Source organism: Arthrobacter sp. ISL-95 (assembly GCF_018613695.1).
Taxonomy (GTDB): Bacteria; Actinomycetota; Actinomycetes; order Actinomycetales; family Micrococcaceae; genus Arthrobacter.
The window spans coordinates 171,567-272,300 of the sequence record NZ_JAGGPR010000003.1; the positions used below are offsets into that span (position 1 = coordinate 171,567).

Annotated in this window: 95 protein-coding genes, 1 tRNA gene, 1 other RNA gene and 2 pseudogenes (1 of these 99 cut by a window edge); 44 read left to right on the forward strand and 55 right to left on the reverse strand. The window is 62.5% G+C overall.

Annotated elements, in window-relative coordinates; all coding sequences use genetic code 11:
- Position 1: a 1-nt sliver of a pyruvate, water dikinase regulatory protein gene (locus J7I86_RS03065; protein WP_214815390.1), read on the reverse strand. Its footprint begins 842 nt before the window's first position; only 1 of the gene's 843 nt is visible here; only part of the start codon is in view: it crosses the left edge, with 1 base visible at position 1; its stop codon lies off the left edge, out of view.
- On the reverse strand, positions 2-2,401 hold the full coding sequence (gene ppsA / locus J7I86_RS03070) for a phosphoenolpyruvate synthase (protein ID WP_214815392.1): 2,400 nt from the start codon (positions 2,399-2,401) through the stop codon (positions 2-4). It abuts the gene before it with no gap.
- A 602-nt stretch (positions 2,402-3,003) separates the two neighbouring features.
- Between ppsA and J7I86_RS03075 the strand changes: the two genes are divergently transcribed.
- Positions 3,004-4,035, forward strand: coding sequence for an LLM class flavin-dependent oxidoreductase (locus J7I86_RS03075; RefSeq protein ID WP_214815394.1), 1,032 nt, complete (start codon positions 3,004-3,006; stop codon positions 4,033-4,035).
- 14 nt (positions 4,036-4,049) lie between these two features.
- Here J7I86_RS03075 and J7I86_RS03080 read toward each other — a convergent pair whose 3' ends face one another.
- Together J7I86_RS03080 and J7I86_RS03085 are read right to left on the reverse strand one after the other, a co-directional pair.
- Positions 4,050-4,718, reverse strand: a complete 669-nt coding sequence (locus tag J7I86_RS03080; RefSeq protein WP_214815396.1) for a response regulator — start codon at positions 4,716-4,718, stop codon at positions 4,050-4,052.
- Positions 4,715-6,313 carry a sensor histidine kinase gene (locus J7I86_RS03085; protein ID WP_214815398.1) on the reverse strand — a complete coding sequence of 533 codons (1,599 nt, stop codon included), beginning with the start codon at positions 6,311-6,313 and terminating at the stop codon, positions 4,715-4,717. Before J7I86_RS03085 ends, J7I86_RS03080 begins: the two co-directional genes overlap by 4 nt.
- Positions 6,314-6,615: 302 nt before the next feature.
- On the opposite strand from J7I86_RS03085, the gene J7I86_RS03090 reads away from it, so the two are divergent.
- From J7I86_RS03090 to J7I86_RS03110, 5 genes are all read left to right on the forward strand, one after another.
- Positions 6,616-7,620 carry a tripartite tricarboxylate transporter substrate binding protein gene (locus tag J7I86_RS03090; protein WP_214815400.1) on the forward strand — a complete coding sequence of 335 codons (1,005 nt, stop codon included), beginning with the start codon at positions 6,616-6,618 and terminating at the stop codon, positions 7,618-7,620.
- A complete protein-coding gene (locus J7I86_RS03095; protein ID WP_214815402.1) occupies positions 7,617-8,120 on the forward strand; it encodes a tripartite tricarboxylate transporter TctB family protein in 504 nt (167 codons plus the stop codon). Before J7I86_RS03090 ends, J7I86_RS03095 begins: the two co-directional genes overlap by 4 nt.
- Complete coding sequence (locus tag J7I86_RS03100; RefSeq protein WP_214815404.1) at positions 8,120-9,658, forward strand: tripartite tricarboxylate transporter permease; 1,539 nt, start codon at positions 8,120-8,122, stop codon at positions 9,656-9,658. The genes J7I86_RS03095 and J7I86_RS03100 overlap by 1 nt, the downstream gene beginning before the upstream one ends.
- Before the next feature lie 41 nt (positions 9,659-9,699).
- The gene (locus tag J7I86_RS03105) at positions 9,700-10,092 is read left to right on the forward strand and encodes a universal stress protein (RefSeq protein ID WP_214815406.1); all 393 of its coding nucleotides are present in this window, start codon (positions 9,700-9,702) and stop codon (positions 10,090-10,092) included.
- Positions 10,093-10,171: 79 nt separating this feature from the next.
- Positions 10,172-10,702, forward strand: a complete 531-nt coding sequence (locus J7I86_RS03110) for a GNAT family N-acetyltransferase (RefSeq protein WP_214815408.1) — start codon at positions 10,172-10,174, stop codon at positions 10,700-10,702.
- Between the two features lie 5 nt (positions 10,703-10,707).
- Here the strand turns inward: J7I86_RS03110 and J7I86_RS03115 are convergent, their stop codons facing one another.
- Positions 10,708-12,840: a glycogen debranching N-terminal domain-containing protein gene (locus J7I86_RS03115; protein WP_214815410.1), complete on the reverse strand. Its 2,133-nt coding sequence runs from the start codon at positions 12,838-12,840 to the stop codon at positions 10,708-10,710.
- Between the two features lie 41 nt (positions 12,841-12,881).
- A complete protein-coding gene (locus tag J7I86_RS03120; protein WP_214815412.1) occupies positions 12,882-13,955 on the reverse strand; it encodes a glycosyltransferase family 4 protein in 1,074 nt (357 codons plus the stop codon).
- A gap of 158 nt (positions 13,956-14,113) precedes the next feature.
- On the opposite strand from J7I86_RS03120, the gene J7I86_RS03125 reads away from it, so the two are divergent.
- Positions 14,114-14,812, forward strand: a complete 699-nt coding sequence (locus J7I86_RS03125) for a DsbA family protein (RefSeq protein WP_214816829.1) — start codon at positions 14,114-14,116, stop codon at positions 14,810-14,812.
- A gap of 97 nt (positions 14,813-14,909) precedes the next feature.
- On the opposite strand, the gene J7I86_RS03130 is transcribed toward J7I86_RS03125, so the two are convergent.
- The 5 genes from J7I86_RS03130 to J7I86_RS03150 all read right to left on the reverse strand — a co-directional run bounded on the left by J7I86_RS03130 (position 14,910) and on the right by J7I86_RS03150 (position 20,918).
- Positions 14,910-16,448 (reverse strand): alpha-N-arabinofuranosidase, encoded by a 1,539-nt coding sequence (locus J7I86_RS03130; RefSeq protein WP_214815414.1) that lies wholly within the window; start codon positions 16,446-16,448, stop codon positions 14,910-14,912.
- A 52-nt stretch (positions 16,449-16,500) separates the two neighbouring features.
- Positions 16,501-17,403 carry a carbohydrate ABC transporter permease gene (locus tag J7I86_RS03135; protein ID WP_214815417.1) on the reverse strand — a complete coding sequence of 301 codons (903 nt, stop codon included), beginning with the start codon at positions 17,401-17,403 and terminating at the stop codon, positions 16,501-16,503.
- Positions 17,404-17,405: 2 nt separating this feature from the next.
- The gene (locus J7I86_RS03140; protein ID WP_214815419.1) at positions 17,406-18,326 is read right to left on the reverse strand and encodes a carbohydrate ABC transporter permease; all 921 of its coding nucleotides are present in this window, start codon (positions 18,324-18,326) and stop codon (positions 17,406-17,408) included.
- 36 nt (positions 18,327-18,362) lie between these two features.
- A complete protein-coding gene (locus J7I86_RS03145) occupies positions 18,363-19,697 on the reverse strand; it encodes an extracellular solute-binding protein (protein ID WP_214815421.1) in 1,335 nt (444 codons plus the stop codon).
- 219 nt (positions 19,698-19,916) lie between these two features.
- On the reverse strand, positions 19,917-20,918 hold the full coding sequence (locus J7I86_RS03150; protein WP_214815423.1) for a LacI family DNA-binding transcriptional regulator: 1,002 nt from the start codon (positions 20,916-20,918) through the stop codon (positions 19,917-19,919).
- Positions 20,919-21,025: 107 nt separating this feature from the next.
- Between J7I86_RS03150 and J7I86_RS03155 the strand changes: the two genes are divergently transcribed.
- On the forward strand, positions 21,026-21,748 hold the full coding sequence (locus J7I86_RS03155) for a TetR/AcrR family transcriptional regulator (RefSeq protein WP_214815425.1): 723 nt from the start codon (positions 21,026-21,028) through the stop codon (positions 21,746-21,748).
- A 106-nt stretch (positions 21,749-21,854) separates the two neighbouring features.
- Here J7I86_RS03155 and J7I86_RS03160 read toward each other — a convergent pair whose 3' ends face one another.
- A complete protein-coding gene (locus tag J7I86_RS03160) occupies positions 21,855-22,502 on the reverse strand; it encodes a LytR C-terminal domain-containing protein (RefSeq protein WP_309476651.1) in 648 nt (215 codons plus the stop codon).
- Positions 22,503-22,524: 22 nt separating this feature from the next.
- Positions 22,525-22,824 (reverse strand): type II toxin-antitoxin system VapB family antitoxin, encoded by a 300-nt coding sequence (locus J7I86_RS03165; RefSeq protein WP_062069994.1) that lies wholly within the window; start codon positions 22,822-22,824, stop codon positions 22,525-22,527.
- Between the two features lie 145 nt (positions 22,825-22,969).
- Between J7I86_RS03165 and J7I86_RS03170 the strand changes: the two genes are divergently transcribed.
- Together J7I86_RS03170 and J7I86_RS03175 are read left to right on the forward strand one after the other, a co-directional pair.
- Positions 22,970-23,890, forward strand: a complete 921-nt coding sequence (locus tag J7I86_RS03170) for a hypothetical protein (protein ID WP_214815429.1) — start codon at positions 22,970-22,972, stop codon at positions 23,888-23,890.
- A gap of 241 nt (positions 23,891-24,131) precedes the next feature.
- Entirely contained in the window at positions 24,132-25,547 is a 1,416-nt protein-coding gene (locus tag J7I86_RS03175; RefSeq protein WP_286179246.1) for a stealth family protein, read from the forward strand.
- Here the strand turns inward: J7I86_RS03175 and J7I86_RS03180 are convergent.
- From J7I86_RS03180 to J7I86_RS03195, 4 genes are all read right to left on the reverse strand, one after another.
- Positions 25,525-26,508 carry a phosphodiesterase gene (locus tag J7I86_RS03180; protein ID WP_214815431.1) on the reverse strand — a complete coding sequence of 328 codons (984 nt, stop codon included), beginning with the start codon at positions 26,506-26,508 and terminating at the stop codon, positions 25,525-25,527. The two genes, J7I86_RS03175 and J7I86_RS03180, sit on opposite strands and share 23 nt — an antisense overlap.
- Positions 26,509-26,651: 143 nt before the next feature.
- The gene (locus J7I86_RS03185; RefSeq protein WP_286179247.1) at positions 26,652-27,134 is read right to left on the reverse strand and encodes a glutathione peroxidase; all 483 of its coding nucleotides are present in this window, start codon (positions 27,132-27,134) and stop codon (positions 26,652-26,654) included.
- Between the two features lie 77 nt (positions 27,135-27,211).
- Complete coding sequence (locus J7I86_RS03190) at positions 27,212-28,828, reverse strand: M23 family metallopeptidase (protein WP_214815433.1); 1,617 nt, start codon at positions 28,826-28,828, stop codon at positions 27,212-27,214.
- A gap of 155 nt (positions 28,829-28,983) precedes the next feature.
- A complete protein-coding gene (locus tag J7I86_RS03195; RefSeq protein ID WP_214815435.1) occupies positions 28,984-29,379 on the reverse strand; it encodes a MarR family winged helix-turn-helix transcriptional regulator in 396 nt (131 codons plus the stop codon).
- 97 nt (positions 29,380-29,476) lie between these two features.
- Here J7I86_RS03195 and J7I86_RS03200 point away from each other — a divergent pair, with 97 nt between their 5' ends.
- Both J7I86_RS03200 and J7I86_RS03205 read left to right on the forward strand, forming a co-directional pair.
- Positions 29,477-30,919: an MFS transporter gene (locus J7I86_RS03200; protein WP_214815437.1), complete on the forward strand. Its 1,443-nt coding sequence runs from the start codon at positions 29,477-29,479 to the stop codon at positions 30,917-30,919.
- A 45-nt stretch (positions 30,920-30,964) separates the two neighbouring features.
- On the forward strand, positions 30,965-31,888 hold the full coding sequence (locus J7I86_RS03205) for an oxygenase MpaB family protein (protein ID WP_214815439.1): 924 nt from the start codon (positions 30,965-30,967) through the stop codon (positions 31,886-31,888).
- Between the two features lie 171 nt (positions 31,889-32,059).
- Here the strand turns inward: J7I86_RS03205 and J7I86_RS03210 are convergent, their stop codons facing one another.
- On the reverse strand, positions 32,060-35,521 hold the full coding sequence (locus J7I86_RS03210) for a bifunctional proline dehydrogenase/L-glutamate gamma-semialdehyde dehydrogenase (RefSeq protein ID WP_214815441.1): 3,462 nt from the start codon (positions 35,519-35,521) through the stop codon (positions 32,060-32,062).
- A 123-nt stretch (positions 35,522-35,644) separates the two neighbouring features.
- On the opposite strand from J7I86_RS03210, the gene J7I86_RS03215 reads away from it, so the two are divergent.
- Entirely contained in the window at positions 35,645-36,574 is a 930-nt protein-coding gene (locus J7I86_RS03215; RefSeq protein ID WP_214815443.1) for a LysR family transcriptional regulator, read from the forward strand.
- Between the two features lie 45 nt (positions 36,575-36,619).
- Here the strand turns inward: J7I86_RS03215 and J7I86_RS03220 are convergent.
- Positions 36,620-36,704 (reverse strand) — tRNA-Ser (locus J7I86_RS03220).
- Positions 36,705-37,009: 305 nt separating this feature from the next.
- Between J7I86_RS03220 and J7I86_RS03225 the strand changes: the two genes are divergently transcribed.
- The 4 genes from J7I86_RS03225 (at position 37,010) to recR (ending at position 41,430) form a co-directional block, all read left to right on the forward strand.
- Positions 37,010-37,333, forward strand: coding sequence for a hypothetical protein (locus J7I86_RS03225; RefSeq protein WP_214815445.1), 324 nt, complete (start codon positions 37,010-37,012; stop codon positions 37,331-37,333).
- A gap of 87 nt (positions 37,334-37,420) precedes the next feature.
- Positions 37,421-37,517: signal recognition particle sRNA small type (ffs, locus tag J7I86_RS03230), an RNA gene on the forward strand.
- A 34-nt stretch (positions 37,518-37,551) separates the two neighbouring features.
- Positions 37,552-40,797, forward strand: coding sequence for a DNA polymerase III subunit gamma and tau (locus tag J7I86_RS03235; RefSeq protein ID WP_214815447.1), 3,246 nt, complete (start codon positions 37,552-37,554; stop codon positions 40,795-40,797).
- A 33-nt stretch (positions 40,798-40,830) separates the two neighbouring features.
- Positions 40,831-41,430: a recombination mediator RecR gene (gene recR / locus J7I86_RS03240; RefSeq protein WP_011773417.1), complete on the forward strand. Its 600-nt coding sequence runs from the start codon at positions 40,831-40,833 to the stop codon at positions 41,428-41,430.
- Between the two features lie 11 nt (positions 41,431-41,441).
- Here the strand turns inward: recR and J7I86_RS03245 are convergent, their stop codons facing one another.
- The gene (locus J7I86_RS03245) at positions 41,442-42,512 is read right to left on the reverse strand and encodes a hypothetical protein (RefSeq protein ID WP_214815449.1); all 1,071 of its coding nucleotides are present in this window, start codon (positions 42,510-42,512) and stop codon (positions 41,442-41,444) included.
- A 169-nt stretch (positions 42,513-42,681) separates the two neighbouring features.
- On the opposite strand from J7I86_RS03245, the gene J7I86_RS03250 reads away from it, so the two are divergent.
- Both J7I86_RS03250 and J7I86_RS03255 read left to right on the forward strand, forming a co-directional pair.
- Entirely contained in the window at positions 42,682-43,134 is a 453-nt protein-coding gene (locus J7I86_RS03250) for a DUF427 domain-containing protein (protein WP_309476652.1), read from the forward strand.
- Between the two features lie 143 nt (positions 43,135-43,277).
- Complete coding sequence (locus J7I86_RS03255; protein WP_214815451.1) at positions 43,278-44,624, forward strand: aspartate kinase; 1,347 nt, start codon at positions 43,278-43,280, stop codon at positions 44,622-44,624.
- Positions 44,625-44,691: 67 nt separating this feature from the next.
- On the opposite strand, the gene J7I86_RS03260 is transcribed toward J7I86_RS03255, so the two are convergent.
- Complete coding sequence (locus J7I86_RS03260; RefSeq protein WP_214815453.1) at positions 44,692-45,291, reverse strand: TetR/AcrR family transcriptional regulator; 600 nt, start codon at positions 45,289-45,291, stop codon at positions 44,692-44,694.
- A 135-nt stretch (positions 45,292-45,426) separates the two neighbouring features.
- On the opposite strand from J7I86_RS03260, the gene J7I86_RS03265 reads away from it, so the two are divergent.
- The 3 genes from J7I86_RS03265 to J7I86_RS03275 all read left to right on the forward strand — a co-directional run bounded on the left by J7I86_RS03265 (position 45,427) and on the right by J7I86_RS03275 (position 49,658).
- Positions 45,427-46,707, forward strand: coding sequence for an MFS transporter (locus J7I86_RS03265; protein ID WP_214815455.1), 1,281 nt, complete (start codon positions 45,427-45,429; stop codon positions 46,705-46,707).
- Positions 46,708-49,203 carry a beta-glucosidase gene (locus tag J7I86_RS03270; protein ID WP_214815457.1) on the forward strand — a complete coding sequence of 832 codons (2,496 nt, stop codon included), beginning with the start codon at positions 46,708-46,710 and terminating at the stop codon, positions 49,201-49,203.
- A gap of 155 nt (positions 49,204-49,358) precedes the next feature.
- Positions 49,359-49,658 (forward strand): DUF4193 domain-containing protein, encoded by a 300-nt coding sequence (locus tag J7I86_RS03275; RefSeq protein WP_011773410.1) that lies wholly within the window; start codon positions 49,359-49,361, stop codon positions 49,656-49,658.
- A gap of 105 nt (positions 49,659-49,763) precedes the next feature.
- Here J7I86_RS03275 and J7I86_RS03280 read toward each other — a convergent pair whose 3' ends face one another.
- The 3 genes from J7I86_RS03280 to J7I86_RS03290 form a co-directional block, all read right to left on the reverse strand.
- Entirely contained in the window at positions 49,764-50,144 is a 381-nt protein-coding gene (locus J7I86_RS03280) for a lipopolysaccharide assembly LapA domain-containing protein (protein ID WP_214815459.1), read from the reverse strand.
- Between the two features lie 168 nt (positions 50,145-50,312).
- The gene (locus J7I86_RS03285) at positions 50,313-50,543 is read right to left on the reverse strand and encodes a hypothetical protein (protein ID WP_214815461.1); all 231 of its coding nucleotides are present in this window, start codon (positions 50,541-50,543) and stop codon (positions 50,313-50,315) included.
- A gap of 142 nt (positions 50,544-50,685) precedes the next feature.
- Positions 50,686-50,910: a hypothetical protein gene (locus J7I86_RS03290; RefSeq protein WP_024819442.1), complete on the reverse strand. Its 225-nt coding sequence runs from the start codon at positions 50,908-50,910 to the stop codon at positions 50,686-50,688.
- 116 nt (positions 50,911-51,026) lie between these two features.
- On the opposite strand from J7I86_RS03290, the gene J7I86_RS03295 reads away from it, so the two are divergent.
- The 4 genes from J7I86_RS03295 (at position 51,027) to J7I86_RS03310 (ending at position 53,461) form a co-directional block, all read left to right on the forward strand.
- Positions 51,027-51,491, forward strand: a complete 465-nt coding sequence (locus J7I86_RS03295) for a MarR family winged helix-turn-helix transcriptional regulator (RefSeq protein ID WP_214815463.1) — start codon at positions 51,027-51,029, stop codon at positions 51,489-51,491.
- 91 nt (positions 51,492-51,582) lie between these two features.
- Positions 51,583-52,101 carry an SSI family serine proteinase inhibitor gene (locus J7I86_RS03300; RefSeq protein ID WP_214815465.1) on the forward strand — a complete coding sequence of 173 codons (519 nt, stop codon included), beginning with the start codon at positions 51,583-51,585 and terminating at the stop codon, positions 52,099-52,101.
- Positions 52,088-53,026, forward strand: coding sequence for a 3-methyladenine DNA glycosylase (locus J7I86_RS03305; RefSeq protein ID WP_214815466.1), 939 nt, complete (start codon positions 52,088-52,090; stop codon positions 53,024-53,026). The genes J7I86_RS03300 and J7I86_RS03305 overlap by 14 nt, the downstream gene beginning before the upstream one ends.
- A gap of 30 nt (positions 53,027-53,056) precedes the next feature.
- Positions 53,057-53,461 (forward strand): serine protease inhibitor, encoded by a 405-nt coding sequence (locus J7I86_RS03310; RefSeq protein WP_214815468.1) that lies wholly within the window; start codon positions 53,057-53,059, stop codon positions 53,459-53,461.
- A gap of 12 nt (positions 53,462-53,473) precedes the next feature.
- Here J7I86_RS03310 and J7I86_RS03315 read toward each other — a convergent pair whose 3' ends face one another.
- Both J7I86_RS03315 and J7I86_RS03320 read right to left on the reverse strand, forming a co-directional pair.
- Entirely contained in the window at positions 53,474-53,884 is a 411-nt protein-coding gene (locus J7I86_RS03315) for a hypothetical protein (protein ID WP_214815470.1), read from the reverse strand.
- A gap of 123 nt (positions 53,885-54,007) precedes the next feature.
- A complete protein-coding gene (locus tag J7I86_RS03320) occupies positions 54,008-57,094 on the reverse strand; it encodes a S8 family serine peptidase (RefSeq protein ID WP_214816842.1) in 3,087 nt (1,028 codons plus the stop codon).
- A gap of 352 nt (positions 57,095-57,446) precedes the next feature.
- Here J7I86_RS03320 and J7I86_RS03325 point away from each other — a divergent pair, with 352 nt between their 5' ends.
- Positions 57,447-58,394 carry a phosphoglycerate dehydrogenase gene (locus J7I86_RS03325; RefSeq protein WP_214815472.1) on the forward strand — a complete coding sequence of 316 codons (948 nt, stop codon included), beginning with the start codon at positions 57,447-57,449 and terminating at the stop codon, positions 58,392-58,394.
- A gap of 150 nt (positions 58,395-58,544) precedes the next feature.
- Complete coding sequence (locus tag J7I86_RS03330) at positions 58,545-59,489, forward strand: manganese catalase family protein (protein ID WP_214815474.1); 945 nt, start codon at positions 58,545-58,547, stop codon at positions 59,487-59,489.
- 95 nt (positions 59,490-59,584) lie between these two features.
- On the opposite strand, the gene J7I86_RS03335 is transcribed toward J7I86_RS03330, so the two are convergent.
- Together J7I86_RS03335 and J7I86_RS03340 are read right to left on the reverse strand one after the other, a co-directional pair.
- Positions 59,585-59,875 (reverse strand): DUF1540 domain-containing protein, encoded by a 291-nt coding sequence (locus tag J7I86_RS03335; RefSeq protein ID WP_214815476.1) that lies wholly within the window; start codon positions 59,873-59,875, stop codon positions 59,585-59,587.
- Between the two features lie 147 nt (positions 59,876-60,022).
- Complete coding sequence (locus J7I86_RS03340; protein WP_214815478.1) at positions 60,023-60,220, reverse strand: hypothetical protein; 198 nt, start codon at positions 60,218-60,220, stop codon at positions 60,023-60,025.
- Positions 60,221-60,526: 306 nt separating this feature from the next.
- On the opposite strand from J7I86_RS03340, the gene purS reads away from it, so the two are divergent.
- The 3 genes from purS to purL are packed head-to-tail and all read left to right on the forward strand — an operon-like array spanning position 60,527 to position 63,856.
- A complete protein-coding gene (purS, locus tag J7I86_RS03345) occupies positions 60,527-60,778 on the forward strand; it encodes a phosphoribosylformylglycinamidine synthase subunit PurS (protein WP_011773385.1) in 252 nt (83 codons plus the stop codon).
- A 1-nt stretch (position 60,779) separates the two neighbouring features.
- Entirely contained in the window at positions 60,780-61,550 is a 771-nt protein-coding gene (gene purQ, locus J7I86_RS03350) for a phosphoribosylformylglycinamidine synthase subunit PurQ (RefSeq protein ID WP_214815480.1), read from the forward strand.
- The gene (purL, locus tag J7I86_RS03355) at positions 61,547-63,856 is read left to right on the forward strand and encodes a phosphoribosylformylglycinamidine synthase subunit PurL (RefSeq protein WP_024819426.1); all 2,310 of its coding nucleotides are present in this window, start codon (positions 61,547-61,549) and stop codon (positions 63,854-63,856) included. The genes purQ and purL overlap by 4 nt, the downstream gene beginning before the upstream one ends.
- Before the next feature lie 83 nt (positions 63,857-63,939).
- Here purL and J7I86_RS03360 read toward each other — a convergent pair whose 3' ends face one another.
- From J7I86_RS03360 to J7I86_RS03370, 3 genes are read right to left on the reverse strand one after another with little or no spacing between them, the layout of a single operon-like run.
- Positions 63,940-65,358 (reverse strand): bifunctional diguanylate cyclase/phosphodiesterase, encoded by a 1,419-nt coding sequence (locus J7I86_RS03360; protein WP_214815482.1) that lies wholly within the window; start codon positions 65,356-65,358, stop codon positions 63,940-63,942.
- Positions 65,355-65,858, reverse strand: coding sequence for a hypothetical protein (locus tag J7I86_RS03365; protein ID WP_214815484.1), 504 nt, complete (start codon positions 65,856-65,858; stop codon positions 65,355-65,357). The genes J7I86_RS03360 and J7I86_RS03365 overlap by 4 nt, the downstream gene beginning before the upstream one ends.
- The gene (locus J7I86_RS03370) at positions 65,855-67,033 is read right to left on the reverse strand and encodes a GGDEF domain-containing protein (protein ID WP_214815486.1); all 1,179 of its coding nucleotides are present in this window, start codon (positions 67,031-67,033) and stop codon (positions 65,855-65,857) included. The genes J7I86_RS03365 and J7I86_RS03370 overlap by 4 nt, the downstream gene beginning before the upstream one ends.
- A 150-nt stretch (positions 67,034-67,183) precedes the next feature.
- Between J7I86_RS03370 and J7I86_RS03375 the strand changes: the two genes are divergently transcribed.
- Positions 67,184-67,477, forward strand: coding sequence for a DUF503 domain-containing protein (locus tag J7I86_RS03375; RefSeq protein ID WP_214815488.1), 294 nt, complete (start codon positions 67,184-67,186; stop codon positions 67,475-67,477).
- 6 nt (positions 67,478-67,483) lie between these two features.
- Here the strand turns inward: J7I86_RS03375 and J7I86_RS03380 are convergent, their stop codons facing one another.
- A complete protein-coding gene (locus J7I86_RS03380; RefSeq protein ID WP_214815490.1) occupies positions 67,484-68,125 on the reverse strand; it encodes a GntR family transcriptional regulator in 642 nt (213 codons plus the stop codon).
- Positions 68,126-68,286: 161 nt separating this feature from the next.
- Between J7I86_RS03380 and J7I86_RS03385 the strand changes: the two genes are divergently transcribed.
- From J7I86_RS03385 to J7I86_RS03410, 6 genes are read left to right on the forward strand one after another with little or no spacing between them, the layout of a single operon-like run.
- Entirely contained in the window at positions 68,287-69,648 is a 1,362-nt protein-coding gene (locus J7I86_RS03385; RefSeq protein ID WP_214815493.1) for an MFS transporter, read from the forward strand.
- On the forward strand, positions 69,645-70,439 hold the full coding sequence (locus tag J7I86_RS03390; RefSeq protein WP_214815496.1) for a carbon-nitrogen family hydrolase: 795 nt from the start codon (positions 69,645-69,647) through the stop codon (positions 70,437-70,439). Before J7I86_RS03385 ends, J7I86_RS03390 begins: the two co-directional genes overlap by 4 nt.
- Positions 70,440-70,448: 9 nt before the next feature.
- Positions 70,449-71,135 carry a DUF2848 family protein gene (locus J7I86_RS03395; protein WP_214815498.1) on the forward strand — a complete coding sequence of 229 codons (687 nt, stop codon included), beginning with the start codon at positions 70,449-70,451 and terminating at the stop codon, positions 71,133-71,135.
- Positions 71,132-72,619, forward strand: a complete 1,488-nt coding sequence (locus tag J7I86_RS03400) for a 4-hydroxyphenylacetate 3-hydroxylase family protein (RefSeq protein WP_214815502.1) — start codon at positions 71,132-71,134, stop codon at positions 72,617-72,619. Before J7I86_RS03395 ends, J7I86_RS03400 begins: the two co-directional genes overlap by 4 nt.
- Before the next feature lie 2 nt (positions 72,620-72,621).
- Positions 72,622-72,993, forward strand: coding sequence for a cupin domain-containing protein (locus tag J7I86_RS03405; protein WP_214815505.1), 372 nt, complete (start codon positions 72,622-72,624; stop codon positions 72,991-72,993).
- A gap of 1 nt (position 72,994) precedes the next feature.
- On the forward strand, positions 72,995-73,519 hold the full coding sequence (locus J7I86_RS03410) for a flavin reductase family protein (RefSeq protein ID WP_214815508.1): 525 nt from the start codon (positions 72,995-72,997) through the stop codon (positions 73,517-73,519).
- Between the two features lie 58 nt (positions 73,520-73,577).
- Here J7I86_RS03410 and J7I86_RS03415 read toward each other — a convergent pair whose 3' ends face one another.
- From J7I86_RS03415 to J7I86_RS03485, 15 genes and pseudogenes are all read right to left on the reverse strand, one after another.
- Positions 73,578-73,898, reverse strand: a complete 321-nt coding sequence (locus tag J7I86_RS03415; protein WP_214815511.1) for a putative quinol monooxygenase — start codon at positions 73,896-73,898, stop codon at positions 73,578-73,580.
- Between the two features lie 132 nt (positions 73,899-74,030).
- Positions 74,031-74,924, reverse strand: a complete 894-nt coding sequence (locus tag J7I86_RS03420; RefSeq protein WP_214815513.1) for a carbohydrate ABC transporter permease — start codon at positions 74,922-74,924, stop codon at positions 74,031-74,033.
- Complete coding sequence (locus tag J7I86_RS03425) at positions 74,924-75,940, reverse strand: sugar ABC transporter permease (RefSeq protein ID WP_309476653.1); 1,017 nt, start codon at positions 75,938-75,940, stop codon at positions 74,924-74,926. The genes J7I86_RS03420 and J7I86_RS03425 overlap by 1 nt, the downstream gene beginning before the upstream one ends.
- A 5-nt stretch (positions 75,941-75,945) precedes the next feature.
- Entirely contained in the window at positions 75,946-77,355 is a 1,410-nt protein-coding gene (gene ngcE, locus J7I86_RS03430) for an N-acetylglucosamine/diacetylchitobiose ABC transporter substrate-binding protein (RefSeq protein ID WP_214815518.1), read from the reverse strand.
- A 177-nt stretch (positions 77,356-77,532) separates the two neighbouring features.
- The gene (locus J7I86_RS03435) at positions 77,533-77,790 is read right to left on the reverse strand and encodes a hypothetical protein (RefSeq protein ID WP_214815521.1); all 258 of its coding nucleotides are present in this window, start codon (positions 77,788-77,790) and stop codon (positions 77,533-77,535) included.
- Positions 77,791-77,885: 95 nt separating this feature from the next.
- Positions 77,886-78,296, reverse strand: a complete 411-nt coding sequence (locus tag J7I86_RS03440; RefSeq protein WP_214815524.1) for an MmcQ/YjbR family DNA-binding protein — start codon at positions 78,294-78,296, stop codon at positions 77,886-77,888.
- Positions 78,297-78,355: 59 nt separating this feature from the next.
- On the reverse strand, positions 78,356-79,114 hold the full coding sequence (locus tag J7I86_RS03445; RefSeq protein WP_309476654.1) for a polysaccharide deacetylase family protein: 759 nt from the start codon (positions 79,112-79,114) through the stop codon (positions 78,356-78,358).
- 187 nt (positions 79,115-79,301) lie between these two features.
- On the reverse strand, positions 79,302-79,727 hold the full coding sequence (locus J7I86_RS03450; RefSeq protein ID WP_214815529.1) for a CoA-binding protein: 426 nt from the start codon (positions 79,725-79,727) through the stop codon (positions 79,302-79,304).
- Positions 79,728-79,883: 156 nt separating this feature from the next.
- A complete protein-coding gene (locus J7I86_RS03455; RefSeq protein WP_214815532.1) occupies positions 79,884-80,828 on the reverse strand; it encodes a hypothetical protein in 945 nt (314 codons plus the stop codon).
- Positions 80,825-81,379: an RNA polymerase sigma factor gene (locus tag J7I86_RS03460; RefSeq protein ID WP_214816845.1), complete on the reverse strand. Its 555-nt coding sequence runs from the start codon at positions 81,377-81,379 to the stop codon at positions 80,825-80,827. The genes J7I86_RS03455 and J7I86_RS03460 overlap by 4 nt, the downstream gene beginning before the upstream one ends.
- A 401-nt stretch (positions 81,380-81,780) precedes the next feature.
- Positions 81,781-83,096 (reverse strand): annotated as a pseudogene (locus J7I86_RS03465) (HNH endonuclease).
- A gap of 428 nt (positions 83,097-83,524) precedes the next feature.
- Positions 83,525-84,781 (reverse strand): annotated as a pseudogene (locus J7I86_RS03470) (alpha-L-fucosidase).
- Positions 84,778-85,392, reverse strand: a complete 615-nt coding sequence (locus J7I86_RS03475; RefSeq protein ID WP_214815535.1) for a TetR/AcrR family transcriptional regulator — start codon at positions 85,390-85,392, stop codon at positions 84,778-84,780. Before J7I86_RS03475 ends, J7I86_RS03470 begins: the two are co-directional and overlap by 4 nt.
- Positions 85,389-86,450 (reverse strand): saccharopine dehydrogenase, encoded by a 1,062-nt coding sequence (locus tag J7I86_RS03480; protein WP_214815538.1) that lies wholly within the window; start codon positions 86,448-86,450, stop codon positions 85,389-85,391. The genes J7I86_RS03475 and J7I86_RS03480 overlap by 4 nt, the downstream gene beginning before the upstream one ends.
- Before the next feature lie 46 nt (positions 86,451-86,496).
- Positions 86,497-87,369 (reverse strand): NAD(P)H-binding protein, encoded by an 873-nt coding sequence (locus J7I86_RS03485; protein WP_214815542.1) that lies wholly within the window; start codon positions 87,367-87,369, stop codon positions 86,497-86,499.
- 445 nt (positions 87,370-87,814) lie between these two features.
- On the opposite strand from J7I86_RS03485, the gene J7I86_RS03490 reads away from it, so the two are divergent.
- Positions 87,815-88,972: an AI-2E family transporter gene (locus tag J7I86_RS03490; protein WP_214815545.1), complete on the forward strand. Its 1,158-nt coding sequence runs from the start codon at positions 87,815-87,817 to the stop codon at positions 88,970-88,972.
- Positions 88,973-88,999: 27 nt separating this feature from the next.
- Here J7I86_RS03490 and J7I86_RS03495 read toward each other — a convergent pair whose 3' ends face one another.
- The gene (locus J7I86_RS03495) at positions 89,000-89,458 is read right to left on the reverse strand and encodes an iron chaperone (RefSeq protein WP_214815548.1); all 459 of its coding nucleotides are present in this window, start codon (positions 89,456-89,458) and stop codon (positions 89,000-89,002) included.
- A 260-nt stretch (positions 89,459-89,718) separates the two neighbouring features.
- Between J7I86_RS03495 and J7I86_RS03500 the strand changes: the two genes are divergently transcribed.
- Both J7I86_RS03500 and J7I86_RS03505 read left to right on the forward strand, forming a co-directional pair.
- Positions 89,719-90,327, forward strand: coding sequence for a TasA family protein (locus J7I86_RS03500; protein WP_286179258.1), 609 nt, complete (start codon positions 89,719-89,721; stop codon positions 90,325-90,327).
- Between the two features lie 111 nt (positions 90,328-90,438).
- Entirely contained in the window at positions 90,439-90,873 is a 435-nt protein-coding gene (locus J7I86_RS03505) for a SipW-dependent-type signal peptide-containing protein (protein ID WP_214815554.1), read from the forward strand.
- A 98-nt stretch (positions 90,874-90,971) separates the two neighbouring features.
- Here the strand turns inward: J7I86_RS03505 and J7I86_RS03510 are convergent, their stop codons facing one another.
- From J7I86_RS03510 to J7I86_RS03530, 5 genes are all read right to left on the reverse strand, one after another.
- Positions 90,972-92,084 carry an FAD-binding oxidoreductase gene (locus J7I86_RS03510; RefSeq protein ID WP_214815557.1) on the reverse strand — a complete coding sequence of 371 codons (1,113 nt, stop codon included), beginning with the start codon at positions 92,082-92,084 and terminating at the stop codon, positions 90,972-90,974.
- 65 nt (positions 92,085-92,149) lie between these two features.
- Positions 92,150-93,211, reverse strand: coding sequence for a Gfo/Idh/MocA family oxidoreductase (locus J7I86_RS03515; protein WP_214815560.1), 1,062 nt, complete (start codon positions 93,209-93,211; stop codon positions 92,150-92,152).
- Positions 93,211-94,005 carry an amino acid ABC transporter ATP-binding protein gene (locus J7I86_RS03520; RefSeq protein WP_309476655.1) on the reverse strand — a complete coding sequence of 265 codons (795 nt, stop codon included), beginning with the start codon at positions 94,003-94,005 and terminating at the stop codon, positions 93,211-93,213. Before J7I86_RS03520 ends, J7I86_RS03515 begins: the two co-directional genes overlap by 1 nt.
- Positions 94,002-94,790 carry an amino acid ABC transporter permease gene (locus tag J7I86_RS03525; RefSeq protein WP_214815563.1) on the reverse strand — a complete coding sequence of 263 codons (789 nt, stop codon included), beginning with the start codon at positions 94,788-94,790 and terminating at the stop codon, positions 94,002-94,004. Before J7I86_RS03525 ends, J7I86_RS03520 begins: the two co-directional genes overlap by 4 nt.
- A gap of 33 nt (positions 94,791-94,823) precedes the next feature.
- A complete protein-coding gene (locus J7I86_RS03530; protein ID WP_214815565.1) occupies positions 94,824-95,690 on the reverse strand; it encodes an ABC transporter substrate-binding protein in 867 nt (288 codons plus the stop codon).
- 181 nt (positions 95,691-95,871) lie between these two features.
- On the opposite strand from J7I86_RS03530, the gene J7I86_RS03535 reads away from it, so the two are divergent.
- Positions 95,872-96,966, forward strand: a complete 1,095-nt coding sequence (locus J7I86_RS03535) for a LacI family DNA-binding transcriptional regulator (protein ID WP_214815568.1) — start codon at positions 95,872-95,874, stop codon at positions 96,964-96,966.
- A gap of 209 nt (positions 96,967-97,175) precedes the next feature.
- Positions 97,176-98,216, forward strand: coding sequence for a metallophosphoesterase (locus J7I86_RS03540; RefSeq protein WP_214815571.1), 1,041 nt, complete (start codon positions 97,176-97,178; stop codon positions 98,214-98,216).
- Positions 98,217-98,365: 149 nt separating this feature from the next.
- Here the strand turns inward: J7I86_RS03540 and J7I86_RS03545 are convergent, their stop codons facing one another.
- Together J7I86_RS03545 and J7I86_RS23065 are read right to left on the reverse strand one after the other, a co-directional pair.
- Complete coding sequence (locus J7I86_RS03545; protein WP_214815574.1) at positions 98,366-99,505, reverse strand: App1 family protein; 1,140 nt, start codon at positions 99,503-99,505, stop codon at positions 98,366-98,368.
- Between the two features lie 85 nt (positions 99,506-99,590).
- The gene (locus J7I86_RS23065; RefSeq protein WP_309476656.1) at positions 99,591-100,343 is read right to left on the reverse strand and encodes a class F sortase; all 753 of its coding nucleotides are present in this window, start codon (positions 100,341-100,343) and stop codon (positions 99,591-99,593) included.
- Between the two features lie 203 nt (positions 100,344-100,546).
- Here J7I86_RS23065 and J7I86_RS22600 point away from each other — a divergent pair.
- Positions 100,547-100,734 (forward strand): hypothetical protein (locus J7I86_RS22600; RefSeq protein ID WP_286179260.1); only part of this gene is annotated, 188 nt, incomplete at its 3' end.

Genomic DNA, 100,734 nt, shown 5'->3' on the forward strand with positions numbered 1-100,734 from the left:
TTTAGACCGTAGTGCTGGTGGTGCGGGACAGGCGCAGCCAAGTCTCGGTCACCGCGTCAGGGTTCAACGAAATCGAACTAATGCCCTGTCCGAGCAGCCACTCGGCAAAGTCCGGATGGTCGCTGGGGCCTTGGCCGCAGATCCCCACGTACCGGCCCTTGGCACGGCACGCCGTGATCGCCATCTCCAGCAGTTTGGTCACGGCCGGATTCCGTTCATCAAAGCCTTCGGCTACCAGGGCGGAGTCGCGGTCCAGGCCTAGGGTGAGCTGGGTCAGATCGTTGGAGCCGATGGAGAAGCCGTCGAAGTACTCCAGGAACTCATCTGCGAGGAGCGCGTTGGCTGGCAGTTCGCACATCATCACGATCTCCAGCCCATCCTCGCCCCGGCGCAGACCGTTGGCAGCAAGGAGGTCGATCACACCGCTGGCCTCGTCCAAGGTCCGCACGAACGGAACCATGAGCTTGATGTTGGTCAGGCCCATGTCGTTGCGCACATACTTCAGTGCTTCGCATTCGAGTTCGAAGGCCTGCCGGAAGGACGCAGACAGGTACCGGGACGCTCCCCGGTACCCAATCATCGGGTTCTCCTCTTCCGGTTCGAATGCCGGACCACCGATCAGGTTGGCGTACTCGTTGGACTTGAAGTCCGAAAGCCGGATGATCACCGGTTCGGGGGCGAAAGCCGCGGCGATGGTCGAGATTCCCTCGGCCAAGCGCCTGACGTAGTAATCGCGGGGGCCGTCGTAGGCGGAGGTCTTTTCCTGGATTTGCCGGACGGTGTAGTCATCCAACGCGGCCGGACGCTCGATTTCACCTGCCACGGCCAGCAGGGCGTTGGGGTGGACGCCGATCTGCCGGTTGATGATGAACTCCAGTCGAGCCAAACCCACGCCGTGGTTGGGGAGCTTGGAGAAACTGAACGCCTGTTCCGGAGTTCCCACGTTCATCATGATCTTCACCGGGGCCTCCGGCATGGTCTCCACGCTGGTCTCGTGCAGCGAGTACTCCAGCAACCCTTCATAAACGAGCCCGGCTTCGCCCTCGGCGCAGGACACTGTTACCGGAGCGCCGTCCTTGAGGATCTGGGACGCATACCCGGTACCGACGACGGCGGGAATGCCCAGTTCCCGGGCAATGATCGCGGCATGGCAGGTCCGCCCGCCCCGGTCAGTGACAATCGCGGCGGCCTTCTTCATGATCGGTTCCCAGTCAGGGTCTGTCATGTTCGCCACCAGGACATCGCCCTCCTGGAACGAGGCCATTTGGTCAATCGAGGACAGCACCCGAACCTGCCCTGCGCCGATTCGCTGACCTATCGCCCGGCCTTCCACCAACACCGTGGAACGCTCCGTCAGGGTGTACCGGGACGTGGTACCAGCGGCCTTACGGGACTCGACGGTTTCAGGACGGGCTTGAAGAATGTACAGCTCGCCATCCACACCGTCCTTACCCCACTCAATATCCATCGGGCGGCCGTAGTGCGCCTCAATTGCTACCGCGTGCCGGGCGAGTTCTTCAACTTCGGCATCGGTGAGGCTGAAACGGCTCCGTGCATCCTGCGTCACCGGGATGAAGTCAACGGTCCGGCCAACTTCTTCGGACTCGGTGTACACCATCTGCACGGCCTTCTCCCCCAAACCGCGTTTAAGCACGGCCGGCCGCCCAGCTGCCAAAGCGGGTTTGTAGACATAGAACTCATCAGGGTTCACAGCACCCTGGACCACGGCCTCCCCCAGCCCATACGAGGACGTGATGAAGACAGCGTCCGTGAAGCCGGTTTCGGTGTCCATGGTGAACATCACGCCGGAAGCGCCGACGTCGGAACGCACCATCCGCTGAATGCCAGCCGAAAGCGCCACTTCAGAATGCGTGAAGCCGTGATGCACACGATAGGCAATGGCGCGGTCGTTATACAGGGAAGCGAACACATCCTTGATGGCGAGGAGGATGTTCCCGATGCCGCTGATGTTCAGGAACGTCTCCTGCTGCCCGGCAAACGAAGCATCCGGGAGGTCTTCAGCCGTGGCACTGGAACGCACCGCCCACGACACATCCCCGCCATGCTCCTGGGTGAGTTGCTCATAAGCGGTCCGGATGTCTTCTTCGAATCCGGCCGGGAACGGTGTTTCACGGATCAGGTGACGGATTTCCTGGCCGACCTTGGCCAAAGCAGTGACGTCGCCGCTGTCCAGGCCCTCAAGAATGCTCTCAATCCGCGCATCAAGGCCCGACTCCGCCAGGAAACGCCGGTACGCTTCCGCCGTCGTCGCGAAACCACCCGGAACCTTCACCCCGGCAGAGGCGAGATTCCGGACCATTTCCCCAAGCGATGCATTTTTGCCGCCAACCTGGTCAAGGTCGGACAAGCCAAGTTCAGAAAACCAAAGAACGTTAGTCATAAATTGTGTCCTCCATTGGGCACGCTCTGACAAGCGCTAAAAAAACTAGGTCATGCAAGGATCAGGGCTTCAGCTTTTGGAAGCAAACAGATGTGACAGGCGCAACATATGTGTGAAGTAACGAAAGGTCACCAAGCACTCGGATTGAGGAACGAAGTTGACGCTCGCGCTCTCATGCTTGGAGGCGGGAGAACCAAACGCAGATCTCAGAAGACCAACGTGTACGCGTCGTCCAATCAAACAGAAGCCTGACACTTCCGCCGTCACCACGACATATGGGCCCTTATCGGCGTTTCGCGCCTGTAGGGCCGGGTCAGTCCTCCCTTCCGTGCCGAGCTCCCATTCCAATGAGACAACAACGAGTCGGCGCTCGGTTTCATGGCAGTTCCCGATCGCCGGACGATTGTTGTATTTCTCCGGCTCGGACCATTGCGCAGCAAGCTGCTGCGCAATGTCGCATGGCACTCCGCTTGCCTGATGCAGAATCACTTTCAGACCCACCCGGACCCGCGCCACATCACAAAAGGTAACCTCCCGCCGTCGTCGTCGGTGCCGGCACCTATTCTGGGCAGTAGCCGCCCCGCCGAACGCGAAGGAACCCCATGCCCACTCCTGAACATCCCCTCCGCAAGCTCGGTTTCCTCACCATCGGCCTGTTCGATGCCGCTGATCCTGCTGCCGGCCACCGGTCCACGTTGGAGATCATCGAGCTCGGTGAGCAGTTGGGGTTCGACAGCGCCTGGTTGCGGCACCGTCATTTGCAGTTCGGGATCTCCTCCCCCGTGGCGGTGATGGCGGCCGCCAGCCAGCGCACTTCCAGGATTGAGCTCGGCACCGCGGTCACTCCGCTGGGTTGGGAAAACCCGTTACGGCTGGCCGAGGACCTGGCCACCGTGGATCTGCTCGCAGACGGACGGATCAACCCGGGGCTGAGCGTGGGCGAACCCATGCACTACGACACCGTGAAGCATGAGCTGTACCCGGAATCTTCAGAAACAGAGGATTTCTCCTATGCCCGTGTGGACCGGTTCGCCCGCTTGGTCGCGGGCGAGAAAGTGCGGGACTTTTCCGGCAAGCAAGGCGTTGTGGAGGAATTCTCCAATCGGGTGGAGCCGCACTCTCCCGGGCTGCGCAGCCGCCTCTGGTATGGGGCGGGCAGCATGAAGTCGGCCGTCTGGGCGGGGGCAAACGGCTTCAATCTGCTGTCAAGCAGTGTGATTTTCCCGGACAAGAACCAGGAACCGGACTTCGCCAAGGTCCAGCAATCGCAGATCCGGGCGTATCGAGAAGCCGCAGCAGCGTCCGGAAACACCGCCAGGGCGTCGCAGGGCCTGGTGGTGATCCCCACTGATTCCGCTTCGACTGCGCAGCGGGAGAAATACCAGCGATACGTCGATGAACGCACTCCCCGTACGCAGACGCCACAGGGACCGAAGGGCATGATGTTTGCCCGGGATCTCATCGGCACCAGCGATGAAATCGCCGCGCAACTGTACGCCCACGAAGGCTTCCAGGAAGTGGAGGAGGTGGCGTTCGCGCTGCCCTTCAGCTTCGACCACGAGGACTACGTGCAGATCCTCACCGACATCGCGCAGAAACTGGGCCCGGCGTTGGGGTGGAAGCCGGCCGGCTAGGGCACGCGGCTGGTTTACCGCCCCTTCAGCACATACCGCCTTTCAGGACGTCCGACGCCGTACTTGAGTCTGACTTCCAGCGCACCCTCATCGTGGAGGTACTCAAGATAACGGCGTGCGCTGACACGGGACGTGCCGAGTTGCTCTGCCAGCTCAGCGGCGGACAGGTCGCCCGGCGCTGTTTTGAGCGCCGATTCAACCAGTTCGAGCGTCTCCACGCTGCAGCCTTTGGGAAGGGTCCGCTCGGACACGCTTAAGCCGAAGACACGGTTCACGTCCGATTGCTCGGCCTCTGTCTTGGAATCGTCCAAGCCCTGGTAGGCGCTGAGATAGTGCTCCAACCGTTCCTGCAGGTCGGCTTGGGAGAACGGCTTGATCAGGTAGTGGACTATGCCACCACGCAAGGCCTTCCGAACAGTTTCCACTTCACGGGCAGCGCTGATCACCAATACATCCAGGTCCGGGGCAACGTCCCTGAGTTGGTGCATGAGTTCCAACCCGTTGATGTCCGGGAGATGGATATCCAACAGCACCAAATCCGGCTGCAGCCGCTCGGTTTCCACCAAGGCCTGGGCACCCGTATGCGCCACGCCCACCACCCCGAAGCCGGGCGTCCGCTGGATGAATCCGGCGTGGACCTTGGCCACCATGAAGTCGTCGTCGACGATCAGTACTTTGATCACGGCTGCGTTGCCCCCTTTGTGGAATCAGAGTCATTCTTGGTGAAGCGTGCAGTGAACACCGCCCCATGATCGTTGGAGAAGCTCAGATCACCTCCGGATCGCCGGCAGATCACCCGTGACAACGCCAAGCCAAAACCGCGTGCATCTCCAGGTCCTGGCTCTTTTGTGGAGAAGCCTTGCCGGAAGATGTCCTCCGCGGAGCCGCTGGCCACCCCGGGGCCGTTGTCCCGGACAGTGACCGTGACTTCGTCACCCGAGTCGGCAACCAGCACGCGGACAGACGCCCCGGGAAGTCCAGTAACGGCGTCGAACGCGTTGTCTACCAGGTTGCCCACCACAGTGGTGAGATCGCGGGACAGCTCTTCGTTGACCCTCGGCAATGAGGATTGAGGATCCAGGTGCAATTCCACCCCTCGCTCGGTGGCGAGGCTGGCTTTGGCGATAAGAAGGGCGGCGAGCGCGGGGTCCTCTATGCGGCTGGTGACGTCGTCGTTGAGCCGGGTGCGGTCGACGGTGACCCCGTTGACGAACTGGACCACGGAATCGTATTCACCGATTTGGATGAGGCCGGAGATGACGTGGAGTTGGTTGGCGAACTCGTGTGCTTGGGCCCTCAGGGTGTCGGTGACGGTGCGCGTGGCGCCGAGTTCACTTTCCAGGGAGGACAGCTCGGTCCTGTCCCTGAGTGTGGTCACCGAGCCAATATCGCGGCCGTGCGAGCGGAGTGCTACACGGTTCATGACCACCAGCCGCTCCCCCACGAGCACCAATTGGTCGGGGTCGGACTGCTCACGGGTGAGGACGATCTTCAGCGCAGGATCCACGTGGAGGGATCGCAGTTTCTTGCCCACGCAGTCCGGCGGCAGGCCGAGGAGTTGCCGGGCGCTTTGGTTGGCCACCGTGATGCGTTCGTGGGGATCCAAAGCTACTACGCCTTCTTTCAGGCCTTGCAGCATCGCTTCGCGGTTCTCCACGAGTCCGGTGATTTCCTTGGGTTCCATGCCGAGCGTTTGCCGTTTAACGCGACGGGACAACAAGAGGGATCCGGCCACTCCGAGCACGCTGGCTACGCCCAGATAGGTGAGGAGGTTGGGGACGGCGTCGCCCAGTCTTTCCAGGGTGGAGGGGTAATTGCGGCTGATGGAGGCTATGCCGATCATTCTCCCGGAGTCGTCAAGCACAGGGACGTGGGCGGAGAGGACCGCACCATTGCTGCCTGACAGAACCCCTGTCCATGCCCGCCCTTCCATGACCTTACTCTCGCCCAACGGCAGGGGCTTCCCCAGGAGGCTGGGGTCGGATGAAGCCACCACGGTGCGATCCAGTTTGGCAAGGGCCACGTGGGCGGACCCTGAGACTGTCCTGACGGATTCGGCGACCGCAGGAAGTGCCGATCCGCCGCGTGGTTCGGCGGTGGGCAGCAGTACACGCACGGTGGGATTGTTCCCCAAGGCTTCGGCAGCGGACAGCGCCCGGCGCCCTTCGGTTCGTTCGAAGGAGGCGGCGGATTGTGCCAGCGAAATGGCAACGACGGCAACAAGAACGGCCAGGACGATCAGCAGCTGCAGCACAAGGTACTGCCCTGCCAAGGACATGCCTCTTCTTCGAGACAGTCGAGTGAGTCGGGTCACTGCCGGGTTCCTTTGGTGGTGCCAGTGAGACGGGGGCGGATAACAGCTCCCCCGTGGCGTATCGGAACTATACCTCAGAGGCGCAGAAGACCAGCTCAGACCGCTGCAACGGGCCAAAACCGCGTCAAAACCCGTGAACGCAATGAACTTAAAGATCACTGCGAACACAAGAGTGATCCCTGTCACGCACACGCCTAGCATCAAATCAACGGGGCACAACGCTGACCGCCCTGCACCGAATTTTCGATGATGAGAAGAGGAACACCATGCGCCAGATCCGCGCATTGCGAGTCGCCGCCGTCGCCGCCGGCATCGCCCTGATGGCCACCGGTTGCGGTGCTACAGGTAAGTCCACCGGTTCTGATAGCACCGGCGCAGCAGGACCCATCACCGGACTCCAGATCATGGTTCCGAACACTCCCGGCGGTGGCTACGACACCACCGCCCGGGCAGCCGCGAAGGTACTGGACGACGAGAAAATTTCCACCAACACCGAGGTATTCAACCTTGCCGGCGCCGGCGGCACGGTTGGCCTCGCCCGCATCGTCAATGAAAAGGGCAACGGTGACCTCACCATGCTCATGGGCCTGGGTGTTGTTGGGGCGAGCTACACCAACAAGTCCGAGTCGAAGCTTACGGAGACCACGCCTCTGGCGAAGCTGATCGAGGAACCCGGCGCCATCATGGTCAGCAAGGACTCCCCGTACAAGACCATCGATGATCTGGTGAAGGCGTGGAAGGCCAACCCGGGCTCCATCGCAGTAGGCGGCGGTTCTTCGCCCGGCGGACCGGACCACCTCCTGCCCATGCAGTTGGCCGGCGCTGTTGGCATCGACGCCACCAAGGTCAACTTTGTCTCTTACGACGGCGGTGGCGACCTTTTGCCCGCCATCCTCGGTAACAAGCTGGGATTCGCCGCTTCCGGCGCCGGCGAGTACTTGCAGCAGATCAAGTCCGGTGAGATCCGGGTCCTGGCCACCAGTGGCGAGAACCGCTTGGAAGGCGTGGACGCACCAACGCTGAAGGAATCCAACATTGACCTCATCTTCACCAACTGGCGCGGCATCGTGGCACCTCCGGGCATCAGCGAGGACGACAAGAAGTCCCTTATCGCCGCTCTCGAGAAGATGCATGCATCTGCCGGTTGGAAGGAAGCACTCAAGACCCACAGCTGGTCCGATGCTTTTGTTACCGGTGACGAGTTCCAGACCTTCCTGACAGACCAGGACAAGCGCGTGGCGGATGTCCTCACCAAGCTCGGGTTGGCGTGAGCTCCATAGCCACAGGCCTTAAAGGCCGCGCCGAGCTGGGGGTAGCCCTCCTGCTCGGCGCGGTGGGCGTCCTGGTCTTCCTGGACGCGAACGGCCTGGTGACCCCATACTCCCAGTCGGACCCGGTGGGCCCGAAGACTGTTCCGTTCATTGTTTCCGGGTTGCTGATCATCTGCGCCATCCTCCTTGCCATCAACGTTCTCCGCGGCGGCAAAGGTGAAGTTGAAGGCGGCGAGGACGTCGACCTGGCCCACCCTGCTGACTGGAAGACCGTGCTCCCCCTGGCCGGAGCTTTCATTCTGAACATCCTGCTCATCGACTGGGCCGGATGGGTCATCTCCGGAACGGTCCTCTTCTGGGGCAGCGTGCTGGCACTTGGCAGCCGCCACTACATCCGTGACGGCCTCATTTCCGTCGCCCTGGCCCTGCTGACCTTCTACGGCTTCTACCTCGGCCTGGGCATCGCACTGCCGGCCGGGCTCCTGGAAGGAATCCTCTAATGGACGTCTGGTCCTCCTTGATGGACGGTTTCGCCACCGCCCTGACCCCCATGAACCTCTTGTTCGCCGTGATCGGCGTCCTCCTGGGCACCGCCGTCGGCGTCCTTCCCGGACTTGGCCCGGCCATGACTGTTGCTTTGCTGCTTCCGGTGACCGCTGCGTTGGAGCCCACCAGCGCCTTCATCATGTTCGCCGGCATCTACTACGGCGGCATGTTCGGCGGTTCCACCACCTCTATCCTCCTCAACACACCGGGTGAATCGTCGTCGGTGGTGACGGCTATCGAAGGCAACAAGATGGCCAAAGCGGGCAGGGCCGCTCAAGCCCTTGCCACCGCGGCCATTGGTTCCTTCATTGCCGGGACCATCGGTACAGCACTACTAGCCGTTTTCGCACCCCTTGTGGTGCAATTCGCCGTCAGCCTGGGTGCTCCCAGCTACTTCGCCATCATGATCCTGGCCCTTCTCGCGGTGACCGCCGTCCTTGGCTCGTCCAGGCTCCGCGGCTTCGCTTCACTAGCTTTGGGCTTGGCAATCGGACTGGTTGGCATCGACTCGGTGACCGGCCAACGACGCCTGACCTTCGGTCAGCCCTTGCTGGTGGACGGCTTGGACATTGTGGTGGTGGCCGTCGCGATCTTCGCCGTGGGTGAAGCGCTATGGGTTGCAGCCCACCTGCGCCGGACTCCGTTGCACGTCATTCCTGTAGGCCGTCCCTGGATGGGAAAGAAGGACTGGGCCCGCTCCTGGAAGCCTTGGCTTCGTGGCACGGCCTTCGGATTCCCCTTTGGCGCACTCCCGGCCGGTGGTGCGGAAATCCCCACGTTCCTCTCCTACGTCACGGAGAAACGTCTCACCAAGCACCCGGAGGAATTCGGCAAGGGTGCCATTGAAGGCGTCGCCGGACCTGAAGCCGCCAACAATGCGGCCGCTGCCGGAACGCTGACGCCCATGCTTGCCCTTGGCCTGCCCACCAACGCAACGGCCGCTGTCATGCTCGCAGCCTTCACGTCCTACGGCATCCAGCCCGGCCCACAGCTGTTCTCCAGCCAGGGTCCCCTGGTGTGGGCACTGATCGCCAGCCTCTTCATTGGCAACTTCCTGCTCTTGCTCATCAACCTGCCCCTGGCACCGGTGTGGGCAAAACTGCTGCAGCTCCCCCGCCCGTACCTCTACGCAGGCATCCTGTTCTTCGCCACCCTGGGCGCCTACTCGGTGAACCTGCAGGCATTCGACCTGGTGATCCTGCTGGTTCTCGGTGCCCTGGGCTTCATGATGCGGCGGTTTGGACTTCCGGTCCTGCCGCTGATCCTCGGCGTCATCCTGGGTCCGCGCATCGAAGGCCAGCTTCGCAAGACACTGCAACTAAGCGCTGGCGACCCCGCAGGCCTCTTCAGCGAACCCGTCGCGATCGTGGTCTACATCATCGTGGCGATCATTCTGGTGTGGCCGCTGATCTTCAAGCTCATCCGACCCAACCGTCCTGCCAAGACCCCACTGCTTCCCGCCAATTCGGGCGCAGCCGACTACAGCGACTGACCACCCCATCCAGGCATTTTCAGCAGATACAAGGAGAAACCATGACCATCGTGGTGGGATACGTCCCCACACCGGAAGGCGAAGCGGCGTTGACGCAAGCCATCGCCGAGGCCAAGAAAAGCAACGACACCCTGCTGGTCATCAACTCCTCCAAGGGCGACGCCCTGGTGGATAACCGGTACGCCCAGGAGCCGGACATCCAGAGCATCGAGGAGCGGCTGGCTGACCAGGGCATCCAGCACATCATCAAGCAACCGGTCCGGGGCCACGACGCAGCAGCCGAGGTCCTGGACGCCGCCGATGACAATGACGCCGCACTGATTGTCATTGGCCTTCGCCGCCGCAGCCCGGTGGGCAAGCTCATCATGGGCAGCGTCTCCCAACGGATCCTGCTGGAGGCAGACTGCCCGGTACTGGCGGTCAAAGCGGAGTAGCAGGAGTTTTTGTACAGCTAATGCCCCTAAGATTCGTTCTTGGGGGCATTAGCGTCCAAAAAACTCGCAAAGGGGCCACGTGACTGAAACAATCCGCACTGCAACAACGCACGACGCCGGGAAGCTGGCCGAGCTTGCCGCCATCACCTTTCCGCTGGCCTGCCCGCCCGGCTCCTCACCGGCGGATATCCAGGCGCACTTGGACAAGACGCTGAGCGAAGTCAACTTTAAGGGTTACCTCGCCGACGCCAACATCACCGTTCTGGTGCTCGACGACGACGGGCAGCTGAATGGGTACACCCTGCTGATTGCCAAGCCGGCCAGTGACCCGGACGTCGCCTCCGTGCTGTCCGCTCTCCCCTCCACCGAGCTGAGCAAGTGCTACGTCCACCCGGAGCACCACGGCAAGGGCGCCGCATCGCGGCTCATCCAGGCGTCGTTGTCCAATGCTGCAGACAAGGGCGCCTCCGGGGTGTGGCTCGGCGTCAACAGCGAGAACGCCAAAGCCATCCGCTTCTACGAGAAGAACGGTTTCCAACGGGTAGGCACAAAGTCCTTCAAGCTCGGCAACACCGTGGAACACGACTACGTGATGGAACACCGCCTCTAAAAACGCTAGCCGAACAAATCCCCCGTCAATGGCGGCCGCGGATCGGACCTCAACTCCAGCCCGGCGGGTAGTCCTGTCACATTCCCTGAAGAACCGGACGCCTGAATGGTGATCCTTGAGCGCCCCAGCAGCACGTTGTCCGCCCGAAACTCTCCGAAGGAGTCCGGCAGGATCGGCGCCAGGTGCAGCACGTTCCGGGTGAAGTCCGGATCGAACCGCAACAGGATCCTGGCGAGTTGGATGGGCGCCGCAGCGGCCCACGCTTGAGGGGAACACGCCGTCGGATACGGGACCGGCTCCGCGAAGTCGCTGCGGTCAAAGCCGCAGAACAACTCCGGAAGCTGACCGCCGAAGTACTCGGCGGCGTCGAACAGTCCGCTCGCTACCCGGCTGGCTTCCTTCACGAAGCCGTACCGCATGAGTCCCGTGGCGGCGAGCGCGGTGTCGTGGGGCCAGACGGAGCCGTTGTGGTAGCTGACGGGGTTGTACGCGCCCATGTCCGAGCCCAGGGTGCGGATGCCCCAGCCGGTGAACATTTCGGGTGACATCAGTCGTTCGGCCACCAGTGGCGCCTTGTCCTCGTCCACGATTCCCACCCACAGGCAGTGCCCCATGTTGGACGTGCAGGAGTCCACGGGCTTCTTGTCCTTGTCCAGCGCCAGAGCAAAATAGCCCCGGTCCGGGAGCCAGAAGGCCTCGTTGAAGGCGGTTTTGAGCTTTTCGGCGCGGTCCGCGCAGCGGCGTTCGACTGCGGTGTCCCCCGCCGCCCGCGCCAACAGCGAACGTGCCACGTAAGCCGCGTAGGCGTAGGCCTGCACTTCGCACAGCGCGATGGGGGTTTCCGCCATCCGGCCATCGGCGAAGTTGATGCCATCCCAGGAGTCCTTCCAGCCCTGGTTCACCAGTCCGTGCGCGTTAGGCCGCTGGTACTCGATGAAGCCGTCGCCGTCGCGGTCCCCGTACTGTTCCATCCATTCGATGGCGCGGTCTGCATGTGGCAGGAGGGAGTCGATGATGTCCGCTCCGAGGCCCCAGCGGCTGAGTTCGCCAAGGGTGGAGACGAACAGGGGTGTGGCGTCGGCTGTTCCGTAGTAGGCCGTCCCGCCCAAGGCGAGTCCTGCCGTAACCCCGAGCCGCACCTCGTGGGGCATGCGCCCAGGCTCTTCCTCGGAGTCCGCGTCCACTTTGCTGCCTTGCAGTGTTGCCAAAGTCTGCAAGGTTCCGGCTGCCAGGTTGGGATCCACCATGAGCGACATGTAGGAGGCCAGCAGCGAGTCGCGGCCGAACAAGGCCATAAACCACGGCGCGCCTGCGGCCACCGCGGCGCGTCCTGGATGCGCGGGGTCGAAGATCCGCAGCGAACCAAGATCACGTTGGCTCTTTTCCAAGACTTCTTCCACATTGCTGTCGGTCACGGAGATCCGGGGAACATGTTCTTCCCAGGCAGCGTGGCGGCGAACGCCCGGAGTGTGGTGCAGCGGTGTGGTTTCGGTGAAGGGTTCCTGCGGTCCTTCGCCATTGGTCAACGGGATGGCGATGACGCTGGTGGTCCATTGGCTCCGGGCGGGGATGGTCACCTGGAATCTCAGTCCTTCATCGGAGACCTTTGCTCCGGAGGCCCTGAAAGCCACTCCCCTGCGCTGGCTGGAGTGCAGGGACTCGATGTGCAGCTCTTTCTTATGCGCTTTCTTGGAAGGTGGGCCGGCTTTGTTGGTACGGCCGCCTTTGACGTCGAAGAGGTCCGCGAGGTCGGCGTCGAGAAGCAGTTCAATCTCGCAGGGGGCGTCCTGTCCTGAATAGTTCCTGATGGTGATGTCGTCCCGCAGGCCGGCACCCACGTGCCGTTGGTGCTGGACCACCAGCGGGCTGTCGAACCTGCCATCTGATGAGCAGGCCCTGCCGACGTACTCAGCCTGGAAGGCAGTAGGATTGCGGGCAACCAGCGGCTCCCTCAATGCACCGTTGACCCGCAGGATCCAACGCGAAACAATCCGCGTGTCCTGGTAGTAGGCACCTTGGGAACCACCTCCGTGGATGTCACCGGAGTGGGAGGAAATACAGAAGGACGAACCTTCCACCACGGTCACTGCACCAAGCTCCGACGCTCCGGCCTCAGTGTCTTCGTTCCATGCAGTCATGGCCGACAGGCCTCCTCCGGGGTGCTCCTTGAGGTTAGCCCTTACAGGGCTTGCCTCTGATTCTCTTGCAACAGGTCCCCGCCGGGAAGAGGCCGACCCCGGAATTGTTCGATGACCCTGGCGTAGAAATCCAGGTGATCCGCTGCCATGCGTTGCGAGCTGAAGGATTTTTCCACGGATCGCCTGCAAGCATCACGGCTCAGGTCCGGGATGCGGCCCACGCACTCCACCAGTTCGCCGGTGGACGCCACAAAACCGGTGACACCGTGCCTGACGATTTCCGGCGCGGCCCCTATGGGCGTGGCCAGAACGGGGGTTCCAGTGGCAAGTGCTTCGATCATCACCAGCCCGAAGGGTTCGTGCCACTGAATGGGGTTGAGCAGGGCCATCGCATCGCCCATCAACTCGTATTTCTCGGGATCAGAGAGTTCGCCCAGGAACTCTTCGTTGATTCCCATAGCGGGCTGCACCACATCATGGAAGTAGGCCAGTTCGTCCGGTGCGTGCATCTTTGCCGCGATCCGCAGGGGGACGTCCGCTGCCCGCGCTATTTCCACTGCTTCCATGAGTCCCTTGTCCGGGCACATCCTCCCCACGAAGCAGACGTATCCCCCGGCGCCCCGGCCGAGGCTCACAGCGGAGAGGTCGATCCCGTGATGGATGACGGCGGAAATCTCCAGATCTTGAATCCTGCTGCACTGATCGTGGGAAATGGCGATGATGCCGGTGTCCTGCGCCATGTCCCGGTACAGCGGCGCATAGATGGGCGACAAAGTTCCGTGAATAGTAGTGACTACGGGAATTCCGGGTGGCCTGTGGGCATAGAGCGGGCCGGCCAAGGTGTGGTCGTGGATGATGTCCACATCCCGCAGTTCCGAGTAGGCCTTGATGATGTGGCCCAGCTCGCTGAAAGCCTGTCCCAGGTCCTCCGGCGCAGCCGGACCAAAACCGGGGACTTGAGGCACCGGGCACGTGCTGTCCGCTGCCGTCGCCAGCAGGACGTCGTGGCCGGCGTCGGACAAGGCCCGTGCCAACGCATCCACCACACGCTCTGTTCCGCCGTATTTTTCGGGCGGTACGGTAAACCAAGGTCCAACAATGAGTCCGATTCGCACAAGGTCTTCTCTGTATAAACCCCCAACCCAAAGGCTGTCTGCATAACCTGCTTCCAACATATTCTTGGCCGCAACCCACGGCAACACCTTTTAGCTGAGTGAGCAAAGTAACAGCGCGCTCCCGGAATGTGGTGCCACGTCAGGGCGTTGACGCCAGCATGAAGATTGAGATCTGGTCAGACGTCGCCTGTCCGTGGTGCTACATCGGCAAGCGCCGTTTCGAGACCGCCCTGGCACAGTTCCCGCACCGCGATTCGGTAGACATCGAGTGGAAGAGCTACCAGCTGGACCCCTCCCTCCCGGAGCACTACGACGGCACGGAGCTGGACTACCTGAGCAAGCGCAAGGGCATGGCTCCTGAGCAAGTCAAGCAAATGTTCGCCCATGTCACTGAGACCGGCAAGGGTGAAGGCCTGGACTACCACTTTGACAAGGTGGTGGTGGCCAACAGTTTCACAGCCCACCGCCTCATTCACCTTGCCGCCGCCCACGGACGCCAGGATGCCGCCAAGGAACGGCTGCTGAGCGACCACTTTGAGCACGGCAAGGACATCGGCAACCAGGAGTACCTCGCAGAACTTGGCGCCGCCCTTGAGTTGCCTGCCGATGAGGTGGCCGAACTCTTCACTTCCGACAAATACGCGGAAGAGGTCACCGCGGACATCAACGAGGCCCGCGCCATCGGCGTCACCGGGGTCCCGTTCTTCGTGATCGATCGCAAGTACGGCATCTCCGGCGCCCAGCCCGCCGATCTTTTCAGCGAAGCACTGAACCAGGCATGGCAGGAAGCCAACCCGCTCATCCCGGTAGGTGCTTCCGACGCCGAGGCCTGCGGCCCGGACGGCTGCGCCGTCTAAGTAGCCCCCGCCGTCGTACCTTCACCCAAGTAAGTCGCAGCAGAGCGCGTTTTGAACCCTCAAAACGCGCTCTGCTGCGACTCAGTTGGGTACGAGGCTAGGCCTTCACCACGTCAAGCTCGACGACGGCCCAAGACAGGGCGGGCAGCGTCAGGCGGAGTTCCGACCCAGTCGCCTTCACACCTTCCAGAGCCGTCAAGCCAACGCGGCCCGGCTGATCCTGGCTGTTGATGGTCAAACGGTCGCCGCCTTCGGGGATCTCCAGAACTTCAGCGCGGAGCACCTGGCGGGCGTCGAAACCGCGCAAGGAAACCTCGACGTCGGCGGCTTCTTCCAAGCCGCGGTTCGCGAAGAACAGTGCCACGCGGCCCGTTTCCTCGTTCCAGGTGGCGCTGACATCCACCAGGTCGGTGTCGCCGAACCGTGCATTCGAGTACTTGTCCGAATCCACTGAGAGCCTCAGGATCTGGCCCTTGGCGAGCTCGGCCATCCGTGCGAACGGGTGGAAGATGGTCTGCTTCCAGGCTGGTCCGTTTTCTTCCGAGAGGATCGGCGCGATCACGTTGACCAGTTGCGCCTGGTTGGCAATTTTCACGCGATCGCCGTGGCGGAGCAGCGAGTTGAGCAGCGTTCCCACCACCACGGCGTCCGTCACGTTGTACTTGTCCTCGATCACGCGGGGGTGCTCGCGCCATCCGGCCTTGGCCACGTTGTGCGGCTGATCCTCGGTGTCCAGGCCGCGCTGGTACCAGACGTTCCACTCATCGAAGGACAGGTTGATGTGCTTCTTGTGCTTGCCCTTGGCGCGAACGGCGTCCGCAGTGGCGATCACTGATTCGATGAAGTAGTCGGTGTCGACGGCGGAAGCCAGGAAGCTACCGACGTCGCCTTCGTGTTCCTGGTAGTAGGCGTGGAGGGAAACGTAGTCCACCTCATCGTAGGTGTGGGTGAGGACGGTCTGCTCCCACGCCCCGAAGGTGGGCATGCTGGAACTGGAACTGCCACAGGCCACCAGCTCAAGCGAGGGGTCCACGAATCGCATGGCTTTGGCGGCTTCCTGCGCCAGCCGGCCGTACTCGTCGGCGGTTTTGTGGCCGATCTGCCACGGCCCGTCCAGCTCGTTGCCCAGGCACCAGAGCTTGATGTTGAACGGGTCCTTGTGGCCGTTCTTGGCGCGTAGATCGGACAGGTAGGTTCCGCCGGGATGGTTGGCGTACTCCACAATCTCGCGGGCTGCATCCACTCCCCTGGTGCCCAGGTTGATGGCTTCCATGATTTCCGTGCCGGCCTGCTTGGACCAGTCCACAAACTCGTGCAGGCCAAAGGCGTTGGTCTCCACGGTGTGCCAGGCTCCGTCCAGCCTGCGGGGCCGTTCGCTGACGGGTCCGATCCCGTCTTCCCAGTTGTAGCCCGAGACGAAGTTGCCGCCCGGGTAGCGGATGACCGTGGCGCCGAGTTCCTTGACGAGCTTCATGACGTCTTGGCGGAAGCCGTTCTCGTCAGCCTCAGGGTGCCCGGGCTCGTAGATGCCGGTGTATACACAGCGGCCCATGTGCTCCACGAAGGAGCCGAAGAGTCGTCGGGGTACCTCGCCAATGGTGAAGTCGCGGTCGAGGGTGATGCGTGCGCGGGACATGTATCTCCTTGGTAGTGTGTGTCGAAACTTTTGGTAGCCGATGGTGCCGGGGTCAGGTTCCGGCGAGTCCCGTCGTCGCAACGCCTTTGATGATTTGGCGCTGGAAGAACAGGAAGACGACAATCAGCGGCAGCGCGGCAAGCAATGCGGACGCCATGTTCTGCGCGTACTGGATGCCGTAGGCGCTCTTGATGGTCTGCAATCCGACCGGGAGTGTCAGCAGGTTGCCGTCGTTGGTGGCGATGAACGGCCAGAGGAAGTTGTTCCACGCGCCGATGAACACGAAGATCGCGACGGCGGCAAGGATGGGCCGGGACAACGGCAGGATGATTTGGGTGAAGATCCGCAAACGGCTGGCGCCGTCCATGACGGCCGCTTCCTCAAGTTCACGCGGAATCTGGTCGAAGAACTTCTTCAGCACGAACACCATGGCCGGGTGGATGACCTGCGGCAGGATGATGGCCCATGAGGTATCGATCAGGTTCAACGCCAGCATTTGGTAGAACAAGGGGATGATCAGCACGGGCGGCGGAATGATGATGGACGCGATGATCACGGTCATCAGTACCTTCTTGCCCTTGAAGTCGATCCTCGAGAGCGCGTAGGCAACCAGCGCCGAAATCACCAGGGTGATAGCCGTGATCGCCGCGGAAGTGTAGAGGGAGTTCCACGTCCACAGCGGGATGTTGCCGTCTTGGAACACCTTGACGAATGCGTCAGTGGTGAAGCCCGACGGCGGCAGCCACGTTACGTCCGGAGCTGCAGCATCCGTTTCGGTCTTGAAAGCGGTGGCCGTGGCCCAGGCAAACGGGATCAGCCACAGCACGGCAATTAAAGCCGCGACGGTGATGGCGGCGATCCTGCCGACTGTCAGCTTCTTGCGCGGCTGGCGGATCTTGAGGCTGTCGCCGGTGGTGGTACTGGCTGCGGGACGGGTCAGGGTAGGGATTGCCATGGTTATGCACTCCTGCGGCGTGTGATGACGAACTGCATGACCGAGATGACCACGATCAGTCCGAAGAAGATGTAGGAGATGGCTGCCGAGTAACCCAGCCGGTAACCGGTGAACCCGGTTTCGAAGATGTACTGGACCACGGGCCGGGTGGATCCACCGGGGCCACCCGCGGTCATCTGATACACCTGATCGAAGATCTTCAATGACGCCAGGATCTGGAGCAGCACGATCATCACCGTGGTTGGGGTGAGCTGCGGCAGGGTGATGGAGAAGAACTGACGCCACGCGCCTGCACCGTCCAGGGATGCTGCCTCATAGTGCTGGGCCGGGATGTTCTGCATGGCGGCCAGGTAGAGCAGGAAGTTGAAACCCACGGTCCACCAGAGAGTGGCGATGACGATCGCCCACATGGCTACGTTGGGGTCATTGAGCCAGGCAACCCTAGGGAGGCCGAGGCCTGTCAGGAACTCGTTGATCAGGCCGAGCTGAGGGTTGTACATCCAGGTGAAGAACAGTGAAACCACTGTGGAGGCCAGGAGGTACGGTGCGAAGTAGGAGAGCCGCCACAGCCACTGGGCCGGCAGTCCGATGTTGAGCAGCGCGGCCATGACCAAAGCGACCAGGACCAGCGGGACGGTGCTGATCACCGTGAAGTAGAGGGTGTTGCCCAAGGAACGCCACATATCGGCGTCGGCCAGGGCTTCGGCATAGTTCGCGAAGCCAATCAGGTTGTCATTCGCGCCGGTGAGGGACTTGCCCGTGAGGCTCATGTAAAAGCCGTAGAGAATGGGCCAGACCAGGAAAACAAGGAAGAAAACAAGGAACGGGGTGGCGAATCCCCAGCCGCTCAAGTTGCTTCGGGTCCGGCTGGTGGGTTTGCGTAGATTCTCCGGCCTCGGCCGGGACAGCGTAGAGGTACTCATTCAAGAACTCCTTGGGTCGCTCGGTACCAGGGCCGGTTAGACCGGGTTGGGACGGGAAAGGATGGTGTTGGTGCGTTGTTCGAAGGCATCCCATCCTGCAGCTGCCTTGTCCCTTCCCAGAAGGACGTTCTGGACGTTCTCCGCGAAGTAGGTTTGCCAGTCCGAGCCCGAACCGCTGAACCAGGATTCGGGATCGTAGGCGATGATGTCCGCCGCGTTGGCGTAATGGATCTGGGGCGTGAGCTCGCGGTAAGCCTGTGACTGGACCACCGGCTGGTAGCCCGGGATGTGCCCGGCTTCCGCCCAGGACAGCGATCCCTTGAGGACATCGGTGACGAACTTGTAGACGTCCCTGCGCTTGTCCTCGTTCAGCTTCAATTGGCGTGGGAGCACAAAGGAGTGTGAATCCGCATAGGAGGCGGGTGTCCCGTACAGCGTGGGAATGGTGGCCGCATCAACGGGTATTCCAGCGTTCTTCATGGTGGGCAGCTCCCATACGCCGCTGAACAGCATGCCGGATCCGCCGCGGGCAAACTCCGCGATGCCTGTGCTGATATCCCCGGCCTGGGCTGCGATGGTGTCATCAAAGAGTGAGGCCATGAATTCCAGCGATTCAATGGCCGCTTCCCTTTCCACCTTCATGGGCTGGCCCGGCGTCAATTCCATGTCAACGCCGTGCTGCTTGTAAAGGGTGTAGAACAGGCGCCACATCTGCGAACCGCTGCCGAGGTACCCGAAGGAGAGTCCGTGGGCCTTGGTGACCTTCTGCATTTCCAAGGCCATGGCTTTGAACTCGTCCGGCGAGCTGACTTCCTGAAGCTGACCATTGGCGGCCAGAACGCCGGCTTTCCCTGCGATGTCCGTGTTGTAGAACATCACGAACGGGTGCGAGTCCAGTGCGATGGAGAAGACCTTGCCGTTGTACTGGCTCTTCTCCCAGATCCTGGGGGCGAAATCGGAGGCCGTTACGCCATTCTCGGCAAGCAAGTCCAAATCCCATGGCTCAATGAGTCCGCCCGGCGCGTACCCGGGGACCCTGCTGGCGTGCATAATGGCCACCTCGGGTGGGCGCCCTCCCGCCGATGCCATGGCCAGTTTGGTGTAATACGGCGGACCCCAGGCAAGCACTGTGGGGTGCACCTTGAATCCGGGGTTGGCCTGGTTGGCTGCGTTGATCATGGCCTGCATCTTGATGCCGTCACCACCGGAGAGGAGGTGCCAGAACCCGATGTCCTGGACCGCCGCGGCCTGCGCTGCGCCTCCGCAGCCTGTGAGGCCTGCGGCCAGGAGTCCTCCGCCAAGGAGGGCTGATCCTGTCATTAACTGTCTCCGGGACAACTGTTTCCCGGTCAAAGATTCAAACTGCTTCACCCGTCACTCCTTTGGATGGGTCCGCTGAAAGGTCACTGCTGCACTGCGTTTGCTCCAGCGCGATATTGCACTGCTACTGCATAAATTTCCGGCTCCGGTGCGCCCCCGCTCTCGGGTGAAGGTTGGCCCGGGGGTGACGCAGGTCTCACATTACATCGATGTAATAGCGAGGGCAAGAGAAAATTGTTAGCGCGCACAATTTAGTCGCTTGCTCTCGTTTCAGGCCCCGCTGCTGTCCCGCTCCACAATGCTGTACTCCACGCTGACAACTCGCTGGCCATGAGCCCTGTCCCCCATGCGCTCCGTAAGAAGTCGCAGGGCCTCGCTGGCCATGGTTCGCTTGTCAAAGGAAACCGTGGTCAGCGAAGGAACGGCATAGCGACCATCGGCAATGTCATCGAACCCCGCCACGGCGATGTCCTCCGGAACCCTCAAACCCCTCTTCCAGAGCACGCTCAAAGCACCTATTGCCATGGAGTCGGTGAAGCAGAACAAGGCATCAGGAACCGGATTCGTATCCAAGAAGGCACCAAGAGCCTTCGCCGCCGTTTCCGGGGTCCACTTTTCGCAAGGAATCAGCAGCGACTCATCCCGCGGAATACCCAGTGAGTCCATGGCGGCTTCATAGCCTTGCGTGCGCAGGATGGCCGCCGCGGATCCCCGCCCTTGTGTGGTGCCCAGGACGGCGATGCGCTTGCGTCCTGTTTTGGCGAGCGCAAGCGTCATGTCCCGGGCCGCCCCAAGGCTGTCGACAAACACGCGGTCAGCCAATTGCTGCGTTACTTCCCCCAGGAGAACCACCGGAGGCAGGGCTACGCCAACCTTGACTGCGCTCTCGTCCAGCACCACGGGGTTGAGGATCAGTCCGTCGATCAGGTTGGAGCGCGCCCGGGTCATGAGCTCCTGCTCGCGCTGCGGATCCGAGCCCGTTTCCTCGATCTGGACAATCCAGCCCTGCTCGTGGGCTACTTCCACAATATGGTGGGCCACCTCCGCCGAGTACGGAGTGGCCAAATCGGGCAACGCCAGCGCAATAACTCCTGATCGCCCGTTCCGCAGCCCGCGCGCCGAAAGGTTGGGGACGTAATCCAGCTCCGCCATGGCCTGCTCAACCCTGAGCCGCGTGGGGGCACTAACCTGCACGATCCCATTCATCACGTTCGAAACCGTTTTGGGCGAGACCCCGGCACGGCGCGCTACGTCTTTGACCGTTGCGCGCAAGTCGCCCCCTAGATGCTTGTTATGTGGTTGTTGACGATGTTACCGCCCGCCTCGCCCACGCTTGTGCCGCGCACTCGTTTGCTGACAGATCACGGTAAAGTGTCTGTATGCCAAGGATCACGGCCGCCACGAATGCTGCCCAACGCGCCGAGACCCAACGTCGGATTCTGACCGCGTTCGGAGAGCTCCTCTTCACCCATGGCCTCCCCGGACTCACCATGACGGACGTGGCCCGCCACGCCGGCGTGGGACGCACCGCGGTGTACAACTATTACGCGGACATGGAGCAACTGCTCATCGCGTACGCCTTGGACGAGACTGAGCGCTTCATTGTGGACCTGCGTGATTCTCTGGCCGCGCTGGAAAACCCGGTTGACCGCCTTGCCCTCTATGTCCGCGCCCAGGTGGAGGATCTCAGCCGGCGCCACCTGCCCCCGGGCCCGGCCATGGCTGCTGTCCTCTCCCCCGGGTCTTTCGCCAAGCTCGCCGACCATGTGGGTGACCTCAACGTCCTGTTGCAGAACATCCTCCACGACGGCGTCCGGCAGGGTTACCTGCCGGATGTCGACGTCGCGCAGTTGGCGCGGCTCATTCTCGGAACGCTCTCAGCGAGCGCCGCACGCCGCAACCGAACGCCCGACGGCGAGACTCCCCCACCGTCGCCACCCTCCGACGTCGAGCTTCACACAGCTGTTGAACTTCACACGGCCGACGAGCGTCACACAGCGCAAACGGTCCGCTTTATTCAGTTGGGCGCGGGAGCCCGGTTCGACGAAGCCGGCAGGCCCATCCGACTGGAAGCGGCGGCCCACGACGCCTTGGCTGGTTGAGCAAGCCGAGGCAACGGACACCTTCCGATTCGTGGGCCGGCTGCATACTATGCCGTGCGCACGGCACGTGGCGCAGCTACCCATCGAAACGGGCAAGCGCATCCAGTCACTGCCCCGCGGGAAGGGTGGGAATGATGGGCCATTTGGAGTTGTCCGCGACCCGCAGATTCTCCCGCGGACATTGCAGCATGCCAGGTGTCTGATCCACTAATTGTGGCTCCACCAAGCCTTCGAAACCTGGCGTCAGGACGACGTCCACTGATTCGTCCTCGCGGTTGTCCTCGAAGTAGTCAGTTCCGGCAACGTTCCGCTGGATGTTGAACGCCGCCGCCTGGCCTTTGACGCCTGAGACCACAACGCCAACGCCCGAATAGGCGGTATTGCTGTTGTCCACTGAAGCCACCTTGTAGCCACGGGCCGTGAACTGGTCTGCGACGGTTCCTGCCAGCCCTCCACTGGAGGTGGCGTTGAAGACGTTGAGGGTCACGGTCTCGTTCGGCACGTAGTCGAACGTGGTGGCCGGGCACAGGCTGGTTGGAGCTTTGCTGGCAATTGCGCTGGGAACCTTGACCACGCCGTTCATGATGGCCCACGCGCCCACGGCTCCGGCAGCTATGAGGCCCACCAGCAGGACAAGGACGATTCCATGGAACAGCCTCCGGCGAAAGCGGCTTTTGTGCGCTTGCTGGTCCTCGGCGAAGGTTGCCCGGAGCTCGGGACCTGTGACCACCCGGTGCCCGTGAAGTTGCGTCACATCTTTGGGACGCCTGCGCTTGTTAGCCATCGATCACCAATACCCGTGCGTGAATGGCTGTCCTTTGGTGGAGCGCCGTGCGGACAGCCCTGTGAAGCCCGTCCTCGAGGTACAGGACCCCTTGATACTGGACCACGTGCGGGAACAGATCACCGAAGAAGGTTGAATCCTCAGCCAACAGCGCCTCCAAGTCCAGGGTCCGTTTGGTGGTAACGAGTTCGTCGAGGCGGACAGGGCGCGGGGGCAGGGCAGCCCAGTCCCGCGGCGCAGAGTATCCATGGTCAGGGTACGGGCGTCCCTCGCCCACAGCTTTGAAGATCACCCTGCAAGCCTATGGAAGATGCCGCTCTAACGGAACTTGTGACCCGCAGCACAGGGAGGTTGTGGCCAAAAGGTGACTAACCTTCGTATGGCGTCACAGACGTCACAGCTGTGAAGGGAACCTTCGGGACTGACAGAATGGGGACATGACTCAACCGTTCCAAGGTACTCACCGGACCGCTGCCCGGACGACGCCCGCGCTGGCGCTGTTGCTGGACGTCGATGGTCCCATCGCCAGCCCTGTAACGCGCGACGTCAAGCCGGACATCATTGCGGACATGGTTGCCTTGGCTTCTGCAGGCATCCCGGTCATCTTCAACACGGGCCGCTCGGATGCGTTTATCAGCGAACAGGTCATGGAACCCATGATTGCGGCGGGAATGCCCGCAGACACCGTCATTCACGCTATTTGCGAAAAGGGCGCCGTCTGGTTCAGCTACACAGCCGAAGGCCCTGGTCCCATCCATGTGGACCACGGGCTCGCCGTGCCCAAAGCCTACGGGGACGATATCCGCAGGCTCGTTGCCGAAGACTACTCGGCGCACATGTTTTTCGATGAGACCAAGCGCGCCATGGTTTCGGTGGAGCAGCACGTGGATGTTCCAAGCGCGGATTACTTGGGCGAGCAGAAACTTTTCGACGCCGATGCCCTGGAAATCATGGGACGCCACGGCCTCAACGCCGCCATCCTGGACCACCATGCGCCGGAGTCCGATGACACCGCGGACTACCGCCTGGACCCCACCATCATCTCCACGGACATCGAATCCGTCCGCCTGGGCAAGGACCTCGGAGCCAGCCGCGCGGTTGAACTCCTGGCAGCGCAAGGCATCACCCCGCTCTCCTGGCGAACCGTGGGTGATTCCCGTACGGACTACGCCATGGCAGACTGGCTTCACCACAACGATCATGATGTGAAGCACGTGGATGTTCGGCCGGCAGATGGGGTACCGGTGAAGCCCTACACCATCTTGACGGCAGCCGACCTTGAACTGGCTGATGACGTGATCCACGACGACGCCGGCGGCGCATTCCTCCGCAGCTGGCGGGAAGCCCTTTCGATCTAGGTTCCAGCGCATCATAGTTTTAGAGTCTTAGAGCAACCCGCACCGCAAAGATCCCGGAGATACAGCCATCACACAAGCACAGGTCGATCCGATTTACCACGGCAGCCCGTCCATCGAAGAGGACACGATTGCTGAGGCGATCTCGCCTGCCGTCGTCGCGCATCTTAGGCACAGGTCCGACGTCGTCCGTCACCGTGGGCGGTACGCCCTGGTCAACGACGACCTGACCCCGCAACAGGCCATGGTGTCCGATCTTCTGGCCGTCAGGGCCGCTTTGGACGCTGCAGGGATCGATTTCATCCTGGTGCGCGGAAATGATGAGCGGCCCGTTATCGCCGTTGACTGGGAGTCACGAAAAGACGTCCGCGAGGCCTTGGTTTCGGCGTTCCGGAACGAGCCTTTCTATTCCATGACCGTGGACGCCAAGAAGAAGACCTCGGTGCTGGTGGCCGACGGCGAGCTGTCCGCAAACCGGAAATCCCGGATCTTCCGCGTGTACCGGCCGCGCGTCGAGATCGGCGGCGGTCTCTGGTACGGCCCGGCTTTGGGCGTGCAACTTGAGCTGTGGAGGTTCGAGGGCGACCACTTGGAACTCCCTGTGGAGAATTCCCTGACCCGCCGCACCATGCTGCGTCAGGACGCAGTGCGCGGCACGGTCCAGCGGCATGGCCTGTCCTGGCCCACCATTGAGAACATGTTCGCTGACCATGCCAGCGACATCGACTTTGACATCGACATCGTTTTCTCGTGGGTGGACGGCAGCGACCCCGAGTACATCGCCCGGAGGCGTGCACAGCAGGCAGAGGCTGTCCTCGGCGAGGGCGATGACCATGAGGCACGATTCCGGCAGATCAATGAGCTGAAGTACGCGCTGCGGTCAGTGCACATGTTCGCCCCGTGGATCCGGCGGATCTTCATCGCCACCGACTCCCCCGCACCGGAATGGCTGGCCGACCACCCGTCAGTGACCATCGTCCGGAGCGAGGAGTTCTTTGCCGACCCCTCCGTACTGCCCACCCACAATTCACAGGCAGTGGAATGCCAGCTGCACCACATCAAGGACCTCTCGGAACACTTCCTGTACTCCAATGACGACATGTTCTTTGGCCGTCCCGTGGGTCCTGACATGTTCTTCACGCCGGGCGGCATTACCAAGTTCATTGAAGCGGACACCCGGATCGGCCTGGGCGAGAACGACGCCGACCGCAGCGGTTTTGAGAACGCAGCCCGTGTGAACCGCAAGCTGTTGTGGGAGCGCTTCGGCCGGATCACCACCCGGCACCTTGAGCACACCGCGGCGCCACTGCGCAGGAGTGTTGTGGCGCGGATGGAGAAGGAATTCCCGGCCGAGTTCGCCAAGACTGCCGGGAGCCGGTTCCGGGCCGCGGACAACATCTCCGTGACCAACTCGTTCTACCACTATTACGCCCTGCTCACCGGCCGTGCCGTCACGCAGACCAGCGCCAAGGTCAGGTATGTGGACTCAACCATGTGGGCCGGGTTGCACTATCTGCCCAAGCTCCTGGCAAAGCGCCACATGGATTTCTTCTGCCTCAATGACGGCAGCTTCCCCGAGGTTGAGGCAAACGAACGCGCCGACCTGGTGACCGACTTCCTTGAAAAGTACTTCCCCGTCAAGGCGCCTTGGGAGAAGTAAAACCGCCAGGAGAAACCAGCGGAAGCGACGAGGTGTGGGTGCCCGGCGACGTATGGGCCCCTACCCGGGACTCGTGCGGAATACGGATCCCGGCCGCCGCCAGCCGCCGCTGAACCTCGGCTGCATCCAGGGTCTCGCCAACGGTGACGCCACCGGACATCGGCACCACCGAGTGCACAATCGTGTGCTCGTAAACATGGATCATGTTGTACGACTGCGCTCCGTCACGCCCGCGCTGTCCGCCGGCGCGTACTGCCAGGTCCTGGGTGTAACACGTAGCTGAGGCGACCGACACAGGGATTCCGGCGAAGCTCGCCGTCGTCGAGTAGTGCAGATGGCCACCCAGGATGGTGCGGACATCCGTATTACGCACGACGGCGGCCAGTGCGGCTTGGCCCCGCAACTCCACCAGGACGGCGAGGTCCTGCACGCACGGGACGGGCGGGTGGTGGAGAGCCAGGATGGTGCCGTCCGGGGCCGGCGTTGCCAACTCGGCCTCCAACCACTCCAGCTGCGATTCTGAAAGTTCACCGTAGTGATGGCCGGGGACCGTAGTGTCCAGCGTGATGATGCGAAGTCCGTTGACGAAGTAGCTGCGGTCCACGGGATCCTGTGGCTTGCTGGCCGCAGAGGCGTCGGCGAACGCTGAACGGAAGTTTGCCCGGTTGTCATGGTTACCCATGGCCCAAATGGCTTTGGCTCCCAGCGACGCGCAGAGGGGTTCAATCATCTCGCGGAGATGCTCGTAGGCTTCCAGCTCGCCCTTGTCGGCGAGGTCTCCGGTGAAAATGATGGCCTCGGGCCGGATCTTCGAGGCGATGATTTGCTCGCAGATCTCCCTGAGCCTGGCTGCACTGTCTACCGAGCCGTGAAGTGTGCCGGGACCACCCACCAGGTGAAGATCGCTCAGGTGCAAAAGCACATGACCTGGTTTGGGGTATTCGGCCTCGATGAGCTCCATAGCTTCGCCTTAGCGTTGGGTGGGAGACGGCTTCTCCCGTGTCATTCCAGTAGTTCCAATCCAACCAGACAACAAGCCAACAACTGGCTAACTTCCGGCGGAATGTTGGAAAATTACTTTTCTCCCTTCAGGATCAGCGGCCTTTACACCAGTGCTTCTTCCACTGCTTTCATCAGGTCTTCGGAGTCAGGCTCCACTGCGGATGGGAACCTCGCCACAAGTTCACCCTCACGGTTTATGACGAACTTTTCGAAGTTCCACTTCACCTTGGCCGGTTGCCCCTCTTCGTCCCGGGCCAGCTCCGCGAACAAGGGATGTTGCTGCTTGCCCAGGACGTTGGCCTTGCTGGTCAGCGGGAAGGACACACCGAAGTTCCGCTCGCAGAATTCTGCGATCTCGTGGTCCGCACCCGGCTCCTGCCCGCCAAACTGGTTGCACGGCACCCCGAGGATCTCCAGACCCTGGCCGCGGTACTTGCCGTACAGTTCCTCGAGACCTGCGTACTGGCGCGTGAAGCCGCACTCGGAAGCGACATTTACCACCAAGACCGCCTTGCCCTCGAAGCGGCCGAAGTCACCTTCGGTGCCATCGTTGAACGTGAGGGGAATGCTGTACAGGCTGGTCATGGGATTCGCTTCCTGACGACGTCGTCTGGCGGGATTGCCGCAGTCGAGTTTACGGGAGCTGGCGTGGGCCGCGAAACCTAGGGCGTCGGAAGGATGAGCGAGGACAACGGCACAATAACACCGTCCGGCCGCTGGACCAGGTCCGGGGCGATCAGGATGTATCCGGGCGGAAGGATCACTGCCGGCAGCGACGTCGGAAGTACCGCGGCGGGCGAGGTTGTCGGTGCCACCGGAGGGGCCGGAGGGGCCGGAGGGGCCGGAGCTACCGGGACGACGGCCTGGCTAACCACTGGTGCCGGCGCAACAGGTGCTGGTGCAACAACCGCGGGCGCAACAGGTGCTGGTGCAACAACCGCGGGCGCCACGGGTGCGGGTGCAACAACAGCCGGCACCACAGGCGATTGCAGGGACGGCACCAGCGGGGTCGTAGTCAACGCCGGCGGTACGGTGCTGGTACCCGGAGCGCTGGTCGACGGCGGTGGCGTGCTGGTTCCAGTCGGTGTCGGCGTCGCTGTGGTGGTCGGAGTCGGCGTTGGTGTTGGTGTTGCAGTAGTTGTCGGGGTTGGCGTGGCAGTAGTTGTCGGCGTCGGCGTTGCCGTCACAGAAGGTGTGGGCGTCGACGTCGTGGTTTGAACCGGCGGCGTGGTGGCAGGCGGGTTGGTGGCAGGCGTCGTGGTGACCGGTGGAGTGGTGCCACCAGAGCTGCCCGGCGGGGTGGTGCCGGACGGGGTGGTGCCGGACGGAGTGGTGCCGGACGGAGCGGCGGGTGGAACCGGAAGCGGTTCGTCGTTTTCGTGCTCTCCACCAATGACAGCCCGGGTGGTGCCGTCGGCTACCGGTACAGCCCACTGCGGAGTGGCCGAAGCGCCTGTACCCACGCCGGGCTGGTAGTTCACCATGGTGATGGTCTGCAGCGGATCAATCTGCCGCATAGCTAGGTAGGTCCAGCCGTTGGGGTTGGTGTGTAGCCCGTTAACGATCGTCTCGAAGTGGAGGTGGCAGCCCGTGGACCAGCCGGTGGTCCCGACCTCTGCAATGACCTCGCCTACCCGCACCGATTGGCCCTGAGTGACGCCGATTGCCTGGAGGTGGTTGTAGGTGGTGACCAGGCCGTTGCCGTGCTCGATTTCCACCCGGTTTCCACCGCCCCAGATGTGCCAGCCGACCGCCCTGACAACTCCGGCGTCGGCAGCGTAGACGCGCGTTCCGCAGGCGGCTGCGTAGTCCTGACCCCAGTGGAACTCGCCTGCCAGCCCGGTCAATGGGCTGTAGCGGTAACCATAGGGCGAACTCGGGTTGAGAACTTCAAGGGGCGCGTACAGAGCCCCTGCCGGCGGGCGGGACATGCCTGCGGAGGCAACGGTGAGGCCTGTGGAGCCGTCTTTGCTGACAGTGCGGACCACGGCGCGGTCAAAATAGACCATGGGCGTGCCGGCAACCTGCCGGGGTGGTTCCAGGGTGGGGTCGATGACCAGGGTCTCGGCGTCCGGTGGCGTCAGTGTGCCCAGAGCAGTTGGTTCCACCACACCCTGCGCCAGTGCTCCGCCCTCGGAGCTGCTGGAGACAGCGTTCAGGGGTTGGAAGCCAAACGCGAAGAAGGCAAGGACCGCGAGGCTTCCAGCGATCAGAACGCGATGGAACCCTACGGTGCGGATCAGTTTTACTGCCCGGTCTGATTCATGATGCTTGCCCACAAAACACTCCCCAAAGACAGCGGCACCAAACCCCAGCCTGGCGTGCAAGCACCATTGTTGCCGGTATCAGGGGAGAAATAAAGGCTTCACGGGCGCCTTCTGCCGAAAGGTTGGCTCAGTTTTGGCTCAAGAATCTTGAGCTTTGGTTTCGGCGGCTAGGAGCCCAGGTTTTCCTTGAGCAACGCGCGGTGCTCGACGGCGGCATTGGCGTGGAGCGCGCGGCCCTCCTCAGTGAGTTCCAGGAAGAGGGACCGGCGATCGTCCACGCAAGTTTGGCGGGACACCAGGCCCGCTTTTTCGAGCCTGTCCACCACCTTGGAGACGGCGCTCTGCGTCATAGGGGTGCGCTCCCCCAAGGCCTTCATCCGGCACGCAGACTCTTCGCTTTCGGCTACGAGGTCCAGTATTTCGAACTCATTGAGTCCAATGTCGAATTTGGCTTCCAGCGCGCGATCGATCGCTCCTGCGGTGCGGAAGTAGGAGTTTTGGATGCTGCGCCACTGTTCCACCAATTGGCGGTCATGCAGTTGACGGTCACGCGTCGTTGCCATGCCCTGATTCTAGTTCATTACGCCGTTAGAATCCACGTCATAAGATGACACATCATATTCCTTGTCATTGAATGACGCGTCATGTACATTCAAAATCATGACATCACCCACCACCCTCAAAACCTCAACTGAGCCGCCTTTGGTCACAGCCGTTCACTGGACCCGCGCCCAGTGGCTGCTGCTCATGGTTGTGTGCACCGTCCTGGCGTTGGACGGACTGGACGTCTCCATGGTCGGCGTTGCGCTGCCCTCCATCGGGCAGGAACTCAACCTGGGAACCGACTCCCTGCAGTGGATAGTCTCCGCCTACGTCCTCGGCTACGGGAGCCTGCTGCTCCTGGGCGGCCGCCTGGCGGACCTGTTGGGCCGGCGTCGAATCTTCCTCATCGCGTTGACGGTCTTCGCCGCGGCGTCCTTGCTTGGCGGGCTGGTGGACGACCCCGCCATCCTGATCGCTACGCGGTTCATCAAGGGACTGGCCGCCGCGTTCACCGCACCCACCGGGTTCTCCATCATCACCACCAACTTCGCCGAAGGCCGCGAGCGCAACAAGGCGTTGTCCATCTTCACCACGTTCGGTGCCAGCGGCTTCTCGCTGGGCCTGGTGGTGGGCGGCCTGATGACCAGCCTGAGTTGGCGTTTTACGTTCCTCGTCTCGGTGCCCATCGCCGTCGTCGTTGTCCTTTTAGGCATGAAGTTCATCCCCAAGGACAAACCATCGGCGGAGAACAGCGGGCACGATCTCTGGGGAGCCGTGACCCTCGCGCTGGGCATGCTTGGCCTCGTGTACACCTTGGTTTCAGCACCGGAGCAGGGCTGGGGATCTGTGGCAACAATCGCCGGATTCGCAGTGTCCATCGCCGTGCTGGCTGCCTTCGCGGTGATCGAGAACAAGGTCAAGCATCCCCTGATCCGCTTCAGCATCCTCAAGGAAGGCTGGGTGGCCAAGGCAAACCTCAGCGCGGTGGGGCTGTTCGGCTCCTACCTCAGTTTCCAGTTCATCGTCACCATGTACCTCCAGTCGGTGCTGGGCTGGACGCCCCTGGGGATGGCGTTGGCCCTGCTGCCGGCAGGTCTGTTGGTGGCTACCAGTGCCCCGTTTGCAGACCGCCTCATTGAGAAGTTCGGCGCAACACAACTGATCCTGACCGGGCTCACGGCGCTTGGCCTGGGGTATGTCCTGTTCCTCCGGGTGGGTACCACGCCAAATTACGTGTTGGACATCCTGCCGTCGGTGGTCCTGCTGGGTATCGGTTTCGCGCTGGCGTTCCCGTCCATCAACGTCCAGGCGACTGCCGGGATCAAGGACTCCGAACAAGGGCTGGCTGCCGGTTTGATCCAGACCAGCACCCAAGTGGGAGCCGCCCTGGTTCTGGCGGTCACCACGGCCTTGGTCAGCGGTCACGGTCAGGCAGCCGGAACCGTCAGCGCCCAAGCCATGCTGGAACAGTACCGTCCGGGCCTGATCCTCAGTGCCGCCGTCGCCATCGCCGCGCTGCTCGTGGCGGCAGCACCGAAACGGCGCCGCGTCCGCAGCTAGCCCCAGCTTTGGCTCCCCTGTACAGGGGAGCCAAAGCGAGGTCTCATGGGATCTATGAGGAACTACCTCACGGAGTACAGGCACGAACTGCAGCGCACGTTCACGGGGACGTCGGGCACGCCTCCGGAGTGGGTCCCGCGCCTCGCTGAAGGAAACGACGCCGGATATCACCTTCCAGGCTCGGCAGTCTGGGCGGTGCACGGTCATGTAGCTACCATCGTGGCCGGGATCCGCGTGCTGCTGATGCAAGCCCTGCACCCCGGGGCATTAGCGGGGGTGTACGAGCACTCCGGCTTCCAAAAAGATCCGCTCGGCCGTTTGGCGAACACGGTCCGCTGGATTTTCACGGTGACGTACGGTTCCACCGAGGCCGCCGAAGCAGCGACGGCCCGCGTCCGGAAGATCCACGAGAGCGTACGGGGGACCTACGTGGACGGCAACGGAGTGGTTCGGAAGTACGCCGCCAACGATCCCGAACTCCTCCGCTGGGTGCACGTCACCTACGCGGACTCCTTTATCACCGCCAACCGCATTTGGGGCCGACCGATCCCCGGCGGCCCCGATGCCTACGTGCGCGAGTGGGCAGCGGCCGGACGACTCATGGGAGTTGTAGACCCGCCGCTCACCGAGGACCAGGTCCGTGACGAGCTCGAGCAGTGGTACGCCTCCGGGATACTCCGGGCAGACGAGCGGCTTGCCGAGACGGTGTCGTTCATCCGCCATCCACCCCTGAGCCCGCTCCTGAAACCCGGCTACACCATCCTGTTCGCGGCCGCCGTCGCAAGCCTTGAACCCAAGTACCGCGAGATGCTCGGCATCGCTCGTCCCGGGATAGGTCCGGTTCCCTTGCCCGTCATCACCGCAGCCCGTGCCGTGCTGGGCATGGTCCGGTATGCCCTGGGTTCCCACGGGCCAAGCGAGCAAGCCGCCCGGCGACGGTTGCAAAGGCTGGGCTACGCGGAGGCTTGAGCGCCCCCGCCGAGGGGCGAGATCTCACCCCTTTGGAGCGCCCATAAAGCCGAAAGCTAACCCCTCGACGCACGCCCGCCATAGGACGCCCCGCCGAGGGGTTAGCTTTCAACCTTTTCACGCACTCTTTCCGCCGAGAGCTCACCCCTCGGCGCGCACGCCCTGGACGTCCTAGATCAGGTGGTCCGAGAGGTGGTTCGGGGTGCCGAAGCGGTGGGCGGTAATGGATACGGCCTGCTCACGGAGGAACGGCAGCATCTCGATCCGGCCGGCCTGGGTCACCACACCGTGGTAAACGGCCACGTCCGGTCGGCCACCCATGGCTGCGCTCAGCGCAGCGAAGTCGCCACCGATCAGGCGGATCCGGCCGGCGTCGAACTTTGCCGCACGGGCCAGCCACGCGGCGTCGTCCTCGATCCGGACGCTGACGCCCAGGTTCGCGAACACGCTCACCACGGCGTCGGGAAGCACGACGGCGGAGCTCACCTTGAGCGCCGAGCCCGCCACTGCGCCGGCTGCTACAACGCGGAGCAGCTCGGCGAGCCGCTCGCCTTCGGAGAGGCGGATGGTGACGGGGAGGGAGCGGTAGCGGAAGACGTTGCGCTCTGCGGACAGGGCGGAGACATCCTTGGTGGTGCCGAACTCGGATTCCCAAGCCACTGCATCGCTGAAGAGCGACTGCTGGAGGGTCTGGAGTTCCTCTGCCGTTACATCAGCGGATTTTGCAGCAGAGAGAAGCTGCGCAGCGGCACCCTGGAGCATAGTGCCGCGTTTGGCCTTGGCTTCGGCGGGAAGCCAGCTGCCCAGGCCCATGAGGTAGTTCGGTCCACCGGCCTTGGTTCCGGCGCCGACTGCCGACTTCTTCCATCCACCGAACGGCTGGCGCTGGACGATCGCGCCGGTGATGCCGCGGTTGACGTACAGGTTTCCGGCCTGGATGGTGTCCAACCAGACGCCCATTTCGGCGGAGTCCAGGGAGTGCAGGCCGGCGGTGAGGCCGTACTCGATCTCGTTCTGGATGGCGATGGCTTCCTCGAGCGTTTCGGCGGTCATGACACCCAAGACCGGGCCGAAGAACTCAGTGAGGTGGAAGTAGGAACCACGCTTGACGCCGGAGCGTATGCCAGGGGACCACAGGCGACCGGTTTCGTCGAGGCGCTCGGGCTTAATCGCCCAGCTTTCGCCGTCGCCCAGGGTGGTGAGGGCGTTCAGGAGCTTGCCGTTGGCCGGTTCGATGATCGGCCCCATCTGTGTGGTGGCATTCTCCGGGTAGCCCACCGTCAGGGAGCGGGCGGCATCAATCAGCTGGTTGTGGAAGCGGGCGCTCTTGGCCACCGAGCCCACCAGGATCACCAGCGAGGCAGCCGAGCACTTCTGTCCCGCGTGGCCGAATGCCGAGTAGACCACGTCCTTGGCAGCGAGGTCCAGGTCAGCGCTCGGGGTGACGATGATGGCGTTCTTACCGGACGTCTCCGCGAGCAGCGGCAGGTCCTGACGGAAGGAACGGAACAGTTCAGCAGTTTCGTAGCCACCGGTGAGGATGACCCGGTCAACGCTCGGGTGCGAAACCAACTGGGTGCCGAGCTCGCGCTCTTCAAGCTGCACCAGGGCCAGCACTTCACGCGGCACGCCGGCTTCCCACAGCGCATCCACCATGACCGAACCGGAGCGGCGGGCCTGCTTTGCGGGCTTGATGACGACGGCGGACCCTGAGGCGAGCGCTGCCAGCGTCGAGCCTGCGGGGATCGCCACCGGGAAGTTCCACGGGGGCGTCACCACGGTGAGGTTGGCTGGGACGAACGTGGCACCGTCCACCGTTTCCAGGTCCTTGGCGCGCTCAGCGTAGTAGTGCGCGAAGTCGATTGCTTCGCTGACCTCGGGGTCGCCTTGGTCGATGGTCTTGCCGGTTTCGGAAGCCATGACCTCAAGGAGCTCAGCGCGGCGGGCTTCCAAGACCTCACCGGCTCGGTGCAGGATGGCTGCACGCTCAGCTGCGGGACGAGCGCCCCAAGCCTTGCCGTGGTCCACGGCTGTGGCAATGATGCGGTCCAGCTGGGCGGCGTCGGAGACCTTGGTGGATTCCACGATCTTGTTGCCGGCAGTGGAACCGTGGATGCGACTGAGGATGTCGCGGCCCCAGGCGCGGTTGGCCGGGAGGGCTGGGTCCGTGTCAGGGGTGTTGCGGAAGCCTTCGAGCGGTGCAGGCTCAGCAGGGAGGCGACGGTCCTGCTGCCGGTTGGGGCCAGGAACCTGGTCCGTCATTTCGGCCAAGGAGTTCAGGAAACGCTCTTGTTCGCGCTTGAAGAGGGCTTCGTTTTCGCTGAGCTCGAAGACTGCGCTCATGAAGTTTTCCTGGCTGGCACCTTCTTCGAGGCGGCGGATCAGGTAGGCAATGGCGACGTCGAACTCGCCCGGGTGGACCACGGGTGTGTAAAGCAGGAGGCTGCCGACGTCCTTGCGGACAGCCGTGGCCTGGCCGGTGGCCATGCCCAGAAGCATCTCGAATTCAATACCCTTCGTCACGCCGCGCTCCTTGGCGAGCAGCCAGGCGAAGGCGACGTCGAACAGGTTATGGCCTGCGACGCCGATGCGGACGGCGTCAATGTGCTCCGGGGTGAGGGCGTAGTTGATGACGTTCTTGTAGCTGGTGTCCGAGTCCTGCTTGGTGCCCCAGGTAGCCAGCGGCCAGTCGTGCAGGGAAGCTTCAACCTGCTCCATGGGAAGGTTGGCGCCCTTGACCACACGGACCTTGATGGGAGCGCCACCCTGGGCGCGGCGGGCCGAAGCCCATTCCTGCAGTTCCTGCATGGCACCGAGGGCGTCCGGGAGGTAGGCCTGGAGGACGATGCCGGCCTCCAAGTTCTTGAACTCGGGCATGTCCAGGATGCGCTTGAACACCGCAATGGTCATGCTGAGGTCCTTGTATTCCTCCATGTCCAGGTTGATGAACTTGGGCTTGGGGAAGGACGCGGCGAGGCGGTACAGCGGGGTGAGCTTTTCCACTACGTGATCCACGGCTTCGTCGAAGGCCCATGGGGAGTGAGGTGCCACGGTGGAGGATTCCTTGATGGAGACGTAGTCCACATCGTCGCGGGCAAGGAGCTTCAGTGTTCCGTCCAGACGTCGCTGGGCTTCGTGCTCACCCAGGACTGCTTCGCCAAGGAGGTTGACGTTGAGGTGAACACCGTCCTGGCGGATCTTGGCGATGGCCGGGCCGAGCTTGGCGTCAGTGGCATCCACAATCAGGTGGCCAACCATTTCGCGGAGTACGCGGCGGGCGATCGGGATGACTACCTGCGGGACGATCGGTGCCATGACGCCGCCCACGCGGACAGCGCTGCGCATGTACCACGGGAGGAACTTAGGCACCTTGGGAGCGAGTTCTGCGAGCTTGCGGCCGGCGACCGACAGGTCCTCGGGGCGGATGACGCCGTCGACGAATCCGACTGTGAAGTCAAGGCCGTTCGGGTCCTTCAGGACACCGGCGAGGCGCTGGGCGGATACATCCACGGGGATCTTGCTGGCTTCGGTGAGCCAGTGGCGGACCAACGCGATGGCTTCCTGGGCCAAAGCATCGAACTGCCCGGAATCCTGGGTGCGCGGGGCGGTGGCATCCGGGAGTGTGCTGGTCATGGGAGCTCCTTCTGGGACGGAGAAGTTTGTTTGTTTCCATCAGTATGGATCTACAATCACGTTAGGAAAAGCGATCTTTTCTGACGAATATTCATTACCCATCCCGAACCTTTGGAGGCCGCCTTGCTGGACGTCCGCAGGCTGCGTTTGCTGCACGAATTAAAGATTCGCGGAACCCTCGCCGAGGTGGCCGATGCGATGCAATACAGCCCTTCATCGGTGTCCCAGCAGCTGACGTTGCTGGAGAAGGAGGCCGGGGTGGAGTTGCTGCGCAAAGCCGGGCGTCGGGTACAGCTGACTCCGCAGGCGGAGATTCTGGTGGCGCACACCGCAGCCCTGCTTGAAACCCTGGAGCGCGCGGAAACCGAACTCGCGGCGTCACTGTCCATGGTCACCGGAACCGTGCGGCTCGCCGTGTTCCAATCGGCCGCGCTGGCGCTGCTCCCGGACTTCCTCAGCATCATGCGGCAGGAATATCCCGAGGTGCGGGTGGAGATGACCCAACGAGAGCCTGAGACTGCCCTGTACGAAACGTGGGCACGGGACTTCGACCTGGTGGTGGCCGAGCAATATCCCGGCCACGCCGCCCCCCACCACAGCGGACTGGACCGGGTCATCCTCACCAGCGACGCCATCCGGCTGGCCACTCCCCCGGTTGGACTCGGGGGAGAAACTGTTTCCTCGCTCGCGGACACCGCCTCCATGCCGTGGGTCATGGAACCCCGCGGTGCCGCCTCCAGGCATTGGGCCGAACAGGCGTGCCGCTCGGCGGGCTTCGAACCGGATGTCCGCTATGAAACGGCCGATCTCCAGGCGCAGATCCGGCTTATCGAATCCGGGAACGCCGTGGCGCTCATGCCGGATCTTGTGTGGACCGGGCGGAGCCGCACGGTCCAACTCCTGGACCTTCCGAGCCTGCCAAAGCGAACCGTGTTCACGTCCACGCGCTCGGCCGGCCGCATCCACCCGGCAACCGCAGCGTGCCGTGAAGTCCTTGAGCGGGTAGCGGAAAAACAGCAGCAGGACGCGGAGCAGCAAGCCGACGCGGACTAGTTCCGGAAACGCAAAAGGCCCCAGTCCGAGGACTGGGGCCAAACGCGGAGAATGGGGGATTTGAACCCCCGAGGGCGTTAACCCAACACGCGTTCCAGGCGTGCGCCATAGGCCGCTAGGCGAATTCTCCTTGCTTCCGATTCGAAAGCAGATACTACTGTACCTGAGAATTTCAGCAACGTGTAATCGAGCTAATTTGCCACCCTTGGACACCCCCCGGAGAATCGCTCCTTAACGGAAAAATGGACGCCCCCAACGCGCCCATTCTTGCGGTACAACGTTGAGCTGCCGGGTCCGGCCCCTCGCTCCCAGGCCCCGCAGCTCACAACCTTGAGATTGCCCCAATCGGTGTACATACCCATGGTCCGCTGCGGTGGGATGATTTGCAATGGTTGAGACCTGTTTGTGGCCGAAGTTTATTGACAGGATGTTCCCATGACGCAGCTGCACGCGCTGGTTGTTTACGTTCCCGAGACGCATATCGAAGAGTTCCTCTTGGCAATTGGCGACGCCGGCGCCGGACGGATCGGCGATTACTCCCACTGCGCCTTCACTTCGCCAGGCACTGGCCGCTTCACACCCCTGCCTGGAGCGCGCCCCTTAGTTGGCGAGGTAGGGATTGAGGAGCAGGTGCCCGAAACCCGGATCGAGTGCGTTGTCGAGGAAGACAGGCTCGACGCCGTTGTGCGGGCTTTGCGGGCCGCGCACCCCTACGAGGAACCGGCTTTCATGACGTGGGCGGTGAACGGGTGGCGGTGACTGTGGGCGCCCACCACCCGCCGTCGAGCCTTATCCACAGCCCTTTGAGCCGATTCGAACCCCAACCCAAGTTCGGGTAAGCTTGTCGACGGCCCCTCATGTGGCGTCATCCTGTTGAACTCCCCCAGGACCGGAAGGTAGCAAGGGTAGATGGGCTCTGGCGGGTGCATGAGGGGTCACTTACTTTAACTGTCAGTCCCTATAGGTAGGTTTCACTTGTGACTGTTACAACTGCCCTGTATCGAAGGTATCGCCCGGACTCTTTCGCGGACGTTATCGGGCAGGAACACGTCACGGAGCCGCTGATGACGGCGCTCCGCAAGAACCGTGTGAACCACGCCTACCTCTTCTCCGGCCCCCGTGGTTGCGGAAAGACCACCTCTGCGCGCATCCTTGCGCGCTGCCTGAACTGTGCCGAAGGACCCACAGACACCCCCTGCGGCAAGTGCCCCAGTTGCATCGAACTGGCGCGCGGCGGCTCGGGCTCGCTGGACGTGATCGAGATCGACGCCGCCAGCCACGGTGGCGTTGACGACGCCCGCGATCTCCGCGAACGCGCAACCTTCGCACCGGTCAGGGACCGCTACAAGATCTTCATCATTGACGAGGCCCACATGGTCACGTCGGCCGGCTTCAACGCGCTCCTGAAAATCGTCGAAGAGCCGCCGGAACACATCAAGTTCATTTTCGCCACCACGGAGCCGGACAAGGTCATCGGGACCATTCGCTCCCGCACGCACCACTACCCTTTCCGGCTGGTGCCGCCCGAGCCGCTGATGCAGTACCTCGAGCTCCTTTGCCAGCAGGAGAACGTTCCGGTCGCCCCGGGCGTGCTCTCGCTCGTGATCCGCGCGGGTGGCGGTTCCGTCCGGGACACCCTGTCCGTGCTTGATCAGCTCATGGCCGGCGCCGGTCCGAACGGCCTGGACTATGAACTCGCTGTTGCCCTGCTCGGCTACACGCACGCTTCCTTGCTGGACGACATCGTGGATGCCGTTGCTGCGGCCGACGCCGCAACAGTGTTCCGCGCCGTGGACCGCGTTATCCAGACAGGTCACGACCCCCGGCGATTCGTCGAAGACCTCTTGGAACGCTTCCGCGACCTCATCATCGTCCAAGCGATGCCCGAGAGCGCACAAGCCATCCTCCGCGGCATGCCGGCGGACCAGATCGCCCGGATGCGCAACCAGGCAACCAACCTTGGAGCTGCCGAGCTGTCCCGGGCAGCGGATGTCACCAACACCGCTCTGACCGAGATGACGGGCGCCACGTCGCCGCGCCTTCACCTTGAACTGCTGTGTGCTCGCATCCTCTTGCCCAGCGCTGAGCAGACCGAGCGGGGCATCGCTGCCCGCATCGACCGCGTGGAACGGCGCCTGAATTACGCGGGCGACGGCGGCGCCCCGGCTATTACTGCTGGCCCGCCTGCAGCCGCGGCTACTACGCCCACCACTCCAGCGGCGCCAGCACAAGCGGAAACTCCTGCTGTCGCGACCGCCCCGGCGGCACCCGCTGTTTCCCGGCAAGCCCCTGTTGCCTCCCCTGCCGCGCCTGAGCAGTCCGCGCCAGCCCCGTCCGCTAATGAGCAGTCCGCTAACGAGCAGTCCGCTGACGCTGGTTCGCGGGATGCCCTCACCGCGCCACGGGTGTCCACCAACGATTGGCCCGTTGAAGACCGCCCGGCTGCCGACCGCGCACAGCAAGCTGCCGCACCGCAAACTGCTCCGCGCCAAGCGCAGCCAGGATCGACACCCGCGCAGCAGCCCCAGCCGGTTCAAGCGCCCACGTCGTCGCCGGCAGTGCCATCGGCTGATGCGGCCCCTTCCCCGGCATCGCCCAAGGCACAACCGGCACCGGCCCAACAGGCACCTTCCAGGCCCCAGGCGCCCGCGTCAGCCCCGCAGCCTGCCGCTCAAGCTCCGGCTCAAGTTCCAGGGCCAGGTGGCAGCGGCGATGTGGAGGCCCTGCGCCGCGCATGGCCGGATGTCCTGCAGACGTTGACCAAGATCAAGCGCAGTACGTGGGCGCTTGTGGAACCGAACGCCCAGGTGGCTCAGTTCGATGGCCAGGTGCTGACTCTGGCATTCACAACGGGCGGCCTAGCGGGTGCGTTCGGACGTGCGGATCACTCCGAGAACCTTCGGCAGGCGATTCATAAGACCATCGGCATCGACTGCCAGATCGTCGCGGTCGCTGGCGGCAACAGCTCAGCGAGCTCTGAGCCAAACCCAAAAGCACCTACTAGCCGGGACACTCCTGCTGCGGCAGCGCCTGCGGAAACAGTTTCGGCGCCGGCACCCGTGTCAGCCGTCGACTCCGCTTGGGGTCTCGCACCCGCTTCAGCGCCAGTAGCATCCGCACCGGCTGCCGCCCCGATGACACCTGTGCCCGCAGAAACATCCGAGCCAGCAGCGGCCACCCCTGCGCCGGCAGAACCTCCCGCAGCACCCAGCGCCTCACTACCGGCCACCCCTATCCCGGACCTTGCTACCTCACCGCAAGCGCCGGCTGCTCCGGTGACGACCGCTCCCGCGGCTGCAGAGCCCGCCGAACCTTCCGAGCCTTCCGGCGATTACTCGTATCCTGACGACGACTGGGGTCCGCCCCTCGACGAGGATGCGCCTCCTCTGGATGAAGAGCCCCCTGCGGATTGGGAGCCACCGTCGGCCTACGGCCGAACCAGCTCACAACCGGCGGCCCCCGCACCGGCAAGCCAAGCCCAGTCGGCACCCCAAGCACCGTCTGCAAGCCGGGCTTCAGCACCGGCCCAGGCCACGGCAACCACAGCCATACAGCCCCGTCCCACGAGCGGCAAAGCTCCTGAGGACCCGTGGTCGCGTGCAGTGGAGCAAGCGCCGGGTACGTGGGTTGTGGGCACGGAGTCCAACGTGGGCAAGAAACCCGCCCAAGCCGCCGAAGAAACCGCGCCCGCAACGGACACCCAGGACTACGAACCGGCTGCGGCTCAGGTTCCGGAGGCAATTACCAGTGCCTACGGCCACCCGACCAACGCGGAGCAGAACCCGAGCTCCAGCTGGGACGTCGCACCGGCATCGAGCTGGCCTGGAACCCAATCGATGCCCGCACCGGTGAGCAGCAGCGTCCCCACGGCAAGCAGCAATGCCAGCAGCGCCCCGGCAACCTGGCCCTCCTTGGCTTCGCAGCCCGAGGAGGCGCATGGTTCGGTTGCGACGATGGAGGAGGCCGCGCCGTCGGGAAGTCCCAATGGCCGTCAGAGCCTGTACCAGCGATTGACCAACAGCCCCGAAGCCCAAGCGGGCCGTGTCCAGGCACCTGTGAGGACCCAGGCTAAGCCGGAGTCGGTTCCGGAGGACATTCCCAGTCCGGAAGATGAAACGATCGAGGAATCCCGTGTCTTTGGGCGGGCTGCGGTGGAGCGTATTCTGGGCGGGAAGCTGATTGAAGAGCGCGCCTTGGACGGTTCTCCCCTACAACCCCGCTGACTCCAGCATTGAATACAAACTAACGAGGACATTGTGTACGAAGGTGCAGTTCAAGAGCTGATTGATGAGCTCGGCCGGCTTCCCGGTGTGGGCCCCAAATCAGCGCAGCGCCTGGCGTTCCACATTCTTGAGGCCGATCCTGAGGATATGAAGCGCCTGGTCACGGCCATCACCACGGTCAAGGAACGGGTGAAGTTCTGCACCGTGTGCTTCAACGTCACCGAGCAGGAAACGTGCAACATCTGCCGCGACCAGCGCCGTGACCCGTCGGTCATCTGCGTCGTAGAGGAGTCCAAGGACGTCTTGGCCGTGGAGCGCACACGGTCCTTCCGCGGCCGCTATCACGTGCTGGGCGGCGCCATTAACCCCATCGCGGGCATCGGTCCGGAGCAGTTGCGCATCCGTGAGCTCCTGACGCGCCTCAACGACGGCGCTATCCAGGAAATCATCATCGCCACGGACCCCAACCTTGAAGGCGAAGCTACAGCCACTTACCTTGCCCGCATGCTCAAGTCGATCGGCATCACCGTGACGCGGCTGGCCTCCGGCCTTCCCGTAGGTGGGGACCTGGAGTACGCCGACGAAGTCACGCTCGGCAGGGCCTTCGAAGGCCGGCGCAACGCACTGCTGTAACGGGAAGAACGTCACAGCCTCCGCGCAGCCAGCCGGTATCCCGGAACAACAACCAACGCGGCCGTTAATGCCTGCAACGCCAGGCCCGTCAGGGCTACCGGCATTGAAGGCGCACGGACGTCGCTGGATTCTCCGCCAAGGCACGGGACTTCGCGTGACGGACCGTCGGAAGCCCACTGCAGTCCGGCCAGCACCCAGCCCAGCTCGTTATCCGGGGACACCATGTCGGCGCCGAGGCTCCCCAAGAGGAGGGCCGGGTTGGCTGCCGCAAGCCACGCGACCCGGTCCGTGTGGGCAACCTCAACCGGGCGAAGCTCGCCGACGCACTCGTAGGCGGTGACGGTGCCGGAGTCGTCGCGTTCCACGTTGGCCGGGACGGACGCATGGTCCATTCCTGTGGTTCCAGGGAGCAACAGGACTGTGACAACAACATTGCCCAAGCACAGGAAGGCCACCACCGCGGCGGCCAACGCCGCGCCCGGGGCCGCCCTGGCGAAGCATCGCCGCGAACCGGCACCGATCAGCCCGAACAGTGCTACTTCGATGACAATCACGACGACGGCGGCACCGGTCAGTGCCATTGGCCCACCGTCGTTGAGGCGCACCACGAATAACGCAGCGCCGGCCATCGCGGCTAAAGCCGCACCCCTCATGGCTCCGGACAGCAGAACAACGAATCTGCGCCCGTGGGAATGACGGAAGCCCCAGACCGCACCCAGCACGGCCGCGGCAAGCGGCAGGAACAACGCCATGATCAGGTAGATGGCACTAACGGCACTGACGTCAAACCACCCGTTGGCTTCTCCTACCGCAACCACAGCTGCAGCCGTGCCCCAAGCGACGGCAATTCCCAGCGCGCAGGCCGCCCAGAACCACCACGAGGTAAAAGAGGTCCGGGCGCTCCGCCACGCATCGGCCAAGGCTGCGCCGAAATGCGCGGCAGGCCGGCCTTGTGACCCGTTCCTTGGACTGTTGCGCTCAAAGCCTCCGGGTTGATCGTCGATCACCCCGCCGATGACTTCGTATTCGGGTTCGTTGCGCGCCGGGCCCGAACCGGGTGGATGGTCAGGAACGTCGGCCATCGCCGCTCGCACTCCTCATGAATGGATGGTACGCCCGGCATGCCACCACCGATACGCCTGGGTTTCAGGGCTAGGTCCCAGCTCAACGTGTCACCATGGGCCAATGGTCTCCAGCAACGGCGTCTTCAGGCGTCCCCGCCCCATCAAGCCCGGCCCCGGTTAGGAATCGGTGTGGGACTACCCGCGCCCGCCCAGGGTAGAGCCGCGATCTGAGCGGGTTGTGGTGCGGCTCGGCGGTCAGGTGATCGTGGACACCACCAATGCCGTGCGTGTTCTGGAGACAAGCCATCCCCCGGTCTACTACCTGCCGTTGGATGCCTTCCCGGACAATGTGCTGATCCCCGTCGGCGGCACCACTTTCTGCGAGTTCAAGGGAGAAGCCAGCTACTTCACCATCACGGCCGGCGGCACGCTTGTTGAGCGTGCCGGATGGACATACCTACGCCCCACACGAGGCTTCGAAGCACTGAGCGGCAAAGTGGCGCTCTACCCGGAACACATGGATTCCTGCGAGATAGAAGGCGAGCAGGTGACCTTCCAGGAAGGCGGCTTCTACGGTGGTTGGATCACCACGAGGATCGTCGGCCCGTTCAAGGGTGGTCCGGGCACTTCGGGGTGGTAGCGATAGTAGGTGGCCGCTATATGGTCACAATTCCTGCACGGGCAGGCCACGGCGATAAACTGGGCAAATAAGCTACGCTGGCGTGCTCCAATGTGGATTTGCACGCCGCGTTCGAACCCTATTGATGCAGTGAGGGTGCGCGCATGACTATGCCCACTACCGAAGTGAAGATCGAAGAGCTCTCCAACGAGGCTGCCATTACCAAGCAGCTGATCGTTCAAAAGTTCGGCGGTTCCTCGGTTGCCGATGCTGATGGCATCAAGCGGGTCGCTCAGCGCGTCGTGGATGCGCAGAAGGCCGGCAACGAGGTTGTGGTTGTTGTTTCCGCAATGGGCGACACCACCGACGAACTCCTGGACCTCGCAAGCCAGGTCACGGACTCGGCTCCCGCCCGCGAAATGGACATGCTCCTGTCCGCCGGTGAGCGAATTTCCATGGCCTTGCTCGCCATGGCCATCAACAAGTTCGGCGCCTCCGCGCAATCCTTCACGGGCTCCCAGGCCGGCATGATTACCGACGGAATCCACGGCAAGGCCCGGATTATCGACGTCGATCCCCACCGCATCCGCACCGCCCTGGACAAGGGACACATTGCGATCGTGGCAGGCTTCCAAGGCATGAGCCGCATCACCAACGAGATCACCACGTTGGGCCGAGGCGGCTCGGACACCACTGCTGTTGCTTTGGCCGCAGCGCTGGAAGCCGACGTCTGCGAAATCTACACGGACGTGGACGGCATTTACACGGCCGATCCCCGCGTTGTGTCCTCCGCCCAGAAGATCGACCGTATCTCCAGCGAAGAAATGCTGGAACTGGCAGCTTCCGGCGCCAAGATTCTGCATCTGCGGTGCGTGGAGTACGCCCGCCGTTTCGGTGTGCCGCTGCACGTTCGCTCGTCATTCAGCCAAAACGAAGGCACGTGGGTCATCCCCGGAGCCGACGAAAAGTTCACTATTCAAGAGGGAGTTGCCTTGGAGCAGCCAATCATCTCCGGCGTTGCACACGACCGGTCCGAAGCCAAGGTCACCGTGGTAGGCGTACCGGATATCCCCGGCAAGGCAGCTGCAATTTTCCAGGTGATCGCAGATGCACACTCGAACATCGACATGATCGTCCAGAACGTCTCCACCCACGGCACCGGCCGCACGGATATTTCGTTCACCCTTCCCATCGTCGAAGGCGCCGACGCCCTTGCTGCCCTGCGTGCAGCTGAGGGCCAGATCGGTTTCGAGAGCATCGAATACAACGAGAACGTTGGCAAGCTCTCCCTCATCGGCGCGGGCATGCGCTCGCACCCCGGCGTTTCGGCCACGTTCTTCAAGGCCCTCTCCGATGCCGGAATCAACATTGACATGATCTCCACCTCTGAGATCCGCATCTCGGTGGTCACCAGCGCTGACGCCTTGAATGACGCTGTGCGCGCCATCCACAATGCGTTCGAGCTCGACGGCGATGCTGAGGCTACCGTCTACGGCGGCACCGGCCGCTAAGGCCACCACGTCTTAAAAACGGAAGGACCGGAGCATTGCGCTCCGGTCCTTCCGCAGTTACCCGGCGTTAGCGGGATGGAGCACCGCCCGGCGCCAGCAAGATCTCCACCAGCTGGGTCAGCCCTTGGGCCATATCTACGTCTTTGTCATAGAGCCACTGCAACTGCAAACCGTCGAAAGCTGCCACCACCAGTCGCGCGAGCGCTTCAGCCTCGACGTCGGTCCGCACCTCTCCGGCGGCCTGGCGCCGCTCAATGTCGACGGCGATGTCCCGCACCACGGTCTCGTAGCGGTCCTTGAAGTAGGCGTGGGAGGCATGCCCGGGATCGTTGGCCGTGGCCGAGGCCACCGCGTAAAGCGTTGTCAGTCCTGGTTCGTTGCGATTCCGCTCAGCGATGCCCGGCATGAGGCTTAACCCAACCTCGGATTCGCCGCCGACGGCGAGCGATCGCCGGTCCCGTTCAGCCAGGACCGCTGTCAGTAGTTCCTGCTTGCCCTTGAAGTAGTGGAACAGGGTGGCTTCCTTGACACCCACCAATTCGGCTACCCGTTTCAGGGCCGTGCCTTCAAAGCCCTCCGTAGCAAAAACGTCAGTTGCTGTCTGAATGATTTGTTCACGGCGTTCGGCGCCCTTGGCGTACTGGCCGCGAGCCTTGGGTGTTGACATCCGCTCAGTCTATTTGACCGAGCAAAAACCGAGTATCGCTCGACTTTTTTAGTTCAAAACCTAGTTACACTAGATTTTTATCGCTAGAGTCTTCCTTCAGGACCCAACGGTGGGTCACCGTTCACAGGAGGCAACGTGGCCCTCAATCTCAATCAGCAACTGGCAGGCGCGGAAAGAATCAGCCCGGGGCTTGGAAGCACCCCACCCAAATCAGCTTCCCGCGCCTACATCATCGGCATGCCCATAGCGAGTGCCGGCCTCTGGATGGCCGTCCTTGCCCCCGCGCTGGTAGTCCTCGCCATCAAGGTCTCGGAGATCACCACCCCGGATACCCGCGCTGGTGCACTCAGCCTCGTGGCAGGCGTCGGAGCGGCTGTCGCTTTGCTCGCCAACCCGTTCTTTGGCCGGCTCAGCGACCGAACCACGTCCCGTTTCGGGATGCGCAAACCGTGGATTGTGGGTGGATCCCTGATCGGTCTTGCAGCACTCTTTCTACTGGGTTCGGCCACGGAAGTCGGGGCGGTCCTTGTAGCCTGGGTTGTAGCACAGTTGGGCTTCAACGCAGCCCTGGCCGCTCTGGTGGCTACCCTTCCCGACCAAGCGGGCCCAACGGAACGCGGGCGCCTTTCCGGACTCATCGGCATGACGTTGCCCATTGGCCTCGTGGCGGCGGCATTCTTCGCGCAAATGTTCGAGACCGCCTTGCAGATGGCCGTTGTGCCGGGGATCGTGGGGACGACAATAGCCATTGCTTTCGCTTTCACCTTCAAGGACCGCGTTCTCACCGAAAAACCGGCACCGCTGAACGTCAAGGAAATTCTTGGTTCCTTCTACTTCAACCCCGAGGATTACCCCGGCCTGGGATGGGCCTGGGTCACCAAGTTCTTGGTCTATGTGGGCTACTGCGCCGGCCTTCTCTACCTGCCGTACTTCTTCACGGACCACTTCCACGTCGCCGAAACGCAGGTCACCAGCCTGGTCTTCCAAGCAACCCTGGTGAGCTCTGCCGGCACCGTCATCACCAGCCTTGCCGGTGGCTGGATCAGCGACCGTCTTGGCAAGCGCAAAAGCATGGTCATCATCTCTGCCCTCATCATGATGGGCGGACTTGTGGTCATCGCCACCAGCACCAACACCGGCCAAGTGCTGGTGGGCCAAGGAATCCTGGGCTTGGGCCTGGGCGTCTTCAGCGCCGTGGATGTAGCCCTCATTACCGACCTGCTGCCTGGCGACCAGTCAGAGAATGCCAAGACCTTCGGTGTCTTCAACATCGCCCAAGCCCTCCCCCAATCCCTGGTGCCTGCTATCGCCTTCCCCGTGATCGCTCTGGGCGGCTACCCGGCACTGTTCCTCGGCGGTGCGGTTGTCGGCATCATCGGAGCCCTCCTCGTCACACGTATCAAAGGAGTCAAATAAATGAATCCCACACTTTCGGCCGCTGTCACAGCACCACAGACACGAGCACCGGATGCCGAGGCGAAGATCCGCGAACTCGCCCGGAGCCTGACCCTGGAGCAGCAGGTTCAACTGCTGACCGGGGCGGATGTCTGGTCCACCCACGCCATTCCGGAGATTGGCTTGTCCCGCATGGTCATGTCCGATGGACCGGCGGGTGTTCGGGGCGAAGACTTCGATGAGCGCCACGACTCTCTCTCCTTGCCGTCGTCGTCGGCGTTATCCGCAACATGGAGCGTCGAAACGGCCCACCGCTACGGCCAGGTCCTGGGCCAGGAAGCCCGGCGGAAGGGCGTCCACGCCGTCCTGGGCCCCACCATCAACCTGCACCGCTCCCCGCTGGGTGGCCGCCACTTCGAATGCATGAGCGAGGACCCCCGGCTCACCGCAACCATGGCCGCCGGCTACGTGGCCGGCGTGCAATCCATGGGAGTCGGCGCCACGCCCAAGCACTACCTCGCCAACGAAGCCGAAACCGAGCGGTTCACTGCCGACTCCGTAGTGGACGATCGCCCCCTCCGCGAGCTCTACCTGGCGGCTTTCGAGGACGCGATCACCGAGGCCCGCGCGTGGCTGGTGATGAGCTCGTACAACTCCATCAACGGCACCACCGCGAGTGAGAACAAGCTGCTCGAAACGCCGCTTTCCTCCGAGTGGGGCTTCGATGGCGTCGTAGTGTCCGACTGGACCGGCGTACGCTCTGTGGACGCCGCAAACGCCCACCAGGACCTTGAAATGCCCGGCCCGGTAGGCCACTGGGGACCCAAGCTCCTTGCAGCCGTCAACGATAGCCGCGTCAGCCGCGAAGCGATCCTGGAGAAGGTCACCCGGATCCTGCGCCTCGCAGCCCGTGTGGGCTCCCTCGAAGGCTTCGAACCTGCGGTGACCCAGCTCCCGACGCAACTGGACGGGGCCGCCGTCGCACGTGAAGTTGCCGTTCGCGGGGCTGTGCTGGTCCGCAACAAGGGCATCCTGCCGCTGGACGCCAAGGCGCTCAGCAGCGTCGCCGTGATCGGCCACAACGCCGACGAAGCCCGCACCCAGGGCGGCGGAAGCGCCACCGTGATGCCCAAGTACACCGTCTCGCCGTTGGAGGGCCTCCGTAAAGTACTGCCCGACGACGTCACGGTCACCTACGCGCGCGGGGCTAAGGTAGCCGAGGGCATCCAGCCCTTCCCCCGCGCATCCCTGCACAACCCGGTGTCCGACGTCCCCGGAATCCGCGTGACCTTCCTCGCCGAAGATGGCACGGAGATCTCCGGCGAAGACCGCTTGGCCTCGCATCTGATCTGGTTTGGCATCGGAATTCCCGACGGCGCGGCCTCCATCCGGATGGAGGCCGACTGGACAGCCGAAACAGAAGGCGTCCACCACCTCGGAGTCGGCACCGTGGGCCACATCCGCTTTGTCCTGGACGGAACGGTAGTCTTCAACGACGAGATCAAGGACGACACCGAAGTTCTGGGTGCCGCCCTGTTCGATCCGCCCAAGACCGTCCACGCTGTGGAAACCACCGCCGGCCAGACCGTCCGAATCGAGGCCGAGTACCAACTGCCCAAGGAACAGGTCATCCCGTTCACGGCCATCCTTTTGGGCGAGGAGACCGTGGTGGCGGATCCGCACGCCGAGATCGACGCCGCCGTGGATGCTGCCCGAAACTCTGACGTAGCCGTGGTGGTTGTGGGCACCAACGCAGCAATCGAATCCGAGGGCTTCGACCGCAAGGACCTGGACCTTCCCGGACACCAAAACCAGCTCGTGGAAGCCGTTGCCGCAGCCAACCCACGCACGGTGGTGGTGGTGAACTCCGGATCTCCGGTCCTCATGCCGTGGCTCGATCAGGTGGGCGCAGTCCTGCTGGGCTGGTTTGGAGGCCAGGAATTCGGCAACGCAATCGCTGACATCCTGCTCGGTGCCGAAGAACCCGGCGGGCGCCTCCCCACCACCTGGCCTGCCGCGCTGGAAGACGTCCCCGTCCTGAACACCACACCCGTTGACGGCAAGGTGGTCTACTCCGAGGGAATCCACGTCGGGTACCGGGCATGGCTGAAGCAGGAAGCCGAGGGCGGCGCGGCTCCGGCCCTCCCGTTCGGTTATGGCCTTGGCTACACGACGTTCGAGTTCGGCAAGACCCACGCACCGCAGGTGGTCACCGCGGGCAACGACGTTGTGGTGCACGTTCCCGTCAAGAACACCGGCACCCGCACGGGTCGGGAAGTAGTCCAGGTCTATGTGGAACGCCCCGATTCCTCCGTGGAGAGGCCCGTGCGCTGGCTCGCTGGCTACACTGGGACGCACCTCGCCCCGGCCGGCACGGAGAGCGTGGAAATACTCATCCCGGCCAAGGCGTTTGCATATTACGACGCCGGCTGGCAGTTTGAGCTGGGCACGTTCCGGTTGCTGGTTGGTCGCCACTCGGCCGACGACTTCCAACAGCTGGACATCGAACTCCGGTAATACAGGGGCGAAATGACGCTGGGCGGCGGGTTTTTTTGCCCGTCACCCACGTGGTTTTCGCCACAAGCTGTGGAACTGGGGTATGGTATGGAATTTTCGTGGCATGCTGTACGTTGCATACCCGGTAACCCCCTAACACGAAGAGGCATTAAAAAGTGGCAGCCGATTACGACGAACTCCGTACCGATGTAAAAGAGAACCAGGAGCAGTCCCTCCAGGCTCTCCAGTCCGCCAGCGCTCCCACGGCCAAGAGTGTCGTGCTTGAACTGGACGAAACCGATGGCCTCGACGCCAACGGCCCCGGCGGCGAAATCGTCGCTGAAGAACTGGTCATCCAGGTCATCCCGCAGGCAAACGACGAGTTCACTTGTCACTCCTGCTTCCTGGTTCGCCACCGTTCGCAGATTGCCCGCGAAAAAGATGGCGTCGCCTACTGCACTGACTGCGAAGGCTAAGACGACTCACCACCCCGGCGGACTTACATCGTCAGGGAGTGCCGCCGTCGGGATTAAATTGCGGAAGGACCGGAGCAAGCGCTCCGGTCCTTCCGCAATTAAAACCTAGTAGCCGCCTCCCGGCCCGCTAACAGCTTTCTTGCGGCGGTGGTTGGAGATTCTGAGTTGGAGAATTCTGGCGCCGCCCGCAAGAGCAACCAGCACTCCTCCGCCTACAGCGGCAATGAAAAGTGTGGTGCCCAGGGCGAGCGTCCCTTCCAGCCCAAAGAACCGGACTGTGATCATGTCCTGGTTTTGGACGAAGAACACGATCAACACCACCAGGACCACCAAACCAACAGCTACTGCCACCCACAAAGCGGCGGTACGGGTTGGTCTGTCGTGGCCTGACGCTGGCGGGACAACACGCTCCTTGTGCTCGGAACTACCTGAATCCGGGCGGTCGGGACTGCTCGGAACCCTTGCTGCATCGTCCTGGAAACTCATTGATGGCCCCCTCTTTACGCCAGCATTTACCGTACTACTCATATAATAAGCATGCTGACTAGTTGCTCAACAGTGGCATGGTGAACTGACCCAGGTCAAGGCAGGGGAAGCCCCGAACATGAGGAAGGGCCGGAGTTCGCGGTCCGGCCCTTCGGCATTTCACGCCCGTCAGACGCTGTAGTCGGTGCTGGTTGGCCCGGGATCGTTATTCCGGACTGCGTAGTGATGACCCCCAGAGTCGGTCTCAACGTCAAAGTTCTTCAAATCCGCCTCGGAAGCGGTCTCGAAATCATCATGCTTGTGCAGCACGGGGCCGTCCGTATCACCATGGGTTGCCGGTCCAAAAACGGACTGCAGCCGCTCGGTTACGTGGACGAAGCCTTCCATTCTGCGTCCCATGTTTTCCACCTCCCTTCCTTACCGGAGAGAGAAAAGCGGCAGGGCTGGTGCGCGCCGTTCAGTGAGCTAATTTTACGCCTGTTGGCGGGAAAAGGCTCTCGCCAAGATGCTCCGGGATTCATCGCCGGATGCGGAAGGGGACCTACCGCAGGGACTTGTCATCCGGATTGCGGGGCACCACGTAGGTGCTGCCATCGGGCCGGCGGAGTGTTTCCCATTGCTGAGTCTCAGCCTGGCGTTGGGCGAGCAACTTCCTGTTTGCCTCGGTCATCTCATGGTCCAGGGAGCTGCTGTGCGCGGGGCCAAAAATTACCCGGAACTTCCCTGTCGCGCGCATGAACTTCCGTGTGTACGATTCCTTGGCCACGCGGATCGACTCCTCTTTTAGGCGGTTCAGTAACTCCATAGTAGGCTAATCATTAGTGCACTAACTAATTGACGCGTGTGCGCTAATCGATCTGGCAGCGAGCACAGGAGGCAGCCATGACAGCCATTGATGAATCCACCCGGGAGACCGACGACCTCCTCTTGGAACGCCAACTGTGCTTCGCCCTGACCGTGGCCTCGCGCAGTGTTGTGGGCGTGTACAAGCCAGTGTTGGAGCGGCTCGGGCTCACCCATCCCCAGTACTTGGTGATGCTGGCCCTCTGGGAACGAAGTCCCCGGACACTGAAGGACATCAGCGACAGCCTTCTCCACGACCCCGCCACGCTCTCCCCGCTGTTACGACGCCTCGAGGAAGCGGAACTCATTACCCGCGAGCGCGTTCCCGGTAATGAGCGGGCGCTGGCGGTCAAGCTGACGGACAAAGGTGCCGAACTCCGCGCACAGGCCACAGCTGTTCCGGGCGAGATCCGCGAACGCCTGCAGCTCAGCCGCGAAGAAGTAGCCGAACTCCACCAAGCCATGACCGGGCTGATCGCCGCCACCCAGCGGCGCAACCCCTAGCCAAGGACAGTCCCCCGGTGGTCTTCTTGAAGCGAACACGGAAACGGGCGCCACAAGTGCCACGTAAAATGGACGCAACCTAGGAGATTCCATGCGCATGCGATTTGTTCGGCCCTTGCTGGCAGTACTGGCCGTTGCCGGCCTCGCCGCATGCTCAGGCACCCCCACGCCAGGTTCCACAGGCAGCGCCAGCCAGGCGCCGTCGTCGGCTCCTTCAAGCAGCAGCCCCAGCAACACCGCAACCCCCGGCGCGTCGGCGGCCACCGGCGCGGGCAATGCCGAACTGTCCATCACACTCGTTGAAACTCCGGAGTCCGCTCCCCAAACGTTGACGCTCGTCTGTAAAGATGGCGCACCGGCGGCCGAAAGCAGCCACCCGTCGGCGGCCAAGGCCTGCACCACACTCAAAAACGGCCCCACCATCCTGAGCCCGGCCCCCACTCGGACGGACCAGGCCTGCACCATGCAGTACGGCGGCCCGGCAACAGCCAAGGTGACCGGTTCAGTGGACGGCAAGGAAGTCAGCGCGTCCTTCAACCGCACGGACGGCTGCCAAATCGCCCTCTGGGACGCCGCGAAGAGCGTCCTCGGATCAGATGGCGGCCTCTAGGCTGCGGCACCTCCCCCAAGAGCAATGGCTCGGGCTGGAGGCGGCCCATCATGCGCGCGTCGCGCGGTACGCAGATCCATATCTGGCCAGGCGCTCGGCCGGGAAAAAGCACCCCGTGGAAGACTTCCTCTTCACGTATTACACCCAGAAGCCCGGCCAGTTGCAGCGTTGGCATCCCGGCGACGGCGTGGTCCTCAGCGGCGAACGCGCCTTGGAGCGCGCTCCTTGGAAGTTCTACAGGACGCTCGACGACGCCGAGCTCGCCTCAGTGGGGCTGACTCCGGGTACGCCCGCTGTCACCTTTGACCGCGGCAGCTTCCTATCCGACCGAGCCGAGGCTGTGCGCTTTGCCGGAATCATCCTGGCGGGCACGGCCAAGCGACCGGCTCAATTCGGGTGCTTTGGGCTGCACGAGTGGGCCATGGTGTACCGCCAGGAAAAATTTGAGTTGCGGCACGAATACCTGCAGCTGAGGCTCGGCGGTGAGGGCACGGACACCGTTGTTGAAGAGAACCGCATCCGTTGCTCGCACTTTGATGCTTTCCGCTTTTACACACCGGACGCCACCCCGTTGAATGAGCTCACGCCCACCCGGGAGAACCAACGCACCATGGAGCAGCCGGGCTGCCTGCATGCCAACATGGACCTCTATAAATGGGCGTACAAACTGACGCCGGCCTTGCCGAGCGCGCTGGTGATGGACGCTTTCGAGCTGTCTTGGCGGATCCGGGCGATGGACATGCAGGCCTCCCCCTACGATCTTGAAGAATGGGGCTACCCGCCCATCAGGATTGAGACACCGCAGGGTAAGTCCGAGTACGTTGAATACCAGCGGGCTTTCGCAGCCGAATCCCAGGAGCTGCGGGTCCGTGTGCTCAAGGCAGTAGGGCCGCTCTTGGACGAGCTGAGCGGCTTGGCTGCCTGACCACCCCGCCGTCACCAGCGAAAGGTAACCATGGTCTCCGCAGAGAACAGCGACACAAACAAGAGCGAGCACGACGTCGACCTGACAGTCACGCTGACAGCGGCACCCGGCGCTGAAAGCCGGGTGTTCCATCTCCGGTCCGCCGCAGGCATCCTCTCGCCTGACCCTGACACCGTGGACTCAAACTTGCCGGACGCAACTGCGGCGCTGGCCGCCGTCGAGCAGTTCGGCGAGGAAGTCTTCTTCCCTGAGCCCCGCCCGGACCGGATCTGCACGCAGCAGTACGGCGGCCCGCAGGTGGCTGTGGTCGAGGGGTGGTTCCGGGGACGGAAAGTTCACAGCCAGTTCAGCAGGACTGATGGCTGTGAGATCGCACGGTGGAAGGCGTTGGCTTCGCTGCTGGGCAATACAGGCGGTTCAACCGGCGCCGTGTAGGGCCGTTGCCCCCTAACGTCCACCCATGCTGCCGTAGACCGCTCCAAAAATGAGGATCGCTGCCCAGAAAACGATGTTGATGCAGGACAGCACCGTGACAATCCAGCCGGCAACCTTCCCAAAGGTGGCCGGTACGCCGTTGGCCTCTGCTCGGCTGGCATTGCGGATGGCCAAGGGCCCAAAGACGATGCCAAAGACGAAGATCCCGATGATGGCGTACGTGGTGGCCTTGGACTTGAAGTTGGCACCCTCAAGATCCGGGAAGTAGAACGGCATGCCGTCCTGCTCTACATACGGCTGCTGCGGATAGGGCTGCTGGCCATATGGCTGCTGCGGATATGCCTGCGGGTAAGGCTGGCCGGCGAAAGCGTGCTGCCCGTTCAACTGGTGCTCGGGTTGCGGTTCGGATCCTGGCTGCGACATGCCGGCCTTTCGTTGCGAATCATCGTGTGGGAACTGCTTCGAACCTATTATCGGCGTTACCGCGCACAGCAGTGGCCGGCGGGAATCCCCGCCGGCCACTGCTGTTACTGAATCAAAACAGACCTAGCCGGCGTTGTTGCTCTGCGTCGGCTCGTCTGCGCGGATCTTGCCGCCGCGCTTCTTGTCTTTCTTGTCCTTCTTCGGATCCTCGTCATCCGGCACCACCACGGTTCCGCCCGGGTTGACCAGGACGGTGACGAAGCTCGGCTCGCTGGTTCCTGCGAAGGACAGGCGACCAATGTAGGAGCCGGGCTGCAGGTTCTTCCAGTTCAGTGAGATCTGACCGGTCTTGCCGTTGGCGAGGCGGATCGGGTTCGGCGTCACAGTGGCGTTCCCCTGGTTTGCACCCAGGACGGCAGCATCAACGGTGGCCTTGGTGGCCTGGTTGTTGGGGCTTGCGTACAGGTTGGCGTAGACGTAGTAATCGCCTGCGGCGGGGTTGGGGACAGACAGGGTTTCGCTGGCGGACGCTGTCGCAGCGGGCAGTTGCTGACCGGATGGGGTCACTACCAGCATGTCGAAGTCTGCGGCCTCATTGGAGGAGATCACTGAGAACTTGGCAAGCGCGCTTCCCTCGCCGACGGTCACCTTCTTCACGTAGTTGGACGCATTGGTTTCTCCGGCAAACGGTCCGGGAACCAGTTCCACTGCCGAGGAATCAGCCTTGGAAAGACCGTCAACCGTGACTCCTACCGGCAGGTTGGTGCCGGAGGTGATGTTGATGGTTCCGGAGCCGTTGGGACCCGTCCCGGTGAAGGTCAGGGCCTTGTCCGCGATGATGGACTGCGGTCGGACTGCGATCGGCGAGGTGACGGTCTTGTTGGCACCCTGCCAGTTAAGCGAACCCATGGCGAACTTGCCCAGCTCGGCGTTTTTGTTTTCGAACTGAACCTTGAACGTCTTCTTCTCACCGGGAGCACCGAAGGTCAGCACTGAGGGGGTGACCTTGACGTTGACACCTGGGACGTTCACTGACGCCCGGTATGTTCCCGGAGTCACTGCCGTGAGGGTACGCGTGACCTCGATCTTGCCTGCCAAGTTGCCCAAGGCGAAGGAAGGTACGTTCATGTCGCGTGCCTGGGTGGTGCCCAGTCCCTCCATGCCAAGGTCCATGCCGGTGCCCTGGATGAACTTGAGGTAGTCCTCGGTGGTGGCGTCGTACACCAGGCCCGGTGAGAGGACCTTGGCAGGATCAACCTGACCGGCGCCGGTGGCGAAGACGTCCTTGTTGACGGCGCCGTTGGCCAGCTTGACCGGACCAGCGGTGGTCATCATGGCGGACTTCACGGTGGCCGGGGACCACTGCGGGTTCTTGCCCAGGATCAGTGCGCCGAAGCCGGCAACGTGGGGTGAGGCCATGGACGTTCCGGACAGGAAGCCGAAGTTGTCTCCAGCGGTTCCGATCGGGGAAACACCGGCGAGGATGGCGACACCGGGAGCGGACACGTCAGGCTTCAACAGGTCCGAGTCGGTAGCAAGCAGCGGGCCGCGCGAGGAGAATCCGGCAATCTGCGGCTGCGCTTCGGCTGGCAGGCCCGTGGTGTCGCGGTTCAGCAGGGAAACGGTAATGGCCGGGTTGGCCGTGACCTTGTCCTTGATGGTTTGCGTAGCGGGCGGGTTCACGTGGACGGTGGGGATGACGTGCTTGTCCGTGTCCAGCGAGGAGTCAGTCAGATTCACCAGGATCATGCCAACGCCACCGCCGCGCAGGACCTCGGCGCTCTTGGCGGTGCGGTCAACAACACCACGGTCGCAGACAACAACCTTGCCGGCTACCTTGGCCGGGTCCAGGGACCCCGGGGCACACAGCGCCGCGTCGCCTGAGCCGCTTGCGCCATTGGTGGAAAGCACGACGCCGGCCCCGCGAACCTCACGGTTCATGATGCTCGCTCCGCGGAACTTGCTGCCATCTGAGAACTCAACAGTGCCCTGAAGCTCCTGCGAGAACGACGTCGCAGCCACCGTGGTCAACCATGGTGCTCCGTGGTTCACGGTGCTCGCGGTCGGACCGGAGTTGCCGGCCGAGGTGGCCACGAAGATCCCTGCGGAGGCCGCTGAGAGGAAGGCCAGGGAAACAGGATCCGTGGTGGACGTGGTTGAACCCGAGATGGAGTAGTTCAGCACATCCACGCCGTCCAGGATGGCCTGCTCGATCGCGTCCACGGAGGAGGAGCCGTAGCAGCCGCCCGTGGCAGGATCGGTGTCTTCCCAGCAAACCTTATAAACGGAGAGTTTTGCGGCGGGTGCGACCCCGCTGGTGGTTCCGAAGCTGCGGCCGTCCACTACGGCGTCGACGTTGGCGTTGCCCGCCGCGGTGCTGGCCGTGTGGGTTCCGTGGCTGTCCACGTCAACGGGAGAGATGACTTCTTCCGGTGCGCGGTTTTCCGGCGGAACTGTTTCCAGGAAGGCGTCTGCGAAGTAGTGGGTGCTGAGGACCTTGGAGTTGCAGGCGCTGCCATCGTAATCGGCACCGGTATCGATGCCGGGCTGGCATTCGCCCACGAAGGTATCGCCGTCGGCCTTGAGCATGGCGATCTTGCCGTCAGCGGTGCGGTAAGGAACGCCTACCTGGGGGTTACCCACCAGCGGGCCAACGGGCTCCCCTGCAAAGAAGGGGTTGGATGGGGTGTAGCCGGTATCGATCACACCAACTACGGTGCCTTTGCCGGCGTTGTCCTGTCCGCCGTACTGCGTAGCCCAGGTCCCGTTGGGGCCGCTGAGCTTGAGGAAGTCGGTGGTGGAGTAATCCGGGGCGTACTGCGTATCCGGTGCAACCATGAGGACCTTGGGATCCTTGGCAAGGTTGATTGCCTGGTCCGCCGTGAGGTTGGCGCTGAAGCCGTTGACGGCGGTAGTGAAGTCACGTTTGATCGTGACGTTTTCCTGCTTGGCGACTTCCTGCTGTTTCTGCTGGAGGTGCTGCTGGTATTCCTTCACCTCGGCGCTGTCGGCGTCGAGCTTCTTGCCTTCTTCGGGCTTGGTGGGCGCGAGGCCCGACGTGCCGCCGTCGTAGGTAGCTGCAGGCTTCTCGGCCAGGACCACCATGTACCGGCCGTCCTTATAGGCGCTGGGGTCAAGGTTCTTCTTGGCCACGCCCGCAACATTCCCGGGCGTCTCCGGGGTGGGAGCGGCCTGGGCCGGCATCGCCATGGACGAGAGCAGCAACGGCAGGCCTACGGCGAGCGCCGCAGCCTTCCGGAGTCCCCCGCTTCTGACGAAGCTCTTTCCTTGTGATTTCACGAGTGGTTGCACCTTTCACTGAGGGAGGACCAGGCTCCATCGCCCAGGCCTGTCAACTTTTAGTTGGTTGAACCTTTGACAGTTCTTGTCAAAGCCGCGCAACCAGCCGAGTCACAGAGTACCTAGTGAGAGCCAAATATGACATACAGCACATTTCAAGAATTTTGTCTTGTCATAGAGCCGGTGATTCGTCATGAAACTCAGGCGTGCCCGGTAGCCTCGAATGCGTACCACCGAGCCACCTTGACGCAATGGAGCCGCCGTGAAAATCCTCATCCCCGACACCATCGAACTGGACCTGTCCGGACTTTCCGTTCCCGGGAAAGAGGTGGCGGTGTATCAGGTGGACAAGCCCATCCCCGGCGAGCATCGGGATGCAGAGGTGATGGTGGCATGGCGGAATACCTCGGAGAACCTCACCGACGCCGCCCGCTCGATGCCTGATCTCAAGCTGGTCCAGACCCTCGCGGCAGGCCCGGATTCAGTGCTGGCAGCCGGCTTTGCAGACAACGTAGCCATCACTTCCGGCCGCTCACTTCACGATGGCCCCGTGGCCGAGCACGCGCTGGCATTGGTTTTGGCAGCCGTGCGCCGCCTGGATGTTCTGCAGGAGTCCCAAAGGGCTGGCACCTGGAACCAGCCTTACAACGCAGCACAGTCGGACCCGGCAACGGAACAGCTCTACACGCTCGACGGCGCCAACGTCACCATTTGGGGCTTCGGTTCCATCGCGGGACGGCTGGCTCCCCTGCTGGCCGCCTTGGGCGCGAACGTCACCGGCGTCGCCAGCTCCAAGGGTGATCGCTACGGCTTCCCCGTGGTGGCTGACGACGAATTCCACCAGGTCCTAGGCACCACGGACGTCCTGGTTTCCATCCTGCCCGCTACCCCGGAAACTGCTGACGCCCTGAACGAAGAGGTCCTCCGGGCCCTCCCGGACACTGCCATCTTTGTCAATGTTGGCCGTGGCGCCACCGTGGATGAAGACGCCCTCCAGGCAGCGCTGCAGGAAGGGAGGCTGCGGGTTGCCGCCCTGGATGTCACCAAGGTTGAGCCCCTTCCCTCCGACTCCAAGCTGTGGGATGCACCGAATCTGATCATCACGCCCCATGTGGCAGGCAACCGCCCCAAGGGTGCGGCCAAACTGGTCATTGCCAACATTGAAGCACTCACGGAAGGCAGGCCGCTGACCAATCAGGTTGCAGGCTGACGCCAGCCGGATTGCGGGCTGACGCCTGACAATTAGTCGGTACTTATCATTGCCTCCGAATAGTAAGCATGCTTATGGTAGGTGGGTCCGGGGTGGCCAGCAGAGGGTTTCCACCCCAAACACGCAGCATGAACAACGTGAGGAATCGCAATGTACCTGCACACCCAACTTCTCATCAACGAAATCGCCGCTGACGAGCCCGATCCAGCCGCAGCAAACGCCCTCCAGGAAGGTCTCGGCGGACAATTCGGTGAGATGCGCACCATGATGCAATACCTGTTCCAGAGCATGAACTTCCGCGGGGACCCCGCTTCCAAGCCCTACAAGGACCTCCTCCAGGGCATCGGAACCGAAGAGATCAGCCACGTGGAACTCATTGGCACCACCATTTCGCAGCTCCTTGACGGCTCACCGCGCTACCAGGGCAAGAAGAACGATCCCGTGGACGAACCCGGAGCAAAGGGCGCCACTCCCCTGAACATCGCACTGGACCACAGCAACATCCACCACTACCTGGTGGGTGCGCAAGGTGCACTGCCCGTGGATGCCGCAGGCAACCCCTGGAGTGGTTCGTACGTTTACAACAGCGGCAACCTGGTGCTGGACCTGCTCTACAACCTGATGCTCGAATCCACCGGCCGGCTCCAGAAGTGCCGCATTTACGAAATGACGGAGAACAAAACAGCCCGTTCCACCATCGCGTACCTGATCGTCCGCGACCAAGCGCATGAGAATGCTTATGCAAAAGCGCTGGAAAGCCTGGGCGTGAACTGGGGCAAGGTCCTTCCCATCCCCAAGACCAACGCGGAGCAATTCCCGGAAGTGAAGAAGCTCCTGGACAAGGGCCTGCAGAGCATCCAGTACACCTTCAGCGCTGACAACTTGAGCGAGGCCGGCAAGCTCTTCCGCGGAGCGTCCCCGTCCAACGACGGCACCGAGCTAAGCACCGACGTCATGCCTGACGGATACCCGATCACCATTTCCCCGGAACGCAAGGAAGAGTTTGCGCCAGGGTTGGACCCGGAGCTCCTGGCTTTGATCCAAGCCGTGGCCGAACAGGAGCTGCAGGACGCCAACAACCCCAAGGGCGGCTAACCCCACACCGGTCGGCTAATAGCAGTAGATAGCAACCGCACAAAAAAGGTCCCCGCTTCCAACGAGGCGGGGACCCTTTTGTTCGTCAGAAAATATCAGGAGTGCTCGTACGTCAGGCAGTCAGCGGCTTCGCGCCCGGGGCCCACCTTGACGTCATGTGCCTCGCACATGAGGTTGTTGTTGTGGACGCACTCGGAACGCTGGCAGGCGCCTACGTGGGCAAGGACCTTGGGAAGGCCGCCCATGGCGTTGGTGTCAATGAACGTTGCGCAGGAAGCGTGATCCTGGGTTCCGCCGATGGTGATTCCAAAGGCTGTGCAGCCATCGTGGTTGAAACCGCAGCTGCCAACGCTACAGGCGGATACTTCGGCAATGTGTTCGGTCATTGTTCCTCCTGGTTTGGATCTGAAAGGTACTGGGACAGAGCCCCTCGTGTACTTCCAAACTACGCCGGAATTACGACATTTAACCGCTTTGAATAGCGCATTTGTATGTGCCCTAATCTGCGTCATTCCGCAGGAAATCTGCTGTTTTTAGGGCAGGTTTCGCTTACTCGGAGTGCGGAGGGCATCGCTGATTTTGGCACGCGTTTCAGCGTCAAGCGGAGCGGTCACCCGGCTGTTCCGGGCGGCGCGGTCCGCCATGACCTTCTGGATGACCATTCGACCCAAACCAGCAACAACAGCTGCAGCCACAACGCCCAGCACCATCGATCTCGGTTTCTCAGCCATGCCGCAATCCTAGTGACGACGGCCACCCGGGGAAAGTGCCGCCGTCGAGCCGTCAGTTGGGTCTTTTTACCCCGGTGCGGCGGGGTGCCCTCGCACAATCGCGCTGAATAGGGTATGTGCGCCGCTCCCGGTAGAATAGGTGTGCAAGCTCGCGGAGCGCCCCCCATGCCGTTCAAACATTGCAGTTCACAACCGTGTTTAACCCTGTGTTCAAGACGCTGTTTGAATGCGGCTGAACGGCGTGAGACGGCACCTCCGCGGCAGCCTTATTTAAGGTTCACCCAACTCACGCACAGGAGTTACCGGATGCCCCGGATCGTCGTTGACGTCATGCCCAAGCCCGAGATTCTGGACCCCCAGGGGAAGGCCATCGTGGGTGCTCTGCCCCGCCTCGGCTTCAACAGCTTCAGCGCAGTCCGCCAAGGCAAGCGTTTTGAACTGACCGTCGACGGCGAGGTGACCGACGCTATCCTGGCCCAGGCCCGCGAAGCTGCCGAGACCCTCCTGTCCAACCCGGTGATCGAGGATGTTGTCAACGTCGAGGTCGTCGAGGCCTGATATGACGTCGATCCCCCTGATTGGCGAGGCTGTAGCCGTCGCCGCAGAACCCCGCTTGGCCGGCGCCAAGATCGGCGTCGTCACTTTCCCCGGAACTCTTGACGACCGCGACGCCGCCCGTGCAGTGCGGCTTGCAGGCGGCACTGCGGTGTCGCTCTGGCACGCAGACAATGAGCTGGGCGATGTTGACGCCGTCATCATCCCCGGCGGTTTCTCCTATGGTGATTACCTCCGCGCCGGTGCCATTTCGCGGTTCGCACCGCTGATGTCCAAGATCATCGATGCCGCGAACTCCGAGGCGAGGCTCCCCGTGTTGGGCATCTGCAATGGTTTCCAGATCCTCACCGAATCGCACCTGCTGCCCGGTTCCATGATCAAGAACGACCACCTGAAGTTCATTTGCCGGGACCAGACGTTGCGCGTGGAGAACGCCAACACTGCCTGGACCGTGGACTACACCGACGGCCAGGAAATCATTGTGCCGTTGAAGAACCAGGACGGTCAGTACATCGCTGATGAGAAGACCCTGGATGCCCTTGAAGCTGAGGGCCGTGTGGTCTTCCGCTACGTGGGCTTCAACCCGAACGGCTCCCGCCGCGACATCGCCGGCATCTCCAACGCCGCCGGCAACGTGGTGGGCCTCATGCCGCACCCCGAGCACGCTGTGGAGACCGGGTTCGGTCCCGAGTCACTCGATGGGGCTCCCCGCGACACCGACGGACTCGGTTTCTTCACCTCCGTTTTGACCAAGATTGTGGGAGGCGACAAGTGACCACGGAAACCACCAAGAAGTTCAACATCGATACCGTTGAGCACGCTGCCAAGACACCGGACACGGAACTCCCGTGGGCCGAGCTGGGCTTGAAGCAGAACGAATTCGACGAGATCGTCAAGGTCCTTGGCCGCCGCCCCACCGGCGCCGAGCTGGCCATGTACTCCGTCATGTGGAGCGAGCACTGCTCCTACAAGTCCTCCAAGAACCACCTCCGCCAGTTCGGCGAGAAGGTCACCGAGGAAATGAAGAAGGACATGCTGGTTGGCATCGGCGAGAACGCCGGCGTCACCAACCTGGGCGACGGCTGGGCCGTGACGTTCAAGATCGAGTCCCACAACTCGCCGTCGTTCGTTGAGCCTTACCAAGGTGCCGCTACCGGCATCGGCGGGATCGTCCGCGACATCATTTCCATGGGCGCACGCCCGGTTGCCGTCATGGACCCGTTGCGTTTCGGTGCAATCGACCACCCGGACACCGCGCGCGTCATGCACGGCGCCGTTGCCGGCATCGGTGGCTATGGCAACTGCCTCGGCCTGCCGAACATCGGCGGCGAAATGGTCTTCGACTCCGTCTACCAAGGCAACCCGCTGGTGAACGCCCTGGCCGTTGGCGTCATGCGCCACGAGGACATCCGCCTCGCCAACGCTTCCGGCAAGGGCAACAAGGTTGTCCTGTTCGGTGCACGCACCGGCGGCGACGGCATTGGCGGTGCTTCGGTGCTGGCCTCGGAGTCCTTCGATGACACCAAGCCCTCCAAGCGTCCGGCCGTCCAGGTGGGCGACCCCTTCGCTGAGAAGGTCCTCATCGAGTGCTGCCTGGAGCTTTTCAAGGGCTCGCTGGTTGAAGGCATCCAGGACCTCGGCGCCGCAGGCATTTCCTGTGCCACGTCCGAGCTCGCGTCCAACGGTGACGGCGGCATGGAAGTAGAGCTGACCTCGGTCCTGCTCCGCGATCCCACGCTGACCCCGGGCGAGATCCTCATGTCCGAGTCGCAGGAACGCATGATGGCCGTGGTCACCCCGGAGAACATCGCAGCGTTCGAGGCTGTTATGGACAAGTGGGCTGTGGAGTACTCCTGGTTGGGTGAAGTTACCGACACCGGTCGCCTCATCATCACCTGGGAAGGCGAAGTAATCGTCGACGTCGATCCCCGCACCGTTGCCCACGACGGACCGGTCTACGACCGTCCGTTCGCCCGCCCGGAGTGGCAGGACTCGGTGCAGGCCAACTCGTTCACCGGCTCCGTAGAGGACGCCGGCCGTCCCTCGGCTCCCACCGAGCTGGCTGCAGCTGTGACCGAGCTCGTTGCATCACCGAACATGTGCAGCAAGGCCTGGATCACCAAGCAGTACGACCGCTACGTTGGCGGCAACACTGCCATGGCGTTCCCGGACGATGCCGGTGTGGTCCGCGTTGACGAGGAAACCGGCCTGGGCGTTGCCTTGGCCACCGACGCCAACGGCCGCTACACCTACCTTGAGCCGTACCAGGGTGCACAGCTCGCGCTGGCTGAGGCCTACCGCAACGTTGCCACTTCCGGCGCTGTTCCCATGGCCGTCAGCGACTGCCTGAACTTCGGTTCCCCCGAGGACCCGGATGTCATGTGGCAGCTCGCCGAAGCCATCCGTGGCCTCTCCGACGCCTGCATGGAGCTCGGAATCCCCGTCACGGGCGGCAACGTCTCCCTCTACAACCAGACCGGCACCACGCCGATCCACCCCTCCCCCGTGGTGGCAGTACTGGGCAAGCTCGACGACGTCGCACGCCGCACGCCGTCGGGCTGGCGCGAGGACGGCCAGGCCATCTACCTGCTGGGCACCACCGCAGCAGAGCTGGACGGTTCGGAATGGTCCAACCTCCGCGGACACCTCGGTGGCTTGCCGCCGAAGGTGGACCTCGCAGCCGAGCGTGCCTTGGGTGAAATCTTGATCAACGCTTCCCGGGACGGCATGGTTGACGCAGCACACGACCTCTCCGAAGGTGGCCTCGCGGCTGCTTTGGTCGAGTCCTCACTGCGCTACGGCGTCGGCGCCCGCATCGCCCTTGAAGAACTCATGGAGCGCGACGGAGTGGACCTGTTCACAGCCCTCTTCTCCGAGACCCAGGCCCGGGCAATCGTGTCCGTGCCGCGCTCGGAGGAAGTCCGCTTCAAGGACATGTGCACGGCCCGCGGCTTCGCCCACCTCCGGATCGGCGTTGTTGACGCTGCCGGTGGAAAGCTGGAGATCAACGGCGTGGACGAGCTCTCCCTGGACGCTCTCCGCGAAGCACACGAAGCCACCCTGCCGAAGTACTTCGGCTGATCTTCCCCGCTTAAAGCAACGCGGGGTCACTTATGGCCCGATAATCCCCTCGGGGAGGGCCATAAGTGACCCCGCGTTGCTTGTTAAGCCGGCCGGGTCCGCAGCCGAGCCAATTGCTCCGTGAACTCTGCCGCCGGCATCGGCCTGCCAAAGTAATACCCTTGGCCGCTCGCGCAGCCGATGCTCCGAAGCGCTTCTGCCTGCTCGGCAGTCTCGATCCCTTCCCAAACACCCTCCAAGCCACAGGAGCGGATGACTTGCTGGATCGCGGCCAGGAAGTCCAGCTGGGAAGGATCCGTGCCCAGGTCCTTCACAAACTGCCGGTCCACTTTCACCCTGTCCACCGGCAATTTCCTTAGGTAGCCCATGGACGAGTAGCCGGCACCGAAATCGTCGATTTCAAGTCCAACACCAAGCCTGTGCAGGCTCGCCAGGGTGTAACGGTCCAGCTCGTTGTTGTGGATGATGGCACTCTCGGTGAGCTCCAGCACCAGTGATTCCGGGGCCAGGCCTTTCTCCGCCAAGGCTTCGCTGACGTCGTCCACGAACTCCAGGCTTTGAAGATCGGCCGCTGAGACGTTGATCCTCATGGAGAAGTCCTGGTGTGCGGTGGCCTTGGCCTCCCGCCACTGCTGCAACTGAGCTACGGCCGTGCGCAGGACCCACCTGCCCAATTCCGCGATCTGCCCGGTTGCCTCGGCCACGGGGATGAACTGGTCCGGCATGATCAGGCCATGCACGGGGTGTCTCCACCGCACCAAAGCCTCGCAGCCTTCGATCCTGCCGCTGGCGAGCTCCACGATCGGCTGGTAGTAGAGGACCAACTGATCCGAACGGATGGCATCGCGGAGTTCTCCCACTACCTGCCGCTGCAGCAGCCGGGCGTGCAGGGTTGCGGGGTCGAATACCTTGAGTTTGTTCCTGCCCTCGTTCTTGGATTCTTCCATGGCCAGATCGGCCTCTTGCAGGAGGTCTTCAATGCTGTGATGCGGCTCCGCGGTGCGCAGCCCAATGCTTGCCCCGCAGCGGATGCTGTTGTTCCCGAGATCGATGTTCGGTTCCAGCGCGGCAAGGATGCGGTTTCCGACGGCGGCGGCCCGGTTTTGCGGGGTGGCGGGCAACAGCACAGCGAATTCGTCGCCGCCCAGGCGGGTGACGACGTCGTTCTCTCTGATGGCCGACTGTATGCGCATGGCAACGGTGACCAGAACTTGCTCCGCTGCGGCATGGCCCGCAGAGTTCTTGAGTGCTTTGAAACCGTCCAGATTCAGGAGGAGGAGTGCCGGCGGGACGGCGCCCTTGGCCGCAGCTTCCTGGGCGTCGATGAACGCATCCACCAATGCCAGGCGGTTGCCAAGCCCGGTGAGTGCGTCGGTGAGCGCCTCCCGGCGCTGTTCATACCGGGCCTGATGGAGTTCTACCATCAAGGCCTGGACGTGCTGCTCCAGTTTCTCGATCCTCGAATCAGCGGATATCAGCCTGTGGGGCTTCGTGGCACTCACGACTCTTCCAGGCGTCGCAACGTTGAGTCGGCAACAGCATGGGGCTTGGAGACAGGGTTGCGGCGTTCGTCCAGGAAGATCCGGTAAGAGGCCACGTCCAGCCTGCCATCCGGCTCAACCTTGTTGCCGGCACGGTATACATGGGTGATCCAGGCGCCTCCGAGGATGGCCTCAATCCATGCATCGCATTCTGCGAGCGGGAGGTGTACCCGGGTTCCGGTGTTCCTGCGGTGACCGGCAATGGAAACTGTGATGCAGCTGCCCAGGAGGCCTTTGTCCGCCGTGAACCAGGCGAGGCCTTCGACGTCGGCCACTATGGTCAGGTTCGCGTTGCTTTCCTCTACCGACTGAACGGGACCCATCCTGACTGACCGGCGGTCAGCGTTCAGCGTGGTGGCTGTTCCGGCTTTGTAGGGTGGGCTGGTGATGTCATGGCGGAACGCGGACAGTTCCTGGGTGTGCTGGATCTGGATCCGGGTGGTGAGTTCGTTGAAGGTCATGATCGTGCCTCATCCGCTATAGTGGCCGCCTGAGGGCGGTCGGCTCCTACAATCCTGTTTCTGCCCAGCGCCTTTGCGCTGTAAAGGGCTGCGTCCGCTACCTCGATCATGAAATTGAGATCGGCGGACGCGGGAATGCTTGACGTGACTCCGTAGCTGATGGTTGGGTACACCACACCCTCCGGCGCCGGCAGTGCTGCCATCCGGTGGCTGATTTCCGTGGCTATGTCCTCTGCCCGGTCCTCCGTTGCCCCAGGCAGGAAGAGGACAAACTCTTCCCCTCCATAGCGTCCGATGAGGTCCGTGGACCGGACCGAGGCGGTGCACGCTTCAGCGAAAGCCCGCAAGGCCTCGTCCCCGGCTCCGTGGCCGTGTTCGTCGTTGACGGCTTTGAAGTGGTCCAGATCGGCCAGGACAACAGCTGCGCCCGAACCCGTGGAGTGCAGGCGGTCAAGCTCAGTGGTTGCGAGGTCAAGGAAGGCTCCGCGGTTGAGGAGTCCCGTCAGGTGGTCACGGGTGGCACGTTCCCGGAGGCCTTTGATGAGTTGGTCACTGGTCAGGGCCGTCATGCTGAACGAAACGGTGACCAGCAGGACCATGGATATCAGTGACGAAGGTCCCGGCCCAAAGTAGGTGAGGAAGGCGTGGCTGGCCGGTCCTTCCATCGCATAAACCATCCAGCGACCCAGGTAGTAGGCGGCCAGCAGGCCTGCGGCTACTGAGAGGGCTTTGTGGACTTGGGAGTGGGAGGACTTGATGAACCAGAGGTTGTAGGCGGCCAATGCTATGCCCAGAGTCATCATGGCCAGGTAGACGAAGCCTCCGGACCAGACGTTGTTCCCGGGGCTTTCCAGAACGGATGCGATAGCGGTGACGGCGGGACCAACAGCCAGCTGCCACGGTGCGGCTTTCCGGTCCCGGAGGGTCTTCGCCCCGGCCCAAACGCTGAAGGCGCCTGCCACTACAAGGACATTGCCTGCGGGGTTTGCCCACCCCTGGTGGGGGGTTCCGTTGAGGAGGAAGGCGGCGTTGCCCACCATGAACTCGAGCAAAGCCAGGCTCCACCAGCCTGCGTACGGCGAGCGCGTGCGGTGGAAGGAAGTACAGAACAGCATCAGGAGAGTCACGGTGACCACGCCCAGGGCTACCCTCACCGAGAATGCGTCGAGCTCCATGCCAACCCCCTCAGCTGGTCATCCTTCGCTTTGAGTTCAGTCTCCCGGGGCTTCCTCAACCTCAATGCTGCGTTTGCTCAAGATTGACTCAAGATGCGGTGAGGTGGTGCCGCCATCCCGTACCTCGGATGCCTGCGGTGATAATGAACCATGTGGATCGGTTGGATTGAGTTCGACGTCCTCTTGGGCGATGTCCATAGCCTCAAGGAGAAGCGCTCGCTCCTTCGGCCCCTGGTGGCCGAACTGAAGCGGCGCTTCGAAGTTTCTGCTGCCGAAACCGGTCTACAAGACCAGCACCGGAGAGCACTGGTGGGCGCCGCTGTGGTTGCCCCGGACCAAGCGCACCTTCAGCAAGTACTCGACGCCGTTGAACGGTTCGTGGCCGCCCGGCCTGAGTTTGAGCTGCTGAGCGCACGGCAAAGGGAGCTGCACAGCGAGGACTAGCTACTCCTAGTAGCCGATGACGGCCAAGCGGGTGGAGTCCTGGTGCGCATCGATGGCCCGATGGGCTGCCTCAAGGCTTCGGCTGCGGAGGGCGTCAACAATCAACTGGTGTTCGCGGAGAACATCACCGGCGCGGTCTGCGCCTTGGCTGACAGCCTTGACGCCGATCCTGAGCTGCTTTTGCCGGAGGGAGGCATAGAAATCAGCCAGGACGGGGTTGCCGCCTGCACGGACCATCAGCGTGTGGAATTCGGTATCCAGTTCGATGAACCGTGCCGGATCCTCCCGGGCTTCCTGTTGCTGGTCAATGACTTGCTGGAAGGCATCGATCTGGGCATCGAGCATGGTCTCCACGGCTGAGACTGCCCACTTTTCCACGACCGCCCGGGCCTGCAGTATGGCGCGGACATCGGGATCCGAGATGGGCGGGACGTAGGCACCCTTGTGAGGGACGCGTTTGACGAACCCCTCCGCTTCGAGGCGCAGCAGGGCCTCCCGCACGGGCGTCCGTGATGTACCAGTGGTCTTTGCCAGGACCCCTTCATTGAGGAAGGTTTCTTCCTCACGGGGCAGGGCTGCGATGTAGCTTTTCATCCACTGGTAGGCCACTTCTGGCTGCGACTGTGCAGTGGGAGTCATCTGGATCATGCAGAGCCTTTCTCGCCTAGCCCAGTATACGAGTTGCATTCGAAACGTCGGGAGTTCCAAAAACTTCTGCTTCAAATATAGACAGGTTGTATACAACTCGTCTACAGTCTACTTAGTGACACCCCTCACGCCCTGAAATCTCCCCGCAAAAGGACCCCACAATGACCGAACTGAAGAAAGCAGAACTGAGGCGACAGAAGCACTCGAGCTTGCCCGTCGTTGCTGCTTCGAGCCTCGCCGGCACCGCCGTCGAATGGTATGACTTCTTCCTCTACGGCACCGCGGCCGCGCTGGTATTCAATAAGCTCTTTTTTCCCACTGATGATCCGTTGGTGGGCACCATGCTGGCCCTCGGAACGTTCGCGGCCGGCTTTCTTGCCCGCCCCATCGGCGCCATAGTCCTGGGACACCTCGGCGACAAGCACGGTCGTCGAGCCACCTTGGTTGCCAGTTTGATGCTCATGGGCGTGGCCACCACGCTCATCGCGTTCATCCCCTCCTACGCTGCCATTGGGGTTACCGCGCCATTGCTCCTCCTGCTCCTCCGCCTGATTCAGGGATTTGCCCTGGGCGGGGAGTGGGGTGGGGCCGTCCTTCTCGTCTCCGAACACAGCAACGAAAGCGCCCGGCGTGCCTTCTGGGCGTCCTGGCCCAATATAGGACCACCCCTCGGCAACCTGATGGCTGCCGGCGTCCTAGCCATACTGGCCGCCACCATGCCGGAGAGCGAGTTCTTGGCATGGGGCTGGCGGATCGCGTTCGGATTGTCTGCCCTGCTGGTGGTCATTGGCCTCATCCTGCGGCTCTACGTGCAGGAAACCCCGCTGTTCAAAGAAGCACAGCGGAAGCGCGAGGCCGAAGGCAACAAGGAACGCAAAATGCCGTTGGCCATCCTGTTCCGCCGCAATTGGCGGGAAATTCTCATCGCAACCGGCAGCCGGATGGGCGAGAACGCAGGCTTCTACATCTACTCGCTGTTCATCATCACCTACGTCACCCAGATCATGGGGCTACAGAGGCAGACCGGCCTCACCGCCGTCATGATCGGGCAGGGTGTGGCCGTCGTCGCCATTCCTATCCTGGCTCTATACGCGGACAAGGTGGGCCGGAAGCCCATCCTGATCGGCGCGTCGATTGCCACCATGGTGTGGGCCTTCGCGTTCTTCTTCCTGCTGAACACGGGCCAGCTGTGGGGCATCATCGCCGCTGCGGTAGGTGGACTCCTGATCTTCGCGGCCTACAGCTCGGTCATCGGAGCCTTCTTCTCGGAGCTCTTCCCCACGGATGTGCGCTACAGCGGAACGTCGGTCTCCTACAACCTTGCATCGCTGATCGCCGGTTCGCTGTCCCCCATCATTGCCCTGGCCCTCTACAGCGCCTTCGGCACCGGTTATGCGATCGGAATCTACCTCGCCGCCATGGGCTTGATCTCCATGGTCTCGGTGATGTTCGCCAAGGAAACCAAGGGCCTGCGGCTGAGTGACCTGGACGAGCCCACTTCTGAGAGTAAGGAACTTCCATGAAAATTGCACTCGTCCAGGTGGCCAGCCCGGACTCCGAAACCCGTGAGGAACGGATCGATCGTGTAGAACGGATCCTTCGGGGCATCACCGGCGCAGAACTGATCGTGCTCCCGGAACTTTGGAGCGCCGGATACTTCCATTTCGACCAGTACCAGGCACTGGCAGAAACGCTCACCGGGCCCACAGTGTCCATGTGCTCACGGGTCGCCGCAGACCTGGGTGTCCATGTCCACCTCGGCAGCATCATTGAAGCCCACGAGGACGGCCGGCTGAGCAACACCTCCATCCTGCTGGGACCGGACGGCAGCGTGGTCCACACGTACCGGAAAGTCCACGTGTTCGGCTACAAGTCCAAGGAGGCGAGCCTCCTCACCGCAGGCTCGTCACTGCCCGTTGTCCAACTGCCGTTCGGTGCCGTTGCGGGCATCACCTGCTACGACCTCCGCTTCCCCGGTTTGTGGATGGAGCTGAGCACCCGGGGCGCGGAGATGGTCATCGTCCCAGCAGCTTGGCCTGCAGCGCGACGGGAGCACTGGCGCCTGCTCACCACTGCACGGGCCGTGGAGCACCAGATCTTTGTGATCGCCTGCAACGCCGCTGGCAGCCAGGAAGGTGCCGAGCTCGGCGGCCACAGCAGGGTTGTGGATCCGGCAGGCAATGTCATCGCCGAAGCGGACGCCGGCGAAGCCGTGCTCATGGTGGACATCGACCCGCAGCAAGTGAACACAGTCCGCACCGAATTCCCCGTCATCGGCGATCGCCTCGCCGCATACGACACCCTGACCGTCTAGAGGAGAACCATGGAAACAACAAGGCAAGTCCCACTCACTTTCAGGGTGGTGGGCACGGACAAGACAATCGTTATCACCAACTTTCACGCCGTAGTGGCCGGTTATACGGGCCGCGACCCCAAAGCGGTCCAGCATCACATCGACGAGCTCGCAGCGATCGGCGTGGCTCCCCCACCGGAGGTTCCCATGTTCTACCGGATGGACTCGGACCTGTTCGAGACCACCGGAGAGCACGAGACCTCGGAAAATCTCACGTCAGGCGAGATCGAACCCCTCTACATCCGCCATGACGGAAAGTACTACCTCGGCATAGGCTCCGATCACACTGACCGGGACATTGAAGCCCTGGACATCGGCGATTCCAAGCGTGCCTGTCCCAAGCCCGTCGCGGGCGAGGTGATCGCCGTCGAATCCCTGGAGGACCTGGACCTCGACGAGTGCCTAGCTCGTTCATGGGTTGACGGCACCCTGTACCAGAAAGGTTCGCTGAGCGGCCTGCGTAAGCCGGCAGACGTCGTCGAGCGTCTTCTGGCTCGAACAGACATCGGCGACGGCGATTTCATGTGCCTTGGCGGCACCCTGCCCCTACTGAACGGGAAGTTCGTTGATGGAACTTCCTGGAAGTTGGAGCTCTCGTTGCCGAATGGGACCACCATTGAACATAACTACAAAATCAAGAAAGGCTCACTTCGATGAGAACCGGAAAAGAGTACCTGAAGTCCCTGAACGACGGCCGGACGGTGATCCTCGACGGCGAGGTAGTGGGCAACGTCCTGGAACACCCGGCGTTCGCGAAGGTTGCCCACACCATGTCCGAGCTGTTCGACATCGCAGCCGACCCCGCCAACGGAATGCAGTTCCATTCCGAGGAAATCGACGGACCCGCAAACCGCACCTTCGCCGCGCCACGCACCCAGGAAGAACTGGTCCTGCGCCGCCAGGCCATTGAAAAGTGGGCCAAGCACACCCACGGCTGGGTTGGCCGCAGTCCCGATCACGTGGGAACGTTCTTCGCCGCGTTCGGTTCACACCCGGACGTCTTCAAGAACGATGAGCGTGACTTCGCTGGCAACGTGGAGCGTTACTACAAGAAGATCCTCGCCGACAACCTGTACCTGTCCTACGCCATCATTCCCCCGCAGGTTTCCCGCGCAACCACAGCGTCAGGATGGGAAGGGGAATACTTGCAGGTCGGCGTCGTACGCGAAACCGAAGAGGGCATCATTGTCCGAGGTTCGCAGATGCTTGCTACGGGTGCTGCCATTGCCGATGAAGTCTTTGTCACCTGCATCAAGCCCCTGGGCCCGGACGACGTGGACTTCGCCGTCAGCTTTGCCATCCCGGTGGCAACCGACGGACTGAAACTCTACTGCCGCCGTCCGTTCGCTCCAGCCGCCACCAGCGACTTCGACTACCCGCTGACCAGTCACTATGACGAGCCCGACGCGTTGGTCGTTTTCGATGACGTGCTCATCCCTTGGGACCGAGTGTTCATCAACCGGAACATTGACACCCTGCGCCGCCAGTTCTTCGACACCGGCGCCCACGCCCTGGGCAACTGGCAGGCCCAGATCCGGTTCTCCACCAAGCTGAAGTTCATCGCGTCCGTTGCCCGCAAGGTCACCCAGGTGAACGGCACGGACAAGATCCCGGGCGTCCAGGAGAAGCTCGGCGAACTCGCCGCGATTGTCCAGTCCGTTGAGTCTGCTGTCCTGGCCGCCGAATACACGGCAACAACGGACGACGCCGGCATGAGGGTTCCAGGAAAGAGCGCACTTTACGGTGCCATGGGCCTGCAGTCCGAGACGTATCCGCGAGTGATCTCGATCCTCCGCGATCTGGTGGGCGGCGGCGTGCTGCAGTTGCCCTCCAGCATCGCGGACATGACCAGCAACGTGACCCGACCGGACATGGAACGCTACGTCCAGTCCCCCGGTGTTGCCAGCGAGGAACGCGTCAAGCTCTTCAAACTTGCCTGGGACATCATCGGATCCGAATTCGCCGGCCGCCACCAGCAGTACGAGATGTTCTACGCCGGTGCTCCGTTCGTGGTTCGCGGTGCCTACACCTACCGGAACTACGGCTACGACGCCTTGGTTGCGGAACTGGACACGTTCCTGGGTTCCTACAGCATCGAGAGCACGGTCAATGGGACCGGCAACGTCATGGAAGGGGCATAGCCATGGCAAAGCCCGAAGTAGAGTTCACCCCCGTATCCTCAGTGGACTTCGCACCGTGCAACCCGCACATCGAAGGCCTGTCCGAGGCAATTCTTACCCGGGATTCGGACAACGACAGCGTCACCCGGATCCTCAAATTCGAACCAGGTACGGACACCTCCCCCAATGGGGTCCTCACCCACGATTTCTGGGAAGAAGTGTTCATCTTCGAGGGCTCCTTCGTGGATCAGCGCCTCGGCAAGACCTTCAAAGCCGGCGACTGGGCAACCCGCCCTCCCGGAATGGAACACGGACCGTGGGTCTCCGAAAACGGCGCCAAGATGTTCGAAGTCCGGTACTACACGGAAACGGCACAAACGGAGCGGAGTAACTGACATGAGCCTGGCACCAGCCTTCACCATCCCCGACGCCATGGGAATGCGCCGCGCCATGGGCCGATTCCTCACCGGCGTCGCCGTGGTCACCACCCAGCACGAGGACGAGCAGTACGGGATGACCATCAGCTCACTGACCTCCATCAGCCTGGAACCGCCCATCCTGATGATCTCGCTGAACTTCTGCACGCGCACCGGTGAAGCACTTTTGGAGAGCGGCAAATTCGCAGTCTCCATCCTCGGCGCAAAGCAGGAATCCGTGGCCCGGCGTTTCGCTGTCCGCGGCGGGGACCGCTTCGGCGACGGCGACTTCGACATCACGGACAGCGGTCTGCCGGTCATCAAGGGCGCCCTCGCCCAGGCGGACTGCAGCGTAGTTCAGCAGTACGACGTCGGTGATCATCAGGTCTTCTTCGGCCAGGTCACCACTTGTCGGGACCGGGACGGTGAGGTGTTGGCGTTCAAGGCCGGACGCTTCGGCTCGTTCAGCGACTTCGGCCATGCCGAGATTCCCTGGATGTTCTGAGGAGAAATGCATAAAAGGGCGGTGCCAGGCTCGTTGAGTCCGGCACCGCCCTTTCCAGCTATTCGATGGTCAGCTCACCCATGCGGTCCCAGCCGCTGCCTTCGAACTGGCGGCTGATGATGTGGGGAGTCTCCACGAGGGCTTGCGGCATGTCTGCCATGGCCTTCTTGAAGTGTGCGCTGTTGACGTGGGCCTCAGCGGCGTCGTCCTGGAAGGCTTCCACCAGGACGAACTCGTTGGGGTTATCCACACTGCGGGACCAGTCGAACCACAAGTTGCCGGGTTCTTCGCGGGTCGCCTTGGTGAAGTCGGACACCAAGTCCAGCCAGCGCTCGGACCAATCGGGCTTGACGTTGAACTTGACCACAATAAAGATCACGGGATGCTGCCTTTCGTTGCACTACGGAATCCGTTCCATCCTTCCAGAATTAAAGCCCGACGGCGGCCCGCACCGAAAGGTGAGGACCGCCGTCGAACGCTGTTGTGGCGTGGTTGTGCTACTTGGTGACTCTTACTTCGACGTGCCCTGAGAGACGGAGCCCTGCAGCTGGCGCTGGAAGATCACGTAGACAATGAGCACCGGAATGACCGTGACGCTGACCGCTGCGAACAGTGCGCCGTAGTCAACTGCGTAGCCCATCTGGCCGGCGAAGGCCGCGAGTTCCTGGGAAAGGACGCGCGGACCGGCGGCGTTGATGGATACCGGAATCAGGAACTGGTTCCACAAGCCCAGGAAGTTGAAGATGGCAACCGAGGCGAGGCCCGGCTTGGCCATCGGTAGCATCACCTGGAAGAACGTCCGCCACTCCCCTGCTCCGTCGAGGGCCGCTGCTTCAGTGATTTCGTGCGGCAGCGATTTGAAGAAGGAAAACAGGAAGAACACGGTGAACGGGAGCGCGAAACCGACGTACACCAGGATGAGTCCCGGCAGGGTGTTCAGGAGCCCCATGTTCTTCAAAACGAAGAACAACGGCACCATGGCGAGGAAAATCGGGAACGTCAGCCCGGCGAGCATCAGGTAGTAGATGGCCCTGCTGCCCGGGAAGGTGTAGCGGGCCAGGACGTAGGCGCACATGGCACCGAGGACCATCACGATCACCAGGGCCACGGCCACAACGATCACGGAGTTCAGGAAGGCGCTGCCGATTCCGGCTTCGCTCCAGGCCTTGACGTAGTTGTCCAGCTTCCATTCACCGGGCAAGGCGAACGGCGAAGCGAAGATCTCGCTGGACGTCTTGAAGGAGGACATGAACGTCCACAGGAGTGGAAGGATGACGATCAGGGTCCAGATGGTCAGCGCGGTGTGCGAGACCGCTCCCACCACCTTGTCACCCGGCGTGGTTCCCGGGGTCCGCGGCTGGAAGTGCAGTGACTTCATTTCCGGGGTTGAGACTTTGGTTGTCATTAGAGGCTCACATCCTTATCGCCGCCGGTGAGCCGATTTACCAGGAACACCAATCCGGAGAAGATCAGCGTGGCAATGGCCAGCACAACGCCCATGGCACTGGCGAGACCGAACTGTCCCTTGCTGAATGCCGTGAAGAACAACTGTTGCGCCATGACCAGCGTGGAGTTGTCCGGACCACCGCCGGAGTTCAGTGCGGCCATGTAAACGAACGCGTCCAGTGCCAGGATGCCCATGTAGATGTAGGCGGTCTGGATGTTGTCGCGGATCAAGGGGATGGTGATGGACACGGCGGTGCGGAAGCGACCGGCGCCATCAATCCTGGCGGCCTCGAAAAGTTCGGCAGGAATGCCCTTGATGCCAGCCACGAAGAGAACCATGTAGAAGCCAACGAAGCCCCACACAATGACGAACATGGTGGCGATCATGGCGGTGTTCTTGTCACCCAACCATGCAAAGTCCTTGAACTGGTCCAAGCCGAGGCCGGTCAGGATGCCGTTGAGCAAACCGCCCGAGGGATCGTAGATCTGACCCCACATGATGCCGATCGCTACTGCGGGAATGGTGTACGGGAAGAACGAAACCACGCGGTAGAAGCTGGAATTGCGCAAACCTTTGATTTGGCCTTTGCTGCTCCCGCCTACGGTAACCAGCGAGGCAAGCACCAGGCTCAGGATGATGGTGATGATCGGGAGGAAGATGACCAGGAGGATGTTGTTGGACATCGCCTTCATGAAGATGTCATCGGTAAAGATCTTCACGTAGTTTTCGAGACCTATGAAGTTCTGGTTGGGCGAGAAGCCGGACCAGTCCGTCAGTGAATATCCGAATGCCTGAATGAACGGCCAAATCACGAACAACAGGTAGATCGCCAACGGCAGTCCGAGGAACACCGCGAAGAAACTGACCTTGTCCCATGTCAATGGCTTACGCCGCCGCCTCACCACTTGCAGTGGGGCCTTCGCCGGAACGACGGCGGCCAGGCCGTCGTCGTTCCGGCTCTGCTGAGTTTTCACTGAGGTCACTTCACTTCGATCTTCTTGACCGAGCTGTCGTTACGAACCTTGTCGGTGATGTTCTGCAGCGCGGAGGTGAGGGTTGCAACGTCCGACTTGCCGTCCAGGAAGGTGTTCCAGACAACCAGCTGGTCCTTGTTGGTGCCGTACAGGTCAATGAAGTTCCAGGTGTAGATGTCTTCACCGGCATCGCTGAGCATCTTCGTCTGCGAAACCAGAGCGGTGGAACCGAAACCATCGGCCGGGACGGTGTCCTTGACGATGGTGGGAGCCAGCTTGGTCTTGGCGAAGTTGGTGGCAGCTTCCTTGGAGAGCATAATCCGGAGCAGTTCCTTGCCACCGGCGGCGTTCTTGCCCTGCGACGGGACGATGTACGGCTCACCCGCAGCGCTGTGAAGTGCTGTCTGCGGCATCTTGGGGCTGGCGCTTACAGACGGGGCCGGGGCACCCATCATGTTGAAGCCGGCCTTGGTCTGGTCCTTCATTTCGTTTTCAATCCAGGAACCCGACGGGTAGAACACAGCTTCCTGTGCGTTGCTCCACTGCGCCTGGGCGGCCGTGAACTGGGTGCCGGAGCCGCCCGGTTTGAAGAAGCCGGCCTTGACGATCTTGTCCATGGCAGCGAAGACGGACTGGATGGCCGGGTGCGACCAGCAATCGGCTTTGAGGTTCTCAAGCGCCAGGCGTACGTCGTCGCCGCCTTCCTTGATGGCGGAAGCGATGGCCAGCTCCTGGTAATACGTGGCCGCTTCCTTGCCCCAGACGAAGAGGTACTTGCCCTTGGCTTTGGCCTGCTCGCCCAGGGTGTACATCTCATCCCAGGTCTTCGGAACGGTCCAGCCGTTTTCCTTGAGCAGGGAGTCGGAGTACCACACAGCGTAGACGGTCAACACGTAGTTCAAGGCGGCAAGCTTGCCGTCAAAAGTGCCTGGAGCCAGTACGCCGGTGTACAGGGTGTCCTTGATGACCTTGCCCTCAAGGTTCTTGGCCTCCACAACGCTGGTGAGGTCTTCAAGCTGGGCAAGGATGGTGCTGAAGCCGATGGCCTTCGCGCCGGAGTTATCGATCAAGTCCGGCGGGTTGCCACCGACGAAACGCGGCTGAAGTTCCTGCGCAATGTCCGTGGACGGAGAAATCTTGGCAGTGGAGCCCTCATGCGTCTTCTCGAAGATCTTGCCGGCGAACTCGACGTAATCGATGCCGTAGCCACCCTTGAAGATCACGGCGTCCAGGGCAGCCTTGTCAGCCATGCCGAACGGGTTGGTGTCGGAAACGGTGCCCGTGGGCCCGGTGGTAGTGGTGCCGCCGCCTGCGGCGCAGGAAGCAATGGTTCCCCCCATGGGCACGAGCACGGCTGCTGCGAGTGCTCCGCGCAAGAATCCACGGCGACCGACGGACTGGTGCTGAACGTTCATTTCTAAACCCTCCAGTGACTCGTAGTGCCCGACCGTTGCGGCGGGAAAGCCGTTCAGTCAGACAGTCTGGGCTGGCGCTCTGGCAGCACCAACCTTCTGTGACATAATTCACCAGGAATGATCGAAAATCAATCTTTCTTGGTACTTTCGATCAACATTTGTCAAAGCGTGATCTTTCTACGGACCACCTGCGAGGGCCTTTCCGCACTCCGTAATCGCATCCCGGGCCACAACCCCTTGCCGCTCGGTTCCCAGTGGTACCGCCATTCTTCGGCCGAGTCGGAACACTGGGAAGGCTTCGGTGAGGCGCTTTTTACGCTGCAGAAACGAGCCGTGGCTTGCGTGCAAAACAATCATCCAGTGCTCGGGGCGCTCATCACGGACGGTGGAGGCACATTTGAGGGCTTCGGAGGTCAGCTTTTTCTGATCCAGCATCAAACCGCTCCTGACCAGCGCGTGGCTGAGGTCTTTAGGTATGCAGTATCAATCTAGTCCCATGTCAGCGCCGTGGGGAGGGGTTTGAGGGCGTGTCAGTTGCCCTGCGGTTTCGCGAGCCGGGCCCAGCCGAGTTGCTCCTGCTGTTTGCGGCTCAGCGTGGCCACTACCAGGTCGTAAGAGTCCTCCACCATGTCCCGGATCATGCCGTCAGAAAGGGCCCCATCCAGGCGGACTCCGTTCCAATGGGTTTTGTTCATGTGCCAAGCACCTGTGATTTCCGGGTTCGCCGACCTGAGTTGTTCGGCCAACGCCGGCTCGCATTTGAGGCTCACCGACCAGTTCTCCGGGTCCATGGAGGACATCGCGAACATCTTGGCCTCGTGCCGCGCCCCACCAGCGACGGCGGCACGCACCTTGAACACGGAGGTTTCGGGGCCGAACGGGAAGTCTTCGAACGCGCCGGGGAAGCTGAGGCAAATTTCGCGGAGGGTGGGAACATCCATGAGGAGAGCCTACTGGCGCTCCGGGCCGGCGGTCACGCCCCTCATCAGGAAGCGAGCGCCTACGCCACGCCCAGGAAGTCTTCCAGCAGCACCACTTCAAGCCCCGCAGCCAACTGGGCGGCACGGAAGGCCGCGAGGTCAGCTGCGAACTCAGCCCGGAAGTGCATGAGTACAATATCGCCGGGGCGCAGCGAGTTGCCCACCTGGTAGTCCATCTTCCCTGCGTTTGCCTTTGCTTCCCACGTGACGATCGCTTTCATGCCGGCGTCAGCCACGGCTTTGCGCATCACGTTGGAGTACGCGCCTCCCGGGGGACGGAAGAGGGTGGGACGGCGGCCGTAGTGCTGGAACGCGTACTCCTGCATGCCCACCATGTCATTCAACTGCTGCTGATAACCCCACTGCCGCACCATGTTGATGTTGTGCGTGACCGTGTGATTTTCGATCAGGCTGCCCTGGGCTTGGAACGCCTTGAAGAACGCAGGGTTGTCCGCCACGGTGTCCCTGGTGAGGAAGAGTGAGGAGGGGTAGTCGTACTCCGCCATGAGCTTGATCGACTCCGGCGTTTTGATGTTGCCGTCATCGATGGTCAGGAATACCACCGGGTGCTTGGTCTCGATCTTGGTGATCACCGGCGCCAGCCCGCCAACAATCGGCGGCAGTTGATAGTCCGGGATGAACGTGCGCCGGATGCGCTTCGTGGCGGTGGGCGTCGGCGTTTGAGAAGCGGACGACGTCGGAACCTCGCCTCCGACGGCCAGCGCACCATTCGGGCCCGGCACCTCGGGCGAGGCCGCAGCGCCACTGGGCGTCTGCACCGGCGTCGAACCTTCAGCGGCACTGCACGCTGTCAGGCCAGCCACCACGGACGCGCCGAAAACACTGAAAACGGCCCGCCTGCTGGGAGTGGAAAAAGGCACCGCAGAATGGCCGCCGAACATGGTTGTCCCCCAAAGACTTAAGAAGTGATTCAGCTGCAATCTAGCAGAGGAATCGGAATAGCGGTCACAGGCCGTAGTGCCAGCCTTCGCGTGCCGGGCAGGAGTTGACCACTACGTCCAGTCCGGCGTCGCGGGCTCGCTGTACGGCGTCGTCGTCAAAGACGCCCAGCTGAAGCCACACGGCCTTGGCGCCGATCGCTATCGCTTGGTCGATGACTGCCCCCACAAGTTGAGAATTGACGAAGCAGTCCACAACGTCGATGGGGTGCCTGACCTCGGGAATCTCCGCCAGGGACGTGTAGCCCTTTTCTCCGTGCACGTCCTCCCCCTTGAGGTTGATGGGGATGATTTCCATGCCCATCTTGTCCCGGACGTAGAGGGAGACGTCATACGCGGAGCGCCATTCATTGGTGCTGAGGCCAACAATTGCCCAAGTGCCCTTTGTTCGCATCAACCTCTCGACGACGGCCGGATCGTTGACATGCATCATGACCCAAGCCTACTAGGCCCCACCGGAGCGGCTTTGCCGAATATTGTGCATCTTCTCAACAGCGCTGACTTGGGCAAGCGGGCGCCGGCTCAGCCGTGGGCTTCTGGGAGGAACAAGCGCGCCGACTGCACTGGGCGGCGGCCGAGCGTCGAGCTGCTAGCGATCGCCGCGTTTCAGCCACTGCTTCCATTTGTCCGCGGACGTCTGGGCTAGCTGCTCGGCCTTCTTGTTACTCAGAGCCGGAGGCAGGTGTCCTGGGTTTGTGCCATCCGCCCCGGGCAGGGTTTTTGCAGGCTTCCCGGCACTCCCGGCACCTTGCAGCGAAGCATCAGGCCTGGCGGCTTGCTGCTTCTCTTCCTTGCCTGAGCCGGGCTTTGCCTGCGGGCCAGGGGTTGGATTGGGCGCAGTATTCGGCTTTGTAGCACCGCCGGGTGTCGCATTACCGGGTTTGGCACTACCGGGTGTGGCACTGCCGGGTGTGGCACTGCCGGGTGTGGCACTGCCGGGTGTGGCACTGCTGTGGGCGGGGCCGGCGGCAGGCTGTTCCGAAGGTTTAGCGGGTGCTTGAACCGCGCCAGGTACTTGCGGCTGCGCGGGCGCCTGTACCTGTGCGGGCGTTTGGCCCGACGCGACGCTGTCGGGCACCGGTATGGATCCAGCGCCTGGCACCGGCGGAATCGCTGCGGGGTCCGCCACCGGAGCGGGTTCGGTGACGACACGCGGTGCGTCGGGAATCGGCAGGACGGGCGCGGCTGCTGCTGGCTGTGGCCGGACGTTGCGCAGCAGCTCATCCAGGAAAGATGGGTTCCGAGTGAACCCGGAACTTGCGGCAGCAACTCCACTGACGCCCAGACCCATCGCCGCCACCACGACAACACTGATTACCGCTGTACGGTGTTTGTGCCTCCAGCGGCGTTTGCTGACTTCATCATGTGGGCCAGCCATCATGGCGGAGAGCTCCGCACCCGGAGTAGGGGCTGCAAGGTTGGCGAAGGACCCCATTGAGAGGAGCGCACGCCGGACGTCGGGCGAGTCGGCGGCATCGGCGTCGAGCAGCAGCTCGTCCACGATCGCTTCGCGTTCGCTATCCCTGTATGTCATGGCGCCACGTATTCCTTTACAGCCGAATGCTCACGGAGCGTAATAAGTGCCCGCCGCTGCAGTTGTTTCACTGCCCCGGCGGATTTCCCCATGATGTCGGCAACCTGCTCAACGGTCAGGCCTGCCACGATGCGGAGGGTCAAGACCTCCCGCTGCTCGTCGCCAAGGTAATCCAAGAGATTCATGACCTCCTTGGGGGCCAAGAGTCCCAGAGCTTCCGTCTCTGCGGAACTCACTTCCCGAGTATCGCGCTCGGGTTCGAACTCGTGCTGTTCCGGCGCCCTGCTTTGCTTCCTGTGCTCATCCACCATGCGGGCATGAGCCACCGAGAAAATGAAGGTCCGGAGGCCATGTACCCCGCCGCTGATGTCATCCAACCGGGGCAGGACGGCAAGAAACACATCCTGCGTGACTGCTTCCGGATCTGGCACGCCTTTGGCCGTCAGATAACCGAGAACCTGGCCGGCGTACGCCTGGTAGACGGCGCCAAACAGTTCCGCGTTATTGCCCTTGAGTGCATGTAGCGCTTCATCGGTCAATGCGTCGGTCACGGGAATGAGGCTTTCGATCGGCGGCAGGTCCGTTGCTTGGGCCTGGACATCCGCCTTGTCACCAACGGACGACCCCACCAAGGGTAACCGCTCGGCCCGGCCTTCCATGGAAGGACCCGCTGGTCCTGCAAACACCCTCGGGACCAAACCACCCCGGGTCAAAGTCTCCCCGAGACAAGCTCCTACGAGACCAGAACCCCCGAGACAAGGAAGAGCCGAGCTGGAACATGATGGGGGACAAATTCCAGCTCGGCCCTTTCAATGACGTAATCGTCACGGCACCGCAAAGGGTTACGCGGGGTTCAAACTTTTTCCAAAAACTTTCTAAGAGCCCGTTTTGGGCAGGCGTCACCAGAATCTGTGGCGGGTGTTTAGGTGGTGGCTGTCTACGTGGCGGGTGTTTACGTTCTGGAGGGCTGATGCCCGGGCAGGGGCGGGGCCTTGGATTGGTATGTGTGACCGGTTGGGGTGCGGATTTCCAGTGGGTGCCCTGGCCCGTGGAGGGATTTGGTGGTCCAACCGGGGTTTTCTTTGGTGTGGTTGCAGGCTTCACAAAGTCCGGCGCCGTTCGCGATGTTTGTTTTCCCTCCGGAGCGCCACGGAATGACGTGGTCAATGTGCCGGATAGGCGCGTCGCAATAGGGGGTGCGGCAGGTGTCGTCACGGGTTTCGATGAAGCGCCTAAGCCTTGCCGGGAAGAACCGGGCCTTGGAGTCACTGGTCAGGAGTTCTCCGGTGGCCGGTGCTGTGTAGAGCCGACGGAGCCAGACATCGAACTCCTGGTCCTGTGCTGCCTGGTCTTGATCCAGCGCTGCGTGTTTTGGATCCTGTGCTGCCTGTTTTGGATCCTGTGCTGCTTGTTTTGGATCCAGTGTTGCTTGCGGTGTGGCGGCTGACCGTCCCATGCTGGTCGGCGGCCTTAAGCTCCCGGCTTGCCCCAAGCCGAGAAGTTCCCTTCCCCATTCCGCCGGGACGATTCCGTAACCCTGCAGCCGTGCTGGTTCGCTGTCCCCTTGGAACAGGGTCCGGTCCGTCATGACCAGGTCCAGGTTAATTCCGGAGAACCCGCCCGGAGTTCCGGTGACACATTCGACCAAGGTGTCAGCCATAACCTGACCACGGCCCCTGATAACCCCGCCAGTCTCTGCTTCCCCGGTGGAACGGGCCGAATCAGCCGCCCGGCTCAACGCGGCATACACCGCCACACCCTGGGCGACCGGCAACAGCGCGGTCAGGTACGTCATGGTATCCGGCGCCGGACGCAGCTCACCGTCCGCTCCGCGGCGGCACGGCTGGCCCGCCCGGCCACCGACCGCGGATCACGACGGTACGCGGCAGCTTTCGCCGCCGCAACGATCGCCTTATCGCCCTTCCCGTCAAAGGTCCCGGTATCGGGGGCAAGTTCCTCATCCACTGCACACCGGTCCTCAACAGAAAGGCACGCGGTCTCCTTCACCAACAACGTAGCCCGCCACTCATTCAACTGCCCGGACTGCAGAGCCGCCAACGTCCGTGGCATCTCCATCACCAGGGCCTTCGCCAAACCCAACAACCTAGACCCGCGGTTCGGGGACTCTCGACGCGCCAACGCCACCTGAGCACCCACCCCCTGACCACGCTCCGCCGCAGGAACACCAGCCTCAGCCTGCTCGGCGCGCTGAGCAAGATCAAAAGCCACAGCAACCCGCGCCTGCAAAGCCGTGATAGCCGACTTCATCTCCTCCAGCACCCGCAACTGCTCAATCAAGTCACCACTCACCGTCCTCGCCGGAACAGTGGCCTCTAGAGCCGTGCCGGGCTGAGCAGTATTTTCCAGGCAGGCAGTATGTGCCAAGCGGGCTGTACTTGCCAGGCGGGCTGTACTTGCCAGACCGGTACTATCTGCCGGACGATCACCGCGCACAGCGGCGTCCAGGGCGGGAACGCGGGACGTCGGGCCTTGAGGCGAGGCAGGAACGAGGGCATCCGGTACCACTGCCCTTGCCCGAGTTCCCCGAATCCGCTCCATGTATAAACCATGTCAGTGGGCACCGACATTTTTAGGTGCCGGCAAAATAGTTGCCCGGTAACCACCAGACAACCACCTCATGACACGAGGATTTCCCGCAGCAAAGCAAAGCAGTAAGCTCCCCGCATACCGAAGAGCTACTCCGGCGCCTTCGTGGGGGCTTCATATCCGTAGGGGATCACTGGAACCTCAGCATCCAAAGCCCCGGCAAATACCCGCGCCGAAACCAGGCTTCCGCCATGGCCTGACAACTTCACGTGAAGCTCTGATGCTGTGGTGACCGGCAGTTGGTGGATTCGCCGGTTGCCCACGGTCATCCCATCAAAAAGATCCACGCCTTCGGCAGACACCACATGGTGCGTGATCCGCTGCCCCGAACTGAGGTTTTCCACCAACTCCAGATGGTTGAACGTGACCGCAGCCGGGAAGCTCAGCCTCACACCGCCGTCGTGATGTCCCAGTGTCGCCTCAACCGCACTGGAGAAGCGACGGTCAAGCTCAGCCTTCCACTCCTTCAGAACCAGAATGTCGCCGTCAGGAATGAGTCCTCGGGTATCCGGCGGCACGTTCAGCAGAAGGTTGACGCCCATTCCCACCGATTGGTAATAGATGGCGAGCAGATGCTCCACGGATTTTGGTTCGTCATCCGGGTGCCAGAACCAGCCCCGGCGAATGGAGACGTCGCATTCCGGCGGCAAATAGTGTTCGGCGTGCAGACCGGAGCTGGAATCGGTGTACTGGGTGTCGGACGTGCGGTCCACAACGTAGTTGACGGGATCAGACGCCAGCCCATTCTCGTTGCCCACCCAGCGAATGGTGGGCTGGCCCATGTTGAAGATCATGGCGTCAGGTTGGTGTTCCTTAACAACAGCGATGATCCGGTCCCAGTGGTACTCGCGGCCCACCGAGCCCGCGCCGTCGAACCATAATTCCATCAGCGGACCGTAGCCCGTGCAGAGTTCCGTGAGTTGTTGGACGTAGAAGTCGTCGTAGGCGTCGGGATCGTCATAGGAGTCGGCGTTGCGGTCCCACGGGGACAGGTAGAGACCCAACCCGATCCCCTGCTCTGTGCAGGCGTCGGCCACCTCCCGGACGATGTCTCCCTTTCCGGCGCGTCATGGCGAGGATGCAACGGAGTAGCCGGTGGTGGCCGTCGGCCAGAGGCAGAATCCGTCGTGGTGCTTGGCGGTGAGGATGAGGTACTTGGCACCTGCCGCTTTCGCCGTGCGGACCCAACTGCCGGCGTCGAGTTCTGTCGGGTTGAAACTCGACGCCGGAATGGTGCCGTCGCTCCACTCCTTGCCGGCGAAGGTGTCGATGCCGAAGTGGATGAAGACGCCGCATTCGAGCTGCTGCCAGCGGAGCTGCGCCGGTGTGGGCGCAAGCTGAGTCATGGGGCGGGTTCCTGTCCGTGGATCAACCACTGGGCCGTGCGGATGATGGCTTCGTCTCCAAGCTCTGTTCGCAGGCCAGCGATGTCCGAGCGCGTCACCGCTGCGCCTTCGAAAAGGCTCACGATCGCGGTAGCAATAGCGGCATGCTCAACCTCCGGCAGGTCCGGCCTTCCCCGCCGCACCACCCCGCCGACATGAGCTGCGTACAGCGCGTAGAAGCTCCTCAGCGCATCCGCCGCTGGCTGGTCGGCGGAGGCCACGGCCCAAATTTCCAGGTGCATCTTCACGTCCTCGAGGGCTGAGTGCTCGTGGAGCAGCGCCGTCAGGAGTCGCCCCGATTCCTCCCGGGTCAGGCCTCCGGCCGCCGCGACGCCAAGGTTAAGGCCGGTCTCTTCAACAAGCCGCTGCAGCGAGCGTTCGAGACTCCGCTCAAGCATCGCTCGAATCAGGTCCGCGCGGGTAGGAAAGTAGTGTTGCAAGTGCCCGATGCTGACCCCGGCTGCGGCGGCGAAATCCCGCATGGCCGCATTCGCGTTGCCCTTGGTAACCAGCACATTTTCAGCAGCGTCAAGGAGCGCCGCCTTCCTCAGGGCGCCCTTGCTTTCGGTCATGACCTCAATATTGTCACACCGTGTGATTCGAGTTTCGCGACCGCCGAACCCAACGCCGTACTGGATTCGGGGAAGGAAACTCCAGGCTCGGCTGCGGCACCAAGGACGTTGAACAGGCCCAGCAAACCACCCAAGGCGGTGAGGTGCGCCTGCCCTTGGGGATCAGAAATGACAGCGGTTCTTTCCCCTAGCGGCCCCTTCACGTCAACGCGGACATGCGCAATTCCACCCGATCCGGGCGAGTACAAAAGCGAACGCCGCAGTGGCGCCCACCGCTCCCCGCTACCCCAGCGGAACAGTCCCGCCGTTCGAGCGGCGAGCAACGCCGTCGTGGATGTATTGGAACTGAACCCGATCCGTGTGGCAACCGAGCCGGCCCCAAGAGTCAGCGGCAAGGTGAACTGTTCAGGCGTGTCGAGCCGGGCAACCTTGGTACGGTGCCCGGCGATGTCCACCCAGCGCGTGTCAGTGAGGGGGCGTACGACGGCGGCCTTACCGCCTTTGCGTACTTCGAAGTCCAGTCCCAGCCTGTCAATGAAGTCGACGGAATCTGCGCCGGCTTGATCGCTGGTGTCATAGCGGATGGCGACGTCGACGTGGTCCGCCCCGCCCAGCTCTTTCGCCAAGAAGGCCGCGACGATGTTGGTAACACCACCCATCCATCCGGAACTCAGCAGTACGGGAGCTGTTGGCTTCAAAAGGGTGGCCAAGGTGATTGCCCTGGTGACGCGACTGGTCCAACGGGTGACGTCAACGTACGGAATGCCGGAGCCGACGGCGGCGCGGAGCACCCTGTCGTTGGGATCGTTGACGGTGCTGATGACCGCCCTGACCTTGGCGGCGAAGGGCTCCGCCTGATTGAGGTCCCATTTCCGGAGTGCAACGTTGGGGCTTGGCACCCCCTCGCTGATCAGGTGGCTGCCTCGCTCGGGGTTCCTGCCAGTCAGGAGCAAGGGCCATTCAGTTGCGGCCAATTGTGTAAGGGCCGTGCCGACGGTGCCGTAGCCGCCAACGATCAGTACAGGACCTGCGGTGTCGAGTTCGAGAAAATCATTCATGAAATAGATTCTAGGTCATATGACCTAAAAACCACTCATGGGCACGTTATACCAACAGCGGCTTCAGTTCCGCATAAGCCCACCCGGCCAGAGTGGTGGGCGTAGTGCTGTGGACGGACCGCTGCTGCTCGGGGGTGAAATCACCAAGAAAGCCCGTGGACATACCCACTAACGAATCAACTTGCGCGGCACTCATCCCGAGTCCAGCCAAGGTGCCGCGCATGGACTCTTCGGGTATCCGTTCTACGTCAAGTGGCTTCCCCACGGCTTGAGAGATGATCCGGACAACCTGCAGCCACGAGAGGTCAGCCGGTCCGTGAACGGCTTCGACGTGGTGTCCCCGCCACTCAGCGGACAGCAAGCGCCCGGCCGCTACCTCGGCAATATCCCGGGGCGAGACCCACGCCATGGGCTGGTGGAGGGGAAGCAGAACCTGGAGCATTCCTGCTCGAATCGCATCCAACTGGAACTCAAGATTGGTAAAGAAGTAGCCACAGCGCAGATGGATCACACTGGCATCCGTCGCGTTCAATGCGACTTCAGTGGCAGCCAGTCCGTCGATCTCCCCCATGCCGTGCCGGTTCTCAGCTCCAACACTGCTTTGAAAAACCACCCTGCCCACGCCGCCCGCGGTGACTGCTTTCGCTGCACTATCGGCAGCCAGCTTGTACTCGGCCAGCGGGTCGTCGCCCGCCGGAGGCGGGTCCACCCAGTAAAGGGCATCGACGCCGGATACGCTCTGGACCACAGCGTCGGCGTCGAGCAGGTCAACCCTTGCCACATCCACTTCGGAACGGATATCCGGGGCCAGGGCATCCGGATCCCGGAGAAGCAACAGCGGCTTCGCTCCGGCCCGGATCAGCATCGGCACAAGATGGCGGCCTACATGGCCGGTTGGTGCTGCAACTGCAATTCGCATTTCCACGCCTCCCCATTCGTGTCTTTGTTCCCACGGTAGCCAGCATTGCGGTCCGTTTCTGTCCGCTGGGTGCGCAGAGCAGCCCTGTAGCTGAATCGAAACCGGGAGTAGGCTGCAGTTATCTGCCGGAGCAATACCCTTCAGTACGCAAAGGAGAGATCGTGACACTGCCTCCCACCCACGAGCCCGAGCCGTTTCCCCCGGATCCCGGGCCTGTTCCGCCGCCCCCGGATCCCACCACACCGTTTCCCCCGAGCCCCATTCCGGACCCGAATCCAAGCCCCGGCCCATCGCCGGTTCCGGATCCCGGGCCTGTTCCGCCACACCCTGATCCGACGCAGTAACTGGGTCATTCCAGCGGGATACGTCGCCACATCAGGAAGATAGTCAGTAGGCTTATGTTTGATCTCGTCGGTTAACCGATGCGAATGAACAGGAGCTCACCATGACGGCATCCGAGGAAACAGCCCACATTTCCGCGCCGCCCAAGCCAATCAAACCCGCCAAGCCCGCCAAGCCCGATCTTTGGAAGGACTCACTGGGCCGGACGGCTGTCCGGGCAAGTCAGATCCTGCTGATTCTGACCCTGACAGCGGTGGCGGTGTTCGGGCTGCTTCAAATCCGACTGCTTGTCATCCCTGTCCTCATCGCGCTGATTCTGGCCGCCGCAATCGGCCCCTTCGTAAACATACTTCGACGCCGCGGATGGCGCGGAGGCGTAGCAACGGGCGTCGCATTTTTGGGCTTATTAATCGTTCTCGGCGGAGTGGCCACCATCATCGTGTTGTCGGTGCGTAGCCAGTGGGACGAGTTAATCAGTCAGGCAGCAGGTGGGCTGGACGAACTCGAGAACTTTCTGCTGACCGGACCGTTCGCCCTTGAAAGGGAGCAACTGAACCAGGCGCGCGAAGCCGTGGTGGAGTTCGCGCAGAGCAGCCAGGTACGCTCCGGAGCAGTGACCGGGTTGTCCGTGGTCACTGAGTTCCTGGCCGGCGCCAGCCTGGTGATCATCATCCTGTTCTTCTTCCTTAAGGACGGTGCCAAAATTTGGGAGTTCTTCCTGCGCCCCTTCAAGGGCGTGCGGGAAGCCAAGCTCCGCCGTGTTGGCAAGCGGACCATGGAGGTCCTCGGCGGCTACGTCCGGGGAACGGCGATCGTTGCATTGGTGGATACGGTGGCGATCGGCGCGGCCCTGCTCATCATGCAGGTTCCATTGGCCATCCCGTTGGCGATCATCGTGTTCATCGGCGCATTCATCCCCTTGGTGGGTGCCACAGGAGCCGGAATCCTGGCCGCCCTGGTGGCACTCGTTGCCAACGGTCCTATCGTGGCGTTGATTGTGGTGATCGTAGTAATCGCAGTCAATCAGCTCGAAGGTGATCTCCTCCAACCGATCGTCATGGGCAAGTCCTTGGAGCTCCACGCACTGGTCATCCTGATGGCCTTGACGGCAGGCACAATCCTCGCCGGAATTATCGGCGCCGTCTTGGCCGTACCCATCGCTGCCGTCACCTGGGCTATCGTCCAGGTCTGGACGGCGGAAGATCCGAACCTGGAACCCATGAATCCGGATTTACCGCCAGCCAACAGCCAGCCGATGTAGCAGTAATATCCTCAGGGCAGCTCTCCCCTAACCCATTGCCTTCTTGACGAGCTCGACGATCCGGGCTTCCACCTCGGGCGTGATTTCGGTGACGGCGAAGGACGTGGACCACATGGCGCCGTCGTCCAGCTTCGCGTTCTCTTCAAAGCCGAGCGTGGCATACCGCGCCTTGAACTTGTGGGAACTCTGGAAGAACACGACGTTCTTCCCGTCCCTGGCATAGGCCGGCATACCGTACCAGGTTCTGGGGCTGAGCTCGGGCGCGTGTTCCTTGACGATTGCGTGGAGTCGCTCGGCAATGAGTTTGTCCGACTCGGGCATCTCAGCGATCTTGGCCATCACATCATCCTCGCCGTCCGCCTCGGACGCCTTCTTGCGTGGCACCTTCTTGAGTTCCTGCGCGCGCTCCTTCATTGCGGCGCGCTCCTCTTCCGTGAAGCCGTCGTAGGACTTTTCCTTCGTGCCCGGCTTGCCTGTATCCGTCATGGTGTTCGCTCCCCTTGGTCTTTTGTACTGATACCCCTAACCGTAGGTTGCCCGCGGATATACGGCTTCTCCGAAACTGCTCGATGCGCCTGCTTGGGATTGGCTTGTGGGAGTCTTGAGGTTTTCCTGAGGAAGTGTTGACCGTTCACAGGATTTGTTCTTGATCCGGGCCCGGCACAGTAGTTCTTGTCAGCCAGAGAGGCTGGAAAAATGAACGGCCGGCCGGACCCGCGGTGGCCTCCCGAAAGGACCATACTCAGATGGCCATCAGCCTCAAGACCACTTCCGGCAAGATCCTCGCTTCCGTCGCACTGGTCGGCACCGCAGCCGCCGTCGCCGGCATGGGCACCTACGGCGCGTTCACTTCCTCCACCTCAGCCTCCCAAGCCGTCACCGCAGGCACCGTCACCATCGCCCTGGGCGCCCCCGGACCGGCCAACACCCTCAACGTCCCGGTAGCTGGCTTGCTGCCCGGCGACAAAGTCGAAAAACTCGTCACCCTGGCCAACACCGGCAACTCGGACCTGAACAACGTAACCCTCACCACCTCCGCCGGCGCCACCGCCTCGCTGCTCACCACGGACGTGACGAACGGTCTGCAGCTGACCATCGAGAACTGCTCCGTGGCCTGGACCGGTGCCACCGCACCCTACAACTGCACCGGCACCCGAAGCACCGTCCTGGCCTCCGGCCCCGTGATCGCAGCGAACAAGGCCCTGAGCAACCTGGCCTCCCTGACCTCGGCCAAGACCGACAACCTCAAAGTCACCACCGCGTTCCCCACCACCGCGAACAACGACTTCCAAGGCGCCACCTCCACCATCGCCTTCGCCTTCACCGGCACCCAACGCACCGAAACCACCAAGTAAGCACCACCAAGCCCCGCCGGGTCTGATCGGTTTCCTTTCCCCCAGCCCGATCAGGCCCGGCGAGTATCCCATCAAGCACAGCCACTTCATCAGAGAAGGAGAACGATCACCGTGACATCGCGGAACAGTTTCCTCCGTGCCTTGGTGATCGTCGCCGTCGTGGTTCTTGGCCTGATAGCCGGCCCCACGGCCGCTGTTGCTGCTTTCACGGACAGTGAGCGCGCCACTCCGCAGTTCTCGGCAGCTGTTATTCCAGCTCCGGCCACCGCCAATGTGAGCATGAAATGCACCTTGGGCCTCCACACCGTGGTCACCGTGAATTCCTACGGACCGGTGGCGAACGCCAACTACTACGAGGTGAAGATCTACGATCGCTTCGGCAGCCTCGAGTTCACCGGCGATCCCAGCCAAGCCGCGGGAAGAACGTACAGTTCGGGCATCGAGATCATCGGGACCTGGAGCTACGAAATCCGGGGCCTCTACAAGGTTCCAGGCTCCAACAACTTCTGGACGGGCAAGCCCCTCAAGGGCACCATGACCTGCTGATTCCATCACCTTAAATTCCAATGGCCCCGACACGCTTGAGCAGATGGCGTACCGGGGCCATTGGCTTCTCTATAAAAGAGACTGGGCGCGAAGCGGACTTAGGAGAAACGGCCCGGACGGAACGTGGCAAGCATCGGGTGCTTTTCACCGCTCAGAATCTCACCGGACAACAACTCACCGGCGATGAGGCCCAGTGTCGCTCCGGAGTGGGTGAAGGCCACAAAACAGCCCGGCACTTGGCCGAGTTCGCCGAACACCGGTTCACCGTCCCCGGGGATGGGCTTGTAGCCGATCTTCCACGAGGCGGGCTTGAGCTCGGGATTGCCCGCGATGAGCTTGGAAGACTCGTCCGCCAGTTCTTGGACAACGTCATCCGGGATGGTGAAGGTACCGTCGGCGTGCTCCGTGATGCTCTCCTCGTACCAGTCGTGGTCCAGTGCGAAAGTGTTGCCCGGATTAGGGCGAATAGCGGCCCGCGGGGTATTCATCACAGTGGTGACCTGGTGCTCCACGGGCTTGGTGATGACCAGCATGGAGACCGGCGAACCGTTGGGGATTTCCACGCCCAATGGCTTCACTACGGCGGGGGTCGCCGCACCGCAGGCAACCAGCACGGCGTCAGCGGGGTACGTTTCACCGCCTGCAGTTTCGACGCCGGTGGCACGGCCGTCGTGCACCATCACCGAGGCCTTGCCGGCGTTAAGGACCAGTTGGCCGCCCAAGGCGTGGAATTCCTCCATCAGGAAGTTCACCAGGTCCGGCAGGCTGACCCATCCTTCACCGGGGTTGAAGATGGCGTTCTCCGGGACCGCGCTGGAGTCGATGCCGGGTGTCACCGAGGCGATCTCTTCGGGGGCCAAAAGTTGGGAATCGTAGCCGACGGACTTCTCGTAGGCGTGGCGTGCTTTGGTGGCCTCGCCCTGGCCGGCCGCGTTCCACATGAGGCCACCCCCGAACTGCAACCATTCGCGGCTGGGATCCGCGGCGAAAAGCGTGCGGTACCGGTCCACGCCGGCCAAACGCAGCTGGTGGTAAGGCGTGGAGCGTTCGCCCGCCGAGTTGAGCCAGGACAGGGACCGGCCGGTGGCTTCGCTGGCCAGGCCCTGCTCGGTCAGCAGAGTGACCGAAGCGCCTTGGCGGAGCAGGTGGACGGCGGTGGAGACGCCCAGGATGCCGCCTCCGATGACGGCAACGTGCTTGGTGGAGGACATGCGTGATCTCTCTTTCGGGTTCTGAATGCTCAAAACGCGTTCGTGTTCTGGATGCTGAAACGTGCTCAGGCGAACGCGTGGATATTTTCGATGATTCTGAGGGTTTCCAGCGCCTCGGCCGGTTGCACGGGAAGTGGTCCGTGCCCACGGAGCGAGGCCGCGAGCTCCCTGTAGAACTGTGGGTAGTCGCCCTTTTCCGCCGGGACCGGGGTAGCTGACCCGTCCACTCCCAGCAGCCCCCAAGACTCCTGGGGTTCGCGGCCATAGGAGGCGTCCGACGGCGTGATTCCGGCTGCGAGGGCAGGTTCCTGGCCGTCGAGTCCCCACTTGGTGTAGCCCGCTTTGGAGCCGAGGACGTGGAAGCGCGGGCCTACTTGGGCGGCCATTCCGTTCATCCACAGCCGTGTCCGGACGCCGGACTCGTGACGCAGGGACACGAAAGCTTCGGTGTCGGCAGCGTCCGGGTGAGGCCCATGGTTGTTGGTCTCCCCGTAGCTCTCCTCCACAGGGCCGAACAATTGGATGGCTTGGTCTATCAGATGGGCGCCAAGGTCATGGAGGATGCCGCCGCCTTCAGCCAAGGTGGCTGAATCGCGCCAGTTCCCGAAGCCCTCCGGCCGCCACCACTCAAAACGCGACTCGAAGGTCCGCACCTCACCCAAGGCGCCTTCCCGCAGAAGTTTCCGCAGCGTCAGGAAGTCGGCATCCCACCGGCGGTTCTGGAAGACCGTGAGCTGCACACCGGCGTCGGACGCTCGCTCTGCAAGCTCCTCACCGTGGGCAACCGTGGTGACGAAAGGCTTGTCCACCACAACGTTGAGCCCATGGGCGATTGCCGTGGCACCGAGTTCAAGGTGCGTCAGCGGCGGTGTGCCAAGGACCACGAGGTCCAGGTTCCCGGCAAGGGCGAACATATCCTCCGGCGTGGGGACGACCGTTGCCTGCGGGTAGAGGCGTTCAGCCTCTGCCTTTCGTTGCGGGTCGGCCGTGACGATCACGTCCAGTGAGTAGTTCGGGTCCGCGTGGAGCAGGGGCGCATGGAACACCTTGCCCGAGACGCCAAACCCGACGACGGCGGTCCGGATGGGTGCCGTTGTTGACTTGCCCTCCACAGGAGTTCCGCCCATCACAGGACTTCCGAGAGGAAGCGCTGCAAGCGTTCGCTGCGGGGGTTGTCGAAGAGCTCTGTGGGGGTTCCGATTTCCACCACTTCGCCTTCATCCATGAACACCACCTGGTCCGCCACTTTGCGGGCGAAGCCCATCTCATGGGTGACAACCAGCATGGTCATGCCGCGGCCACCAAGGCCGGCCATGAGGTTGAGGACACCTTTGACGAGCTCCGGGTCCAGGGCGCTGGTGGCTTCGTCGAAGAGCATGACCTCGGGCTCCATGGCCAGTGCGCGGGCAATTGCGACTCGTTGCTGTTGTCCGCCGGAGAGATCCCGCGGCCGGTGATCGGCGCGTTCGGCGAGGCCCACTTCGGCGAGACGTCGCCGGGCGCGTTCCCGGGCCTCGGACTTGGACATTCCCTTGACGCTCCACAGGGCCAACGCCACGTTTTCCAAGGCGGTGTGATCCGGGAAGAGGTTGAAGTGCTGGAACACCATACCGATCCGTGCACGGAGGATGTCCGGCTTGACCTTGAGGGCACTCTCCCCGGCCAGCAGCACATCCCCGCTCTTGGGTTCGTGCAGGCGGTTGACGCCGCGCAGGAGCGTGGACTTGCCTGAACCGGAGGGCCCGATGATGCAGGTAGTAGTCCCCGGCGCCACGTTGAGGCTGACGTTGCGGAGCACTTCAACGTCCCCGTAAGCCATGGTCAAGTTCTGCAGTTCCAGGCTGGAGCCGTGGAACTTTTCAATGTCCTGGCTTGGCTGGTTAGTGCTGGTAGCGCTGCTGCTGCTGCTTGTGAGGTTCACGTGTTGCTCCCGGTGATGAGCGGCGAGGCCGCATCGAGTTCCTTGAGTTCCTTCAGCCCACTGGTGGGCGCCGTGGGACGGCGTCGGCCGGTGCGGAACTTGTTGTCGAAGTAGTTGACCAAGTGCGTCAGCGGCACCGTGATGATCAGGTAGAAGATGCCTGCCATGACCAGCGGCGAAAGGTTGCCGGACAGTACCGCTGCGTCCTGGCCTACCCGGAACAGTTCACGCTCGCTGACCAGGAGTCCCAGGAAGTAGACCAGCGAAGAGTCCTTCACGATTGCAATGAACTGGTTCACCAAGGCCGGCAGGACCCTGCGAATCCCTTGCGGCACCACCACCAGAGCCATGGACTTGGAGTAGCTCATGCCCAACGCCCGGCAAGCCTCCCCCTGGCCCTTGTCTATGCTCTGGATACCGGCCCGGAAGATCTCGCCGATGTACGCGCTGGCGATGAGGCTCAGGGCGATGATTCCCAGCGGGTAAGGAGAGGGCCCGAAGACCGACTGGCTCAATCGCGCAAAACCCTGGCCGATCAGGAGGATGGTGAGGATGGCGGGGAGGCCGCGGAAGAGATCGGTGTAGATCCTTGCAGGGATGCGCAGCCACTTGGACCGCGAGATACCCATGACCGCCACCACCATGCCCATTACTACGCCGAGGATGGTTGCTGCGATGGAGATGATCAGGGTGTTCAGGAGGCCAACTCCGAGGAGCTGGGGCAGTACTTCGACCATGGCGTCAAAGTCGAAGAACGTGCGGCTGATGGTATTGAGCCAGTCCATTGAATGCTCTCAGTCGTTAGGTGTTGGGGATGCTTACTTGCTGGCGGTCGGGGCCGGGCTGGAAGTCTGCTCGGCCTTCGGGAGGTACTGCTCAGGCATCGGCGAGCCCGGGAACCACTTTTCGTACAGCTTCTTCCAGGTGCCGTCTTCCATTGCTTCCGCCAGGCCCTTGTTCAGGGCTTCTTTGAAGGCGGGCTTGTCCTTGGCGATTGCGAAACCGGCGGGGGCATCAAAGGACGGAATGTCCGCGGCACTTACCAGCCCGAACTGTTCCTGGTATTCCTTGGCGGCCTCGTAGTCCAGGAAGTGGGCGTCCACGGAACCGCTGTTGACTGCTGCAATGGCGGTGTTGTTGTCCGGGAAGCGGACCAGCTGCGCGGAGGTGAAGTTTTTCACGGCATAGGCTTCCTGCAGGGTGCCTTGGACCACGCCCAGGCGCTTGCCGTTCAGGCCGTCGGCGTCGTTGATGCCCGAGTTCTTTGTAGTGATGACCGTCAGGTAGCCGGCGAGGTAACCATCGGAGAAGTCCACGGTTTCCTTGCGCTTGTCCGTGATACCGATAGCTGCAACGCCAACATCGAACTGGCCGTTGGCTACGGCTGCCAGAAGTCCGGAGAAGTCCTGTCCGGTGAAGACAACGTTGTCTACGCCGGCGCGGTGGGCCACGTCCTTGAAGAGTTCCACGTCAAAGCCGGTGAAGTTACCGGAGCCGTCCGTGAAGGTGTAGGGCTTGGAGTCACCGAGGCTGGCTACGCGGATGGTGCCGGGTTCAATCAGGCCGTAGGGGTTCTCGGCTGATGACGAGGAGCTGGCGGAAGATCCACCGCATCCTGAGAGGGCGAGAATGGCCGCCAAAGCTGCTGCTGCGAGAGCTGCCGGGCGGAAGTTCAGTTTGATCACAGCGTTGTCCAATCGTGGGAGGGAAAGCGGTGCTGTTAGGAGCCGCTGAAAGTTACTGCTCGATGGGGGGTCTTGTTGAGTCCGGTCTCAGCCCCTAGGATTGAGACCGGACTCACATCGATTGATTAGAAATGTAGCGGAACTCACAAAGCCGCGTCAACACCCCTCTTGAAAGGTGAACATGAGCACTGACGGATCCCGACGGCGGGACGTAACGGTTGCCGACGTCGCCAAAGCCGCGAAAGTGTCCAAAGCACAAGCCGCCCGTGCGCTGGGCAATTACGGTGCTGTGAGCGACGACGTCCGCGAGCGCGTCCTCGCCGCAGCCGAGGAGCTTGAATACCGGCCCAACGAGCTTGCACGCAGCATGAACACGGGCAAATCCAACACCATCGGCGTGGTGGTGGGCGACATCGAAAACCCCCACTTCGGGCTCGCGATGCGGGGCATCACGGACACCGCCAAAAAGAGCGGATACAACGTCATCCTCATCAACACTGACGAGGAACGGGCTGCCGAAGTGGACGCCGTCCGCGTACTGCTGGATAAGCGTGTGGATGGGCTCATTGTGGCGCCGGCCTCGTCCCTGGAAACCTCGCATCTGCAGCAGGTCCGCGAGTCCGGGAGGCCGTTGGTTCTGCTTGACCGCGCCGCTACAGGGGTTGACGTTGAGACCTTTGCGGTGGACATGGGAAGCATTTCCTACGAGTCCACGACACACTTGATCGAAGCGGGGCACCGAAGGATTGCCTTTGTCTCCACCGTTCGCACAGACGCCCCGTATGTTCCCGGGATGACGTTGGACTCCTCGCAGATCTCAGACCGACTGGACGGAGTTCACCGAGCCTTCGACGACGCTGACCTGCCCTACCCCTCGGACCTCATCCGGCTCAATGCAGGCGACGCCGATTCCATCATGCGGATCACCCGAGACCTGCTGCTAGGACCGGACCCCGTCACGGCCATCGTCGCCTCCGACGGCCTGATCGCTTTGAGCGTTGTGGAAGCCATCCAGGAATCGGGCCTGTCCATCCCGGATGACGTCTCATTCCTGATGTACGACGACTTCGCCTGGACCCGTCTCACCACTCCCCCGCTCACCGTGATCGCGCAGCCCGTTTATGACATGGGGATCGCGGCGGCCTCAGCACTGATCCGGCAGATCGAGGGCAGGAAGTCCGCCGGGCCCGCTCCGGAGTTGGTGGCCACCCTGATTCACCGGGGATCCGTCGGCGCGCCCAGGGACGCGGACGTGCTCAGCCAGTCGGGGGGCTGAACACTCGCATCAGCCAACCGGCGGCGATCAGACCACTTGGCTAGACAACTTCGCGCCGCGATTCCAGCAAGGAACAACCTCACGCTTTGTTGTGATCACCAAATGGCCAACCTGTCATGACAAGTTAGCCACTGTCCATTTGCCGGCAATTCATCGGACGCACCTACATTCTGAGGGTCCACGCATCCCCTTGAGTGAAAGGTTCCATCATGACTTCCCCCAGCCGCCGCTCTGCTATCACAGCATCCATCGCAGGGTTGGCCACTATAGGTGCCACGGCCGTCGCCTCTTCTCCAGCGCAGGCAACCGAAAACGGACACGGCAGCAACCGCCCCTCCGGCAAGCCCACAGTCTTCACCGTCATCAGCGACATCCAGGGAGATCTGGGCGACTTTGACTTGGCGCTCAAGGACATTGAACAAACCAATCCCGGCAGACGAAGCGCAGGGTTGGTGGTGAATGGCGATATCACCCCACGGGGCTACGACTTTGAGTACGGGGCGGTGCGCAAGGTATTGGATGCCAACACCCACGCCGCCAACGTCCACTGGGCCATCGGCAATCACGAGTTCTATGTTCCCAAGTACTCCAACCCAGCCACACTTGCCCAAGCCACGTGGCCCAACGGAACCACGGAAGCTTCCCTCTTCCAGAGCTTCTTCACCTTCACCGGACGGGACAAGGTGTACACCGAGATCGACCTCGGCGGTGTTCCCGGCCTGATCCTGGGCACGGAAAAGTACATGCACTACCACGACACGACGCTCTGGGACGAGGTGTGGCTCAGCGAGGAACAGATCATCTGGTTCGAGCAGCGCCTGGCCTACTGGGCTCGCAAAGGCCAGCCTGTCATGGTCTTCACCCACCACCCGTTCCCGGACACCGTTTCCGGCACCCGCAACAACCTGTACAAGAAGGACTACCTGCAGGTGGACCGGCTGTTGGGCATTCTTGGCAAATACAAGAACGTCTTCGTCTTCACGGCCCACACGCACTGGGCACTTCAGCTGGCTGACTGGGAAGTCCGCCGGACAGTTCCCGGAAGAGGCAACCTCCAAGGCTTCCAGGTCATCAATACCGGCGCCGTTCAGACGCTCTGGGAGGACAATGGCGCAGGCGGCGAGCGCGCCCTCGATGGCCGCGAAGCCAGCGGACTGCAAGTAGAGGTCCACAACGACTGCGTGGTGGTCAAAGCCCGCGATTACCGCCGAGGCGAATGGATCAAGGAAGTCCAGATACCGCTGTTCTAGCTGTCCCTGGGCAGTACATCTAGCGCTCCCCCAACCGTTCCCGCCAAGACGTTAATGTGCGCCGCAGAAGAAACTCCGCCGGGCCCATCCGCCACGGAGACAACCTCGCCGACGCTGACCTCTGGAGGTGGCTTTGAGGCAGGTCTCCGTTAGTCGGAGCCAGTCACTTCGCCTTCCTCAGGATCATCGGCAGACCGAACCTCGTTCCGGATGACGCCCAGTTTTTCCAGTTGGGCTGACATTCCCGCCCCATCCGGGGCATAGACCCACGGGACACCGGGCGTGGGTTGACCGCCGGACTTCGACCGTCCACCGGCCAGCACCGCTTCACCCGCCGAGAGTTGGCGGATGGCGATGGCCCTCACATTGGCGGGGTGACGGTGGGCGAACTCGGAGTAAATGGCCTCATCGTGCTGCCCGTCATCGCCTACCAGCAACCACTTGATGTTGGGGAATTCCTCCGCGAGGCGTTCCAACGAGGTCCGCTTATGCTCCTGGCCGCTGCGGAACCAGCGATCAGGAGTGGGACCCCAGTCGGTCAAAAGCTTGGGCCCTGCAGGATACAAATTTCGGGACAGGAACCGGGACAGCGTAGGCGCGACGTTCCACGCTCCGGTGGACAGATACAGCACCGGAGCGGACGGCGCCGTCCGGGCAATCCGCTCATACAGCACCGCCATGCCCGGAGTGGGGGTTCTGGCGTGCTCGTTGAGGACAAAAGTGTTCCATGCTGCTAGGAACGGACGCGGCAGTGCAGTGACCATCACGGTGTCGTCAATGTCAGACACGACGCCGAACTCTGCGTCATCCGAGACGATCTCAACAGGAGCCTCCACGGTCTCGGACTCTCCGGACTGAAGGGTGATGGTGTGCCAGCCGGCGTCGAGGGCTACCGGAATTCGCGCGTCCACCACACCGCCACGGTCAGCTTTCACTTCGAAAACAGTGCCGGCAATGGTCACCTTCACACGAGCATGGGCAACGGGCGCACTGGTGAAGTTGCGCCAGCCGCGCATGCTTTCCTGCAACGGATTGGTGTGCCCCGCAGCGTCCCGGGGGTCACTGCGGACAACACGGGCAAGGACCCGGACCCAGGAGGTGCTCCCATACCCGGTGTAAGGGATGACGGTTTCCACCCGGCCACGCCGGATCGCAAGACGCGTCTGAAGACCAAGCCACGCGTCGTCGAGCCTCATGGCGAGGTGACGGCGCCCCTTACTCAGCGGCGTGGGGTCTTGTTTGTCAACGGCGTCGAACTGGGGGCGCGGCTTCTTGCGACGGGGAGACATGCACCCAGTCTTCCACGGCCCGGCCTCCTACCGCAGTGCGCCGACACACTGTGAACTGAACTGGCTGCCGCGCAGGCAGAAGTGGCTACTGTCCGGACAACGGGCTTGCCTGGACAATGATGTTCTTCCCCCACAGGTCAGCCGCATAGCAAGTGATCAGAATGAGCCGGCCCGGCACGATGTCCCAGATCTTGCTGTCCCGCAAAGTCTCTTTGTACTCAGTGGTGACACCGTCCACCCTGAATTCCAGCTGCCCTTCAGCAGTGGTGATCGTCAGCAGATCACCTGCTCTCGCCTGCGCGCTGATGTTATTGAAGGGAGAACTGCCCCCTTCCATGCTGTGCCCCACAACATAGGTGGTGTTGTTAGAACCCTCGCCGGGCATGCCGTACGGGCTAAGCCAATAGGCGTCCGGAGTGTGAGGCGGAACGATCGAATTCAGCGCCAGCTCCTGCGGTGTCGGCGTCAAAGGCAGTATGCCTTGGTCAAGCCCCACGGCGTGGTAGCTGATGTGAAGCGGCTGTGCACCGGCCTCCGGAGCAGTGACCTCCTCCTCCAGCACTTGGTGCTGCGGAGCGGACTCCTGCGGTATAGCCGAGGGACTCCTTGGCAGCGGGGAGCCCGTGATGCTTGTCGCGGGCCGGGGTGCCGCCGCGACGGCTGCGGGCTGGAAGTTGCTGGAAGTTACCTGCGCTGACCACCAGGCCGGAAGCCCGGCGGCCAGCAGGACCGCGGCGAGGAGGGCGACGAGCGCCGCCCTGCCCCACCGCTGCCCGGCCAGCCTCGCCGGAACAAAGTTGCGGCGATGCCTCCCCCGTTGAACAGCGTGGCGCCGCACGGGATTACTCCTGCTGACTTCCCCTGCGCTTAGTCATCAGCAGCCGGGTTGCAATAAACACGATGCCCGCCGCGCCAAGGCCAACACAGAGTGACCCAAATATGGTTGTTTGCTGCGTGGAGCCGGTTCGGGACAGAGCGACGGCGGTGTCCACGTTGGCGCCTTGATTCCTGCCCGTGCCAGCCAAGGGAACAGACTGATCTGTGGCAGTGGCGGTGGCAGTGGCGGTCGCCGTCACCGTCTCAGTCTCGGTCGCGGTGGCAGTCGCCGTCACCGTCTCAGTCGCGGTGGCAGTCGCCGTCACCGTCTCGGTCGCGGTCGGAGTGGCAGTCGCCGTCTCAGTCTCCGTCGCGGTCGGAGTGGCAGTCGCCGTCTCCGTCGCGGTCGGAGT

Excerpts from the sequence above, each read along its gene's own strand:
- J7I86_RS03500 (WP_286179258.1), top strand. The coding sequence starts at position 89,719 with ATGGCCATCAGCCTCAAGACCACTTCCGGCAAGATCCTCGCTTCCGTC.
- J7I86_RS03380 (WP_214815490.1), bottom strand. The coding sequence starts at position 68,125 with ATGATCCAGATGACTCCCACTGCACAGTCGCAGCCAGAAGTGGCCTAC.
- J7I86_RS03245 (WP_214815449.1), bottom strand. The coding sequence starts at position 42,512 with ATGGCCGACGTTCCTGACCATCCACCCGGTTCGGGCCCGGCGCGCAAC.
- J7I86_RS03485 (WP_214815542.1), bottom strand. The coding sequence starts at position 87,369 with ATGCGAATTGCAGTTGCAGCACCAACCGGCCATGTAGGCCGCCATCTT.
- J7I86_RS03200 (WP_214815437.1), top strand. The coding sequence starts at position 29,477 with ATGACATCACCCACCACCCTCAAAACCTCAACTGAGCCGCCTTTGGTC.
- J7I86_RS03490 (WP_214815545.1), top strand. The coding sequence starts at position 87,815 with ATGACGGCATCCGAGGAAACAGCCCACATTTCCGCGCCGCCCAAGCCA.
- J7I86_RS03515 (WP_214815560.1), bottom strand. The coding sequence starts at position 93,211 with ATGGGCGGAACTCCTGTGGAGGGCAAGTCAACAACGGCACCCATCCGG.
- J7I86_RS03495 (WP_214815548.1), bottom strand. The coding sequence starts at position 89,458 with ATGACGGATACAGGCAAGCCGGGCACGAAGGAAAAGTCCTACGACGGC.
- ppsA (WP_214815392.1), bottom strand. The coding sequence starts at position 2,401 with ATGACTAACGTTCTTTGGTTTTCTGAACTTGGCTTGTCCGACCTTGAC.
- J7I86_RS03140 (WP_214815419.1), bottom strand. The coding sequence starts at position 18,326 with ATGAGTACCTCTACGCTGTCCCGGCCGAGGCCGGAGAATCTACGCAAA.
- J7I86_RS03285 (WP_214815461.1), bottom strand. The coding sequence starts at position 50,543 with ATGGGACGCAGAATGGAAGGCTTCGTCCACGTAACCGAGCGGCTGCAG.
- J7I86_RS03185 (WP_286179247.1), bottom strand. The coding sequence starts at position 27,134 with ATGACCAGCCTGTACAGCATTCCCCTCACGTTCAACGATGGCACCGAA.
- J7I86_RS03335 (WP_214815476.1), bottom strand. The coding sequence starts at position 59,875 with ATGACCGAACACATTGCCGAAGTATCCGCCTGTAGCGTTGGCAGCTGC.
- J7I86_RS03390 (WP_214815496.1), top strand. The coding sequence starts at position 69,645 with ATGAAAATTGCACTCGTCCAGGTGGCCAGCCCGGACTCCGAAACCCGT.
- J7I86_RS03295 (WP_214815463.1), top strand. The coding sequence starts at position 51,027 with ATGACAGCCATTGATGAATCCACCCGGGAGACCGACGACCTCCTCTTG.
- J7I86_RS03385 (WP_214815493.1), top strand. The coding sequence starts at position 68,287 with ATGACCGAACTGAAGAAAGCAGAACTGAGGCGACAGAAGCACTCGAGC.
- J7I86_RS03125 (WP_214816829.1), top strand. The coding sequence starts at position 14,114 with ATGAAGATTGAGATCTGGTCAGACGTCGCCTGTCCGTGGTGCTACATC.
- J7I86_RS03400 (WP_214815502.1), top strand. The coding sequence starts at position 71,132 with ATGAGAACCGGAAAAGAGTACCTGAAGTCCCTGAACGACGGCCGGACG.
- J7I86_RS03130 (WP_214815414.1), bottom strand. The coding sequence starts at position 16,448 with ATGTCCCGCGCACGCATCACCCTCGACCGCGACTTCACCATTGGCGAG.
- J7I86_RS03455 (WP_214815532.1), bottom strand. The coding sequence starts at position 80,828 with ATGACATACAGGGATAGCGAACGCGAAGCGATCGTGGACGAGCTGCTG.
- J7I86_RS03180 (WP_214815431.1), bottom strand. The coding sequence starts at position 26,508 with ATGGAGCTCATCGAGGCCGAATACCCCAAACCAGGTCATGTGCTTTTG.
- purQ (WP_214815480.1), top strand. The coding sequence starts at position 60,780 with ATGACGTCGATCCCCCTGATTGGCGAGGCTGTAGCCGTCGCCGCAGAA.
- J7I86_RS03090 (WP_214815400.1), top strand. The coding sequence starts at position 6,616 with ATGCGCCAGATCCGCGCATTGCGAGTCGCCGCCGTCGCCGCCGGCATC.
- J7I86_RS03480 (WP_214815538.1), bottom strand. The coding sequence starts at position 86,450 with ATGAATGATTTTCTCGAACTCGACACCGCAGGTCCTGTACTGATCGTT.
- J7I86_RS03075 (WP_214815394.1), top strand. The coding sequence starts at position 3,004 with ATGCCCACTCCTGAACATCCCCTCCGCAAGCTCGGTTTCCTCACCATC.
- J7I86_RS03305 (WP_214815466.1), top strand. The coding sequence starts at position 52,088 with ATGGCGGCCTCTAGGCTGCGGCACCTCCCCCAAGAGCAATGGCTCGGG.
- J7I86_RS03135 (WP_214815417.1), bottom strand. The coding sequence starts at position 17,403 with ATGGCAATCCCTACCCTGACCCGTCCCGCAGCCAGTACCACCACCGGC.
- J7I86_RS03195 (WP_214815435.1), bottom strand. The coding sequence starts at position 29,379 with ATGGCAACGACGCGTGACCGTCAACTGCATGACCGCCAATTGGTGGAA.
- J7I86_RS03535 (WP_214815568.1), top strand. The coding sequence starts at position 95,872 with ATGAGCACTGACGGATCCCGACGGCGGGACGTAACGGTTGCCGACGTC.
- J7I86_RS03440 (WP_214815524.1), bottom strand. The coding sequence starts at position 78,296 with ATGGATGTTCCCACCCTCCGCGAAATTTGCCTCAGCTTCCCCGGCGCG.
- J7I86_RS03225 (WP_214815445.1), top strand. The coding sequence starts at position 37,010 with ATGACGCAGCTGCACGCGCTGGTTGTTTACGTTCCCGAGACGCATATC.
- J7I86_RS03545 (WP_214815574.1), bottom strand. The coding sequence starts at position 99,505 with ATGTCTCCCCGTCGCAAGAAGCCGCGCCCCCAGTTCGACGCCGTTGAC.
- J7I86_RS03205 (WP_214815439.1), top strand. The coding sequence starts at position 30,965 with ATGGGATCTATGAGGAACTACCTCACGGAGTACAGGCACGAACTGCAG.
- J7I86_RS03175 (WP_286179246.1), top strand. The coding sequence starts at position 24,132 with ATGGTGTCCGATCTTCTGGCCGTCAGGGCCGCTTTGGACGCTGCAGGG.
- J7I86_RS03260 (WP_214815453.1), bottom strand. The coding sequence starts at position 45,291 with ATGTCAACACCCAAGGCTCGCGGCCAGTACGCCAAGGGCGCCGAACGC.
- J7I86_RS03370 (WP_214815486.1), bottom strand. The coding sequence starts at position 67,033 with ATGGAGCTCGACGCATTCTCGGTGAGGGTAGCCCTGGGCGTGGTCACC.
- J7I86_RS03170 (WP_214815429.1), top strand. The coding sequence starts at position 22,970 with ATGACTCAACCGTTCCAAGGTACTCACCGGACCGCTGCCCGGACGACG.
- J7I86_RS03435 (WP_214815521.1), bottom strand. The coding sequence starts at position 77,790 with ATGCTGGATCAGAAAAAGCTGACCTCCGAAGCCCTCAAATGTGCCTCC.
- J7I86_RS03155 (WP_214815425.1), top strand. The coding sequence starts at position 21,026 with ATGCCAAGGATCACGGCCGCCACGAATGCTGCCCAACGCGCCGAGACC.
- J7I86_RS03395 (WP_214815498.1), top strand. The coding sequence starts at position 70,449 with ATGGAAACAACAAGGCAAGTCCCACTCACTTTCAGGGTGGTGGGCACG.
- J7I86_RS03375 (WP_214815488.1), top strand. The coding sequence starts at position 67,184 with ATGTGGATCGGTTGGATTGAGTTCGACGTCCTCTTGGGCGATGTCCAT.
- J7I86_RS03320 (WP_214816842.1), bottom strand. The coding sequence starts at position 57,094 with ATGGCGATGCCGGCCCAGGCCGCTCCCACCCCGGAGACGCCCGGGAAT.
- J7I86_RS03315 (WP_214815470.1), bottom strand. The coding sequence starts at position 53,884 with ATGTCGCAGCCAGGATCCGAACCGCAACCCGAGCACCAGTTGAACGGG.
- J7I86_RS03210 (WP_214815441.1), bottom strand. The coding sequence starts at position 35,521 with ATGACCAGCACACTCCCGGATGCCACCGCCCCGCGCACCCAGGATTCC.
- J7I86_RS03450 (WP_214815529.1), bottom strand. The coding sequence starts at position 79,727 with ATGATGCATGTCAACGATCCGGCCGTCGTCGAGAGGTTGATGCGAACA.
- J7I86_RS03540 (WP_214815571.1), top strand. The coding sequence starts at position 97,176 with ATGACTTCCCCCAGCCGCCGCTCTGCTATCACAGCATCCATCGCAGGG.
- purS (WP_011773385.1), top strand. The coding sequence starts at position 60,527 with ATGCCCCGGATCGTCGTTGACGTCATGCCCAAGCCCGAGATTCTGGAC.
- J7I86_RS03105 (WP_214815406.1), top strand. The coding sequence starts at position 9,700 with ATGACCATCGTGGTGGGATACGTCCCCACACCGGAAGGCGAAGCGGCG.
- J7I86_RS03310 (WP_214815468.1), top strand. The coding sequence starts at position 53,057 with ATGGTCTCCGCAGAGAACAGCGACACAAACAAGAGCGAGCACGACGTC.
- J7I86_RS03405 (WP_214815505.1), top strand. The coding sequence starts at position 72,622 with ATGGCAAAGCCCGAAGTAGAGTTCACCCCCGTATCCTCAGTGGACTTC.
- J7I86_RS03525 (WP_214815563.1), bottom strand. The coding sequence starts at position 94,790 with ATGGACTGGCTCAATACCATCAGCCGCACGTTCTTCGACTTTGACGCC.
- J7I86_RS03475 (WP_214815535.1), bottom strand. The coding sequence starts at position 85,392 with ATGACCGAAAGCAAGGGCGCCCTGAGGAAGGCGGCGCTCCTTGACGCT.
- J7I86_RS03300 (WP_214815465.1), top strand. The coding sequence starts at position 51,583 with ATGCGCATGCGATTTGTTCGGCCCTTGCTGGCAGTACTGGCCGTTGCC.
- J7I86_RS03085 (WP_214815398.1), bottom strand. The coding sequence starts at position 6,313 with ATGTCCTTGGCAGGGCAGTACCTTGTGCTGCAGCTGCTGATCGTCCTG.
- J7I86_RS03365 (WP_214815484.1), bottom strand. The coding sequence starts at position 65,858 with ATGACCTTCAACGAACTCACCACCCGGATCCAGATCCAGCACACCCAG.
- J7I86_RS03410 (WP_214815508.1), top strand. The coding sequence starts at position 72,995 with ATGAGCCTGGCACCAGCCTTCACCATCCCCGACGCCATGGGAATGCGC.
- J7I86_RS03115 (WP_214815410.1), bottom strand. The coding sequence starts at position 12,840 with ATGACTGCATGGAACGAAGACACTGAGGCCGGAGCGTCGGAGCTTGGT.
- ngcE (WP_214815518.1), bottom strand. The coding sequence starts at position 77,355 with ATGAACGTTCAGCACCAGTCCGTCGGTCGCCGTGGATTCTTGCGCGGA.
- J7I86_RS03100 (WP_214815404.1), top strand. The coding sequence starts at position 8,120 with ATGGACGTCTGGTCCTCCTTGATGGACGGTTTCGCCACCGCCCTGACC.
- J7I86_RS03420 (WP_214815513.1), bottom strand. The coding sequence starts at position 74,924 with ATGACAACCAAAGTCTCAACCCCGGAAATGAAGTCACTGCACTTCCAG.
- J7I86_RS03255 (WP_214815451.1), top strand. The coding sequence starts at position 43,278 with ATGACTATGCCCACTACCGAAGTGAAGATCGAAGAGCTCTCCAACGAG.
- J7I86_RS03510 (WP_214815557.1), bottom strand. The coding sequence starts at position 92,084 with ATGTCCTCCACCAAGCACGTTGCCGTCATCGGAGGCGGCATCCTGGGC.
- J7I86_RS03330 (WP_214815474.1), top strand. The coding sequence starts at position 58,545 with ATGTACCTGCACACCCAACTTCTCATCAACGAAATCGCCGCTGACGAG.
- J7I86_RS03340 (WP_214815478.1), bottom strand. The coding sequence starts at position 60,220 with ATGGCTGAGAAACCGAGATCGATGGTGCTGGGCGTTGTGGCTGCAGCT.
- J7I86_RS03270 (WP_214815457.1), top strand. The coding sequence starts at position 46,708 with ATGAATCCCACACTTTCGGCCGCTGTCACAGCACCACAGACACGAGCA.
- J7I86_RS03280 (WP_214815459.1), bottom strand. The coding sequence starts at position 50,144 with ATGAGTTTCCAGGACGATGCAGCAAGGGTTCCGAGCAGTCCCGACCGC.